We start from the raw sequence: 115,343 nt of genomic DNA, 5'->3' as shown, positions 1-115,343 counted from the left end.
ACAACCACACCGCCGAGGGCAACCACCTGGGGCCCACGCTGTCGTTCCGGGGGCTGGACAACGCCTCGTACTACCGGCTGACCGACGACCAGCGGTACTACATGGACACCACGGGCACCGGGAACTCGCTGCTCATGCGGTCACCGCACGTGCTCCAGATGATCATGGACTCGCTGCGGTACTGGGTGACCGAGATGCATGTGGACGGCTTCCGCTTCGACCTGGCGGCCACGCTGGCCCGGCAGTTCCACGAGGTGGACCGGCTGTCGTCGTTCTTCGACCTGGTGCAGCAGGACCCGGTGGTCAGCCAGGTGAAACTGATCGCCGAGCCGTGGGACGTGGGCGAGGGCGGCTACCAGGTGGGGAACTTCCCGCCGCTGTGGACCGAGTGGAACGGCAAGTACCGGGACACGGTCCGCGACCTGTGGCGGGGCGAGCCCCGGACCCTGGCCGAGTTCGCCGGGCGGCTGACCGGGTCCTCGGACCTGTACCAGGACGACGGACGGCGCCCGCTCGCCTCGATCAACTTCACCACCTGCCACGACGGCTTCACGCTGCACGACCTGGTCTCGTACAACGACAAGCACAACGAGGCCAACGGCGAGGGCAACCGGGACGGCGAGAGCCACAACCGGTCGTGGAACTGCGGCGCCGAGGGAGAGACGGACCTGACCGAGGTGCTGGAGCTGCGCGAGCGCCAGATGCGCAACTTCATCGCCACGCTGATGCTGTCGCAGGGCGTACCGATGCTCAGTCACGGCGACGAGTTCGGGCGTACCCAGCAGGGCAACAACAACGCCTACTGCCAGGACAACGAGCTGTCGTGGGTGCACTGGCCCGAGCCGGCCGCCGCGGTGGGCGAGGACGGCGAGGACGAGGACGCCGAGCGGGACGACGCGTCACAGGACATGAGCCTGCTCGAATTCACCCGGGCGATGGTGTGGCTCCGCCGCGACCACCCGGTCTTCCGCCGCCGCAGGTTCTTCCACGGCCGCCCGGTGGAGGGCACGCACGACGAGCTGTCCGACATCGCCTGGTTCACCCCCGAGGGCAAGGAGATGACCCAGCGGGACTGGCAGGCCGCCCACGCGAAGGCCCTGACGGTCTTCCTGAACGGACACGCCATCTCGGAGCCGGGGCCGCGCGGGGAGCGGATCTCCGACGACTCGTTCCTGCTGATGTTCAACGCGAGCGCCGAAACCCTGGAATTCGCCGTGCCCGTCGACCACGGCCGGCAGTGGCACGCCGTCGTGGACACCGCACGCCCGGCCGGGGTGCTGCCCGGGGCCGGGCCGAAGGTGACGGCGGGCGACCGGGTGACGCTGGTGGGCCGGAGCATGGTGGTGCTGCAACGGCCGGCCTGACCGCTCCGGCGAGGCCGCCCCTGTCACCCCGTCGTGCCCTTGTGCCGGGCGGGGTGACACAGGCGGCCCCGATGTGGGTACGAAGGATTCCATGACGCCTACCGCCACGTACCGGCTCCAGCTCCAGCCGGAGTTCCCGTTCCGCGCCGCCGAGGACGCCGTGACGTACCTCGCCTCGCTCGGCGTCTCCCATCTGCATCTCTCCCCGGTGCTGGAAGCAGTGCCGGGCTCCCGGCACGGCTATGACGTCACCGACCACGGCCGGGTACGGGCCGAGCTGGGCGGCGAGGAGGGGCTGCGGCGGCTGGCACGCACCGCGGGGGAGCACGGGCTCGGCCTGGTCCTGGACATCGTGCCCAACCACATGGCGGCCGACCCCGTCCACAACCACGCCCTGCGCGAGGTGCTGCGCGAGGGCCCGGACTCCCCGTACGCCCGCTGGTTCGACGTCGACTGGGCGGCCGGCGACGGGCGGATGCTGCTGCCGGTGCTGGGCGGGCGGATCGGCGACGAGATGGAGCGGATGCGGGTCGACGGCGAGGTGCTGCGCTACGGCGAGCAGGAGTTCCCGCTCCGGGCCGGCACCGCGCACCTCCCGCTCCCGGAGCTGCTGGACGCCCAGCACTACCGGCTCGGCTGGTGGCGGCTGGCCCGTACCGAGCTGAACTACCGGCGCTTCTTCACCATCTCGGACCTGATCGGGGTGCGGGTGGAGGACCCGGAGGTCTTCGCCGCCACCCACGGCAAGATCCTCGAACTGGTCCGGGACGGGGTGGTGGACGGTCTGCGCATCGACCACCCGGACGGTCTCGCCGACCCGGCCGGCTATCTGGAACGGCTCTCCGGGGCGAGCGGCGGGGTGTGGACGGTGGTGGAGAAGATCCTCACCGGCTCCGAGAGGCTGCCGGCCGGCTGGGCCGTCGCCGGGACCACGGGCTACGACGCGCTGTACCGGATCGACGGCCTCTTCACCGACCCGCAGGGCGCCGCCGAGCTGCTGGGCCACTACCGCGAGGCCGCGTCCCCGGCCGGCGACCGGGGCGGCTACTGGACGGCGACCGTGCGCCGGGCGGCGTACCGCGTCGTCACCCATGAACTGGCGGCGGAGACCGAGCTGCTGACCCGCCTCGCCTCCCGGATCTGCGCCGGCGACCCCGTCCTGCGCGACCACGCCCCCTGGGCGCTGCGCACCGCCGTGCGCGAGCTGCTGGTCCGCGTCCCGGTCTACCGCCCGTACGTGACGGCGGGCGGCCCCTGCTCCGACGCCGCCGAGGCGACGCTCGACGCGACGACGGTGAGCGACGCCAAGGCGGTCTTCGCGGTACGGGACGAGGCGTCGGCCGTCGACGTGGTGCGGGACCTGGCGCTCGGGCGGCTCGGTGGCGGCGAGGACCGGGCGGCGTTCTGCGCCCGGTTCGCGCAGACCGCGTCCGCGCTGCGGGCGAAGGCGGTCGAGGACACCGCGTACTACCGGTACCTGCCGTTGGTCTCGGCGAACGAGGTGGGCGGCGATCCGGGACACCCGGCGGTCGAGCCGGAGGACTTCCACGCCTTCTGCACCCGCCTCGCCCGGGACTGGCCCGCCACCGGGACGGCGCTGACGACGCATGACACGAAGCGCAGCGCCGATGTGCGGGCGGGCATCGCCGTGCTCTCGCAGTGCCCCGGGCGGTGGGCGGGACTGGTGGCCGGGCTCGGGCGGTCCGCCCAGGCCGCGCCCGATCCGCAGCTGGCCTGGCAGGCGTGGCAGACGGCGGTCGGCTGCGCGGGCATCCCGGCCGCCGAGCGGGCGGCGCGGCTGGAGCCGGCGTTGCTGAAGGCGGTGCGCGAGTCGGGGCTGTTCACGAGCTGGACGGAGCCGGATCCGGTGTACGAGCGGATGGCATCGGACTTCGTGGCCGCCGGGCCGGCCGCGGACACCGGCCCGGTGCGGTCCCTCGTGGAGGAGTTCGCCGCCCCGCTCGCCGCGCATGTACGGGCGCAGTCGCTGGGCGCGGCGCTGGTGCACCTGACGATGCCGGGGGTGCCGGATCTCTATCAGGGCACCGAGCGCGCGTATCTGGCCCTGGTCGACCCGGACAACCGGCGGCCGTTCGAGGAGCCGTCGCCGGACGCGCCCGCCGACGAGAAGGCGGAGCTGACGAAGGTGGCGCTCCGGCTGCGGCGGGAGCGGCCGGCGGTGTTCGGCGAGTCGGGCACGTACGCCCCGCTGCGCGCCTCGGGCCCGGCGGCCTCGCACTGCGTGGCCTTCTGCCGCGCGGGCGAGGTCGTGACGGCGGTGACCCGGCTGTCGCTGCGGCTCGCGGAATCGGGTGGCTGGCGCGGCACCCGGCTGGCCCTGCCCGACGAGGGCGTGTGGCGGGATCTCCTCGCGCCGGGCCGCGAGTTCATGGGCGGATCGGCGGAGGTGGCGGAGCTGTTCGCGGACCGGCCGGTGGCGTTGCTGGTGCGGGGCTGAGGGCTCAGCCGGGTCGGACGAGGAGGGTGCGCGGGCCCCTGGTGAGCAGGCCTGTGGCGGCCGGGCGAAAGCCTTCCGCCCAGCGGAGCCGGGGCATGGCGTCGAGCAGGGCGCGCAGGCCGTGTTCGGCCTCCAGGCGGCTGAGCGCCACGGCCGGGCAGCCCGCCGGACCGGTCAGCGTGCGGTCCTGGTCCGGGCGGAACGGGTCGAAGACGTCCGGGGCCGCGAAGCGTTGCGGGTCGCGCGCGGCGGCCCCGACGAGGCAGGCGACGGGCGCCCGCGCCGGGAGGGTGCCGCCGCTGAGGGTGACCTCGGCGACCGTGCGGCGCAGGACGACCTGGACCGGCGGGTCGCGGCGCAGCGACTCCGTCCAGGCCCGGCCGGTGAGCGCGGGTTCGATGCGCAGGGCGGCCAGCAGGTCGGGGTCGTCCAGCAGATTGGCGAGGAGCGAGGCGAGCACGGTCCGGCGCAGGGCGGTGTCCCGGGCGCAGGGCCCGTCACCGGCCGGCGCGGCGGGCAGCCAGCGGCAGAACTCCTCGACCAGGTCGGCCCGGGGGCTGCGGGCGATCCGCCGGGCGAGCACATGGACGGTGCGCTCCACGCGCTCGGCGAGGGGCTCCGGGACGGTGCCGGTCACCACGGTGTACCGGTCGGCGGGCAGACAGCGCGGGCTGCCGTGGCACAGGCCGAGCGGCGCGGGTCCGCCCCGGGGCGCCCCGTCCTGCGGGAAGCCGGTGAACCGGGGGTCGGCGAGGGCGGCGGTCACATCGTCGTACCGGCTGACCAGCCAGGCCCCGAGGGGCGCGTCGTAGCTGAGCGGGTACTGCTCGCGCAGCATCCGGTAGAAGCGGTACGGGTCCCGGGCCGCGCCGCGCGCGAGGAGGCTGGGCCCGGTGCAGGGCCGGCCGGTCCTGCGGGACCTGGCCCGGGTGGCGTGGGCCCGTGGCTCGGGCGAGGTGGTCGGGGCCGGTATGTCTCGGGGCGCGTCTGCCTGCATGGCGGTTCCCCCGGGCGAGTCGGTACGCCGGTGGCCGGCGCGGTCCCCCTCAGGGCATCACCTGAACGGTCGCGTCGCAGTCGGCGCGCGGCCGTTCAGGTGACATCGGGGGCGCCTCGCCGCTGCTCCGGGCGTCGGCCAGCAGGTCCGTGAAGGCGGCGGCCGCGCCGGTCAGCGGGACCCGGGAGAAGACGGCCAGCTCGCGGCGCCAGGCCGGGTCCACGGTGAGCAGGGCGCAGTCCTCGCCGACCGCGCCGCGTACGACGTGGGCGGGCGCGGTGGCGACGCCGACCCCGGCCGCCGCCATGCGTACCGCCGTCGAGGTGTGCTCGGTGCGCACCGCCGTACGGGGGGTGAAACCGGCGCGGGCGCACGCCCAGTCGAGGAAGGGGCGCCCCTCGACGACGGCCTCCATGGCGCAGCGGACCCAGAAGCGGTCGGCGAGTTCCTGGAGGCGGACCGAGGCGCGGCCCGCGAGGGGATCGTCGAAGGGGACGACGAGGACGATGTCCTCCGCGCCAACGGGGACGACCGGGCCGCTCCAGCGGGCGGGCGGCGGGCCGACGGCGAGGTCGGCGGTGCCCCGTTCGATCTGGTCCTCCAGGGCCTCGGTGGTGGCGTACTCGTGCAGGACGAGGGCGACGCCGGGGTGGACGGCGCGCCAGCGGGCGAAGACGTCGGGGAGGATGCCGACGGCGATGGCGTGGACGGTGGCGATGTGCAGCTCGCCGCCCTGCGCACCGGCGGCGGCGCGCGCGGCGCGGCGGGCCTGGGCGGCGCTGCGCACGGAGCGTTCGGCGTGCGGCAGGAAGGCACGGCCCATCGCGGTGAGCCGCACCCCGCGCGGGAGCCGTTCGAGCAGGGGCCCGCCGACGGCCCGCTCCAGGGCCTTGATCTGGTGGGAGAGCGCCGGCTGGGTGACGTGGAGCAGTTCGGCGGCCCGGGTGAAGGACGCCTCCTCGACCACGGTGACGAAGTACTGCATCTGCCGCAGGCTCATCGCGTCCTCCTGACATGAGCTCCGTGCATGGAAGCCACACAAACATTGCCTTGGACTCATGACAAGGACCGGGCGGAGGGTGGGAGCCATGACACAGGATCAGCGGGTGGGGGAAGCGGACGTCGTCGTCATCGGCGGCGGGACCGGCGGGTATGCGACGGCGCTGCGGGCGGCCGGGCTCGGCCTCGACGTGGTGCTCGCGGAGCGCGACAAGGTCGGCGGGACCTGTCTGCACCGGGGCTGCATCCCGAGCAAGGCGATGCTGCACGCGGCCGAACTTGTGGACGGCATCGCGGAAGCGCGTGAGCGGTGGGGCGTGAAGGCGGCGCTGGAGTCGGTGGACTGGCCGGCGCTGGTGGCCACCCGTGACGACATCGTGGCCCGGAACCACCGGGGCGTGCTGGCCCACTTGGCGCACGCGAAGGTGGAAGTGGTATCGGGCAGCGCCGAGTTGACCGGGCCGCGCACGGTGCGGATAGAGGGGTACGGGGAGGTGGCCGCCCGGCGCGGCATCGTGCTGGCGACGGGCTCGCGGCCTCGGACGCTGCCGGGCCCGGCGGCGGACGGGCGGCGGGTGGTGACCAGCGACGACGCGCTGTTCGCGCCCGGGCTGCCGGAATCGGTGCTGGTGCTGGGGGGTGGCGCGATCGGCGTGGAGTACGCCTCGCTGCACCGGTCGATGGGGGCGCGGGTGACCCTGGTGGAGGCGGCGGACCGGCTGGTTCCGCTGGAGGACGCGGACGTGTCGCGCCATCTGGCCCGGGGGCTGAAGAAGCGGGGCATCGACGTGCGGACCGGGACGCGGCTGCTGGAGGCCGTGCTCCTCGACGACGGCGTGCGGGCCACGCTCCGCACCCCGCGCGGGGAAACTTTGACCGTCGGGGCCGAACGGCTGCTGGTGGCGGTGGGCCGGGTCCCGGTGACGGACGGCCTCGGGCTCGCCGCCGCCGGACTGGCCACCGACGAGCGGGGGTACGTGGCGCCGGCGGACTGGTCGCGGCTGGAGACCTCGGTGCCGGGCGTCCATGTGGTGGGCGATCTGCTGCCGCCGCCGTCCCTCGGGCTGGCCCACGCCTCGTTCGCGGAGGGACTGTTGGTCGCGGAGACCCTGGCGGGGCGGCGTACGGCGGCGGTGGACTACGACGCGGTGCCCCGCGTCACGTACTCGGCACCGCAGACGGCGGCCGTGGGGCTGTCCGAGGCGGCCGCGCGCGACGCGGGCCACGACGTGGTGGTCAACACGATGCCGCTGACCGCCGTCGCCAAGGGCATGGTGCACGGGCAGGGAGGCATGGTGAAGGTGGTCGCGGAGCGGGACGGACGGGTGCTCGGCGTGCACCTGGTCGGGCCGCACGTCTCGGAGATGATCGCGGAGTCCCAGCTGATCGTCGGCTGGGACGCGGAACCCTTCGACGTGGCCCAGCACATCCACCCGCACCCGACGCTCTCCGAGGCGATCGGCGAGTCGTTCCTCACCCTGGCGGACCGGGGGCTGCACCAGCAGGCGTGACCGGGTGCGTCAGGCGGGCGGCCGGAGCGTCGGCGCGGAGAGGCGGAACATCATGCGGCCGAAGCTCACCTGGTCCCCCTCGCGCACCGGGACCGTGCCGGTGACGCGCTGCCCGTTGACACAGGTGCCGTTGGTCGAGCCGAGGTCCCGCAGCAGCCAGCGGTCGCCGTGCGCGGTCAGCTCCGCGTGCGTCCGGGAGACGGTCTCGTGGCTGAGCCGCAGTCCGTTGCCCGGATCGCGGCCGATGAGGAGGGGCTGCGGGCTGGGGGCGGGCAGCAGCAGCTTGGGCAGCCGCTCCGCCCGCCAGGCCCGGCGGACCCGCTCGGGGAAGCCGGAGACCCCGCCGACGACGCGCAACAGCCCCCGCGACCAACGGCCTTCGCGCTCCAGGTCCTTGGTGAGGGCTTCCAGCTCCTCGGGGCGGCTGGTCGTCAGCGCCACCTCCATGCGCTGCATGAAGGTGTCCTGGGAGAGCCTGCCCTGGGCCGCGCCCTCCCTGAGCACACCGAGAACACGGTCGCGCTGCGCGTCGGACAGGCGCGCGGTGGGCGTGTGGAACTCGAACGGGGACGTCACGGCTCGATTGTCGGTCCGACCGCCCCGGGGTGTCCAGAAGAACCCCGGTTTCCGCCCCCTCTGACCTGCACCGGATAACCGCGGGCGGCCCGTACGGAACGTTGCTAGGGTCGGCCGCTGTCGTCCGGAGACCCCGTGGCGCACCTCTTATCTCTGGAGCTCAGTGCCCGACGCACCGTTTGACCTGACCATCCGTCCGCTGACCGGTCCCGAGGAGCTGAAGCTCTTCCTCGGACTCCCCTACGTCCTCGACCACGAACTCGCGGACGACCTCGCCACCGGCCGCCGCCGCCCGGAATGGATGTGGGTGGCGCTGCGCGGCGACCAGGTGGTGGCGCGGATCGCCTGGTGGAGCAGGGACGGCGCGGCACCGCTGCTGCTCGACTTCTTCGACCTGGACGACACCCTGCCGCTCGCCGAGCGCGAGAAGGCCGGGCTGCGCCTGGTCGAGACGGCGACGGCCGCCGTCGTCCCGGCCGGGGCGCCGCGCCCCGAGTACGGGCGGTTCGTGCCGCCCGACTGGCGCGAGGACCCGGCCGTCCGCGAGGCCGTCGAGGCCCGGATCCGGATCATGGAGCGCACCGGGGCCCGGATGCTCGTGGAGCGCCTGCGCCTGGAGTGGCGCGCGGGGACTCCGGTGCCGGCCGCGAGCGGGCGGCTGCGGTTCCGGGCGGTGGAGGGGCGCGAGGACCTGCTCGCGCTGATGGCGCCCGTGATGGAGGGGACCCTCGACGCGCACGGGCAGACGGACCTGGCGTCCGGTCTGACGCCGCGTCTGGCCGCCGAGAAGCATTACGACGAGGAGCTGGCCGGGTACGCCACGCCCCGTGAGTGGTGGCGTATCGCCGAACTCCCGGACGGCGAGCCGGTCGGCTTCGTGATTCCGGCCCGCAACAGCTACAACCCGATCATCGCGTACATCGGTGTGCTGCCCGCCCACCGCGGTCACGGCTACATCGACGACATCCTCGCCGAGGGGACGCGGATACTGGCCGCGCAGGACGGGGTGGAGCGCATCCGGGCGGCGACGGACCTGGGCAACGTGCCGATGGCGAAGGCGTTCGCCCGGCTGGGCTACGTCAATTTCGAGCGCGCCTTCGACATGGTGTGGGACGACTGACGGCCGCCTCGTCCTCGTAGCACGATGGTCCCGGGGCGCACGGCCCCGGGACCGAGGGAGTGCTGCATGTTGTTCGAGGTATGGGCACCCGATGCGGGGTCGGCCGCGCTGCGGCTGGCGGGCGAACTGCGGCCCATGGAGCCCGATCCGGACCGGCCCGGCTGGTGGACCGCCGAGGCGGAGGCCGCGGACGGCGACCGGTACGGCTTCGCCCTGGACGGCGGTCCGGTGCGCCCCGACCCCCGCTCGCGCCGCCAGCCGGACGGCCCCGACGGCGAGTCGGCGGTGGTCGACCACGACGCGTACACCTGGCGCTCCGAGTGGGCGGGGCGCGAGCTGCCCGGCGCGGTCCTGTACGAGCTGCACATCGGCACGTTCACCGCCGAGGGCACGTTCGACGCGGCGGCGGCCCGGCTGGGGCACCTGACGGAGCTGGGCGTCACCCATGTGTCGCTGATGCCGGTCTGCCCGTTCCCCGGGGTGCACGGCTGGGGGTACGAGGGGGTGTCGCTGTGGGCCGTCCACGAGCCGTACGGCGGCCCCGAAGGGCTCAAGCGCTTTGTCGACACGGCGCACGGCCTGGGGCTCGCCGTCGTCCTGGACGTCGTCCACAATCACCTGGGCCCGTCCGGCAACTACCTCCCCGCGTTCGGCCCGTACTTCACCGAGACGCACCACACCCCGTGGGGCGCGGCGGTCAACCTGGACGCGCCGGGCTCCGACGAGGTGCGGGCGTACCTGCTGGGCAGCGCGCTCGCCTGGCTGCGCGACTACCGGCTCGACGGGCTGCGGCTCGACGCGGTGCACGCCCTGGCCGACACCCGGGCGCTGACCTTCCTGGAGGAGCTGTCCGCCGCGGCCGACGCGCTCTCCGCCGAGCTGGGGCGCCCGCTGCCGCTGATCGCCGAGTCCGATCTGTGCGACCCGCGCACCACGACCCCGCGCGCGGAGGGCGGGCTCGGGCTGCACGCGCAGTGGAACGACGACTTCCACCACTGCCTGCACACCGCGCTCACCGGCGAGTCCCAGGGCTACTACGCGGACTTCGCGCCCGCGCCGCTGGCCGGGCTCGCCAAGACGATGACGAGCGCCTTCTTCCACAACGGCACGTACTCCGGCTTCCGGGGCCGTACGCACGGCCGCCCCGTCGACGTCACGCGCAGCGCCGCCCACCGCTTCGTCGGCTATGCCCAGACCCACGACCAGATCGGCAACCGGGCCCTCGGCGACCGGCTCGCCGCCTCCCTCTCCCCCGGGCTGCTGGCCTGCGCGGCGGCGCTCGTGCTGACCGGGCCCTTCACACCGATGCTGTTCATGGGCGAGGAGTGGGGCGCCCGCACCCCGTGGCAGTTCTTCACGGACCACACGGACCCGGAGCTGGCGGAGGCCGTACGGACCGGCAGGCGCCGGGAGTTCGGGGCGCACGGCTGGGCGGAGGAGGACATCCCGGACCCGCAGGACCCTGCCACCCGGGCCCGCTCCTGCCTGGACTGGGACGAGCCCGGCCGCGAGCCGCACGCCCGGCTGTACGCCTGGTACCGCGAGCTGATCGCCCTGCGCCGCACTCTGCCGGACCTGCGCGACCCGGACCTGGCGAGCGTGAAGGCGGCGTACGACGACGGGGCGCGGTGGCTCGCGGTGCGCCGGGGCGACCTGCGGATCGCGGTCAACCTCGACGCGGGGCCGGCCGCGATCCCGCTGGGCAACGGGCGGCACCGGGGCGGTCCGGGACGGGTGCTCGCCGCGTGGCTGCCGGTGGAGCCGCCGGGCCCGGACGGGATGCTGCACCTGCCGGCGGAGTCCTGCGTGGTCCTGGCCGACGACTGACCGGCGCTACTCCACGATCGCGAGTTCGCGGGCGGTGGCGTTGAGGCGGCGCCCGCCGTCCTCGGTGACGGTCACGATGTCCTCGATGCGGACGCCGAACCGGCCCGGCAGGTAGATGCCGGGCTCCACCGAGAAGCACATGCCGGGCACGAGCGGCTGTTCCTCGCCCTCGATCATGTAGGGCGGTTCATGGGTGGTGACGCCGATGCCGTGGCCGGTGCGGTGGATGAAGCGTTCCCCGTAGCCGAACTCGGTGATGACGGCGCGGGCGGCCCGGTCGATCTCCTGGCAGGCGACACCGGGGCGCACCGCCGCGCAGCCCGCCTGCTGCGCCTCGCGCACGATGTCGTGGACCCGCTGCTCCTCGGCGGTGGGTTCGCCGACGTGGACGGTGCGGGAGGTGTCGGAGCCGTAACCGTGCTTGAGGCCGCCGAAGTCGAGGACGACCATGTCGCCGTGCTCGATGGTGCGTTCCCCCGCCTCGTGGTGCGGGTTGGCGCCGTTGGGGCCGGAGCCGACGACGGTGAAGTCGACCTGGGAGTGCCCGTGCTCGGTGAGCAGCCGGGCCAGGTCGGCCGCGACCTCGGTCTCCTTCCGGCCGGAGAAGCGGACCTTCAGGATCTCCTCGTACGCGGCGTCGGCGGCGGCCCCGGCGGCGGCGAGCCGTTCCAGCTCGTGGGCGTCCTTCACCGCGCGCAGCATCGGGAGCGCCTGGGTGAGCGAGGCGTACGAGGTGCCGGGCAGCCGCTGCTGGAGGCCGAGGAGGTGCATCGCCCAGGCGTTGTCGCTGATGCCGAACCGGCCCCGCTCGTCCAGCAGCGGGGCGGTGACGGCGTACGGGTCCTTGCCGTCCGTCCAGTCGCGCAGGGTCAGGGCGGGGGCGCCGACGGCCTTCTCCGCGTCCGGTGCCTCCAGCGTCGGCACGACCAGGACGGGGTCCTGGCCCGCCGCGAGGACGAGGAGGGTGAGGCGCTCGGTGTCCGCGGGCGGCGCGTAGCCCGTCAGGAACACCATGTCGGGCCCCGGTGCGACGAGGACCCCGGCGAGCCCGGCCGCGGCGGCGCTCTCGGCGGCCCGCGCCATCCTGGCCCGGTAGTCGTCGGCGGTGAACGGCACGGGCTGGTTCATGGGCATGCGGGTCCTCCTGACGGCACGGAACGGCCCCCCTATCCTGCCCGTCCGCCGGTGCGCACGCGAGCAGGTCAGGGGCGCGGTCCCGGCCCGTCCCGCACGACCAGGTCCGCCCGGTCGCGGCCGGCCGCGACGAGCCGGGCGTTGGCCTCGTCGGACCGCGCCACCCAGCGCTCGGCGCCGGCCCGGGTCTTCCCGTACCGCACATGCCGGTCGACGAGCCGGGGCACGCGTACCGCGTCGTCCGGGTCCAGGTACCACGCCTCGTCCAGCAGCCCGCGCACCGGGGCCCAGGGCCCTTCCCCGTACAGCAGGTAGTTGCCCTCGGTGACGACGAGCGGTACTTCGGGCGGTACGGGGATCGCCCCGGCGACCGGTTCCTCCAGGGACCTGTCGAAGGCGGGGGCGTAGACGACGGTCCCGGGCTCGGGGGCGCGCAGCCGGCGCAGGAGGGCGGCGTACCCGGCGGCGTCGAAGGTGTCGGGCGCGCCCTTGCGGCCGGCCCGCCCGAGACGTTCGAGCTCCGCCTGAGCGAGGTGGAAGCCGTCCATGGGCACGAGGACGGCGAGCGGGCCGAGCGCGTCGGTGATCCGCCCGGCCAGCGTCGACTTGCCGGCTCCGGGCGGCCCGGCGATGCCGAGGACGCGCCGTCGTCCGGTGCGGGCGAGGCGGTGCGCGCGGGCGGTGAGGTCGGGGAGGTCCATGCGGATAGTGTCGCGTTCCGGGGACAAGGCCCTGTCCCCCTCCCGCCGCGAGGAGTTCCATGCCGCACATCGCCCTGGTCACGCTGGTCGTCCGCGACTACGACGAGGCCCTTTCCTTCTACACCGGCGCCCTGGGCTTCGAGCTGGTGGAGGACTCCGACCGGGGCGACGGCTCGCGCTGGGTGGTCGTCCGCCCGCGGGGCACCGCGGGCACGGGGCTGCTGCTGGCGCGCGCCAAGGACGAGGCGCAGGCGGCGAGCGTCGGGGCGCAGAGCGGCGGCCGGGTCGGCTTCTTCCTGCACACCGAGGACTTCACGGGCGACCACGCCAGGATGACGGCGGCCGGGGTGCGCTTCCTGGAGGAGCCGCGCCATGAGCCCTACGGCACGGTCGCGGTCTTCGAGGACCTGTACGGCAACCGCTGGGACCTGCTCCAGCCGGCGTGACGGGGCGGAGGCCGGGCAGCGTCCGTCAGCCCGCCGCGCCCGCCAGCGCCTCCAGGACCGGTGCGATCAGCGGGTGGGCCTCCGCGCCCCGGCGCACCGCCGCGAAGACCCGGCGGGTCGGGGCGGTCCCGCGCACCGGGCGGACCACCACGCCGGTCAGCGGCATGCCCCGGAGGGCGGTGCGCGGCACCAGGGCCACTCCGGCGGCGGCGCCGGCGAGGGCGACGACCGCGTGGAAGTCGTCCGAGGAGTGTTCGAGGTCCGGGGCGAAACCGGCGTACTCGCAGGCCAGGACCACCACGTCGTGGCAGGGGTTGCCGGGGTATGGCCCGATCCAGGCGTCCTTGGCCAGCTCGGCGACGGCCACCTGCTCCTGGCCGGCCAGCCGGTGCCCGACCGGGAGCACCGCGTCGAACGGTTCCGAGTAGAGGGGGACGCGGGTGAGGCGGCGGTCGTCCTCGCCCGGGGCGCCCCGGTACTCGACGGCGACGGCGACATCGACCTGGCGGTCCAGGACCATCGGGACGCTCGCGTCGCCCTCGGCGTCCTGGACGCGGACCTTGATGCCGGGGGCGGTCCGGCTCAGCGCGGCGATGGCGGGGGCGAGCACCAGCCCGATGCCGGTGGCGAACGCGGCGACCGTGACCGTGCCGGCCTCGCCCGAACCGTACGCGGCGAGCTCGGCCTCCGCCCGTTCCAGCTGGGCCAGGACCGCGTTGGTGTGGGTGAGCAGGATCTCGCCGGCCGGGGTGAGCCTGGCGCCGCGCGAGCCGCGCTCGACCAGCCGGTGGCCGGTCTCCTGCTCCAGGGCGGCGAGCTGCTGGGAGACGGCGGACGGGGTCAGGTACAGGGCGGCGGCCGCGGCGGTCACCGTGCCGTGGTCCGCCACGGCTCGCAGGACGCGCAGCCGCCGGGCATCGATCATGCGACCCATTGTCCCAGGTCGCGGGGGCGCCCTGACCGCCCCCGCGACCGTCCTGGGACCGTCCCTCAGCCCTCCAGCTCGGCGCGCGCCGCGACGAACGCGTCTACCGCGCGGTTCACGTCGTCCGTGGAGTGCGCCGCGGAGAGCTGGACGCGGATGCGGGCCGCGCCCTGGGGGACGACCGGGTACGAGAACCCGATCACGTACACACCGCGCTCCAGGAGCAGCTCCGCCATCCGGCCTGCCTTCGCCGCGTCCCCGATCATGACGGGGGCGATGGCGTGGTCGCCGGGCAGGATGTCGAAGCCCTCCTCGGTCATCCGGGTACGGAAGAGCGCGGTGTTGGCGTTGAGCCGCTCGCGCAGCTCGCCGGCGGACTCCAGCAGGTCGATGACCTTGAGGGAGGCGGCGGCGATGACCGGGGCGAGCGAGTTGGAGAAGAGGTACGGGCGCGAGCGCTGGCGCAGCAGGGCGACGATCTCGGCGCGGGCCGCGACGTAACCGCCGGACGCGCCGCCGAGCGCCTTGCCGAGGGTGCCGGTGATGATGTCGACGCGGTCCATGACGCCGTGCAGCTCGGGCGTACCGCGTCCGCCGGCACCGACGAATCCGACGGCGTGCGAGTCGTCCACCATGACCATGGCGTCGTAGCGCTCGGCCAGGTCGCAGATCTCGCGCAGCGGCGCCACGTAGCCGTCCATGGAGAAGACGCCGTCGGTGACGATCAGCCGGCGCCGGGCACCGGACGCCTCCTTGAGCTGCGTCTCCAGGTCGGCCATGTCGCGGTTGGCGTAGCGGAAGCGCTTGGCCTTGGACAGGCGGATGCCGTCGATGATCGAGGCGTGGTTGAGAGCGTCGGAGATGACCGCGTCCTCGGCGCCGAGGATCGTCTCGAACACGCCGCCGTTGGCGTCGAAGCAGGAGGAGTAGAGGATCGTGTCCTCCTGGCCCAGGAAGGAGGAGAGCCGCTGCTCCAGCTCCTTGTGGACCTCCTGGGTGCCGCAGATGAAGCGGACCGAGGCCATGCCGTAGCCCCAGCGGTCCAGCGCCTCGTGGGCGGCGGCGATCACGTCGGGGTGGTCGGCGAGGCCCAGGTAGTTGTTGGCGCAGAAGTTCAGCACCTCGCCGGGGCGGCCCCCGGCGGTGACGGCCACGGTCGCGGACTGCGGGGTGCCGATGACGCGCTCGGGCTTGTGCAGCCCGGCCGCCTCGATCTCTTCGAGGGTGGTGCGCAGATCGTCGCGTACGGAGTCGAACATGCGGGATTCCTTAAGAGGTGTGAGGGTCAGGCGGTCCAGTCGAGGATGACCTTGCCGCCGCGCCCGCTCGCCGCGTCGTCGAAGGCCGCCTCGAAGTCGCGGTAGCCGTACCGGCCGGTGATCACGGGGGCGAGGTCGAGGCCGCCCTCCAGCAGGACGGACATGGCGTACCAGGTCTCGTACATCTCGCGGCCGTAGATGCCCTTGACGGTGATCATCGAGGTGACGATCCGGGCCCAGTCGACGGCGAACTCCTCGGACGGGAGGCCGAGCATCGCGATCCGGCCGCCGTGCGTCATGTTCGCGATCATGTCGCGCATCGCCTCGGGTCGGCCGGACATCTCCAGGCCGATGTCGAAGCCCTCGCGCAGGCCCAGCTCCTTCTGGCCGTCGGCGATGGTCTGCTCGCCGACGTTGAGCGCCAGGCTGACGCCGACCTTGCGGGCAAGCTCCAGACGGGCCTCGCTGACGTCGGTGATCACGACGTTGCGGGCGCCGGCGTGCTTGGCGACGGCGGCGGCCATGATGCCGATGGGGCCGGCACCGGTGATCAGGACGTCCTCGCCGACCAGGGGGAAGGACAGCGCGGTGTGCACGGCGTTGCCGAACGGGTCGAAGATCGCGGCGACGTCGAGGTCGACGGGGACCCGGTGCACCCACACGTTGGACGCGGGCAGCGCGACGTACTCGGCGAAGGCACCGTCGCGGCCGACGCCGAGGCCCAGCGTCGAGCGGCAGAGGTGGCGGCGGCCGGCCAGGCAGTTGCGGCACTTGCCGCACACGAGGTGGCCCTCGCCGCTGACCAGGTCGCCGACGGCGATGTCCACGACGTCCGCGCCGATCGCGGCGACCTCGCCGACGAACTCGTGGCCGAGGACGAGCGGGGTGCTGATGGCCTGCTGCGCCCAGCCGTCGTAGTTGCGGATGTGCAGGTCGGTCCCGCAGATGCCGGTGCGCAGGACCTTGATCAGTACGTCGCCGGAGCCGGTCTCGGGCTCGGGGACGTCCATCAGCCAGAGCCCGGGCTCGGCCTTCTGCTTCACGAGTGCCTTCACGGCTGCGGCTCCCTGTACGGCGTTGAGCTCCCCGGACCGGGGCATGCCTGAGGAAGCCTGCGGCCCGGGGAAGGATGAGAGGGACGGCATGGCAGCGCGCTCGCACCGGCTGCCGCGCACCATCCTCCGCCGTCACGGAGAAATCTGCCGTACCCCGCGCCCCAGGTCCATCGAGGTTTTCTTAAGCGGGTCCGCAGTTCCGCTTCACACCGGGCCGGGGGGTTCCGCCGTACGGCTCAGTCGCGCGGCCAGGGCCTGCCGTCGAGGCGTTCGATGTCGCGGTTGAGCCGGGCCAGGTCGTCCGCGAAGCGGGCGGCCTCCTCCGGGGTCCACTCGGCGAGGACCCGTTGCAGGCCCTCGCGGTTCTCGGCCCGGTCCTTGTCGAGGCGGCGCTCGCCCTCGTCGGTGATGACGAACTTGCGCGCGATCCCGCCGTCCGGGTCGGCGATGCGGTCGACCACGCCGGCCCGGAGCATCGCGGCGGTCTGCCGGTTCAGCGTCGAGGTGTCGAGGCCGAAGGCGTCGTGCAGCTGGCCGATCGACATCGGGCCCTGGACCCGGATGCGGCTGAGGAGGATGTACGCGCTCCGGTCGAGCCGCCCGCCGCCGCGCGAGGTAAGCAGGCTCATGTGCCGGCCGAGCAGCATCGTCTCGAACTCGATCCGGTCCACTGGCATGTCCACGCACGGCTCCCCACGGCTGCGGTCCGCCTCCCCCACCGGGACGGCGACCTCTCTGTACACATATACCACAAAATGTGTGCACGATGCACGCATCATGCATGATGCACAACGTCTCACGCGGGGCCGGTCGGGTTTGAACGGCTACCGCCACTCGAAACGGTTGTCCTGCCCGCCCCTGGGCCGGACAATCCCTCGTGACGCGAAGCGCTCGCCCGCCCCGCCGTAGACTCGCCGGATGGCGAAGTATTTCGACGTACACCCCGAAAATCCTCAGCAGCGCACCATCACCAACGTGGCCGAAAGCATCCGTTCCGGGTCGCTCGTCGCGTATCCGACGGACTCCTGCTACGCACTCGGGTGTCAGCTCGGCAGCCGGGACGGCCTGTCCCGCATCCGGGCGATCCGCAACCTCGACGACCGTCACCACTTCACGCTGATGTGCCAGAACTTCGCCCAGCTCGGGCAGTTCGTGCACATCGACAACGACGTGTTCCGTACGGTCAAGGCGTCGACGCCCGGCCAGTACACCTTCATCCTGCCTGCCACGAAGGAGGTGCCGCGCCAGCTGCTGCACCCCAAGAAGAAGACCGTCGGCGTGCGCATCCCCGACCACCCGGTGGTCCAGGCGCTTCTGGGCGAGCTGGGCGAACCGCTGCTCTCCAGCACGCTGTTGCTGCCCGACGAGGCGGAACCCCTCACCCAGGGCTGGGAGATCAAGGAGCGCCTGGACCACGAGGTGGACATCGTCATCGACTCCGGCGACTGCGGTACGGAGCCGACGACGGTCATCGACTTCTCGGGCGGCGAGCTGGAGATCGTACGCCGGGGCGCCGGTGACATCTCTCGGTTCGAATAGCACGGCCCGGCCCCCGCGACCTCGCCGAAGGATCGCGGGGGCGGCCACCGCCTCAGACGAGGACGGAGGCCGTTCCGGTCGGGAACCAGCCCCTGGGGAACCAGCCCGCGGGCGCGGCGGCCGGGAACCAGCCGTCGGGCGAGGCGTCCTGCCCGGCCGGGAACCACCCGTCGGGCTCGGCGCTGTGGGACGCGGCAGGCGGGGGCGGAGTCGCGGCCACGGCGGCCGGCGCCATGGCCCCGCCCACCACCACCAGGGTCGCTGCGGCCAGTCCCGAGAACGCGTACTTCATCTTCATCGGACTCCCCTTGGTCGGTTGCTCGTCGGCCGGACCCCGGCGTCCCCCCGGAGCACCGGGGTCCGGTGACCACAGCTTCCCTCCCCGCCGCGCCCCCCGTCTTTGACCTACGGTCACCACTGACTTGACGATGCGTGCCGGTAGTCGCGGGGAGACATGCCGTAGGCCGTACGGAAGCTGCGGGTGAAGGTGGAGTGAACCCGGAAGCCCCAGCGCGCGGCGATCTGATGCACGGTCACCCTGCTCAGAGCGGGGTCCCGCAGATCCCGCCCCGCGCGCTTCAGCCGCATCCCCCGGATCCACGCCGTCAGCGTCGTGCCGCGCACGCTGAACAATCGGTGGAGATACCCCACCGAGACGTGGTGGGCGCCGGCGATCGTACGGGGTGACAGGTCCGGGTCGTTCAGATGCCGCTGCACGAACGCCTCGATGCTCAGCAGCAGTGCGCCCTGGCGGGAGTCGTCCCCGGCCCCCGGCGCCGCGTCCGCGTGGTGGTCGACGAGCGCGGTGAGCAGGTCGCCGGCGATCTCCGCCAGACGGCTGCGGTCGTTCGGGCGGTACCCGCGCGACTCGTCGGCCAGACTGCTCATCAGGTGGACGAACATGCCGGCGAAGCCACCGTGCCCCGGCAGCGGCCGGGCGAGCAGCGGCTCCACGAGGTCCGCGGACGGGCCGAGCAGGGCGCGCGGGATGTGGGCCCGGACCAGCGCCGCGGGTTCGCCGCCCGGGACGCCGACACCGATCCCGAAGGGGCGCGAACTGTCGTAGAAAGCGAGCTCGTTCGGCCCCAGGACCGCTTCCCGTCCGGCCTGGCTGAGCACCGTCCGCCCGGCGGCGGCCAGCGCGACGCAGACCAGCTCCGGATCGGCCTGCCGCACCATCCTCGCGGAACGCACCACCCGCCCCGGTGACATCGTCAGCCGGACGACGCTCACCGCCGCGAGGTCGACGCCGCGGACCGACGCGGTGAAGCCGTCCGCCTCATGGCTGAGGACGCCCATGGGGTGCTCGCTGGTGAGGAACGCGTCGTTCAGCGCCGCCAGCCGCTCACGCGGCGCCAAGTCATCGCGATCGAAGAGTGTATGCAGCATGGCTCCCCCCAGGAGCCCACGGTAACGAACGCCTCTTCCCCCTGCCGAGCCGAATCGGCCACGCGTTCGGCGACCCGGCCGTCGTCTCCTTGATAGCGTCGCCCCAGCGACTGCGGAGCACTCCCCGCCGGGGTCGCCGCTCTCTGCCGGGACGGCGCTGCCACCGCGAGGGCGGGTGCGGGTGGCAGGGGATCTTCAGGCAGGGACGAAGAGAGCCGACGCATGAGCCTCGCGCAGTTGCACTACACCTCCGCGGCGGACGGGGACGGAACCGGCGAGGACGGGCCGACGGCCGCCCGCTTCACGGCGGTTGACGCCTCGATACCCGCGTCCGTGCTGACCGAGGCGGGACCGCTGCTGGCGTACGAGGCGCCGCGCGGCACACCGGACCGGCTCACGGACACCGCCCTGCGCGCCCTCCCCGAGGCGTACAGCTTCAGCCTGCTCTCCGACGGCAGCGGGCTGCTGGCCCGGGCCGTCCCGGTGCGCTCCCCCCGGACCTCCGCGGTCCGCTTCCACGCCCACGCGGTCCACCTCCCCTCCGGCACCCGGCTGCCGGAGGGGACCCTGCCGCTCACCGCCTGCCGGTCCGCCCGCTGGGCCGCCGCCACCCCGGAGCGGCCGCTGCCCGATCCGCTCGCCGCGCTGCCCGCCCCGGCCGGCCACGAGGCCCGCGAGCGCGAGGCGCTCAACGACTTCGCCGTCTCCCGCGGCCCCTGGCTCGCCGGGGTGCTGTCCGACCTGCGCCGCCTGCACGGACCGGATGGACCGGAACGGGTCGTCCTGGTCGAGCGGCAGAGCGCGGACGTCGCCCGGTGGATCGCGCTCGCCGGGCTCGCCCTGCCGGACGGACTCGCCGAGGACCTGACCTTCACCACGTACACGCGCCGCCCCCGCGAGGCGGCGCAACGGGTCGTCGGGGTGCTGCCCGAGGACGCCGAGGAGCTGGCGGACCCCGGACTGCGCGTCCATGTGTGCACCGGCCCGCGCCCGGAGGGGCCCGTGGGCGACACCTGGGCCGAGACGGCGGCCCGTGTCTGGCGCGGCCGTGCGCCGGAGCTGTTCCGGGAGGCGGCCGCACTGCCCGGGGAGCCGTTCGCGGCGGGGCCGCTGGCGGTGACGGCCCTGTGCGCCGGCATACCGCTCGGCACCGAGGAGCGCGCGGCGGCCGCCGGCTGGGCCGCCGAGCGGCCGTACGCCCTGGACGGGACCCGGACCCGCCTGCTGGTCGAGGCGCTGACCTCACCCGGGGCGGACGACCGCTCCGGCCCCGAATTCGACGCCGCCGGACGGCTGTTCGCCGCGCTCGACGGCCGCTCCCCCGCGACGACCACCGCCCCGCTCGCCGCGATGCTGGTGACGGAGGCGGTGCGCGGCGGCAACGGCTCGCTGGAACTGCCCGGCCGCACCGCCTTCAGCGGCCCGGAGGGCGCGGCCGTCGCCGGGGAGCTCGGGCCGGAGATCGTGACCGAGCTGGGCGGCGCGGGCGTCGGCCTGGATGTGGCCCGTACGGTGCAGCTGCTGCGGGTGGCCCGGCTGCTCGGGGTGGACTGCGCCGAGCTGCTGCCCTCCGTGGTGGACCGGCTGGCGCCCGCGCTGCTGCCGGGCGGCGAGGAGGGCGCCCCGGGCTGGGCGCCGGCACTGCTTGAGCTGATGGACGAGCAGTTCGACGTGCGGACGGCGCTGCTCGGCGCTCTCGACCGGATCGCGCCGGACCGTCCGGCCGGGGTGGCGCGGCTGCTGAGCCGGGTGCCGCTGCCGTTCACCGGCACGCAGGCGCTGCCGCACTTGCGGATGTGCGCCGGGGCGCCGGAGGCCAGGGCCGACTGCGGCGACGACCGGGTCGCGACGCTCCAGCGGATCCTGCGGGCCGGCGGGGTGTCGCCGTTCGCGGAGCCGCTGGTGCTGCGCACCGGGGTGGGCCTGGTGTGGGACGCGGAGGCGCCTACGGCCGCCGAGGCCCGGCAGCTGCTGGAGGCGGCGACCTCGGACGCGCACCGGGCGGCCGGCACCTGGTCGCTCCTGGTGGCCGCCGCACTCGCGGCCGGCGCCGACGACGCCGCGGCCCCGGAGCTTGCCCACGACCTGCTGCGCGGCTTCCCGCAGGAGACCGGGGGCCGGGTGCGCGCGGCGCTCCAGCTCCTGGATTTCGCCCGCGAGGTGCGCTCGGGGGCGGCGGAGCCGGACTGGGCCGGCCGGGTGCGGGCGCTGCGCGCGGAGGCGGAGCCCGTGGAGCCGGGCGTGCTCGGGCAGGCGTGCGACGCGGTGGCCGGGCGGCTGCTGGCGCCGGAGCGGCCCGACGACGAGCTGTACGCCCTCGTGCAGAGCGGGGACGCGGACCTGATCGCCGCCTACGCCAGGACCGCGCGCGGTGACGGCGTCCGGGCCCGGCTGGCCGCCGACCCGGCCTACGCGGCCGACTGCTTCACCGTGTGGACGGCCCACCCGCACGCCGGCCGGGTGTGGACCGAGGCCGCCGCCGGGCTCCTCGACGAGGTGCTGCGCCCCGTGGTGCGGGGGCTGCCCACCGACCGGGTCGCGGCGGTCGAGGACGCGGTCGGCCGCTCGGGCAGCAGCGGCCGGGCGGACGCCTTCCGCGACTGGAACCGCCGCGAGCGCGGCACCCTGGGCCGCCTGGGCCGCCGCATCGCGGGCCGGGTGCGACGGGCCTGAGCGTTACGGAGCCGGGCGCGCCGGCCCCGTAACGCGTAAGGATCAGGCGTCCGGCGTCAGCCGCAGCGAGATCGAGTTGATGCAGTAGCGCTGGTCCGTCGGGGTCGGGTAGCCCTCGCCCTCGAAGACGTGGCCCAGGTGCGAGCCGCAGCGGGAGCAGCGGACCTCGGTGCGGACCATGCCGTGGCTGCGGTCCTGGATCAGCTCGACCGCGTCGGTGTCCTTCGGGTCGTAGAAGGACGGCCAGCCGCAGTGCGACTCGAACTTGGTGTCGGAGCGGAACAGCTCCGCCCCGCAGGCCCGGCAGGAGTAGACGCCCTCGGTCTTGGTGTCCGTGTACTCACCGACGAACGCGGGCTCGGTGCCGGCCTTGCGCAGCACCGCGTACTCGGCGGGGGTGAGCTCCTCCCGCCACTGTTCGTCCGGCTTCTCGACGTCGTACGGCACGGTGGCTCCTTCAGCTCGACAGGTGGTCCAGGATCCGCGGGCCGAGGTCGGTGACGTCGCCCGCTCCCATGGTGAGAACGAGGTCGCCGGGCTTCGCCATTCCCGCGACGACCTCGGGGACCCGGTCCTTGTCGTGGACGGCAGTGACGTCGGCGCCGGCGGCGGTGGCGGCGTCGATGATCAGGGCGCTGGTGACGCCGGGGACCGGGTCCTCGCGGGCCGGGTAGATGTCCAGGACCACGGAGGCGTCGGCGAGGGCGAGGGCCTGGCCCATCTCGGTGCCGAGCTCCTGGGTGCGGGAGAACAGGTGGGGCTGGAAGACGACGAGGAGGCGGGCGTCGGACGCGGCACCGCGCATGGCCTCCAGGTCGGCGGTCATCTCGGTGGGGTGGTGGGCGTAGCTGTCGATGACCTGGACGCCGGCCGCCTCGCCCTTGAGCTGGAGGCGGCGCTTGACCCCGGTGTACGTGCCGAGGGCCGAGGCGAGGTTGTGGGCGGGGATGCCGAGGGCGATGCCGGCGGCGAGGGCGGCGACCGCGTTGAGCGCGTAGTGGCGGCCGGGCACGGAGACGGCGAAGGTGAGGAACTTGCCGCCCAGGACCACCGTGACCTCGCTGGTCAGCCCGCGCGGGGTGATCTTGTGGACGCGCACGTCGGCGGTCTCGGCCTCGCCGTAGGTCACGACGGTGAGCGCGGGCAGCGCCTCGCGGACCCGGCGGGTCAGCTCGACGGCGCCGGACTGGTCGGCGGAGACGACGAGCGTGCCCTCGGGGACGATCTTCCCGGCGAAGGTCTCGAAGGACTCGTAGATCTCGTCCATCGAGGCGTAGTTCGCGTGGTGGTCCAGCTCGACGTTGAGGACGATCGCGACGTCGGGGTCGTACTTCTGGAAGCTGCGGTCGCTCTCGTCGGCCTCGGCGACGAAGATGTCGCCCTCGCCGTGCGTGGCGTTGGTGCCCGGGCCCGCCAGGTCGCCGCCGATGGCGTACGAGGGGTCGAGGTCCAGCTCGCTCAGGGCGACGGCCAGCATCGAGGTGGTGGTGGTCTTGCCGTGGGTGCCGGCCACGGCGATCGAGCGCAGCCCGCCCATCAGCGAGGCCAGGGCGTCGGAGCGGTGCACGACGGGGACCGACAGCTCCCCGGCGCGCACCAGCTCCGGATTGTCGGCGCGGATGGCGCTGGAGACGACCACGCAGCTGGCGTCGTCGGCCAGGTGCCCGGCGGCGTGCCCGATGTGGACGGTCGCCCCCAGCGCGCGCAGCGCCTCGGCCGTCGGGGACTCCTTGGCGTCGCTGCCCGCGACCTTCGCGCCGCGCTGGGCGAGGATCTTGGCGATGCCCGACATTCCGGCGCCGCCGATGCCGATGAAGTGCGGTCGTTCCATGGCGGCGGGGATGCCGGGTGCCATACGTGTCTCTCCCAGGTGCGTACGGGTAGGGGCTCCCAGCCTATTCGCTGTGGGCGAAGAGCTTGAGCACCGGGACGCCGACCTTGTGCCGGGCCCGGGACGCCCAGTCGCGATGGAAGAACTCCTCTACGTAGTGAGGTGCGGTCAGCACGATGACCTCGTCGGCCTCGGACTGCTCGACCACCGAGGTGAGCTTGTCCAGGGGGTGGCTCTCGATCACCTGTCCGACGGCTTCGGAGCCCGCCTGGCGCAGCGCCTCCAGGGAGACCTGGAGGGCGAGCTCGGCGGACTCCCTGGCGCTCCTGCCCTCGGGCTCCTCGCTCTCGCGGGCGGCTTCCTTCAGTTCGCCCATCGCCAGGTCGTCGATGGCCCGCAGCAGCACGTCCGCCTGGTCGCCGCGCGGCTGCATGAGGACGACGAAGGAGATGCGTTCCTCCCCGTGCAGGGTGGTGACGAATTCGATGTCCCCGGAGGTGAGGGCCTTCTCGATCATCAAAACGCTGGTGAACACCACAGAGCCCTTCTCTTCAGCGACCGTGGCCGGTCGCTGCCGAAACCATCCTTCCCCGCGCTCGCACGGGGTCTGCGAGATCCATTCTGCCCACGGAACGCTAACCGGAACATGATATTCCGCTCATTGCCGCCGCACGGCGCGGTACGGGGAGGGCTCTGGGGCGTACGGGGCCACCGCGGCTCAGCTCCGGCGGTAGCGGGTGAAGAGGAAGCCGTCCTCCTCCAGCAGTGAGGCCAGGACGAATCGTTTCGGCACGGCGACGGCGGGCCCGCCCGCGATCCGCTGGGCGTCACCGGCCGTGAGCATCGGCGCGACGGTCAGGCACAGCTCGTCCAGCACCCCCTCCGCCACGAACTGGCCGAGCAGCCGGGGACCGCCCTCCGTCAGCAGCCGCCGGTGACCCCGGTCGGCCAGCTCCCGCACGGCGCGCGCGGGGTCGACGCGCGAGCCCTCCCCCGCGATCACCACCTCGGCGCCCGCCTTCCGGGCCGTCGCGATCCGGTCCGGGGGCGCACCCGCGCCGGTCAGCACGAGCGTGGGGACCAGCGGCGAGACGAAGAGCGGGAGCGAGAAGTCCAGGTCCAGGCTGCCGCTGACCACAGCGACGGCCGGGGCCGGGGTCTGCCCGGCCTCCGCCCGCCGGGCAGCGAAGGCGTCCCGGGCCCTGGCCGGCCGGTAACCCTCCTGGCGTACGGTCTCGGCGCCCGCGATCACCACGTCGGCCAGGCCGCGCAGGGTGCCGAAGATCCGCATGTCGCTCTCGCAGGAGATCGGCTGCGAGCGGCCGTCGTGCTGGGCAGCCCCGTCCAGGGTCGACACCATGTTGGCGCGCAGCCAGGGGCCGTCCACGGCGGGGTAGGCGTAGGCGTCGGCGAGGCGGTCCAGGCTCCAGTCGCCGGAGGTGTCGGCCGCTGTCGGGTCGGTCACAGGGAACAGACGTCGCATGTCCGGCAGTCTGACACGGGTCGTAAGCTTGACGGTTGTGTCGTCCTCCCACGCCGTGCCGGGGTCCAGCCCCATAGCCGAAACGGCCCCGCTGTCCCTGTGCGCCCGCGAGCCGCATGTCCCCGCCGACCGACTGGTCGCCGAGATGGTGCCGCCGCCGCGCTTCGACTCGGTGCGTTTCGATACGTACGTACCCGACCCGGCCCAGCCGAGCCAGACCGAAGCGGTCCGGGTGCTGAGCGACTTCGCCGCCGGGCTCGGAGGGGCGCATGCCTCGGGCTCCGGGAAGCGCAAGTGGTTCGGCCGCAAGGCGGCTGCCGCGCCCTCGGGACCGCGCGGGGTGTACCTCGACGGCGGGTACGGAGTCGGCAAGACCCACCTGCTCGCCTCGCTCTGGCACGCCACCCCGGCCGCGCCCTCGCTGAAAGCTTTCGGCACCTTCGTGGAGCTGACGAACCTGGTGGGCGCGCTGGGCTTCCAGCAGACCGTACGGACGCTGAGCGGGCACCGGCTGCTGTGCATCGACGAGTTCGAGCTGGACGACCCGGGCGACACCGTGCTGGTGTCCTCGCTGCTCAGCCGGCTGGTCGAGGAGGGCGTGGCGCTGGCCGCGACCTCCAACACCCTGCCTGGCAAGCTCGGTGAGGGCCGGTTCGCCGCCGCCGACTTCCTGCGCGAGATCCAGGGCCTGTCCGCGCACTTCCGCCCGCTGCGCATCGACGGCGAGGACTACCGCCACCGCGGTCTGCCCGAGGCCCCGCCGCCGTTCTCGGACGAGCAGGTCACCAAGGCCGCGTACGCCACGCCGGGCGCCAGCCTGGACGACTTCCCGGCGCTGCTCGACCACCTGGCCCGCGTCCACCCCAGCCGGTACGGGGCGCTGACGGACGGGGTGAAGGCGGTGTGCCTGACCGAGGTGCGGGCGGTGCCCGACCAGTCGACCGCGCTGCGGCTCGTGGTCCTCGCCGACCGGCTGTACGACCGGGAGGTGCCGGTCCTCGCGGCCGGGCTGCCCTTCGACCAGCTGTTCAGCGACGAGATGCTGAACGGCGGGTACCGGAAGAAGTACTTCCGGGCGATCTCCCGTCTCACGGCGCTGGCACGCGACGCGAAGGGGCTGGTGGCGCAGTAGGTTCGGGGGCGTAAAAACGTACCGTCGGCGGCGCACGACGCAGTGCCCCGCCGTCCCCGTACCACCGCGCACCGTTCGAAGGGACCAGCATGGCTACCACGCGTACCGCCCACACGGAATGGGAAGGCAACCTCCTGGAGGGCAAGGGGGTCGTCACCCTCGACTCCTCGGGCGTCGGCGAGTTCCCGGTCTCCTGGCCGTCCCGTGCCGAGCAGGCGAACGGGAAGACCAGCCCTGAGGAGCTGATCGCCGCGGCCCACTCCAGCTGCTTCTCGATGGCGCTCTCGCACGGCCTGAGCGGCGCCGGCACCCCGCCGGCCCGGCTGGAGACCAAGGCCGACGTCACCTTCCAGCCGGGTACCGGCATCACCGGCATCCACCTCACCGTGGTCGGCGAGGTGCCGGGTCTGGACGAGGCCGGCTTCGTCAAGGCGGCCGAGGACGCCAAGGCCAACTGCCCGGTCAGCCAGGCGCTTTCGGGTACCACCATCACCCTGAGCGCGTCGCTCGGCTGATCGCTCCCCCGCTGTGTCCCCGGGCCGTCGGTCCGGGGACACAGCTGTTTCCGCACCGGGCGTGTTCACCTTCCGGCCCACTCGAAGCAGCTTCCCGGAGCGTCGGCCCCGGTCCGCAAAGGCGGCATGACAACGTTCACCGGTGGCCTCGAATGGGCAGGGCTGCTCTTGACGAAGCCATGTCACCTGTCCCCCCAGCAGGGAGTTGCCCATGTCAGTCGCACCCCGTCCCACCGCCACCCGGCGGAACGTTCTTGCGGCGGGCGGCGCCGCCGCCGTCTCGATCGCCTTCACCGGGGCGTTCACCGAACTTTTCGCGGGCACCTCCGCCGCACGCGGTCACGAGGGTTACGGCCCGCTCGTGCCGGATCCGCACGGCCTGCTCGACCTGCCCGAAGGCTTCCACTACCGGGTGCTGTCCCGAGAGGGCGACCGGCTCCGCTCCGGCGAGGGACAGGTCCCCAGCCACTGCGACGGCATGGCCGCGTTCGCCGGCCGGGGCGGCCACGTACGGCTGGTCCGCAACCACGAGAACCGGGTGGACGCCGCGATTCCGGTGCCGGTGGTCGAGGGGCTGACGTACGACCCGATGGGCAAGGGCGGTTGTACGGCCCTGGAGCTGGACGGCCACAACCGCGTACTGTCCGAGCGCGTCGCCATCGCCGGTACGGCGGTGAACTGCGCGGGCGGGCGCACCCCCTGGAACACCTGGCTGACCTGCGAGGAGACCGAGGACAAGGCCGGCACCAACGGCTACACCAAGGACCACGGCTACATCTTCGAGGTGGACGGCGCCGATCCGCGCCGCACCGGGGCCGTGCCGCTGACCGCGATGGGCCGCTTCCAGCACGAGGCGATCGCGGTCGACCCGCGCGACGGGACGGTGTACGAGACGGAGGACGCGTTCGAGAAGCCCTTCGGGCTGTTCTACCGCTTCCTGCCGAAGAAGCCGCTGGGCGGTACGGGTTCGCTGCGGGCGGGCGGCCGGCTGGAGGCCATGCGGGTGCCGGGGGTGCCGGACCTCTCGGCCGTCCAGGAGACCGGGACGGTGTTCGAGGGCGTCGAGTGGGTACCCGTCCCGGACCCGCAGGCCGTGGAAACCCCCATCCGCTTCCAGGACTTCGGCCGGAAGGGCATCACGCACGGCCAGAAGCTGGAGGGCTGCTACTGGGGCGGTTCGTGCGTCTACTTCGTCTCCAGCTTCGCGCACAGCGCGGAGGGTTCGGCGGCGGACCACTACGGGCAGGTCTGGCGCTACGACCCGCACCGGCGCCGGCTGACCCTGGTCATCGCCTTCGGCCCGGACACCGACCTCCAGCTCCCCGGCGAGTCCCCCGACAACATCACCCTGGCCCCCGACGGCGGCCTGATGGTCTGTGAGGACGGCGGCGGCGCCCAGCACGTGTTCGGCCTGACCCGGCGCGGCGAGGTGTACGCGATGGCGCGCGGCCGGCAGAACATCGGGACGCCCGAAGAGCCGGAGTGGGGCGAGTTCGCGGGCGTCACGTTCGCACCGGATTGCGGGACGATGTACGTGAACGTCTACACACCGGGCACCACGTTCGCGGTCACGGGTCCGTGGCGCTGACGGGCTGAGCGGAACCGCGGCGCACCCCGCCGCGTCTTTGCATACGGCAACATGGGGTTTGATCCATCCGGGTGTGCCGGTGCAGGATGGCGGGGTGTGCTTCGGTGCGCCCGCGCTTCGGCGCGTCGGGCGCCCGGACGCTCAGTGGAAGCGATTCTTGACGGGGGGCACCGTGACCAAGTGGGACATCGACCCGAACGGCGTTCGTCGGGTGCTGAAGAAGACCGCTGAGGTGGGCGGGGAGTTCGAGAAGGAGTTCACGTCCTACAACGACCACCTGGTGGGGTCGGCGACGTCGGCGGGCACGATGGTGCTGGGCGGGACCGAGATCCCGAAAGGGGGCGCGTTCGGGCCGGTGGCCCAGGCGTTGCAGGAGTTCCAGGAGCACACGCTCAACGACCTCAAGTTCCTTCCGGTCCGGGCGGCGAAGTCCATGACGGGGGCGCGGCTCGCCACTGAGGCGTACCTCGCGGGCGACCTGGACATGGCGAAGAACAAGCAGGAGCAGTACTCCAAGGCGCCGACCCCGGAGGAGCTGAAGGGGAAGGGTCCCAAGAAGTGATCGACCTGGCCAAGATCCCCTTCTACACCGGCAACCTGGAGGCCCTGGAGAAGCACGCGGCCACGCTGAAGACGACCGCCTCCGACATCCGGACCACGGGCAAGGACGTCCACACGGCCTTTCAGGCGCTGGACCCGGTCTACGATGCCCCGGAGCAGGAGGAGTTGCTCGACTCCACGATCCCGGTACGGGACAAGGCGGACGCGTTCGCGGACAAGCTGGAGTCGGTGAGCGGGGCGCTCTCCGGATTCGCGACGACGGCCCGGCCGCTGGTGGCCAGGATGAACCGGCTCCGGGAGGACGCGGCGAGGTTCGTCGCGGAGAACCGGGACGACGACGACTGGCAGCAGGACCAGGACAAGATCGACGAGAACGCCCGCCTGGTCCACGAGGTCGGCACGACGTGGGTGGCCTTCCAGGGCGCCGAGCGCGACGCGGCCAACAAGATCACTGCGCTGGTGGGCGGGACGCACTTCGTCGTGGACGACGGTTCGCACAAGGCCGGGATGTACGGCTTCAAGGCGGACGACGTCAAGGACGCCGGTGAGACGCCGTGGGGCACGGTGGACGAGCGCGAGTACACGGGGCTGCGGGCCGCGTGGGAGTGGACGAAGGACAACGTCGGCGGTGCGCTGAAGGGCTTCTTCGTCGACGGTGTCTGGGGCACGATCAAGGGCCTCGGCAGCATGGTCAACGTCTTCGACTGGGACAACTTCAAGAAGACCTGGTCGGGCATCGGTGACGTCTTCGGCGGCATCAGCGCGTACATCATGACGCCGTACGACTGGGCGATGGACAAGATGTTCGGCCCGGTGGACCACAGCGACACCGACCGCCAGAAGGCGGCCCTGCGCAACTTCGGCAAGTCACTGGTCGCCTGGGACGAGTGGGGCCACGACCCGTCACGCGCCTTCGGCACGGTGCTGTTCAACGTGGTGACCATCGGTTCCGGCTCCCTGCTGAAGCTGGGCAAGGCCGGCAAGCTGGGCGTGGTCGCGGACGCGGCGTCGGTGGCGGGCAAGGCGGGCGCGCTGGTCGACCCGATGAGCTACCTCGGCAAGGCGGCGGGCGTCACCAAGATCAAGGTCGGCGACCTGATGGAGAGCCTGAAAGCGGGCTCCGCGGGCGTGGACGACATGGCCCGTACGGCCCCGTCCGGCACGGCCCCGCACCCGACGACCGAGACGCCGGGCCTCCACTACACCGACCACCAGGGCAACCAGCGCGTCGTCGGCGAGGACGGCGTCATCCGCGACGAGCACGGCAACCCCGTACCGGACACCGAGCCGGTCCCGGAGCCCCACAAGAACGAACTCCCGGGCACCCACGAGCGCGTCCCGGACCACGAGAAGGTCCTGGAGGGCGCGGGGGGCCCGAGCCGCGTCGAGAACTCCGTGAAGCCGCCGCACTCCTCGCCGGAGGGCACGACGCACCACACGTCTCCGTCGACGGGCGGGCATGTGACGGAGCACCCGACGGGGTCGGGCGGGGGCGGCGGCTCGCATACGCCTGCCGGTCACGGGGGCGGCGGCTCGCACGCGCCTGCCGGTCACGGGGGCGGCGGCTCGCACGCGCCTGCCGGTCACGGGGGCGGCGGCTCGCATTCAGGCGGTGGCTCCGGCTCCGACGCGGGTCACGGTGGCCCCGGTTCCGGGGACGGCGGGGGTACGCCGCCGCCCGGCGATGGTCCGTACCGTCCCGCCCCGGGTGAGGACGTCCCCGATCTCCGGCGCCAGGACAACGACTTCTCGGACGAGTACAACAGCAAGGGTCAGCGCAAGAGTTACCTCAACGAGGACGGTGACCTCGTTCCGGCCAATCCCGACGGCAAGGCGACGATCGTCGACCACATCGTGGGGCGCGAGCCCAGGAAGTCGGACAGCCCCTACACCTCGACCAGTAAGGACGGCGCGGACGCCAAGGACTACGGCGGCAAGACCATCCGCGTGGACCTGCCCCGCCTGGTGGACGACATCGCCCAGGGCAAGGTCAAGGGCGTCGAGGTGTATTCGCCGAAGGAGGTCGAGGCCGCCATCCAGGCAGCCGCCGACAAGACTGCGGGGCACCCGATCGACATCACGGTTCCGCCGAAAACGAGCTATGAGAGGATTAGCGAAATCGCAAAGGGCTTCGGTCTGAGCAAGAAGAAGACGGCCAGCATCGAACAGCGGATGAAGGACATGATGCACACTCGCCGCGACTCCGAATGGCTCATCAAGGGCGTTGTGCCGAGTGAATACATCACCGGTCCGTTCTAGTTCCCGCATCCGCACATGAAGAAGGGCCGGTCGTGACGAGAATCGATGAACTGCTCGGCAGGGATTTCGACGGCGAGCCGACGACAGATCTCGACGATGTGATCGACACCGCGTACGACGACCCCCGCCACAGCGAGCGGGTGCCCGGGCTCATCGAGCTGATGAACGATCCGGGCGAGCCCGAGAAGGACCGCTTCCTCGCGTGCTTGGCGCTGACCTCGTGGGCCGAGCCGGCCGGCTTCGAGACGGTGATCGCGGCGGCGGCGGACCCGGAGAACACCCCCTGGTACGACTTCTCGATCGACCGGAAGTTCTCCGTGGACAGCACGTTCTCGCAGCTCGCGGTGGCCGTGGACAGCAGCCGTTTCCTGGTGGAGGAAAAGGGCACCGCCGCCCTGCGTACACAGGCGTTCCGCGCGCTGGCGCGGATCACCGACACCCAGTACTTCGAGGACCGCCTCGGTGAACTGATCGACAGCGCCACGGTCAGGGCGGCGCTCGGTGAGATCAAGGAGGCCATCGGCCGTGGCGTGCGCGCCCTGGCCTCCGGTGAGAAGCCCCGGTTCGACCTGGCCACCCAACTGGTCGACCTGGCCTGCGCGGTGGCTCCCGTCGACGGCCCGCTCTCGGTGGAACTGGCCACGAGCGTGCTGCACGTCGCCGCCTCGCCCCGCGCGCTGGAGCACGCCGTGACCATCGTCTACCGGGCCGAGGGGCCGGAGATCCGGGAGTTCGGCGAGTACCTCACGGCGGTCGGCAACGAGCGCGTACGGACGGAAGTCCGCGAGGCGTTCGAAGGCTCGCGGTGACGGAGACGCCGTCCATCGAGTTGGCTCCATGGCTTCCTGCCGTGCTCCCCGTCGACCCTGCGGCCGCAGAGCAGCTCCGCGAGTGGCTCGCCTCCGAGGAATACAACCTCAACGGGATGGGGCGGGACTTCCGGGGCTCGGACCTCTCGGGTGGGGATTTCTCGAATTGCTGGTTCACCGACGCCGTACTGGTCGAGGTACGGCTCGTCGGAGCTTCCTTCTACCGTGCCGATCTCCAATCGGCGGACCTGACGGGCGCGGACCTGACGGCAGCAGACCTGGTGAAGGCGAACCTGGATGAGGCCGTTCTCCGGTCGGCAGTGCTCGACGGGGCGGACATGGTCGGGGCCTCGTTGTCCGACGTGGACGCGAGGGGAGCCAGTTTCCGCGGAACACGCTTCGTCGGCGCGGAGTTGCTCAACACCGACATGAGGGGCAGCGACCTGTCCGATGCCGTGGTCGAGGAGAACTACTTCGAGATCGAGGTCGACGACACCACGGTCCTTCGCGGCTTGCGGGGCACGGTCTTCGGCCCGATCACCGTTGTCGGCGACGGTTCGTCGCGCGAGGTGGGCGGTGCGGAACTTGAGGCGTGGATCAGCGCGCGGGGCGGACAGGTTCAGGTGATCCCGCCGCACCGACCGGCAGTAGGTGCTGCACCTTGAGCGAGCCGATTCAAGCGGACCCGGACTTCAGAGGTTTCTTCAGGACGCAACTCGACCTTGAGCGCGGATATGAAATCCTGGGCGACTTGAGGCCCACGTTGTGGAGCTTCAGCGATTCCTATGTTGACTTGATCCGCTCTGGATTCGAGCAGATCATGGCAGATGAGAATTTCGGGCCTGCCGAGTACGAGCGGCTGACCGACATCGAGTTCCCCGACCGGGAGACACTGCACACCTACCTCCAGGACATGTACGACTACCTGTTCGGCGACGCGCCGGAACAGCCGATGCCCCCTGGCTGGTCGGAATTCCCCGACCCCCTCCCGCTGACCTCGAATTTTCATGACGGTCCAGCGGGCCGCCGACCGCACCAACGCCTCGTTCGAGCTCAAGTCCGAGGACGGCTCTGTCACTATTCACCCGCCAACGCTGTCAAACCATAAGGAAGTTCGATCGTCGTGCTGACGCGCGCGCCAAGAGAAAGCGGCTCGTGGTTCTGGGGCCTGGACGACGTGGTGGAGCCGGGTCTGGAATCCGCACTGCGGACAGCGGGACGCATGAGTGCCGTTCTCCGGCAGCACGGCCTTCTGGAGCCGGACGCCCTCGAATGGAACTGGTTCCACATCGGTAAGGGCGGTCTCGGTATTCACAGCCGACTGGATCTGGTCGAGCGTTCGCTCGACGACCCGAAGTTGCCGGAGGCACTCCGTTCCTGCCGGCCCGCCGGATATCCGCAGGCCGAGATGGGCGGAATCCTCGTACTGGGATCCGGAACGTGGTTCGACGCGGAAGGGACACCGCAGAGGGAGCACCGGCTCGTCGAGTTGATGGTTTCTCCGGACGAGATCGGCCCTTCGGCCGAGATCTCCGTATACCACGACATCTGGGGCCCGTGCGATTTCCGGGGTGAGCCCCACCCGGCCATCCACGCGGCCAACGCACCGCGGCTCAAGTCGGCACTGGAAAAGATCGTGATGCTGCTCGGCGTCGAGCCCGAACCCGGGGACCCGACGTATTACGGACACGCCAAGGGATACGAACTGGCGGCGCCCGACCTTGTCGACGGTCGAGGACCGGACCTCACCGACACGACGGTGGACTGATCGCCGGCAATCGAAGCAGGTGCACTTGACAGGCGAAATCCAAACCGACCCGCACTTCAAAAACTTTTTCAGTGCCCACCTTGATCTCGAGCGGGGATACGAGAACACCGGCGCACTGAGGCCCACCTTGTGGAGCTTCAGAGATTCCTACGTGGATTTCATCCGCTCAGGTTTCGAGCAGATCATGTCGGACGAAAATTTCGGACCCGCGGAATACGAACGACTCACCAATATCGAGTTTCCCGACAAGGAGACGCTGCACACCTACCTGCGGGAAATGTACGACTACCTGTTCGGCGACGCGCCGGAACAGCCGATGCCCCCGGGTTAGTTCGAGGAAGAGGACCGATTGGACCAGGAACACGACCGCGTCGAGCGCGTACGGACGGAAGTCCGCGAGGCATTCGAAGGCCCGCGGTGACGGAGCCGCCGGTCACCGAGCCGGTCCCGTGGCAGCCGTCCGCGTTCCCCGCCGACCCGGCGGCGGCGCGGCAGCTGAGGGAATGGCTCGATGACACGCATTACGCCCTGTACGGGGTGGGGCACGACTTCCGGGGTGCCGATCTCACGAACGGCGACTTTTCCGGTGCGTGGCTCATCGACGCGGTGCTTGCGGGCGTGGAGCTCGGGGGCGTGTGCCTCTACCGAGCGGACGTGAGTGGGGCGGACCTGACCGGGGCGAACATGGCCGGCGCCGACCTCGTCCGGGCGAAGCTCGACCGGGCCGTGCTCCGGTCCGCCCGGCTCGACCGGGCCGACATGGTCAAGGCGTCACTCCACGACGTCGACGCCTCGGGGGCGAGCCTGCGCGGGACGCGCATCATGGGCGCCTCGCTGTACGACGTGGACCTGCGGGGCGCGGACCTGACGGGCGCCGTCCTGTTCCACAACACGTTCAAGGTCACCGTGGACGACACCACCCTGGTACGCGGCCTTACCGGCACGGCCTTCGGGCCGGTCACGGTGGTCGGCGGCGCGGGCACCCGGCAAATAGGCGGCACGGACCTGGAAGCATGGCTCGGCGCCCGCGGCGCCGAGGTTCAGGTGATCCCGCCACAGGGGCGGGCGCGATAGGTATGCACGTCGAGGGGGGACATGCTGGACCCGCACGTCAGGAACTTCTTCCGGGTGTACCTGGACCTTGAGCGGGGGTACGAGAACACCGGCCACCTGCGGCGCACCCTGCTGAGCTTCAAGGATTCCTATGTGGACCTGATCCGGACGGGATTCGAGCAGATCATGTCGGACAAGGATTTCGGGCCCGCCCAATACGAGGGGCTGACCGACATCGAGTTCCCCGACAAGGAGACACTGGACACCTATCTCCGGGACATGTACGCCTACCTGTTCGGCAACGCATCGGAACAGCCGACGCCCCCGCGTTAGCCGGAATCCCCCGATCCCCTCCTCCACCGAAGGACCCCCGCATGACCCAGGACGTCGTCGCACTCACCCGGCGGATGCCCGACTCGCTCAGTGTGCTGGCCGGGTTGCTTGCCGGCGGGCCCGATCTGCGGGTGGGGACCACCGGGGACGGGGCCGTCGTGCAGTTGTGCGACGACGAGGGGCGGCCGCTCGTGTCCGTGGAGGTGCCGCTGCTGATCCAGGTGCCCGGGGAAGCCGTCCGGCTGCTCGGGGCGGAGGCCGCGCCCGAGGGGGACGGGCCCTGGTGGTGGGTCGAGGCGCGGGCCGCCGCCGGGGTGGCCCGGGCAGAGGAGCTGGCCGGGGCCTTCGCCGCGCGGCTCACGCTGCTGCTCGGCGGCAGGGTCTGGCCGGCCGACGCCCCCGGCACCACCGGCGCGGCCAGCCCGCTCGACGTCTCGGGCATCACAGCCGTGCCCTCCCCCGCAGCCGCGCAGCCCGCCGTCGACATGCTCACCGACCAGGCGGCCGTCGTGCTCCAGGACCGCCCGGTCGTCCCCATGACCAGCTGGATGACGGAGGCGCTACGGGCCACCGTCGAGAGCGAGCGGTCGCTCCAGATCGTCACCCCGCCCCACTGCACGCTCTCCCTGCCGACGCGGCTGCTGCTCCAGTCCACCGCCTCGCGCTGGGTCGTCCAGGACGAGCGCTGCGGCTACTACGACGGGCTGACCGGCGCCGTAGTCCGCTGGCAGGACGACGCGTTCGCACCGGACCGGCGCGACGACGGGCAGACCCCGGTGGCCGAGGCGTTCACCGAGGCCGGGCCCACCGGTGAGCGGCAGCTCGTCGTATCGCTCCGGACCGTGCACCGCCCCACCGCCGACCTCGTGCTCGGCGGCGCCCTGGAAGCCGCCTGGGAGGCGCTGACCGGCGCGCCCCCGGCCGGCTGGGGGACGTCGGAGCCGGCAGGGCTCACCTGGTCGCGGCGGCGGCTGACCGACCTGGCGTACGAGCGCGCGCCCCGGCCCACCTGGCTGGTCGCCGTGGGCAACCCGGACCGCCCCGCCGTCGCCACCCTCCAGGTGAACCGCACCCCGGACGGGGTGGAGGAGGACATCACCCTCGTTCTCGGCTACGGCCCCGACGAGTCACCGGCCCTGGACGCGCTGCCGGGGCTCGCCGACGAGCTGGTGACCCGGCACGGGCTGCGGACCATGCTCTGCCAGCTGGCCGAGGGCCGCCGCGACCTGAACGCCCCGCCCCGCTTCGAACGCCCCCCGCTCCCGTACTCTTTCGCGCTCGGCTCCGCCGAGGTGACCGAGGTGGGCCTCGACACCGCCTCCCGGACCCCGCTCAAGGAGGCGCCGGTACGGCTGGGCCCCGGCGGCCGACCGGGCTACTACTACCCGCTCGGCGACGGCGAGACCGCCGAGGGCTGGGCGGCCCTGGAACAGCTGATGCGCCATCTGCGTGGGGCGCCGCCGGTCTAGCGCGCCAGCCCCGTGCGCCTTCCGGCTGATCGGTTAGCTTCCGGAAGTGATCAGATTTGCACACAAAGCGGCCGTTCTGGGTGTGCTGGGTGCGGTACTTGTCGGTTGCGGTCGTACCGAGCCCCGTGCAGCCGTCGAACGGCCGCCCGCCTCCCACGTCGCCGGGAAGCGCGCCGAGAAGCCCGCCGGGAAGCCTCCCGTCATGGCCCCGGGCCCCGGCGGGCTCACCCCCGTCTTCACGCGCGGGCCGCAGCACGCCGCGAAGGTCGTCGCGCTCAGCTTCGACGCCGACATGACGGCCGACGAGGGGCCGCGCGCGGCGGCCGGCGAGCACTTCGACAACCCGGAACTGATCGCCCTGCTGCGCCGTCTGAAGGTACCCGCGACGGTGTTCATGACCGGGCGCTGGGCGGAGGAGTACCCGGACCAGGCGCGCTCCATCGGCACCGATCCCCTCTTCGAGATCGGCAACCACTCCTACAGCCACTACGCGTTCACGACGCCCTGCTACGGACTCCCGACGGTCGAGAAGGACGCCGTGCGCACGGAGGTCCAGCGGGCGTTCGGGGCGATCCGGGCGACCGGCGCCCGCAATGTCGTGCCGTACTTCCGCTTCCCCGGCGGCTGTTACGACGACGACACGCTGCGCGCCCTCGGGCCGGAGAAGGTGACCGCCGTGCAGTGGGACGTCGTCAGCGGCGACGCCTTCGCGACGGATGCGGACGCGGTCGCCGAGCAGGTGCTCGACGGGGTGCGGTCCGGTTCACTGGTCGTCATGCACTGCACCCGCAGCGCGGCGCCGGTCACCGCCGAGGCGGTCCGCCAGGTCGTGCCGGAGCTGCGGAAGCGCGGCTACCGCTTCGTCAAGGTGTCCCAGCTGATGGGCGGCTGAGGTGCCTCAGCCCGAGCAGGCCGTGCGCTGGGCCTCCTGCCACTCGCACACCGGGCACAGCGTGATCCCCTTGACCGACTCGGCGTATTCGGTCGGCTTCCGGCACAGCACGCACTCGGCGTACGGCGGCCCCTCGGCCCGCTCCGGTGATTCGGCCGGCGGCGTCTCACAGTAGGCCTCGGATTCCTCAGTCATACGTACGAGCCTACTCAGCCCCGTACCGAAGTGAGCCGGCAGGCGAGCGCGAACACGGCGGCCGCCACGGCGGCGGCCCCGAGCAGCGGCAGCACCGGTATGTGGACCGTGCCGGTCAGCGAGCCGGTGACCAGGTCCGTCACCGCGTACTTGGCGGGAGATCCGGCCGTGACCAGCGCCAGCAGCGCGACGATCACGGTCGCCGCGATCGACCAGCCGCGCCCGTGCAGCAGCGGCCGGCCGCACAGCGCCCCGGCCGCCGCGCCCAGCAGCACGCAGCACGCGGTGGCGAGGACTCCGGCGGCCCCGGCGGGCGGCAGGGGCACCCGCACCGAGTGGTCCGTGCTCGCCGGGTCGCTGATCGCCAGGACCACGGCGGTGGCGGCGGTGCCGAGCAGCGCGGCGCCGCCCAGGCCGGTGAGCAGGGCCGCCAGATGGGCCCGGGGCTGCCCGCCCGCCGCCGCCGCGACGACCGCCCGGGCGGCGGGCGGCTCCTGCGTGACGCAGACGCGCACCAGCCAGGCGGTGACGGGGAGCATCCCGGCGGCGGTGTAGCCGAGCGAGTCGAGCACGGGCTGCCCCGAGCGGATGCCGACGGCGAGGAAGGCCAGGTACAGCAGCACCGGAGCCAGCCAGCGCTGGGACCGTACGAGCAGGGCGGCCTGGTAGCGGACGAGCGCGGTCATGGTGCGGGGTCCTCGTCCAGGGCGGGCGAGCGGTGCGGTTGCGGGGCTTCACCGGGCCCCCGAATCGGCTCCACCCGCCCGATGCGCCACGGCGGGCGCGCCGACAGCAGCGCCCCGAGCAGGGCGTCGGAGTGCGCCGCCGGGACCGTGAGGCGGGCCGTTCCGTCGTCGGTCAGGGCGTACGCGGGAGCCCCGGGCAGTCCGGACGGGAGCGGGGTCCCCGGCGGGGCCGTGGCGTCGATGCGGACACGGGATTCCGTAGGCGCGAACGGGGCGGCGGCCAGGCCCAGCCCCTCCACCCGGTACGCCGCGTCGACCGAACCCGCCAGCCGGCGTGGGTCGTGGTCGACGTACACCACCGTCGCCCCGGCGGCGACGCGCTCCGCCACGGCCCGGTCCAGCTCGCCGCGCGCCTCGGTGTCGAGGCCGGTCCACGCCTCGTCCAGGACCAGGAGTTCGGGTTCGGCGAGGAGCGCCTGGGCGACGGCGACCTTCTGGCTGGTGCCCTTGGAGAGTTCGGCGAGGGGCGTCCGGGCGTGCGCGGCGGCGCCGAACCTGGTCAGCCAGCGGTCCGCCCGGCCGGCCGCCTCGGAGGCGCGCAGCCCGTGGACGCGGCCGAGATGGACGAGGTACCCGGCGGCCGTGAACGGCAGGGCCGCCGGAAACCGTTCGGGGACGTACGCCGTGCGCGGCCGGCCCGTGATCCGGCCCTCGGAAGGGGCGTCGATCCGGGCCAGCAGCCGCAGCAGGGTCGACTTGCCGGTGCCGTTGGCGCCCTCGACGCGGACGAGGGCGCGCGCGGGCAGGACGAGGTCGACCCCGCGCAGCACCCAGGGGCCGGTGAGCCCGTACCTGCGGCCTGCTCCCCGCAGCCGCAGGACCTCCGTACCGGTGCTCAGTGGGACGACGCCTTCTCGGGCTTCAGCTCGCTCGGCCGTACGATCACGAAACCCTGCCCGTCCAGACGCAGTTGGACGGCCTCCCCCGAGCCGCCCCGGATCATCGAGCCGACGCTCTGCGAGCGGTGCAGCGAGGTGTTCAGCTGGGCGCTCCAGCCGACGACGGCGTCCGTGTCCACGAACACCGGCTGCTGCGGGGTGACGGGGATGACGATGGGATATCCGTCGCACATCAGGCCCAGCTTGCCGTAGCCGGTGAAGACGCTGTTGAAGAGGCCGCCGCCGGTCATCCCGGCACCCTTCACGGTCTTTATCTCGTACGAGAGCGACGCGTCGAAGCACAGCACGTTGCGGCCGTTGATGGTGAGGGCGTCGCCCTGCTCCATCTCCACGATGAAGCAGTTCGCCGCCTCGTGCGCGAACCACGCCTCGCCCTGGCCGCGCACGGCCATCAGCGGCAGCCCCTCGCCGGTGACCGCGCGCTTGAGGAGGCCGCCGATGCCCTGGCCCTTGTGCTCGAACTGGAGGTCTCCGCGGAAGGCGACCATCGATCCCTGGCGGGCGTGCATCTCCCCGTTGACCGCGTACTTGATGGACTTGGCGTTCTGCAGCGTCATCCCGGGGACGGTCGCCTGCTCCGCCATGTGCTCACTGGAAAAGAGATCGCTCTTCATAGCGGCATCCTCACCCGGAGCCTTCCATTCCGCCAAGAACGGTGTCCGGGGCGGCTGGCAGACTGGGCGGGTGAGCAGCAACGACATCCCCGCGCCCCCGTCCGCCGAGCCGGCCGCCGCGCCCCTGGACAGCCCCTTCCGGTCCGAGCGGACGGACCGGGACGAAGCACCGCAATACGTACTGCCGTTGGTGGTGCACATCGAGAAGACCGCGCCGCCGGCCCGGACCGACGCCCTGCGCACGGCCGCCCGCGCGGTGCTCGTGGTGCTGTCCGACGAGCGGTCGGCGGGCGAGGGCGAGTGGGCGCGGGTGATGCGGGACTGGCAGGACGCCCGCATCCGCAAGGTGGTCCGGCGGGCCCGGGGCGCGGAGTGGCGCAAGGCGTCCGCGCTGCCCGGGATCACGGTGACGGGCGAGGAGGCGGAGGTGCGGGTCTTCCCGCCGGTGCCCCTGGACGGCTGGCCGAAGGAGCTGGCCAAGCTCCAGGTCTCGGGGACGGACCTGGACGACCCGGAGCCGCCGGCCGCGCCCGACCCGGCGCACCCGGTGCTGTGGCTCAACCCGGACCTCGGCATGTCGGCAGGCAAGGAGATGGCGCAGGTCGGGCACGGGGCGCAGCTCGCCTGGTGGGAGCTGACGGAGACCGAGCGCAAGGCGTGGCGCGAGGCGGGCTTCCCGCTCTCGGTGGCCACGGCGGAGCCGGGCCGCTGGGCGGAGCTGGCGGTGAGCGGGCTGCCGGTCGTGAGGGACGCGGGCTTCACGGAGATCGCCCCGGGCTCGTGCACGGTGGTCGCCGACCACCCGGCGCTGCGCCGCCGTCGCTGAGCCCTCGGCCGGGTCGCCGGAACCTCAAATGAAGCTCTGAACGTCTCCTCTTCCGGATTCAGGGGCGCGCTCCGGGGCCATCACCCCTGCACGAGCCGAGGGGGACGCGACATGGGGGACGGTATGAGGCTGGGGATCGGGATCGGCTGGCGGCCGGAGATCGCCGACGAGGTGGAGGCGCTGGAGGGGATCGACTGGGTGGAGGCGGTCGCGGAGAACCTCTGCGCCGACCACCTGCCGGACTCCCTGGTACGGCTGCGGGAGCGCGGGGTCACCGTGGTGCCGCACGGCGTCTCGCTGGGCCTCGGCGGCGCCGACCGCCCCGACCCCGGCAAGCTCGCGGACCTCGCCGCCCGCGCCACGCTGCTCGGCGCGCCGCTGGTGACCGAGCACATCGCGTTCGTACGGGCGGGCGGGCGGCGCACCGGATCGCCGGTCCTGGAGGCGGGTCACCTGCTGCCGGTGCCGCGCACCCGGGCGGCGCTGGACGTGCTGTGCGAGAACGTGCGCATCGCGCAGGACGCGCTGCCGGTTCCTTTGGCGCTGGAGAACATCGCGGCGCTGGTCTCCTGGCCGGGCGAGGAGCTGACCGAGGGGCGGTTCCTGGCGGAGCTGGTCGAGCGGACCGGGGTGCGGCTGCTGATCGACGTGGCCAACCTGCACACCAACCACGTGAACCGGGGCGAGGACCCGGCGGCCGCGCTGGACGAACTGCCGGTGGAGGCCATCGCGTACGTGCATGTGGCGGGCGGGGTCGAGAAGGACGGCGTGTGGCACGACACGCACGCCCACCCGGTGACCGCCCCGGTGCTCGATGTGCTGGCGGAGCTGCGGTCCCGGGTGGACCCGCCGGGGGTGCTGCTGGAGCGCGACGAGGCGTTCCCGCCGGACGGTGAGCTGGCGGGCGAGCTGGACGCGATCCGGGGGGTGCTGGAGAAGAGCGGGGGCGCCCCGGCTGCCTGGGTGACCCCGGAAACCCCACCCGTCCCGCCCGTCGCGGAGTCCGTACGGGACGGCGTCGCGGTCGCGCAGACCGCCCTGCTGTCCGCCCTGGTCGCCGGCACGCCCGCGCCGGAGGGGTTCGACCCGCGCCGGCTCCGGGTGCAGAGCCGCGCCCTGGCCGCGAAGCGCGCCGATGTCGTGGCCAAGGTGGCGCCCGAGCTGCCGGAGATCCTGGGGGCCGGCTACCGGGCGGCGTTCCTCGCGTACGCCGGGGCGCGGCCCCTGACGTCGGGGTACCGGCGCGACGCCCTGGACTTCGCCGAGCACCTGCTCATCGCGGGACGCCCGGAGGACGACGCGGCCCGACGCCGGCTGACGCACTGGTGGCGGGACCGGGCCGCGCCCCGGCCGCCCGGGCGTGCGACCCGGCTGGCCCGCGCCGCCCGCTCCGTGCTGGCGGGGCGGTGACGGGCATGGACGGGATGCTCGTGTTCCTCACGCTCGCGTTGATCGCGTCGTCCACCGTGCTGGTCAGCGGCCTGGCCCGCTCCCGCCGGGGGGTGGGCGGCCCGGCGCACGACCTGTCCGAGGCGGCGTTCCTGAACGGCGGGCCCGGCCGGGTCGTCGACACCGCGCTGGCCGCCATGCACGCGGACGGCCGGCTGGCCATCGGCGGCCCCGGCATCGTCGCCGTGCTCCGGCCGGTCGCCCACGACCCGGTGGAGCGGGCGGTGCTCCACGAGCTGGCCGCCGCGCCGAGCGGGGCGCTGCCGGCGCTGCGGGCGGCCGTGATGCGGCACCCCGCGGTGCAGGAGACCGGCGACGGTCTCGCCGCGCGCGGACTGCTGGCCCGGCCCGGCGCGAACGCCAAGTGGCGCATCTGGGGCCTGTTGCAGACGCTGTTGTGCCTCGCGTCCGGCCCGATCACCATCGGCCTGGCCATCGTCCACTTCATGGAGGACGACGACGCCACCGACTGGGCCCACCCGTTCGCCGTGGCGATGATCCCGGCCGTCGTCGTCGGCTTCGTGTCCGGGCTGGTCTGCGCGGCGGTGGCGCGGACCCGCATCACCCGGGCGGGACGCAGGGCGGCGGCGGAGTTCGCGGCCGCGCACGCCCACCGGGCCGGCCCGGCGTTCCTGGTGGCGACCCGGGGGCTGCGCGGTGTCCCGGACCCGGAGCTGCGGACGCACCTGATCGCGGCGTCCCGGACCCGGCCCACCGCCTCCTCGTACACCCCCTTCGGCCCCTCGGCGCTGCTGGTCGCGCCGGCCGTGTGGTGCGCGGGGGCGAGCCCGGGCGGCGGCTGCGGCAGCTCCTCGGGCAGCAGCTGCGGCGGAGGCGCGGGGTCGAGCTGCGGGGGCGGGTCGAGTTGTGGCGGCGGGAGCGGCTGCGGCGGTGGCGGATCGAGTTGCGGGGGCGGCAGCAGCTGCGGCGGCGGGTCGAGCTGCGGCAGCAGTTCCTGAGACGGCCGTCCACCTACTGGACGAGCTATGGCGCCACGGGCGGTGCCGGCATAGAACACGGGCATGGTGCCGTTTCTGTTGCTGCTGGTCGCCTGGGGTGCGGCGGGTCTTTCCTGCGCCCGGCTCTGTCTCGCGGGGGCCCGCGCGGCCCGGCGGCCGGGGGGCGCGACCGGCGGTCGCGGACGGCAACTCACCCTGTACGAGGCGGCGTTCCTGGCGGGCGGGTCGGGCCGGGTCGCCGACGTGGCACTGGTCTCGATGCATCTGCGGCGCCGGCTGCTGCTGGCCCACACCGGGTGGGCGACGGTCGTGGACCCCGAGGGCCGCGACGAGGTGGAACGTACGGTGATCCGCGCCATAGGGCCGGGGGGCCAGTCGCCGATAGCGCCGGTGCGCGCGTCGGCCGCCGCCGCCGGCGCCGTACGGGCGGTGGGCGACCGGCTCGTCGCGGCCGGTCTGGCGGTCCCGCGCGGGGCGGACGTCGCGGCGGCGGTGCGGGCGGTGCGCGGGGCGGCGCTGCTGGTGGCCGCGCTGGGCGCCGCCGCCCTGCTCGTCCCCGACGACGGGGGCACGGCCCCGATGCCGGCGTGGTTCGCGCTGCCGCTCGTGCTGACCCTGGGCTGCCTGGCCATAGCCCGGATCGAGGCGCACCCCTACGGTGCGTGGGCCTCCCCGGACGGGCGGCGGCTGCTGGCGGCCTGCGCGGTGCCGGGGGACGGCGCGACGGGCGACACGCTCGTGACGGTCGCGGTGCGCGGGGTGGACGCGGTGGACGACCCGGTGCTGCGGGCTGCCTTGACGGGCCGCTCGGGCGTACGGAAGCTGCGGGGCGGCCGCGAATGACAAACGGTGCGGCGCGCACAGAGCGCGCCGCACCGCTGAGCCGAACCCGGTGTCGCTGGACCAGCGGGCGGCACGAGGTGCCGGGTGCCCGCCGTCTGATCTTCCGGGTTGGGGTGGTCGGAAGCCCGTTCGCTACGCGAGCCCGGCCACCAGGTCCGCGACCGACTTGCGCCGGCCGGTGAAGAAGGGGACCTCCTCGCGGACGTGCATCCGCGCCTCGGAGGCCCTGAGGTGACGCATCAGGTCGACGATGCGGTACAACTCGTCCGCCTCGAAGGCCAGCATCCACTCGTAGTCGCCGAGCGAGAACGAGGCGACGGTGTTGGCGCGCACGTCGGGGTAGCCGCGGGCCATCTTGCCGTGGTCGGCGAGCATGCGACGGCGGTCCTCGTCGGGCAGCAGGTACCAGTCGTACGAGCGCACGAAGGGGTAGACGCTGATGTAGTTGCGCGGCGTCTCGTCGGCGAGGAACGCCGGGATGTGCGACTTGTTGAACTCGGCGGGACGGTGCAGCGCCATGTTCGACCAGACCGGCTCCAGGTGGCGGCCGAGCCGGGTGCGGCGGAAGAGGTTGTACGCCTCTTGGAGCTCGTCCGCGGTCTCCGCGTGCCACCAGATCATGAGGTCGGCGTCGGCGCGCAGGCCCGAGACGTCGTACGTGCCGCGGATGGTGATGTCCTTCGCGGCGAGCTGGTCGAACAGCTCCTGGACCTCACCGGACACGGCCGCGCGGTCCGTGTCGGCGGGCAGGACGTCGCGCAGCTTGAAGACGGACCACAGCGTGTAGCGGATGACCTCGTTGAGGTCCTTGGCCTTCTTACCGGCGTTCGGAGCCTTGCTTGATGTCGCAGTCTCGGGTGCACTCATACGGCTATTGTCCCGCCTCGCTCCGAGTGCCCTGAACCAGGGTCGGCGTGGCGATGATCTCCCCGGTGGGACCCCCGCCGAGATCCCCGGCGATCTCGTCCGCCGCCCGGTGGGCGCTCGCCACGCAGGCCGGGATGCCGACCCCGTCGTACACCGCGCCGCACACCCGCAGCGCGGGCAGCTTCGCGACCTCGTCGCGGATGCGGGCGACCCGGGTGAGATGGCCCACCGGGTACTGGGGCAGTCCGCCGATCCACCGGGTGACCTCGGTCGCCACGGGGCGGGCGGTGAGCCCGGTCGCCGCGGTGAGGTCGCGCAGCGAGATGCCGACGAGCTCGCCGTCCTCGCGGTGCAGGTGCTCCTCCTCGCCGTACCGGCCGACGGAGGTCCGCAGCACGAACAGGTCCGGGGCCGCGTCGGCCACCCACTGCCACTTGTGCGTGGAGAAGGTGGCGGCCTTGATGGTGTGCCCGTCGACCGGCGGTACGAGGAAGCCGGAGCGCCCGTCGAAGGCCGTGCCGGTCACGTCGGAGCGCCGGAACGCCATGGTGACCAGCGCCATCGACGCGTACTCGACGCCCGCCAGCTCGGCCGAGGCGCCCGGCGACTCGGCGGCGAGCAGGGTGGCGGCGGACCAGGCGGGCACGGCGAGGACGATGCCGTCGGCGGAGACGGCCCCGGTGTCCGTACGGATGTCCCAGCCGTCGGCGGTACGGGCCAGGCCCAGCACGGGCGTCTCGGTGCGGATCTCACCGCCCCCGGCGCGCACGGCGTCGGCGACGGCACCGGGCAGGGTGCCGATGCCGCCCTCGATGCCCTGGAAGACGGGCCCGGTCTGCTGCCGGGCGGCGGCCCGCTCCTGGAGGCGGGTGACCCCGTCGAGCAGGGAGCCGCCTTCCCGGGCGGCCTCGAAGAGCTGGGGTACGGCGGCGCGCATCGAGATCCGGTAGGCGTCGCCCGCGTACACCCCGCCGAGCAGCGGCTCCACCAGCCGGTCCACGACCTCGCGCCCCAGCCGGTCCGCGACGTACGCGCCGACGGCGACGTCCTCGCCGACGGCCACCGGGGGCAGCACGCGGTCCTCGGCGATCCGGGCGAGCCCCTCGGCCGACAGCACCTCGCCCAGAACGGACGGGTCGCCCGGGACGCCCATCACATGGCCCTTGGGCATCGGCCGCAGCGCGTCGCGCGTCCACAGCGCGGCGGTGGCCGTGGCGGGCGGCTGGAGGCGGTCGCCGAGGCCCACGGCGCGGGCCAGGCCGACGGCCTCAGGGCGGCGGGCGAGCATGGACTCGGCGCCGAGGTCGACCCGGACGCCGGCGATCTCGCCGGTCATGAGCTTGCCGCCGAGCCGGTCGGTCGCCTCCAGGACGGTGACCCTCAGCCCGGCGCCGACGAGCCGGTGGGCGGCCGCGAGTCCGGCGATGCCGCCGCCGATGACGACGACATGACGGGGGGCCCGGTCCGCGCGGTGTGTGGATGGCTGCATGGCTCCACTCTCTCAAACCGGTTCCGAGTCCCGACCGTGACCGGTTCGCAACCGGATTCCCGGGTCCGCCGGCGCACCCCGGTACGTCCCATCGCCGTCATCAATCACCCGTCCTGGGGGGACAGTTATGCAAGGAACACCCGTCATCCGTACCGGCAGAGGCACCCGCTGCGGCCGGGCCGCGCTTGGGCGTACCGCGTCGGCCGCCGTCCTGCTGGCCGCCGTGCTCGCGCTGAGTGGCTGCGGCGCGTCCGGTGACGATTCGAGCGCGAGCGCCGACCGGGGCGTTGCCGGGCCCCAGCAGCAGGCCGACTCCAAGGCCGCCGGCAAGGCCGAGGCTCCGGCGGCTGCTTCGGCGCGGCCGGAACAGCGGGACAAGACCCCGAAACCGGTCGCGTCCCACGTCATCCGCACCGCCTCCCTCTCCGTGGAGGTGAAGGACGCGTCGAAGGCGGCGGCGCGCGCCCGCACCGCCGCGCAGGACGCGGGCGGACTGGTCGAGAAGGAGACGACCGAACGGATCGACGGCACGAGGGACTCCTCGCACCTCGTGCTGCGCGTACCGCAGGAGGCGTACGACGAGGTGCTGCGGGAGCTGTCGGGGACGGGGAAACAGGTCTCGCTCACCTCCGCGGCCAAGGACGTCACCGACCAGGTCGTGGACACCGACAGCCGGATCGCCACCCAGCGGGCGAGCGTGGCGCGGGTCCGCGAGCTGATGGACCGGGCCGACAAGCTGGCCGACGTGGTCACGCTGGAAGGCGAACTGAGCAGCCGTCAGGCGGAGCTGGAGTCGCTGCTCGCCCAGCAGGCGTCGCTGAAGGACCGTACGACGCTGGCGACCATCACGCTCGACCTGGTCGAACCGGAGACGGCGGCCGGGGCGGCCGAGGACGACCCGGGCTTCCCGGACGCCGTCGCCGGGGGCTGGCACGCCTTCGTGACGATGCTGCGGTGGCTGGCGATGGCGGTCGGCGCGGCGGCCCCGTTCCTCGCAGCGGCGGCCGTCCTGGCGGTGCTGTGGCGGCTGCTGCACCGCCGCCGGGCCGGGAGGCGGGGACCCGCCGAGGAGGGCTGACCACGTCACCGGCGCGGCCCGCGCCGTAGCCTGGGGTCCTTTCGGACAGGTGGAGGGACCCGGCATGGCGGCGGAACGACTGGTGGTCATCGGAGGGGACGCGGCGGGAATGTCCGCCGCGTCCCAGGCTCGGCGGCTCAAGGGCCCGGACGAGCTGAGCATCACCGCCTTCGAGCGGGGCCACTTCACCTCCTACTCCGCGTGCGGCATCCCGTACTGGGTCAGCGGCGACGTCACCGACCGGGACGACCTCATCGCCCGTACGCCCGAGGAGCACCGGGCCCGCGACATCGATCTGCGCACCCGCACCGAGGTGACGGAGATCGATGTGGCGGGGCGGCGGGTGCGCGCCCTGGACCGGGAGTCCGGCGAGACGTACTGGACCGGGTTCGACAAGCTGGTCATCGCCACCGGGGCCCGCCCGGTGCGCCCGGACCTGCCCGGCATGGACGCGGCCGGGGTGCACGGGGTGCAGACCCTGGACGACGGGCAGGCACTGCTGGACACCCTGGAGCGGACGGAGGGCCGGCGCGCGGTCGTCGTCGGGGCGGGGTACATCGGCGTCGAGATGGCCGAGGCACTGCTGAAGCGCGGCTACGAGGTGACCGTCCTCAACCGCGGCGAGCAGCCGATGGCCACGCTCGATCCGGACATGGGGCGCATGGTCCACGACGCGATGGACGGGCTCGGCATCACCACGGTGAACGGGGCGGAGGTCACCGGGATCAGGACCGGTCCGGACGGCCGGGTCACCGAGGTCGTGACGGACGACGCGTCCTACCCGGCGGACGTGGTGGTGCTCGGCATCGGCGTCCAGCCGGAGACGGCCCTGGCCCGGGAGGCCGGGCTGCCGCTCGGACCGCACGGCGGGCTGGTCACCGACCTGTCGATGCGGGTCCAGGGCCACGGCAACATCTGGGCGGGCGGCGACTGCGTGGAGGTCCTGGACCTGGTGGCGGGCCACACCCGGCACATCGCGCTCGGCACGCACGCGAACAAGCACGGCCAGGTCATCGGCTCCAACGTCGGCGGCGGCTACGGCACGTTCCCCGGTGTGGTCGGTACGGCGGTGAGCAAGGTGTGCGACCTGGAGATCGCCCGGACCGGGCTGCGCGAGAAGGACGCCCGGGCGGTGGGCCTGCGGTACGTCACGGCGACGATCGAGTCGACCAGCCGGGCGGGCTACTACCCGGACGCGCGGCCGATGACCGTGAAGATGCTCGCGGAGTACCGCACGGGCCGGCTCCTCGGCGTGCAGATCGTGGGCCGCGAGGGCGCCGGCAAGCGGGTCGACGTGGCGGCGGTGGCGCTCACCGCCCGGATGACCGCGGAGCAGATGACCGCCCTGGACCTGGGCTACGCCCCGCCGTTCTCACCGGTCTGGGACCCGGTCCTGGTCGCGGCCCGCAAGACCGTCGCGGTGCTGCGGAAGGCGGGCACCGACTGAGCGGCGCCCGCCCTCGCGGGGTTCAGCGCGCGGTGCTGGTGTGGACGTACTCGACGAGCCGGGACAGCGCGTCCGGGTCCATGTTCGGCATGACGCCGTGGCCCAGGTTGAAGATGTGGCCCTCCAGGCCGGCGGCCGCGTCCAGCACCTCCCGGGTCTTGGCCTCCACCGCGGAGGTCGGCGCGAACAGCACCGCCGGGTCGAGGTTGCCCTGGAGCGCCTTGCCGGGGCCGACGCGGCGCGCGGCCTCGTCCAGCGGCACCCGCCAGTCGACGCCGACGACGTCCGCCCCGGCCTCGCCCATCAGGCCGAGCAGTTCACCGGTGCCGACGCCGAAGTGGATGCGGGGGACGTCGTACGCGGCGACGGCATCGAAGACCTTCGCGGAGGCGGGCAGCACGGAGCGCCGGTAGTCGGCGGGGGCCAGGGCGCCGACCCAGGAGTCGAAGAGCTGGACGGCCGAGGCGCCGGCCTCGATCTGGACCTTGAGGAAGGCGCCGGTGATCTCGGCGAGCCGGTCGAGCAGGTCGGCCCAGAGCTCCGGGTCGCCGTACATCATGGCCTTGGTGTGCTCGTGGTTACGGGAGGGCCCGCCCTCCACGAGGTAGCTCGCGAGGGTGAACGGCGCGCCCGCGAAGCCGATCAGCGGGGTCTCCCCCAGCTCGGCGGTGAGCAGCCGGACGGCCTCGGTGACGTACGGGACGTCCTCGGGGGTCAGGTCGCGCAGCCGGGCGAGGTCGGCGCGGGTGCGGATCGGCTCGGCGATCACCGGGCCGACGCCGGGCTTGATGTCCAGGTCGATGCCGATCGCCTTGAGCGGGACGACGATGTCGCTGTAGTAGACGGCGGCGTCGACCTTGTGGCGGCGGACGGGCTGCATCGTGATCTCGGCGACGAGCTCCGGCATCGTGCAGGACTCGAGCATCGGGATGCCTTCGCGCACCTTCAGGTACTCGGGCAGCGAGCGCCCCGCCTGACGCATGAACCAGACCGGCGTGTGCGGGACCGGCTCGCGCCGGCACGCCTTGAGGAACGCCGAGTCGTAGGTGGCGGAAGTCTTCGTCTGCTGCCCGGAGGGGCGGTCGTTGGCACTCACGCACAGAATCTTCGCACGCGTGGGCAACGAGCCCGTCCCGCACGGGTGTCCTTCCGCGCGCGGAGCTCCCGTTCCGCCTACTCTTCCCCGCATGGCTGCGGCTCAGGGACACATCTCCGGTCAATCCGATGGCGCTGACGGCACGGACGGCGCGGAGGGTGGTGACGTCCCGCCCGCGTTCCGTTCGGCTGTCGAGGCGCTGCGTGCGGCGCGGCTGCGTCCCGAGCTGGAGGTGGAGCCGACCCGGCCGCCGAAGCGGCTCGCGCCGCACGCGTACGCGCTGGAGGCGGCGGTCCTCGACGGCGAGGACGACCTCGCCGACGGCCGGCTCGTCCTGCTCCACGACCCGGCCGGCCACGACGCGTGGCAGGGGGCTTTCCGGCTGGTGACCCTGGTCCGCGCCGAGCTGGAGCCGGAGATGGCCGCCGACCCGCTGCTCCCCGAGGTCTGCTGGTCCTGGCTGACCGGTGCGCTGGAGGCCCGCGGTCTGTTCTACGGGGAGGCGGGCGGGACGGTCACGATGGCGGGCTCGCACTACTTCGGCGCGCTGGAGACCCGGCGTCCCGCGACGCAGATCGAGATCCGGGCCTCCTGGACCCCGCGCGAGGGCCTGGGCGGCGCACCGGACGCGGCGGCGCATCTGGTCGCCTGGGGCGACCTGCTCTGCCAGATCGCGGGCCTGCCGCCGTCGGGCCCGCTCGACGCGGCGGTGGTCACGCTCCCACAGCGCCGGGGCCCGCAGGCGCCGTAACCAGAGAGCACGACCGGCACGGACGGGGCGGCCTTCGGGCCGCCCCGTCCTCCGTGACGCCGCGTCATGCGATCACTTTCAGCCAGCGGAAAACGCTCTCAGGAATCGATCGAGAACACCATTTGCCCGAATTGTTACTCATCAATTCGTGATCTTCCCCTAAAGGAGCAGGGGTCTGCTGCCGAAGGAGTCAATGACCCTTCAAGCACGGTTCGCCCCGGCTTCATCCCCGAGCCGGCCCGTCCCGCCACTCCCCAGGAGGCCTGGTGTCCGTTCTCCTCGAGCAGCCCGCAAGCCTGGTCGCCTACCGCCCGAACAAGCCGACGGCCATGGTCGTCGTGGCCGACCCGCGCGTCCGTTCCACCGTCACCCGCCATCTGTGGGCCCTCGGAGTTCGTGACGTCATCGAGGCGTCGTCCATCGCGGAGGCCCGTCCCCGCGTCGGCAACCCGCGCGACATCTGCGTAGCCGACGTCCACCTGCCCGACGGTTCCGGGCTGACCCTGCTGTCCGAAACCCGAGCCGCCGGCTGGCCCAACGGTCTCGCCCTGTCCGCCGCCGACGACATCGGAGCCGTGCGCAACGCCCTCGCGGGCGGCGTCAAGGGCTACGTGGTCACCGGCACCCGTACCAACATCGGCCACCCGGCCCGTCCCGGCGTCGCCCCCATCGGCGCCACCGCCGCCCGGATGCACCGCCGGCCCCCCGGCACCCCGAGCCACCCGGGCGGCTACCGCGAACTGTCCGGCCGCGAGGTGGAGGTCCTGCGGCTCGTCGCCGAGGGCCAGTCCAACAAGGCCATCGGTGTCTCCATGGGGCTGTCCGCCCTGACCGTGAAGAGCCACCTCGCCCGCATCGCCCGCAAGCTGGGCACCGGCGACCGCGCCGGCATGGTCGCGGTGGCCCTGCGGACGGGCATCATCCACTGACCCCCCGCCCCGGCCGGTGCACGACGTACGGAACCGGCTGGATAACGTGCATCGGCGCCTGCCGACGGAACGTTCCGTCGGCAGGCGCCGCGCACACACAGATACCCTTGACACGTGACCGACGCCCAAGAGACCGCAGCAGACACATCACTGCGAACCACCGGGGGCGCTCCCCCGGACGACGTCGCCCCGGCGCCGATCCCCTTGCTCGAACCGCGCGAGGGCATTCCGCCGGTGGTGGCGTCCGACGAAGCCCTGGCCGGAGTGATCGCGGCATTCGCCGCGGGCTCGGGCCCGGTGGCCGTGGACGCCGAGCGGGCGTCCGGCTACCGCTACGGACAGCGCGCCTACCTCGTCCAGCTGCGCCGTGACGGGGCGGGCAGCGCGCTCGTCGACCCCGTCGGCTGCCCCGACCTGTCCGGGCTCGGCGAGGCCCTGCGCGGCACCGAGTGGATCCTGCACGCGGCGACGCAGGACCTGCCCTGCCTCCGCGAGATAGGGATGATGCCGACCGGGCTCTTCGACACCGAGCTCGCCGGACGGCTGGCCGGCTTCCCGCGCGTCGGCCTCGGTGCCATGGTCGAGGGCGTCCTCGGCTACTCGCTGGAGAAGGGCCACTCCGCCGTCGACTGGTCCACCCGCCCGCTGCCCGAGCCCTGGCTGCGCTACGCCGCGCTCGACGTCGAGCTCCTCATCGACCTGCGCAACGCCCTGGAGGACGAGCTCGACCGGCAGGGCAAGCTGGAATGGGCCCAGGAGGAGTTCTTCGCCATCGCCTCGGCGCCGCCCGCTCCCCCGCGCCAGGACCCGTGGCGCCGCACCTCCGGGATGCACAAGGTCCGCCGCCGCCGGCAGATGGCGGTCGTCCGGGAGCTGTGGAACGCCCGGGACCAGATCGCCAGGCGGCGCGACATCTCGCCCGGCAAGGTCCTCGGGGACGCGGCGATCATCGAGGCCGCGCTCGCGCTTCCGGCCAACACGCACGCGCTGACCGCCCTCCCCGGCTTCGGTCCGCGCATGGGCCGACGCCAGCTGGAGCAGTGGCAGGCCGCCGTGGACCGGGCCAAGGCGCTCCCCGACACGGAGCTGCCGCAGCCGGGGCAGGCCCTCGCCGGCCCGCCGCCGCCGCGCGCCTGGGCCGACAAGGACCCGGCCGCCGCCGCCCGGCTCTCGGCGGCACGCGCCGCGGTGTCCGCGCTGGCGGAGCGGCTGCATCTGCCGCAGGAGAACCTGATCACACCGGACACGGTGCGCCGGGTCTGCTGGGAGCCTCCGAAGAACCCGACGCCGGAGACGGTGGAGTCCGCGCTCGCCGGGTACGGCGCGCGGCACTGGCAGATCGAGCAGGTGGCCCCGCTGCTGTACCGCGCGCTGACGCACCCCTCGTAACGGCAGGCGGCTCTCGTCACGGCACAGGACAGGGGCGCGATCACGCCAGGTTCCGCCGGGCCCTGCCACCGCCCATGGCCCGGACGGACTCGTTTTCGAGTCCGTCCGGGCCATTCGCCGTGTACGGAGGGACGCTCCCCGGGCAGTTTCCGCGTGTGACCTTCGCCGCTCCGGCCACAGGGGGTGGGCAGTCTGGTTACCCGCAAGTAGCATGACCGGAGCGGCGTGCCCCCGGGCGCGCCCCGCAGCAGTGCCATCCCGCACCCTGGAGGAGAGCCATCGTGCCTCGTACCATCCGGGACGTCGTCTTCGTAGACGGCGTCCGCACCCCGTTCGGCAAGGCGGGCCCGAAGGGCATCTACCACGAGACCCGCGCCGACGATCTCGTCGTGAAGGCCATCCGGGAGCTGCTGCGCCGCAACCCGGACCTGGACCCCAAGAAGATCGACGAGGTCGCCATCGCCGCGACCACGCAGATCGGCGACCAGGGCCTGACCCTCGGCCGTACCGCCGGCATCCTGGCGGGCCTGCCGCAGTCCGTCCCGGGCTACTCCATCGACCGCATGTGCGCGGGCGCCCTGACCGCCGTCACGTCGACGGCCGGCTCCATCGCCTTCGGCGCGTACGACGTCGTCGTCGCCGGCGGTGTCGAGCACATGGGCCGCCACCCGATGGGCGAGGGTGTGGACCCGAACCCGCGGTTCGTGTCGGAGAAGCTGGTCGACGAGTCCGCCCTGTTCATGGGCATGACCGCGGAGAACCTGCACGACCGGTACCCCACGATCACCAAGGAGCGCGCCGACGCCTACGCGGTGCGGTCGCAGGAGAAGGCCGCCAAGGCGTACGCCAACGGCAAGATCCAGCAGGACCTGGTGCCGGTCTCGGTGCGCCGCACGAACGCCGAGGCCGGTGAGACCGGCTGGGGCCTGGTCACCGCCGACGAGCCGATGCGCCCGGGCACCACCATGGAGTCCCTGGCCGGCCTGAAGACCCCGTTCCGCGCCCACGGCCGCGTCACGGCCGGCAACGCCGCGGGGCTCAACGACGGCGCCACCGCCTCCCTGCTCGCCGCCGAGGACGTCGCCCGCGAGCTGGGCCTCCCGGTCAAGATGCGCCTCGTCTCGTACGCCTTCGCGGGCGTCGAGCCGGAGGTCATGGGCTACGGGCCGATCCCGGCCACCGAGAAGGCCCTCGCGAAGGCCGGCCTGTCCATCTCGGACATCGGTCTCTTCGAGATCAACGAGGCGTTCGCCGTACAGGTGCTGGCGTTCCTGGAGCACTACGGCATCGCCGACGACGACGCCCGCGTCAACCAGTACGGCGGCGCGATCGCCTACGGGCACCCGCTGGCCTCCTCCGGCGTCCGGCTGATGACGCAGCTGGCCCGGCAGTTCGAGGAGCAGCCGGAGGTCCGCTACGGCCTGACGACGATGTGCGTCGGCTTCGGCATGGGCGCGACGGTCGTCTGGGAGAACCCGCACTTCGACGGAGGCAACAAGTGAGCACGACCACCACTGAGCTTCTGAAGGGTGCGGCCGAGCTGTTCCCTGGCGAGGTCGTCACCCAGGCGCACGTACGCCACCTGGACCTGCCGGCCGGTGCGGGGCGCTTCGCCCTCATCACGCTGGACAACGGCCTGGACCACACCAAGCCGACCACCTTCGGACCGCAGTCGCTGGCGAACCTGAACGCCGCCATCGACCAGGTCGAGAAGGAGGCCGCCGAGGGCGCGATCACCGGCGTCGGCATCACCGGCAAGCCGTTCATCTTCGCGGTCGGCGCCGACCTCAAGGGCGTCGAGCTGCTCAAGGAGCACAAGGACGCGCTGGCCATCGGCAAGGGCGGCCACGACGTCTTCCGCCGGCTGTCCACCCTCGCGGTGCCCACGTTCGCGTACTACAACGGCGCGACGATGGGCGGCGGTGTCGAGGTCGGGCTGCACTGCTCGTACCGCACCGTCTCCAAGGCGCTGCCGGCGTTCTCGCTGCCCGAGGTCTTCCTCGGTCTGGTCCCCGGCTGGGGCGGCTGCGTGCTGCTGCCGAACCTGATCGGCGCCGACCGCGCGGTATCGGTCATCATCGAGAACTCGCTGAACCAGAACCGCCAGCTCAAGGGCAAGCAGGTCTTCGAGCTCGGCATCGCGGACGCGCTCTTCGAGGGCGCGGACTTCCTGGAGCGGTCCCTCGTCTGGACCGCGGACGTGCTGAACGGCACGGTCACGGTCGAGCGCCCCGAGGTCGACCGCGGGGACGCCTGGGACCAGGCCGTCGCGCGCGGCCGGGCCATCGCCGACTCCAAGGTGCACGGTGCGGCCCCGGCCGCGTACCGCGCGCTGGAGATCGTCGCCGCGGCCAAGGACGGCGACCTGTCCGCCGGCTTCGACCGCGAGGACCAGGCCCTGGCGGACCTGATCATGGGCGGCGAGCTGCGGTCCGGGATCTACTCCTTCAACCTCGTCCAGAAGCGCGCCAAGCGCCCGGCCGGGGCCCCGGACAAGAACCTGGCGCGCCCGGTCACCAAGGTCGGCGTGGTGGGCGCGGGCCTGATGGCCAGCCAGCTCGCCCTGCTGTTCCTGCGCCGCCTGGAGGTGCCGGTCGTGCTGACCGACATCGACCAGGAGCGCGTCGACAAGGGTGTGGGCTACGTCCACGCCGAGATCGAGAAGCTGCTCGGCAAGGGCCGTATCAACCAGGACAAGGCCAACCGTCTGAAGGCCCTGGTCTCCGGCGTGCTGGACAAGGCGGAGGGCTTCTCCGACGCCGACTTCATCATCGAGGCGGTCTTCGAGGAGATCGGCGTCAAGCAGCAGGTGTTCGCGGAGGTCGAGGCGGTCGCCCCGGCGCACGCGATCCTCGCCACCAACACCTCGTCCCTCTCGGTCACCGAGATGGCCTCGAAGCTGAAGAACCCCGAGCGGGTCGTCGGCTTCCACTTCTTCAACCCGGTCGCGATCCTCCCGCTCCTGGAGATCGTGCGCGGCGAGAAGACGGACGACGCCTCGCTGGCCACCGCCTTCGGGGTCGCCCGCAAGCTGAAGAAGACCGCGGTGCTGGTGAAGGACGCCCCGGCGTTCGTCGTCAACCGCATCCTCACCCGCTTCATGGGCGAGATCCAGAACGTCATCGACGAGGGCACCCCGGTCGAGACCGCGGAGAAGGCCATCGAGCCGCTCGGCCTGCCGATGTCCCCGCTGGTGCTCCTGGAGCTGGTCGGCCCGGCGATCGGCCTGCACGTCTCCGAGACCCTGAACCGCGCCTTCCCGGCGCGCTTCACCGTCTCCGAGAACCTGGCGGCGGTCGTGAAGGCCGGCAAGCGCGGCTTCTACGTGTACGACACGGGCGCCCCGGTCCTCGACCCCGAGGTCGCCGCCCTCCTCAAGCAGGGCGACACCGTCCTGACCGAGCAGCAGGTCCGCGACCGCGTCCTGGACGCGGTGGCCCAGGAGATCGGCCTGATGCTGGACGAGGGCGTCGTGGCCGAGGCCCAGGACATCGACCTCTGCCTGATCACGGGCGCCGGCTGGCCCTTCCACCTGGGCGGCATCACGCCGTACCTGGACCGCGAGGGCGTCTCGGAGCGCGTGAACGGGAAGAAGTTCCTGGCGGCGGGCGTGGCGAGCGTTCCGGCGTAACCGGGATTCGCCTCGGCGCGGCGGGCCGTACGGGATCGTTCCGTACGGCCCGTTCCCGTATCCGGTGTCAGGGGGCGGGGCTTCGCGGGACGACGACGATCGCGTTGGAGACCTTGCGCTGGCGCTCCTCGTCGGTGTCCCCGGGGTCCGAGGGGCTGTTGCGGACCTTGTCCCGGACCACCATGGTGCTCGACCCGCCGCCGTCGAGGTTGATGGCGTCCTCGGCGCCCAGGTCCACCAGGATTCCGGCGGCCTCGGTGAGGGTGACGCCCTCGCTGACGCGCGGCCGGCGGCCGTCGAACACGACGAGCAGGAGGGTGCCGTCCGGTCGGATGCCGGCGACCGTGCGGGGCGACCGGCTGCTGACGGCCGTCTTGGAGACCCCGTTGGCCGCCGCGTTGATCCAGGTCCGGCCGTGGCGCACCAGCGCGGGTCCGGCTCCGACGACCGAGGCGCCGGAGGTGTCCACGGTCCGGCCTTCCGGGTCCGTCACCTGGGACTCCACGGTGAGGGTGCGGCCCTTGGCCGCGTGCTCGCGGAGCCAGCCGGCCGCGGACCCGGTACCCACCAGGGTGCGCCCGCCCGCCGGGACCTTGCCGCCGGAGGGGGTGCGCACGGCCGTGACCGTGCCCCGCGCGTCCAGCACCGCCTCGACGCTGTGCCGGCCGGCGGCGGGGGTCGGGACGCCCCACTGGGCGGGGAAGTCGACGAGTTCGTCCGGGTCCGAGCAGACGCGTCCGGGCAGCGGGTCCCCGGTCGGTGCGCCGGTGTCCGTGCGCCGGTCCCCGCCGACGCCCCCGCAGCCGACGATGCGCCCCGGCACCCGGTCGGTGCCGTCCACGACCGCGCGGGCACCGTCGGACGAGGTGACGTACGTGGCGGACCGCAGCTCGGTGATCCGGGGGCGCTTCCCGCGCCCGGGCAGGATGAGGGCGGTGCGCCCGTTGGCGGCCTCGCTGAGGAAGGTGCCGTCGGAGACGTAGAGGCCGAGGGGGTCGCCCTTGTAGCGGTGGGCATCTATGTCGAAGAACGTGCCGTTGACCGCCGCGACAGCACCGGCGGAGCTTGCGAGGTCGTGGACGGTCTCGGTGCTCGTCAGGGAACGGCCGTGTACCGCCCCGACGTCGACCGGGGCGTCCGGTGCCACCGTCACCACGGTGGTGCGTACCGGACTGCCGTCCTCCAGCCTCCTGACCGACTGGCTGAACAGGACGCCCCGGGGCAACGGCCGAACGGTGGGGGCTACGGCTGAGGACGATGGGGAGGCGGCATCGCTCCGGCCGTTCCCGGGCTGGAAACCGCAGCCGGCAAGCAGCACCACGAGAACCGGCACCACGGCTCGGCCCAGGGGGCCGGGGCCCCTCACGGCGTTCGCCCCATCACTGAGCGGCGATGGCGCCCGGCGACGCACCGAAATCGCCGATGTACACCGTTACCTCCGCCCAGACGCGGTGGCCCTGTTCGTCCTCGTAGCACAATTCGAAGCGGTCGTAGCCCCGGTGCCCAGCGTCCGCTTCATAGGTCACGGACCCGTCGGCGTGGCAGATGAGCAGGCCGTGAGTCGCGATCGCCACGCCGACGAACCGCAGACCGGGCGCAGGGCTGTGCGCAGCGGGGAGCACCGCGCGACCGCCCTGTCGCAGCACCATGTGCTGTCCGGGCAGCCACTGTCGACGCACCCGGAACCCGATGTCCGAGAGCGCGCTCGACGGGATCAGCTTGTCGCCCTGGGCCGTCATCAGGCCGATGATCACGCGGGGCAGGAGCACCGCGCCCTCGGGGGCGTCGTCATTGATTCGCACCCGGCACGTCACGGATCGCGGGTTCGTCCCGCTGGCATACGTGGCGTAGCGCCCATTCGGCAGATGGCTCATGCCCTGGTGCTGGATCATGGTGGCGTGGGAGCCGAGGAGGTCGTCGAGTAGGTAGCCGTAGGTCCGGTAAGCACCGCCGACCGGAGAGATGGCCAGGGTGAGGCCGAACTCCTGGCCCGGCGTGAGCGGCTGGCCGGGATCGACATCGGAGAACAGCTCCAGCGTGCCGCCGACGTGGGGCATTTCGGGATGCGTCACCCAGGCCCGGACGAGCGGGAACCAGTCGTTCACAGCAGTGCCCCGCTCATCGCATCGGGCACTGGGCGGCCCGCCACCCGGGACTTGGTCAGTCTCTCGAAGACGTCGTCGTCGAGGAACTCGATGGCGGTCTCCGGGACCGCCGCGTCCAAGTTCCTGAAGTAATGCGGGGCCAGCACGCCGCGGAGGGACAATTCACCGGCCACGAATCGGGCGCATTCCACGGCACCATGTCCACGAAGATGCGTATTGTCCGCGATGCCTTCGGGGTAGTTCGGGTTCTCGCCGGGCTCCATGTAGAGGAACAGCTGTTTCGTCCCCTCCGCGCCCGCCTGGCGCCACCAGTTGACGCTCCATTCGTTGAGGTCGACGAGAGGCACGGACATGGCTGCGGCGAGTTCCCGCATGGCAGCCGGGTAGAGGCCCAGCGGCCGCCGGATGTTTCCGTGGTCGTCGAAGACGCGGCGTTCGTGGCTGGTCACCAGGACGGGGTGGGCCCCTCGTTCCCTGGCGCCCAGCACGTACTTGCGCAAGTACCACTGGTAGTCACCGAAGGGCACGGTGAACCGGCCGTCGCCGGGCTTCATGTCGATCAGTCCGAAGGAGACGAGCAGCAGGTCACCCGGGGCGATGTTCTCCAGGATCCAGTCCAGTCTGCCGCGCTCCGCGAAACTCCGGGAACTGGCGCCCGCACGGGCGGCGTTCACCACCTCGGCGTCCTGCACGAAAACTTGAAGGACCTGCCCCCAGCCGGTCATCGGCGCCATGCTCAGCGGCCGGCTCGTCACGCTGGAGTCACCAGCCAGAAAGATCCTCAGATGCTCCATGTCCTCACGCTCTCTCACGCTCCTGGTCCCCCGGCCGTCCCATCACCAGTGGTACCGACATCCGGCCCGGGTCGCCGCCCGCCGTGGCGTTCATCGTGTCGATCACGTCGAAGGCCCGCCGGCAGTTGTTGGTGTCCCGCAGCACGAAGAACTCCTCGGCACGACGGCGGTACTCGGGCTCGACCTCGAAGCCGCGGGCGATGGAGGCGATGATCTCGTCCACCGCGTGGTCCACGGTTCCGCAGGCGGGGCCGAAGCCGTCGCGGGCCAGGTCGAAGTAGCCGCGCTTGTAGTGCTTGCTGTAGAACGCCTCGTCGTCGAAGTTCGTGTAGACGATCGGCTTGCCCATGTACGCGACGTCGAAGAACACCGAGGAGTAGTCGGTGACGAGCATGGAGCACTCGCGCATGGCCAGCTGCACGTCCCGGCCCGTCGAGGAGACGGTGATCGACGGGTGGTCGATCCGGAAGTGCTTCAGGTACGGGCGGATCTCGTAGTGCGGCATGAACTCCAGCTCCACGCCGTAGTACTGGAGCGCCTTGAGCAGCCTCTCTTCCCGCAGCAGCGCGGAGAAGAAGCGGTAGTACTCGGACGCGGCGAACGGGATCTCGGGCTTGGCCGCCTTGTTGTACGACGGGGCCACGATGTCACGGCGCCAGGTGGGCATGACGAGGACCTTGCGCGGGCCGTCGACCGGCTTGAGCGCGTCGTAACGCGGCAGTCCGGTGGCGGCCACGCGGTCGTATCCGTACCCGCAGTGCTCGGCGTAATAGGCGCGTTCGCTGCGGCCCGTGGTGAGGACCATGTCCACGTTGGTGACCTGGGCGTGGATGGACTGCACGACGTCGTTGTAGACGACGCCGTGCTGGAGGAACACGCGCTTGTAGCGCAGCAGGTCGCCGTACCCCCGGAGGAAGGCCCGCTTCGACAGGCCGGGGAAGCCGAGGTACGCCTCCAGGTCGTAGGCGTTGATCAGCCTGGTGGCGTGCAGCAGATAGGCGCGGTACTTCCATGAGAGGCGGTCGACCACCTGGCCCAGGTGGTCGATCTTCGCTCGGTCCTGGGCGTCGCCGTTGATCGCGTAGAAGACCTTGCGCTTCGGCTCGTTCTCCCTGATCCACTTGAACAGGTGGTACGAGTTGTCCTGGGCCGTGTCCTCGCGCTCGCCGATGATCCAGATGTTCTTGCGGTGCAGCCTCGGATACGTCAGCCAGTACAGCAGCCGGGTACGCCATCCGGACCGGCCGGGCAGCGAGTTGCGCACCTCCTCGCGCAGGCGGCGCAGCCGGTGGCCGGCCTTGCGGAGCGTGCCGGTGATCCGGCGCAGGGTCACGGACTCGTCGGCGGCGATGCTCAGCCGGATCCGGGCCCGGCCGGACCGGTGCACGCCCTTGAAGCGGTGCAGCATCTGGCGGGCCTCGACGGAGATGTCGTGGCTGCGGTCCGCGTCGTGAACGCGGACCCGGAGGGTCAGGTTTCGGTTGGAGAGCGAGGCGAGGTCGCCGGGGCGGGCGGTGGCCCGCCAGCCCGCGTACCAGTCCTGTTCCTTGCGGGCGCGCCACCGGTCGCGGCGGTAGACCTGCTCGATGGGCAGGGCGGTCTCCCGGCGGCCGTCACCGAGGACCAGTTCGAGGCGGTTGCCGAAGAGCTGGGCGATGTCGACTCCGGAGAGGACCAGCAGCCCTTCGAAGTGCAGGTAGTCGCCGTCGGGGACGAAGGTTTCCAGGACGGCCTTCTGCCGGTCCACCCGCAGCAGCACGGTCGGGGTGCGGTCCGCGTCGAGGCGGCGGTGCAGCCCGTCGTCGTCGACGAACAGCCGGGGCAGGTAGGCGGGCTTGGTGTAGGGGTCGCAGAACAGCTCGAAGTTGCCGGTGCGCACGGCGTGGTGCTGGAGGCGTGCCATCGGCGCACCGGCGTACTGGAGGATCAGGTCGTCGGGTATCGGCCGGTAGACGTCGACCAGGGCGGGGAAGACGCCGGCGATCTCCGCCCGGCTCATGATCCGGTGGATGTTGCGCAGGTGCGGCTGCATGGAGCGGACCACGAAGCGCATGGCCAGCCGGGCGGCCCGATCGTTCAGCCGCTCCGTCAGCCGGGTGACGTGGCGGCAGAGGCGGATGAGTTCCTGTGTCTTGACCGGGTCGTTCCAGGCCAGGTCGAAGAGCGAGTCCCGTTGCTCCGGGTCGCGGGCGAACGAGGTGGCGGTGGGCGCCGTGGTGACCGTACCGGCGTGCAGGAGGGCGGGCACGGTGAGCCAGGCGCCCTCGAAGCCGGGGCCGTGTCCCGCGCGCAGGGTGTGCCGGCGCAGCAGGGCCGTCCGGAACAGCTTGGTGCCCAGCTCCGTGGAGAAGATCAGGTAGGGCGCCTTGTGCAGCCGGTCGACGCGGGGCGCGTCCGGTCCGAAGTAGCGCTTCCAGGGCGCGTCCGCGTCGCTGCGCGGGCCGGGGAAGTTGTCCTGGTCGCCGACCACCACGTCGGCATCGCACCGGCGGGCGGCGGCCACCAGCCGGCCCAGGCAGTTCTCGCCGAGGATGTCCTGGGCGCTGGTGAACATGACGTACGGCGCGTGGACGTAGCGCAGGCCGTTGTCGTAGCTGGAGCGTGCGCCGAGCCTGATCTGCGGGACGACCTCGACATTGGCGTGGTACGCGGCGAACTCGGCCAGCTGCGCGGAGGTGGCGTCGGTGGAGCCGTCGTCGACGAGGATCACCTGGACCGAGGCGAACTCGCGCTGGGCGAGCAGGGAGCTGAGGAATTCGTAGAGGTGGTACTCGTCGTTGTGGCAGTGCGCCACGACCGCGGCCGCGTACGTCTCCGGCGAGGGCATCGCCGGCTCGACGGCCGGGGCGTTCTGCCACCACAGCCAGGGAGTGCCGCGCGGGTGGTCGACGGTCTGCTGCTCGGTCGTCTCCGGGCGCAGGGCGAGGTTGCCGCTGACCGTCTCGTAGATCTCGTACGTGCCATGGGGGCCGTGGTAGCGCTCGCGCGCGATGTCGAGGCCCGTGACCGCGACGGTGGTGGTGGCCCGCTCCCCGCCGTGCCGCATCTGCACGAAGAGGTTCCAGTTGCCGGCCCGGCCGGCCGCGCCCAGGGTGGCGGCCAGGTCCACCGTGGTGTGGTACCGGATGAACTCCTCGTCGACGTCCACACCGGTCACTTCGAAGGAGTGGTCGGCCTTGGTGCTGCGGCGGCGGAGCACCGCGGTGAGTTCGAGCTTGTCCTTCGGCCCCACCCTGCCGAACTGGTTGCGGATGTAGCCGGTGACGTGGAGCGTGCTGTCCCGGATCTCCACGAGGGTGGCCTGGTTGAACAGCCGGGAGTCGGTGAGGCTGTTGCCGGTCAGGTCGAGGTCGGTGACGTCCAGGAAGCGTTCGGCGTCCGGCCGGCCGAGCAGCGAGGCGGACCAGTAGACCTTGTCGTTACGGCACACCAGGTCGGAGCTGAGCACGCTGCGGCGCTGGGTGTAGTCCGAGACGCTGAGCGCCAGGTCCACCCGGCCGTGCATCAGGCAGAACGCCCGTACGCGCTCCAGCGGTCCGCACAGGTCGTAGACCTCGGGCGGCAGTGTGCGGAGGTACGGGGCGACGAAGCCGGCGAAGCCGGCCCGGAATTCCGCGTCGCCCGTGCGCAGTTCCGGGGTGTACAGCCGCAGGTCGTGGGAGAGGAATTTGGCGGCCTTGTGGGCGAGCAGCTCCTGCTCCCCCCGCTGGACGAGGAAGGTGTCCGCGTACTGGTGCACCAGGACCCGGTCGCGGATGCTGCGCAGCTCCCCGCGCCGGTTGGTGATGGAGGGGGTGTCGGTCTCGCGCTCCCAGATCCATCGGTAGACGGGGGCGGCGAGCAGGGTGACGGAACGCGCGGAATACCAGGCGACGGTCGAGAAGTAGGTGTCCTCGAAGAAGACTTCCTCGGGAAAGCGGATGCCGTGGTTGAGCAGGAAGTCCAGCCGGTACAGCTTGGCCGCCGCGATCGGGTCCTGGAGCAGGTCGGGCATGGCGCGCAGGCCGCCGTCGACGGTGCGGTCGGTCCCGTAGAGCTGGGGCTGCCAGACGGTGATCTCGTCCTTGGCGAGGTTCACCCGGAGCGCGCGCCCGGCGGTGATGTCCGCGCCGGTGGCGACCGCGGAGGCCACGAGGGTCTCGCACGCCTTGAGCGGCAGTTCGTCGTCGGCGTCGAGGAACATCAGGTACTGGCCGGTCGCGGCCATGATGCCGTTGTTGCGGGGCGCGCCCACGCCGCCGCTGTTCTGCGGGCGTTCGACGATCCGGACGCGGTGGTCGCCGGCCGCGAACTCGCGCGCCACCTGAAGGGTCCCGTCGGCCGACGCGTCGTCCACGACGATCACCTCGACGGCGCGGTGCGTCTGGGCCAGGGCGGACTGGAGGGCCCGTCCGAGGGTGGCGCTCGCGTTGTAGGCGGGCACCACGATCGTCACGGTGTACAGCGACGGGTCGGCGGGCGGAGTCATCGGACGGACCCTTCGCTCTCGGCCCAGTAGGGCAGCGTCCGGAGCTGCTGCGTCTCGATGTCGGAAGGGTGCGGGGTGTAGGGCCGCGGGTACGGCTGGAAGCCGAGGTCGTCGTCCTGCTCGGGGAGCGGGTACTTCTCGGTCAGCGCCTGCGCCTCTTCGTCGACGGCGTCGCCGGCCCGGCGGTGGCGCCCCCGGTGGAGGTTCTCGGCGATGACGCCGGCCTTCGAGGGCTCGGTGGCGAGCTTGTCCATGAGCCGGGTGAAGTCGCGGGTCGACAGCCAGAACTTGTACATGATCACGAGTTCGAACACGCCGAGCGCGGCCGCGGATATCGCGGTCGTCCACAGGATCTGGCCGATCAGGGGCGCCACGATGAAGATGAACATCTGGAACTCGATGCCGCTGATCAGGTGCGGCCGGATGCGGCTGCGCAGCAGGGCCTGGCGGAACCGCGTGTACCAGGGGAAGCGGTTGCGGAACTGGGCGTGCAGATCGACCACGTCGCCGGCCTGCTGCTTGAGGACCTCCGCCTCGACGCCGGGGTTCTCCCGGAGCAGGTCCTCGATGAAGACCACCTTGGGCTGGTCGGCCGTCGCCTCGGCCGCGTCGCGCCGGGCCTGCTCGTCCTCCAGGGCCTGGCGCTCCAGGGTGACCTTCTCGATCTTCATGCGCATGGACATGCGCATCTTGTAGATCTGGAGCGCGTCGACGTACCGCAGCATGTCGAGGAAGACGACGGCCAGGGCGGCGAGCAGGTAGAGCTCGTTGTGGGTGCGCAGGAACTGGCCGCCCATCAGGGCGAGCGCGCAGAAGAGGACCCGGATGCGGTCGAAGACGTAGTCGAGCCAGCCGCCGAAGACGGTGCCATTGCCCTTGAGGCGGGCGAGTTTGCCGTCGATGCAGTCGAGGATGAAGCTCAGGTGGTAGAGGGCCGCCCCGATGACGAGGGAGGGGGTGTCACCCTTGAGGAAGAAGTACGCGGAGCCGAGTCCGACGAAGAGAGCGGACCAGGTGACACGGTTCGGGGTGATGAATCTGAACTTCGCCATCCCGATCAGCATGCGCGTGGCGACGGGATCGACCAGCAGGACGGTCCACCAGGCATCGCGCTTCTTGCATGTCAGCTTCTGAACGGCACGCAGCGACAGCTTCCCCATAACCCCTCAGACAAACACGACTCACGCGGTCAACGCGGCCCCATCGGCCTGCAAAAAGTCGCAATCAAGGGGCGTTCACATAGTGGACACAAGACCTTCACTTGTGATCCACATAAAGACAGGATTAGAGACTACCAAGGTCATGGTCAAAATTGAAACCACCAAAGGCGGTCACAGATGTTCATGTGACCGCCTCCGGGCCACCGGCTCAGACCCCGGCGACCACGGTCCACGGGGCGAAGACGAGGCCGGTATCGCCCGGCCCCTGACGCGTGATCCTCAGCCGCCCGTCGTCCCCCAGCACCGCGACGACCGCACGGCCGAGGCCGTCCACCGCCACGGCCGGCGGCACCACCGAAGTCTCCCCCGCGTCGAACCACCACACGCCGCTCTCCGGCCGCCCGTCCGCATGCGCGCCCACCAGGCACGCGCCGGACACCCCCGACCGCACCAGCACCGTGCAGCCCCAGCCCTGGATGCCCACGCCGGCGACCCCGGCCACCGGCCCCGTACCGTCCGGCCCTCCCAGGCTCACCGCACCGGCGCCCGGCACCTGCACACAGACCTCGTTGCTCCCCGCGTACCGGTAGCGCACTGTCCCCGCGTCGGGGGCCGCCGACAGGCTGCCGGGCGACGGGCTCACCGAGCCCGTGGTGTCCGCCGCCCACTCGCCCCCCGGCGCCCCGCGGTGCCAGCGGACGGCCGAGGCCGCGCCCCTGACCGGGGCCCAGACCTCGGGGACCCCCGCGCCACCGGTGAGCGCGACCAGCTCGTCGGCGACCACGACGCCGCGCAGGTGCTGCCAGCCGCCCCATCGGCCGTCCGCCCTCTGGCGGCGGGTACTGATGCTGTGGCCGACGTTGCGCACGAAGACGTGGAGGCCCCCCTCCGCGTCGAAGGCCGCGGCGGGGAAACCGGCCTCGCGGCTCTTGGCCGGGTCGTTGCCGTGCGGATTGCCCGCGGAATGCCAGAGGCCCAGGGGGCGCCCGCTCTGGTACTGGGTCGCGTGCACCACCTCGACGTACTTCTCGCCGTCCGGCCGCTTCCGGCGGCGCAGCCCGAAGAGGTGCACATAGCCCTGGGCGTCCTGGACGACCTCCAGGCCGGGCAGCAGGTCGGGTCCGTCGAGGAGTTCAGGACCGGTCCACTCGTCGGCGCCCGCGCGGACCTCGGTCCAGCGCAGCACCCCGGCCGCCGACGGCAGGTAGGCGGAGAGCCGCCCGTCCACCCCTCTGACGAGCCAGCGCAGCGGCAGCGGATGACGGGCACTCGCACGGGCGCCCATCGAGGCGGGCGCCCCGGCACGATGACACCGGACGAACACCGGGGTCCCGCTCTCCCGCTGGTAGGTGCGCGCGGCGGAGATCGTGGCGCGCGCCACGCTGCCGCGCAGCGGCGGCTCGGTGACGACCGGGCGGTTGGCCTCCAGATCGATCGATGAGTGCTCGGGGTCCGGGTCCAGGGTGGTCACCAGCAGCGGCCGCAGCTCGCGCAGGGCGTCGAGCACCGAAGCGGTGATCTTCCCCGGTTCGGCGTCGATGACCCAGGGCTCCTCCGCCACCCGGACACCGCGTGCCGCGGCCTCGGCCACCGCACGGCCGAGCGCCGCCCGTTCGTCCGGCGTGCCGGGCTGGGCGCAGACGATGTCGACCACCGGACCGGACCGCTGCAGCGCCAGCGGCTCCACGGCGTCCCCCGGCGTGGCGACCACGATCGCCACGCCGCCCGCGTCACCGGACCGGGCCGTGCGCACGCGGTCGCGTGCCGGCCTGCCGCGCTCCGACCGGCGCTCCCCTCTGCGTGCCATGCGCTCCGCCCCCCTCGTGTGTGGAGCCGGGCTGATGGAGATCCCGGCTCCCAAGAAGATATGCACTCTCGCTTCGGTCAGGAAATCCACCCATAGTGCTGCGATGTCCGCCGGATTCAGGCAGACATGATCGTTTTCTTCCTTGACCGGTCACCGCCACCTCGCCCGGACCACCCGGTCTGTCACAGTTACGCCACAGCCTTCGTACGTACACCTGATCGACTGTTTATAGTTCTCATCCCGGGAGAACGAGGACCGGCTCCACCCCCCACCCGAGTCCCACCCCATCACCTGCGCCCTGACCAGGCCACAAGCTGTGAGGACTCACTCAGGATGAGCCAAGACGACACCACCCCCGGCCAGGGGAGCTCCCCGGAGACCCCCCGCCGCCGCGGCCGCAAGCGTGTCCGGACACGGGGCCAGCGAATACGGCGGGCGATCCTGGTGTCGGCGCTGGTGCTCGTCGTCGCCGCAGGCGGCACCGCATGGTGGCTCTACAGCCGCCTCGACGGCAACATCAAGGGCGTCGACATCAACAAGGCGCTCGGTGAGGACCGGCCCGAGAAGCTGCCCACCAGCGGGCAGAACCTGCTGGTCCTGGGGTCCGACTCGCGGGCCGGCGCGGAGAACAAGAAGCTGGGCGGCGCGGTCGGGGTCAGCGGGGCCCGGTCCGACACGGCGCTCGTCGTGCACATTCCGGAGGGCCGTCAGAAGGCCGTCGCCGTGTCCATACCGCGCGACACCCTGGTCACCAGGCCCGACTGCACCAAGGCCGACGGTTCGACGGTGCCCACCAGGGACCGTGTGATGTTCAACTCCGTGTACGCACAGCTCGGTCCGGCGTGTGTGGTCAAGACCGTCGAGAAGATGTCCGGGGTGCGCATCGACCACTACCTGGAGATCAACTTCGCCGGGTTCAAGGGGCTCGTCGACGCCATCGGCGGGGTGAACATCGACGTCAAGGAACCGATCCACGACAAGAAGACCGGACTGGACGTCGAGGCCGGGCCGCACAAGTTCGACGGCACCGAGTCCCTGAAGTTCGTCCGCACCCGGTACAGCCTCAGCGACGGCACCGACCTGAGCCGCATCGGCCTCCAGCAGCAGTTCCTCATGGGACTGCTCAAGGAGGTCAAGAGCCAGGACCTGCTGGGCAGCCCGACGAGCGCCTACAAGATCGCCAACTCGGCCACGGCGGCCCTGACCACCGACGAGGAGCTGGCCTCGCTCACCTCCCTCGCGAAGTTCGCCCGGTCCATGAACGGGGTCGACCCGGACACGATGGAGACGATCATGCTCCCCGTCGAGTACGACAAGATCGACCCCGCCCGCGTCGTGGCCGTGAAGTCCCGGGCGGATGCCCTGTGGAAGGCGATCCGCGAGGACGCCCCCATCCCCGAGTCGGCCAAGAAGTCCCCGGCGCTCGGTCAGGGCTGACCGGGACGGACAGCACGGCAACGGCCCCGGGAACGCTCCCGGGGCCGTACTGCTCCCGGGGCCGTACGGTTCACACCCGCCGCGCCGGCCCCAGCGCGAGCCCCGGCTCGTCGTTCTGCCGGGCGACGTACAGCCCGCCGCGCTCGCCGATCATCGCGAGCACCACGCGTCCCTCGCCGTCGAGCGCCAACGCGGGGGGTGCCGAGGTGCGTTCGCCCGTCGCCGCCCACCACAGGCCGCCCGCCTCGTTCTCCGTACCGCAGGCCGCGAGCAGCACACGGCCGTCGCGGGTGCGGTGGGCGAGCACCGTGCAGTCGTAGTCGTCCAGCTCGGCGCGGAGCACGGCGACCGGGCCCTCGGCCGCGGTGTCCCCGATCGTGATGGGCGGGGTGTCCAGCCGCTTGGCGACCAGGGTGCCGGTGGTGGCGTCGGTCCAGTAGAAGGTGTTGCGGTCGGGCGCGGTCTCCAGCACGCTCACCGCGCCGCCGGCGATCTTGACGGTCAGGTTGTCGCCCTTCTGGAAGGCGCCGCCGGGCTCGGCCTGGGCCCACCGCATGGCCTTGTGGGCGCCGGGGACCAGGAGCTCCATCCGGCCCGACTCGGCGACCGCGACGGCCATCGTCTCCTTGCCCAGGGTGCCCCTGAGGTCCTTCCATCCCTCCCACTTGCCGTTCTTCGCCTCGCGGCGCAGCATCATGCCGCCGTTGGCGTTGCGGACGAAGACGTGGACCATGCCGGTCGGGGCGACGGCGGCGGCCGGCGGACCGATGCGGGCGGCGCGCTCGTCCCCCTCCTTGTACGGATTGCCCACGGTCCGCCACGCGGTGACCGGGCGGCCCGTCTGGTACTGGATGGCGTGCACGAGGTCGACCTGCGGCTGCTCCTCGTCGCCGTGCACCGTGCGGCGGCCGATGAAGTGGACGTAGCCGTCCGGGCCCTGGGCGAGGCCGAGATGGGTCAGGTCCGGGGCCGGGAAGAACTCCGGCCCCTGCCAGCCGGGGCCGCCGGGGCGCTCCTCGGTCCAGCGCAGGATGCCGTCCTCGTTGCGGGCGTAGGCGGTGAGCCTGCCGTCCTTGCCACGCACGAGCCAGCGTCCGTCGACCGGGGTCTCGCCGGTGCCACGGGCGTTTTCGACGTCTCGCAGGGCGTCGTCGCCCTTGCCCGAGGCGCTCCCCTGGGCACGTCTCGACCTGACTCGCATGTCGTGGCGTCTTCCTTCCGTGATGGTCCGCCCCCGATCTGCGGCTTTGTGTCTCGACCGGCATCCGGAAGGCGGGGAGCACCCATCATAGAATCACCGTTCGAACCCTTGGAATCACCGCGTCCGGACCGCTTGTCCAGGCCCTGAGGGCACCCTGGCATGACAGGCTGGCCCCATGCCGAATCCGCTGCCGCTGCCCCTGGTGATCGTCGACGCCGCCAACGTCGTCGGGTCGGTCCCGGACGGCTGGTGGCGCGACCGGCGGGGCGCGGCCGAGCGGCTGCGCGACTCTCTGGTGTCCTACGCCTCCGACGGACTGCCCGGTACGCCCGGCCCCGTCGACCTGGTGCTGGTGGTCGAGGGGCGGGCCCGGGACGTCGCGCCCGTTCCCGGGGTGCGGGTGGCGGCGGCCCCGGGCAGCGGTGACGACCTGATCGCCGAGCTGGCGGCGGAGGCCGCGTCCCGCCCCTGTGTGGTCGTCACCGCCGACCGGGAGCTGCGCCGCCGGGTCGAGGCGCACGGGGCACGGTGCACGGGGCCGCGTACGGTGCGGCCGGGGGCCTGACGTTCACACCCGGTCCCGGTTCACCCGGCTGTGCGAGCGGCCGTACGCGAAGTAGATGATCACGCCGATCACCATCCAGACCGCGAACCGCAGCCATGTCTCGGCCGGCAGGTTGAGCATCAGCCAGACCGAGGCGGCCACCGACACGATCGGGACCAGCGGCACCCACGGCGTGCGGAACGCGCGGTGCAGGTCCGGGCGGGTGCGGCGCAGCACGATGACGCCGAGGGCGACGACCACGAAGGCGAAGAGCGTGCCGATGTTCACCAGCGTGGCGAGCTCGTTGATGCTGGTCACCCCGGCGACGACGGCGATGATCACGCCGAGCAGGATGGTCGGGCGGTACGGGGTGTGGAAGCGCGGGTGCGTCTTGGAGAAGAACCGCGGGAGCAGGCCGTCGCGGCTCATGGCGAAGAACACCCGGGTCTGGCCGAGCAGCAGGATCATGCAGACCGTGGTGAGGCCGACGGCGGCGCCGAAGCTGATGACGCCCGCGTAGAACGGATGGCCGACGGCCTTGAAGGCGTCGGCGAGCGGGGCGCTGACGGACAGCTCGGTGTAGTGCTGCATGCCGGTGACGACGATCGACACGGCGACGTAGAGCACGGTGCAGATGAACAGGGAGGCCAGGATGCCGCGCGGCATGTCGCGCTGCGGCAGCTTCGTCTCCTCCGCGGCCGTGGCGACGACGTCGAAGCCGATGAAGGCGAAGAAGACGACGGAGGCGGCGGTGAAGATGCCCATCACGCCGAAGTTCGTCGGGGCGTAGCCGAAGATCAGCTGCACCAGCGGGGCGTCGAAGCCGGACCCCGAGGGCTGCGGCTCGGCGGACGGGATGAACGGCGAGTAGTTGCCGGCGTCGATGAAGAACAGGCCCGCGATGATGACGATCAGGACGACGGCGATCTTGACGGCGACCACCACCGTGGTGACCCGGGCGGAGAGCTTCATGCCCAGCACCAGGATCACGGTCAGGACCAGCACCAGGGCGAAGGCGAGGATGTCGAAGCCGAAGCCGTCCGCCACGTCCGGTCCGGCCAGCACGTCGGGCAGGTGCCAGCCCGCGTTGTCGAGCAGCGAGCGGACGTAGCCGGACCAGCCGACCGCGACCACCGCCGTGCCCAGCGCGAACTCCAGCACCAGGTCCCAGCCGATGATCCAGGCGACCAGTTCGCCGAGCGAGGCGTACGAGAAGGTGTACGCGGACCCCGCGACCGGCACGGTGGACGCGAACTCCGCGTAGCACAGGGCGGCCAGCGCGCAGACGACGCCCGCGACGACGAAGGCCAGGGCGGTGGCCGGCCCCGCCGTCTCCTTGGCGACCTTGCCGGTGAGCACGAAGATGCCGGTGCCGATGACGACCCCGACCCCGAAGACCGTCAGGTCGAGGGCCGAGAGCGACTTCTTGAGGGCGTGTTCCGGCTCCTCGGTGTCGCGGATGGACTGCTCGACCGTCTTGGTCCTGAACAGCCCGTTCCCGCTCGGGGGCAGGTCCTGCTGCGTGCTCACCGGCGTACCTCCACGCACTCGTCGTGCAGGCCATGTTCCGGACCCGGCCCCACCACCCGTTCGCGGCACGCCTGCCACGGCCGGATTTCACGCGAACGGGCCGGTGGGACCACTCGTTGCGGGTGGTCCCACCGGCCCGTTCGGCCGAAGCGGGGTACGCCTCAGTCCCGGACGCGCTCCGCGACGGTGCGGTCCTCCGCCGGCTCGTAGCGCCCGTCCAGCTTGGCGACCAGGCCGGTGACCTGGCGGGCGATGTCCGGGGCGGTCAGCCCGATCTCGGCCATGACCTCCTTGCGGGAGGCGTGGTCGAGGAAGACCGGCGGGATGCCGAAGTCGCGCAGCGGTACGTCGACGTCCGCGTCGCGCAGCGCCTGGGAGACCGCGGAGCCGACGCCGCCGGCCCTGCTGTTGTCCTCGACGGTGACGACGACACGGTGCCGCGCGGCGAGCGGGGCCAGGGCCTCGTCCACGGGCTTCACCCAGCGGGGGTCCACGACGGTCGTGGAGATGCCCTGGGCGTCGAGCAGGTCGGCGATCTCCAGGCACATCGGGGCGAGCGCGCCGATGGAGACGAGAAGCACGTCGGGCCGGGCGGCGCCGGGCTCGCGGAGCACGTCCATGCCGCCCACCGTGCCGACGGCCTTGACCGAGGGGCCGACCGCGCCCTTGGAGAAGCGGACGACCGTGGGCGCGTCGTCCACCTCGACGGCCTCGCGCAGCTGGGCGCGGACCTGGTCGGCGTCACGCGGGGCGGCGATCCGGAGGCCGGGCACGACCTGGAGGATCGACATGTCCCACATGCCGTTGTGCGAGGCGCCGTCCGTACCGGTGATGCCGGCCCGGTCCAGGACGAAGGTGACCCCGCACTTGTGCAGGGCGACGTCCATCAGGACCTGGTCGAAGGCGCGGTTGAGGAAGGTGGCGTACACCGCGAAGACCGGGTGGAGACCGCCGGTGGCGAGGCCGGCCGCGGAGACCGCGCCGTGCTGCTCGGCGATGCCGACGTCGTAGATCCGGTCCGGGAACTCCTTCTCGAAGCCGGTCAGGCCGACCGGCTGGAGCATGGCCGCGGTGATCGCGACGATGTCCTCGCGCTCGTGGCCGAGTTTGACCATCTCCTCACCGAACACCGAGGTCCAGTCGAGGCCGGAGGTGGCGACGGGGAGGCCCGTGTCGGGGTGGATCTTGCCGACGGCGTGGAAGCGGTCGGCCTCGTCCTGGAGGGCGGGGGTGTAGCCGCGGCCCTTCTCGGTGAGGCAGTGCACGATGACCGGGCCGCCGAAGCGCTTGGCGCGCTGAAGGGCGGACTCCAGGGCCTCGATGTCGTGGCCGTCGATGGGGCCGACGTACTTGAGGCCGAGGTCCTCGAACATGCCCTGCGGGGCGATGAAGTCCTTCAGGCCCTTCTTCGCGCCGTGCAGCGTCTCGTAGAGCGGCTTGCCGACGACGGGGGTGCGCTCCAGGAGGTCCTTGCCGCGGGCCAGGAAGCGCTCGTAGCCGTCGGTGGTGCGCAGGGTGGCCAGGTGGTTGGCGAGGCCGCCGATGGTGGGCGCGTAGGAGCGCTCGTTGTCGTTGACGACGATGACGAGGGGGCGGTCCTTGGCGGCGGCGATGTTGTTCAGCGCCTCCCAGGCCATGCCGCCGGTGAGCGCGCCGTCGCCGATGACCGCGACGACGTGGTCGTCCTTGCCGCGGAGCTCGTTGGCCTTGGCGAGGCCGTCGGCCCAGCCGAGGACGGTGGAGGCGTGCGAGTTCTCGATCACGTCGTGCTCGGACTCGGCGCGCGAGGGGTAGCCGGAGAGGCCGCCCTTGCTCTTGAGCCTGCTGAAGTCCTGGCGGCCGGTGAGGAGCTTGTGCACGTAGCTCTGGTGGCCGGTGTCGAAGAGGACCTTGTCCTTCGGCGAGTCGAAGACCCGGTGCAGGGCGATGGTGAGCTCGACCACGCCGAGGTTGGGTCCGAGGTGGCCGCCGGTCTTCGAGACCGCGTCGACCAGGAACGTCCGGATCTCTTCGGCGAGCTGCTCCAGCTGCTCGGAAGTGAGCCGGTCGAGGTCACGCGGTCCGCCGATGCGGGTCAGCAGATCCCATCCGTCGCCCACCACCGCCCGTGCGTGACGCGCTTCGCGCGGCTGTGTCACCGTGCCTCCTTGCGATTGTGCTGGTCGAGCATGCCGATCCGATGAGTCTAACGGCCTCCCCCCGAAGCGGGAGTCGGGGCGTGCTGCCCCTTCTCCGCCGGTACGTGCCGGAGCCCGGCGCCCCCGCGGGGGCGCCGGGCTCCGGCGGGTGGTGCGTGCGGCGCGTGGCCTGCGGTGTCGCGTGTCGCGGCTAGCCGCGGCCCGCGGTCTTCTGCGTCTTGCGGGAGACCGAGTCGATGATCACGGCGATGAGGAGGACCGCACCGGTGATCATGTACTGGATCGCGTTGGACGACAGGTTCATCTGGTTGAGGCCCTGGACGATCGACTGGATGACCAGGATGCCCAGGAGTGCGGACCAGACCTTGCCGCGTCCGCCGAACAGGGACGTACCGCCGATGACGGCGGCGGCGATGCACATCATGAGCTGGTTGCCGCCACCGAGCGAACGGTCGGCGCCGCCGGTCGCGGAGGCCAGGAAGAGACCGCCGACCGCACCGAGCGTGCCGGAGATCATGAACACCGAGATGCGGATCCACGACACGTTGATACCGGCGCGGCGCGCGGCCTCGACGCCACCGCCGACCGCGAAGACCTGACGGCCGTACGTGGTGCGGCGCAGCACGAAGTCGGTGATGACCAGGATCGCGAGGAAGATCACCAGGGAGAGCGGGAGGCCCTGCTCCTGGTTGAACGCGTACGCGGCGAGGAGGGCCAGGACGGCGAGCAGCGCGGTGCGCAGGATGATCTCGCTCTGCGGGCGGTGCGGCAGCTCCGCGGCCTTGCGGCGCCTCGCGTCACGCAGCTGCGTGAGGTAGAAGGCGGCGATCACGACCACGGCGAGGCCGTAGGCGGCCGCGATGTCCTCGAAGTAGTAGCTGGTCAGGTCGCGGACGAAGCTGCCGAGCGGGGTGGTGATGGTGGACTTCTCGCCCATCACCCAGGTCTGCATGCCGGCCCAGCCCAGGAAGCCCGCCAGGGTCACGACGAACGCGGGCACGCCGATCTTGGCGAAGACGATGCCGTGGAAGGCGCCGATGACCGTGCCGGAGAGGATGCCGAGCAGGATGGCGAGGCCGTCGGGCATGTCCGTGCCGAGGACGGCCCACACCGCGCCCGCGAGACCGGCGACGGAGCCGACCGCGAGGTCGATCTCGCCGAGCAGCAGGACGAAGACGATGCCCACGGCCATGATGCCCGGGCCCGCCGCGTACAGCGTGATCTGGTCGAGGTTGTACGAGGTGAGGAAGTTGCCGGTCTCGGCCTGGAAGACGATGCCGATGATGATCAGGCCCACCACGACGGGCAGCGAGCCGATCTCGCCCGAGCGCACCTTGCGCTTGAACTCGGTCCAGTAGCCCTTGAAGCCCTGCTCGCGGACGAGCAGTCGGGGGTCGACGACACGGACCGCGCCTTCCGCCGGCGCGGGGGCCTCGGTGGTCTCGGCCTGGGCCGGGATCTTGGCCGAGGTCTCGTTGGTGTTGCTCACTTGGATGCCTCCGCGCTGCGGGACTTGCGGCGGGTCACGGCGTTGTCCGTGGCGCCCGTGATCGCGGCGATGATTTCTTCGTGGCTGGTCGTCGCCACGGGGAAGACGCCGTTGTTGTGGCCGAGTCGCAGCACGGCGACCTTGTCGGCCACGGCCTTCACATCGGCCATGTTGTGGCTGATGAGGATGACGCCGAGGTTCTGCTCGCGCAGCCGCTCCACCAGGTCGAGGACCTGTGCGGTCTGCTCGACGCCGAGGGCCGCGGTGGGCTCGTCCAGGATCACGATCTTGGGGTTGCCGACCAGGGCGCGGGCGATGGCCACGACCTGGCGCTGGCCACCGGAGAGCGCGGCGACCGGGATGCGGACGCTGGGGATGCGGATGGAGAGGGTGGACAGCAGGTCCTGGGCCCGCTTCTCCATGGCGACCTCGTCGAGGACGCCGCCCTTCTTGATCTCGCGCCCGAGGAACAGGTTGGCGACGACGTCCAGGTTGTCGCAGAGCGCGAGGTCCTGGTAGACGGTGGCGACGCCGAGGTTCTGGGCGTCGTGCGGACGGGTGATGTCCACCTTCGCGCCCTCCCACTCGATGACGCCCTCATCGATGGGGTGCACGCCGGCGATCGTCTTGACCAGCGTGGACTTTCCGGCACCGTTGTCGCCGACGAGGGCGACCACTTCTCCGGCGTGGACTTCGAGATCGACACCGGAGAGGACCTGGACCGCTCCGAATCGCTTGAAGACTCCACGCAACGCCAGCACGGGCGTCTCTGACACGTGAACCATCTCCTTCGCCGCCTGACCGGCGGGGATGTGCCGCCTGACCGGCGGAGACGCCGCGCCGCGAGGGCAGCGTCGACATACGGGAAGCACTGGGGGGGTGGGTGAGTGTCCGGCACCCGGCCGGAAGCGGGGTGTGAGCCGGCCGGGGCCGGACAGTCAGGGGGGCGGGCGGAATCCGCCGTACGGGGCGGACCGGACCCGCGCGCGCCGGGGCCGGACGGCCCCGGCGCGAGGAGGGACTACTTGATGCCCAGCGCGGTGCACTTGGCGGCGATGTCCTTGACGCAGACGTCGGCGGCCTTGTAGATGCCGTCCTTGATCACGGTGGACTGGATGTTGTCCTTGTTCACCACGGTCGGCTCGAGCAGCGTGGACGGAACGCCGTCCGTCTCGCCCTGGGCGCCGATGTCCTTGCCCTGGAGCAGGTTGACGGCGAACTTGGCGGCCTCGGGGGCCAGCTGCTTCGGCGACTTGTAGATCGTGAAGGTCTGCGTACCGGCGATGATCCGCTGGATGCCGGGGAGCTCGGCGTCCTGGCCGCCCACCGGGATGCCCTTGATGCCGGCGTTGGTCAGGGAGGTGATGATGCCGCCCGCCATGCCGTCGTTGGCGGAGTAGACGGCGTCGATCTTGCCCTTGCCGACCGAGGAGATGGCGGCGGTCATCTTCTCGCCGGCGATCTTCGGGTCCCACTCGCCGGACGCCTCGTAGGCGATCTTGATCTTGCCGTCGAGGGACGCGTGGGCGCCCTTCTTGAACAGACCGGCGTTCGGGTCCTTCTCGTCACCGTTGATCATGACGAGGTTGGCCTTGGCCGCCTTGGAGCCGAGGGCGTCGAGGACGGCCTGGCCCTGGAGCCGGCCGATCTTCTCGTTGTCGTGGCTGACGTAGGCGTCGGCACCGGCGATGGCGCGGTCGTACGCGACGACCTTGACGCCCTTCTTGTGGGCGGCGGCGACCCACGCGGCGGACTTCTCGGCGTCGACCGAGGAGATCGCGATGACCTTGATGCCGTCGGCGATCTGCTGCTCGAACTGCTGCTTCTGCTGGCCGACGTCACCACCGGCGTTGTTGTAGACGACCTCGCAGTCGGCGCAGTCCTTCTTGACCGCGTCGATGAACAGCGGCTTGTCCAGCGTCTCGTAGCGGGCGGTCTTGTTCTCCGGGAGCAGCAGACCGATCTTGGTCTTGCTGCCCGAGTCCGCCGAGTCCTTCTTGTCGTCGCCGGCCTTGCCGCAAGCGGCGAGGGAGACGGCCATCGAAACGGCGGCCGTGCCTATGACGATGCGTCGCGTCATTGCGTTCATTGGGGGTGTGCCTCCCTGACGAGGCCGCAACGTCGCGGCCGAGGTGGCTGGAAGTCAACTCGGCCGCAAGGGCGACGTCAAGGAGTAAATCCTTAACGAGATGACAACGGTGCCATTCGTTATCTAAGTGAAGGCAGGAGTGGCCGCAGGGAGGGTGCTCTCCAAAAGGGTTGAATCCCCCATCTCGCTCAGGACGAGCGCCAGCGCGCCCAGCACCTCCGCCCGGCCCCCCAGGGCCCCCGGAAGCACGGACAGCTGCCGGGCCGCACTGGGGATGGCGTAACGCGAGACGGAGTCCCTGATGGGCCCCAGGACCAGCTCCCCGGCCTCCGCCAGCGAGCCGCCCAGCACCACGCGGCTCGGGTTCAGCAGGTTGCAGAGGTTGGCCACCCCGCTGCCGATGTGGCGCCCGACGTCACCGATCACCCGCCGGCACCCCGGATCGCCCTCGCGGGCCAGCTGGACCACCCGCTCCATGGTGAGATCCGGGCCGTGGCTGGGCTGGAGCAGGGGCAGGACGTAGCGCGCGGCCGTGAAGGTCTCCAGGCAGCCGCGGTTGCCGCAACGGCAGACCGGGCCCGATTCGTCCAGGGTGATGTGGCCGATCTCGCCGGCCGTCCCGCCGGGGCCCCGGTAGATGTGCCCGTCGATCACCAGACCGGCGCCGACACCGCTCGCGACCTTGATGTACGCGAGGTCCCTGACCCCCCGGCCGCTCCCCCACACCAGCTCGCCGAGGGCCCCGAGGTTGGCGTCGTTGTCCACGTACACCGGCACGCCGAGGCGCGAGGACAGCTCCTCGCTGGGGTTGATGCCCGTCCACCCCGGCAGGATCGACGTGGAGCCCAGGGTGCCGGACTCCACGTCGATCGGGCCGGGTACACCGAGTCCCACCCCGATGACCTTGCCGGGGCTGATCCCGGTGGTCTCGATCAGCCGGTTGACCAGCTGTTCCGCCCGCCCGAAGCCCTCGGCGGAGGAGGCGTCGACGTCCAGCGGCTCGGACTCCTCGGCGAGCACCTGGTGGGCCAGGTTGCCGACGGCCACGCGCAGGTGGGTGTGGCCGAAGTCGACGCCGATCACGATGCCCGCGTCCCCGCTGAGCGAGACGCTGCGGGCCCGGCGGCCGCCCGCCGAGGTGGGGGTCACCTCGACCGTGCCGCTGTCCTTCAGTTCGCGAACGATATTGGAGACGGTGGCCGCGGAGAGGCCCGTGCTCCTGGCGATCTCCGCCTGGGTGAGCGAACCAGCCATGCGTACGGCGCGCACGACCCGCTCAAGGTTGGCGCGATGCAGAGACGTCTGCGACCCCGGAGTCTCCATCGACTCACTCACTCCTGCCTATTCTCCAACATGTGAACTCTAAGCTGACCGTTTTCGGGCGGGCCCCGTCAAGACCTTGAGCAGTCGGAGCCACGGATGAGCACGGCTCCTGCACCCGGCGGCCCGGGCGAACTCCCCCGTACACAGACGAACCGCCCGCCGGCTGGGATGCCGGCGGGCGGTTCGCTTCGTTCGTAAGGTGCGTTCAGGCTGTACGGGGCGTCACTTCACCGCTCCCGCGGTCAGCCCCGCCACGACCTGGCGCTGGAAGATGATGTAGGCCGCGAGGACCGGCAGCATCGCCATCACCAGACCGGCGAAGAGTCCGGACCAGTCGCCCTTGTAGCCCTGGCTGCTGGCCAGTTCGACCAGACCCTGCGAGAGCACCCGGTACTTCGGGTCGGTGTTCAGCACCGTCGGCAGCATGTACTGGTTCCACTGGCCGAGGAAGTTGAAGATGCCGACGCTGATCAGGCCGGGCTTCGCCATCGGCAGCATGACCTGGAAGAACGTCCGGGTGTGCGAGGCCCCGTCGATCATCGCCGCTTCCGCCACCGACCCCGGCAGCGTCCGGAAGAAGGAGGTGAGGAAGAAGACGGTGAAGGGCAGCGAGTACGCGATGTAGACCAGGATCAGTCCGTGCCGCGTGTTCAGCATCCCCATGTTGTTCATCACGAAGAACAGCGGGACCAGCGCCAGGATGATCGGGAAGCTCATCCCGCCGATGAACATGTAGTAGATGAAGCGGTTGCCCGGGAAGTCGAACCGGGCGAGCACGTAGGCCGCCATCGAGCCGAGCAGCAGCGTGCCGATCAGCGAACAGCCCACGACGACGATCGTGTTGAAGAAGTAGTCGCTCATGTGCGCCTGGCTCCAGGCGCGCGACCAGTTCTCGAAGTGGAGCTTGTCCGGCAGCGCCCACGGCGTCGACAGGATCGAGTCGTCGTCCTTGAACGACGACATGATCGCCCAGAGCAGCGGCAGCACCACCAGGATCGCCCAGATGATCAGCACGCCGTGCGAGAAGACGTTGAGGGTCTTCCCCTCGCTGCTCTTCTTCTCCTTGCCCGCCGGGGCGGACGACTTGGACACGGGGGCCGGATCCGTCGCCGCGACCGCGGGAGGGGTTTCAGTGGCCTTCACGCGTGCTCACCTCGTACTACTGTCGAGCCGGCCGCCGCGGCCGGGCTGTCTTGCCTGCTGGGGGTCCGGGGAACGCGTCCCGGAGAGCGCGGCATCAGAACTCCAGCCGCTCGCGCCGGCCCAGCCGCATCACGACGGCGGCGAACGCCATGGTGACGACGAGCAGTCCGACACCGATCGTCGTCGCGTATCCGGCCTGACCGTCGCGGAAGGCGGTCTGGTAGACGTACAGCGGCAGGATCGAGGTCGAGTAGTCGGGACCGCCGGGGCCGACGGTCATGACCTGGACGGCCGTGAACGCCTCGACACCGAGGGCCAGGATGCCCATGTAGACCCAGCCCGACTGGATGGTGTCCCAGAGCAGCGGGACGGTGATCCTGAAGAACGTCGTGATGCGGCTGGCCCCGTCCAGGAGGGCCGCCTCGTAGAAGTCCTTGGGAATGGACGCCATTCCGGCCGAGAAGAGGACGACGAAGAAGCCGACCGTCGACCAGACCAGCACCACCATGACGCAGATCAGCGCCAGATTCGGATCGCCCAGCCAGTCCGGCTGGACGGAGTCCAGGCCGATCCCCTTCAGCGCCGAATTCACCATGCCGGAACGCGGGTTGTACGCGAACTGGAACAGCAGGGCGACGATGACGATCGACAGGACCTGCGGGAAGAAATAGGCGATCTTGTAGAAGCCCGACCCGCGCACGCCGGCGACCGCGGCGTTCTTCCGCCGGCGGCCTCCGACGTTGAGCATGAAGGCGAAGAAGAGCGCGAGGCCCAGCGTCACCAGCGGCAGCACCAGCACCAGAATCACGCTGTGCTGAAGGGACTTCCAGAAGATGTCGTCCTTCAGCATCCGCGAATAGTTGCCGAAGCCGACCATCTTGAAGTCCGGGCTCAGTCCGGTCCAGTCGGTGAAGGAATAGTAGATGGCCTGGATGAACGGCCAGATGACGAAGACCGCGTACAAGGCCAAGGGGACTACCAGGAACCCCACAATGAACCGGTACTTGCCGTGCTGCATCGTTTACCGACCCCGATCTTTCCGCGGGTGCCGCCGCTGGTGACGGTTGCTCACTGGTGCTTGTAGTGCTTGATGGACTGGTCCTTGGCCGCCGCGTCGGCGTAGGCCTGGATCTTCTTGATGGCCTCGGCCGGGGTCAGGCGGCCGGCCATCATCTCACCGAGACCGGCCGTGCCGATCTGCTCCTTCTGGAGCTTGACGTACCAGTCCTGCATGCGCGGGTTCACCACGTTGTCGCCGGCCTTCTTCAGCGCGTCGACGCCGGACTGCATGGCCGTGGAGAGGGTCAGGCCGTCGGTGCCCCCGTTGAAGGCGCTCAGCGACTTCACCTGCTTGGTGAAGTTCTTCGAGGACTCCTCGGAGAGCATGATGCGCAGCTGCTCCATGCCGCCCTGCGGGTTGGCCGCCTTGGCCGGGACGACGAAGGGCTCGCCGCCGGACGCCCAGATGGTGCCGAAGGGCATCGCGTCCGACTTGTCCAGGCTCGACGGGGCCGCGACCATCATCTTGAAGTCCTTGGGCGTGGTCGGCGCCGCCTCGTTCTCCACCCACGAACCGTTGGGGATGAAGAGCGCCTTGCCCTTGGTCCACTCGGTCTGGGACTGGATGTGGGTCAGGCCGGGGGTGCCCTTGAGGATGTACCCCTTCTGGTAGAGCTCGTAGTACGCCTCGAAGGCCGCCTTGACGGCGGGGTCCTTCCACGCGTTCGGCTCCAGGTTGTCGATCTTGTCGAGGACCTCGCGGCCGCCGATCTTGCCGATGAACGGGTAGAGCGAGAACGGCAGGTAGTACGGGTACTTGCCGGCGTACGTCCAGCCCGCGATGCCCTGCTTCTTCGCCTTGGCGCAGAGGGCGAGCATGTCGTCCCAGGTCTCGGGGTACTCCGCGTCCAGCTTCTCCAGGTTGGTCTGCGAGTACCAGACGCCGTACACGGTGTACGCGTAGTACATGATCCAGACCGGGTCGCCGTCGAACTGGCCCATCTCCAGAACGCCCGGACGCAGGGTGTCGCGGACCTTCTTGTTCGGGTCGTCGTAGGACGGGGCGTCCATCAGCGGGGTCAGGTCGAGCAGCTGCTTCTTGCCGACGAGGACACCCATGTCCATCTGCTCGGCGCCCGAGTTGTCGATCAGGTCCGGCGGGGTGCCGCCGTTGAAGCGCGGCTGCAGCTGCGACTGGATCTTCTGCGTCGAGGTGTGCTTGACCTTGGCCTTCGGGAACGCCTCGCCGTACTTCTTCTCGGCGTCCTTGGCGTACTGGTCGCCGAAGCCGCCGTTGAAGATGACCACGTCGAGCGCGGCGCTCTCGTTGACACCCAGCGGGTTCTTGGCGCTGGTCTTGCCCTTCTTGACCGGCTCGTCGCCACCGCTGTCGCCGCTCGCGCAGGCGGACAGGAAGCTCATGGTCGGAACGGTGATCAGACCGAGTGCGGCAGAACGCTTGATCACATCGCGACGGCCAAGGCCCTCATTGTTGTGGGCGGAGGTGGATCCCATGCTCAAGTCCTCGCCTTCTCCAGGACTCAGGCGGTGTGTACCGGTCGCCCCGTCGTAATTCGCCTCAGCGAAGGGCCCCGCCACCGCGGTCAGTTGCGCTTGGGTGGTACAGATTTCAGGCTAACGATTGCCGTGGGGGGCGCCGGGGGACCGAACAGCCGACACACCTGCGGCGTCGCGTTGTCCTGCCCCCGTGTCCCCCAGCCGCACAACCGGTGAACCAGCTGTACGGACGCCGACAGGTATAGTCCACTTGCCGCCAACTGAGCAAGATCGAAAGCAAGGTTGCACGGCAGTCTTTCCCGAGTTGAGACCTCGCGGATACCTCGACACTCCGGACCCTCCTTCGGATGTAACGATTTCCGCATTCCGGTCGATTCTGCGACGGGTTGCGATCCAACTCCCTTGACACCATGAGCCACTTCACTCCCTACTTGTTCCTGCGCATCCTCTGACAACGTTGTCCAAGCGCACACTTCCCCGGGAGGAATGGCTCGGCATGCACCCCCGACACCGTTCTCGTACGAGACGAAGCAGCACGGCAGCGCTGATCGCGGCCTCTTTGGTCCTGGTCGTGACAGCCCCCACGGCGGCCGCCGCTCAATCGGCCGGGTCAGGACAGAGAGGTCAAAAGCCCTCGGGCGACCGGACGTTCAGCACGTCCTTCGAAGAAGACGAAAAGCAGCCGGACTGGCGCAATTCCGTAGAAGAGGGCCCTGACGGAAAGAAGCGGTCATCGGGTGTCGATGGCGGATTCTCCTCCGGAATACCGGGCAATGTGACCGACAAGGTCACCGACGTCCGCGCCAGCGACGAGAACACCGGCGGCGGGGAGGTGAAGGAGAACCTCGTCGACGGCGAATCCCGTACGAAGTGGCTGTCGTTCGAGCCCACCGCCTGGCTGGAGTTCGACCTCAGCGAGCCGGTGAAGGTCGTGACGTACGCGCTCACCTCCGCCGACGACCACGACGAGCGCGACCCCGAGGACTGGACGCTCCAGGGCTCCGAGGACGGCAAGACCTGGACGGACCTGGACACCCGGACCGGCCAGACCTTCAGCGAGCGCTTCCAGACCAAGTCGTACGACTTCGAGGCGGACAAGGCGTACCAGCACTTCCGCCTGAACATCACCAGGAACAACGGCGCCACCGACGCCACCCAGCTCGCCGACGTCCAGTTCTCCGACGGCGACACCTCCGCCCCCGCGCCCTCCGACATGCGCACGCAGATCAGCAACGGCCCCTCCGGCTCCCCCACCGCCAAGGCCGGCGCGGGCTTCACGGGCAGGAAGGCGCTGCGGTACGCGGGCACCCACAAGGCGGACGGCCGGGCGTACTCGTACAACAAGGTGTTCGACGTGAACACCCGGGTCACCCGGGACACCGAGCTGTCCTACCTGGTCTACCCGCAGATGGGCGAGACGGACCTGTCCTACCCGGCCACGCACGTCGCGGTGGACCTGGCCTTCACGGACGGCACCTACCTGAGCGACCTGCACGCCACCGACACCAACGGCGGGCTGCTGACGCCGCAGGGCCAGGCGGACGCCAAGCGGCTCTACGTCAACCAGTGGAACAAGGTCGAGGCCGGTATCGGCACGGTCGCCGCGGGGAAGACCGTCGACCGCATCCTGGTCGCGTACGACTCCCCCAAGGGCACGGCCAAGTTCCAGGGCTGGATCGACGACCTGAAGATCGCGCCCGCGAAGCCGGAGAAGCGCAAGGCGCACCTCTCGGACTACGCGTCGACCATCCGGGGCACCAACTCCAGCGGCTCCTTCTCGCGCGGCAACAACTTCCCCGCGACGGCCGTCCCCAATGGGTTCAACTTCTGGACGCCGGTCACCAACGCCGGCTCGACCAGCTGGCTCTACGACTACGCGCGCGGCAACAACGACGACAACCTGCCCACCCTGCAGGCGTTCGCCGCGAGCCACGAGCCGAGCCCCTGGATGGGCGACCGGCAGACCTTCCAGCTGATGCCGTCGGCGGCCTCCGGCACCCCGGACGCCTCCCGCACGGCCCGCGCGCTGCCGTTCAAGCACGAGAACGAGACCGCGCGGCCGCACTACTACGGGGTGACGTTCGAGAACGGCCTCAAGGCCGAGATGACGCCCACCGACCACGCGGCGCGGATGCGGTTCACGTACCCGGGCGAGGACGCGAGCATCGTCTTCGACAACGTCTCCAACGACGGCGGGCTCACCCTGGACCCGGCGACCAGCTCGTTCACCGGCTTCTCGGACGTGAAGAGCGGCGGCTCGACCGGGGCGACGCGGCTGTTCGTGTACGGCGTCTTCGACGCGCCGGTCACCGCGAGCGGCAAGCTCTCGGGCGGCGGCGGTGGCAGTGATGACGATGTCTCCGGCTATCTGCGGTTCGACGCGGGCAAGGACCGCACGGTGAACCTGCGCCTGGCGACCTCGCTGATCAGCATCGACCAGGCGAAGAAGAACCTGGCCGCCGAGATCCCCGCCTCGCGCTCCTTCGGCCGGGTCGAGGACAAGGCGCAGGACGCCTGGGACGACCTGCTGGGCAAGGTGGAGGTCGAGGGCGCCACCGCCGACCAGCTGACCACGCTGTACTCCAGCCTGTACCGGCTCTACCTCTACCCGAACTCGGGCTCCGAGAGGGTCGACGGCAAGGACAAGTACGCCTCCCCGTTCTCCCCGCAGGTCGGCTCGGACACCCCGACGCACACCGGCGCGAAGATCGTGGACGGCAAGGTGTACGTCAACAACGGCTTCTGGGACACCTACCGGACGACCTGGCCGGCGTACTCGCTGCTGACGCCGAAGAAGGCCGGCGAGATGGTGGACGGCTTCGTCCAGCAGTACAAGGACGGCGGCTGGATCTCCCGCTGGTCCTCGCCGGGCTACGCGGACCTGATGACCGGCACCTCCTCGGACGTGGCGTTCGCCGACGCGTACGTCAAGGGCGTGGAGTTCGACGCGAAGGCGGCGTACGACGCGGCCGTGAAGAACGCGACGGTCGTCCCGCCGTCCTCGGGCGTGGGCCGCAAGGGCATGGTGACGTCCCCGTTCACCGGGTACGCCGACACCACGACCCATGAGGGCATGTCCTGGTCGATGGAGGGTTACGTCAACGACTACGGCATCGCGAAGATGGGCGAGGCGCTTTACAAGAAGACGCACGAGCAGCGCTACAAGGACGAGTCCGAGTACTTCATGAACCGGGCCCGCGACTACGTCGAGCTGTTCGACGACAAGGCCGGCTTCTTCCAGGGCAAGGACGCCAAGGGCGACTGGCGGCTGCCGTCCGGCCTCTACGACCCGCGCGTCTGGGGCTACGACTACACGGAGACCAACGGCTGGGGCTACGCCTTCACCGCTCCGCAGGACAGCAAGGGCCTGGCCAACCTGTACGGCGGCCGGGACGGCCTCGCCGAGAAGCTGGACACGTACTTCGCCACCCCGGAGACCGGCACCCCAGAGTTCGCGGGCAGCTACGGCGGGGTCATCCACGAGATGACGGAGGCCCGTGACGTACGGATGGGCCAGTACGGGCACAGCAACCAGGTCGCCCACCACGTCACGTACATGTACGACGCGGCCTCGCAGCCGTACAAGACGCAGGAGAAGGTCCGCGAGGTCCTGGGCCGCCTGTACACGGGCAGCGAGATCGGCCAGGGCTACCACGGCGACGAGGACAACGGAGAGCAGTCCGCCTGGTTCCTCTTCTCCTCGCTCGGCTTCTACCCGCTGGTGATGGGCAGTGGCGAGTACGCGATCGGTTCGCCGCTCTTCACCAAGGCGACGGTGCACCTGGAGAACGGCCGCACGCTGGTCGTGAAGGCGCCGAGGAACAGCGCGAAGAACATCTACGTCCAGGGCCTGAAGGTGAACGGCAAGAAGTGGACCTCCACCTCGCTGCCGCACGACCTGCTGGCCAGGGGCGGGACGCTGGACTTCGACATGGGCCCGAAGCCGTCCGCCTGGGGCACCGGCAAGGACGCCGCGCCGGTCTCCATCACCAAGGACGACCAGGTGCCGTCCCCGAGGAAGGACGTGCTGAAGGGCGAGGGCCCGCTGTTCGACAACACCTCGGCCACCACCGGCACCGCCGCCACGGTCGAGCTGCCCGTCCCGTCCGCCACGAAGGCCGCCCAGTACACGCTGACCTCGGCCGGCAGGGCGACGGCGCCGGCCGGCTGGGTGCTCCAGGGCTCGTCGGACGGCAAGAGCTGGAAGGACGTCGACAAGCGGTCCGGCCAGTCCTTCGCCTGGGACAAGCAGACGCGGGCCTTCTCCGTGAAGTCCCCCGGCTCCTACGCGCACTACCGGCTGGTGTTCGACGGTGAGGCGTCGCTCGCGGAGGTGGAACTGATCGCCTGACCCCACCCCGCGTACGCGGACGGCCGGCAGCTCCCCGTGGGCTGCCGGCCGTCCGCGTTCTCAGCCCCGTTCCGGTGTCTCCGGGACCGCCGCCGGATACAGGCTCTCCGGCAGCGTGACGTTCCACGCGGTGATGACCGGGTTGCCGTGTTCCCGGCCCAGCCGGGACACCGCGCCGGTGGCCAGCTGGAAGAGGGTCCCCTCGGCCGGGGTCAGGCCCAGGTAGCGGGCGGTCAGGACGCGCAGGAAGTGGGAGTGGGCGACGAGCACGATGTCCTCGTCACCGGCCCGCCCGGCCGCCTCCGCGACCTCGGCCAGCACCCGGTCGGCCCGGTCCCCGACCTCCGCCGGTGTCTCGCCGGGGTGGGCCGCGGGGCCGGCGCCGACACCGTCGGTCCAGAGGTTCCAGTCGGGCCGGGTGCGGCGGATCTCGTCCGTGGTGACGCCCTCGTAGGCGCCGTAGTCCCACTCGCGCAGCTCCGGGGTGATGCGGGGCGCGGCGAGCCCGGCGAGTTCGGCGGTGCGCCGGGCCCGGACCAGGGGGCTGACCAGGGTGAGCGCGACGGACCGGTCGGCGAGCAGGGGGGCCAGGGCGCGGGCCTGGCGTTCGCCGAGGGGGGTCAGGGGCAGATCGGTGTGGCTCGTGTGGCGCCCGTTACGGGACCACTCGGTCTCGCCGTGCCGGATCAGGATCAGCTCGCCCATGTGAAGGCCATCCGCTCTCAGTGCTGTTACCGCTCGTGTTCACGTTCCGTACAGGCGCTAACCCGCCGGTCCACGATCGCATTCCGGCCGGGGGCGGGAGAGCGGGCGCGCCCGTGAGGAGACGAAACGCCCTAGGAGGCGTCCTGGGACGCATCGGCGAACGCCCGGATGAGCGGTGACTCCGCCGCGGTCCGCCAGACCAGGGCCCACCGGCAGGGCGGCGCGTCGCGGATGGGGACGAAGGCCAGGCTCGGCCACGCGTAGAAGTCCGACGTCTCGGCCGGTACGGCGGCGGTGGCCTGGCCCGAGGCGACGACGCTGAGCGCCTCCTGCCAGGTGGTGACCCGGGGGCCCCGGCGGACGGGACGGCCGGAGGGGGTCTGCCGGGGATTGAGGACCTCCTCCATGGCGGAGGAGATCGATCCGCCCTGGACCACGGCGCAGTCGCCGAAGTCCTCCAGGCAGACGGACTCCCGTTCCGCAAAGGGATGGCCGGCGGAGACCATCAGGAGCAGCGCGGAGGTGTGCGCGGTCGGCAGGACGCTCAGCCCGGGCCTGTCGGCCGGCAGCCATACGTATGCCATGTCCACGTCGCCCGCGAGGAGCAGGTCGAGCGGTGAGGCGGGCTGGATCTCGCGGTACCGGACGCGGGCGTCGGGGTGGCGGGCCTGGAAGCGGTCGAGCGTGTCCTTGATCTGGAGGGCGTACGGGCCCATGGTGCCGAGGGTCAGGGTGCCCCTGGTGCCCCGGGCGGTGGCCTTGGCGGCCTCGATGCCCTGGGTGATCTGCTCGTGGCCGCGCTTCAGCGCCTCGTACAGCTGCTCCCCCAGGGGTGAGAGGCGCACGGTGCGGGTGGTGCGGTCGAAGAGGGGGCCGCCGATGAGGCGTTCCTGCTTCTTGACCAGCTGGCTCACCCGGCCCGGGCTGACGCCCAGCCGCTCGGCGGTGCGGCTGAAGTGCAGCTCCTCCGCGAGCGTCAGGAATATCTCGATCTCCCGCATCTCCACGCCCGGCCCCCCCCGGATTCTTTAGTCCAGAGTCAAATGACGTTACCAGCCTCGTCGTTGATGCCTCGCGGGCGTCGGGGAAGACTGGTGGGCGCCGCCCTCGACCGGGGGCGCGCGCGAGTAGGCACCGCCCGGCTGCCGTTCCAGGAGGTGCCATGCCCGTCGGATATCTGGTCCCCGTGCTCATCGTCGCGATCGGCACGTGGTGTGCGCTGAGACCGGTGCCGTTCGAGCACCCGCTGGGCCGCCCCAGCTACATCTTCGGACTGGCCGCCAACGAGCTGCCATTCGCCGCCTTCTTCTGGATGCTGCTCGTCCCTACAACGATGGCCTTCGCCCAGGACGACGTCATGGACTCGCCGGGCGCCTGGGGGATCGTCGCGCTCGCCGCCGTGACCTCGCTCGGGCTCGCCGTGGTCGTCCACCGCGCGTGGGGCGACCGGGACCGGATCGAGCGCGCGCTGACCGAGGGGCTGGGCAAGGGCTGGCGGGCCTCCATCGACGCGGACCTCGCCGAGGGGCTGCGGCTCCGGCCCCCGTGGCTGCGCGTCCTGTTCGTGCCTGTCCTCAAGCGGCGCCGGGACGTGCGACGCGTGGCCAACCTGTCGTACGGGGACGCGGGGCGCCGCAATCTGCTCGACGTGTACCACCACCGTGCCCGCCCGCAGGGTGCGCCCGTGCTGATCCACATGCACGGCGGCGGCTACACCGGCGGCCACAAGAACAGCCAGTCGCTGCCGCTCCTGTACCGGCTGGCGAGCCGGGGCTGGGTCACCATCAGCGCCAACTACCGGCTGAAGCCGCAGGTCCGGCACCCCGAGCACATGATCGACCTGAAGCGGGTGATCGCCTGGGCGCGGGAGCACGCCCAGGAGTACGGGGCCGACCCGTCGAGCCTGTTCGTGGCGGGCAGTTCGGCGGGCGGCCACATGGGCTCCATCGCCGCGCTGACCTCGGACGACCCCGCGTTCCAGCCGGGCTTCGAGGGCGCCGACACCTCGGTCAGCGGGGTCGTCGTGCTGAACGGCTTCCTGGGCGCGTACTGGAACCAGGGCCCCGAGTCGTCCCCGCTGGGCCATGCCCGGCCGGACGCGCCGCCCATGCTGATCGTCCACGGCGATCTGGACCCGCTGGTGCCGGTCGCCGGCATCCGCGAGGTGGCCGAGGGGCTGCGCGACGCGTCCGAGAGCCCGGTCGTCTACGCCGAGCTGCGCGGCGGGCACCACGCCTTCGACCTGTACCACTCGCTCCGCTTCGACGCGGTGGTGGACGCGGTCGAGGCGTTCACCTCCTGGGTCAGATCGCGGGAGCGCTCGCCCCGGGCGTGACGACCACGGCCTCGTGCGGCCGGTTCGTGTCCGCCGTGACCCTGAGCGCGCCGCCCTCGCGGACCACCTCGTACGTGGCGGCGGGCTCGCCCGTGAGACCGGGGACGGTCACCGTGCGGTGGAGGTCGCCGGTGCCCTCGGGGGCGTACACGCGCAGCTGGAGCCCGTCCGTCCAGTCGCCGTCCGGCCGGGAGGTGTCCGCGCCGAGCGGGAGGACCGCGCCGGGGCGGACCAGCAGCGGGAGGCTGTCGAAGCCGTAGGTGTCCCGGTGCCAGGCCGGGCCGGTGACGGTCTCGCCGGTGAGCAGATGGGTCCAGGTGCCCTCGGGGACGTAGTACTCCACCTCGCCGTCCTCGCTGAAGACCGGGGCCACCAGGAGGTCCGGGCCGAGCATGTACTGCCGGTCCGCCGTGCGGGCGGCCGGGTCGTCCGGGAACTCCAGGAGCATCGGGCGCATGACGGGGACGCCGGTGCGGTGGGCCTCGACGGCGGCGCCGTACAGGTAGGGCATCAGCCGGTGCTTCAGCTCCGTGAAGCGCCGGGCGACCTCGACCGCCTCGTCGCCGAACTCCCACGGCACGCGGTACGACGAGGAGCCGTGCAGCCGGCTGTGCGAGGAGAGCAGGCCGAAGGCGAGCCAGCGCTTGAAGACCGCCGGGTCCGGGGTGCCCTCGAAGCCGCCGATGTCATGGCTCCAGAAGCCGAAGCCGGACAGGCTCAGTGAGAGGCCGCCGCGCAGGGACTCCGCCATCGCCTCGAAGGAGGACCAGCAGTCGCCGCCCCAGTGCACGGGGAACTGCTGGCCGCCGGCCGTGGCGGAGCGGGCGAAGAGGACGGCATCGCCCTGGCCGCGCTCCTTCTCCAGGAGCTCGAAGACGGCCTTGTTGTACAGGTGCGTGTAGTAGTTGTGCATGCGCTCCGGGTCGGAGCCGTCGTGCCAGACCACGTCGGTGGGGATGCGCTCGCCGAAGTCCGTCTTGAAGCCGTCGACGCCCTGGCCGAGGAGGGTGCGCAGCTTGCCCTGGAACCAGGCGGTGGCCTCCGGGTTGGTGAAGTCCACCAGCGCCATGCCGGCCTGCCACTTGTCCCACTGCCAGACGTCGCCCTCGCGGGTCCGCACGAAGTAGCCCTTGGCCGCGCCCTCCGCGTACAGGGGGCTCTTCTGCGCGATGTACGGGTTGATCCAGAGGCAGATCCGCAGGCCCTTGTCCTTGAGCCGGGCGAGCATGCCCTCCGGGTCGGGGAAGACGGCCGGGTCCCACTCGAAGTCGCACCACTGGTACTCGCGCATCCAGAAGCAGTCGAAGTGGAACACGGAGAGCGGGATGCCCCGCTCGGCCATGCCGTCCACGAACGAGGTGACGGTCGCCTCGTCGTACGCGGTGGTGAACGAGGTGGTCAGCCAGAGGCCGAAGGACCAGGCCGGGGGCAGGGCCGGGCGGCCGGTCAGCGCGGTGTAGCGGGCCAGCACCTCCTTGGGGGTGGGTCCGGCGACGACGAAGTACTCCAGCGTCTGGTCCTCGACGCTGAACTGCACCTGGCCGACCGCCTCGGAACCGACCTCGAAGGAGACCTTCCCGGGGTGGTTGACGAAGACGCCGTAGCCGCGCGAGGAGAGGTAGAACGGGACGTTCTTGTACGCCTGCTCGCTGCTGGTCCCCCCGTCCGCCTGCCACATGTCGACCACCTGGCCGTTCTTGACGTACGGGGTGAACCGCTCGCCGAGCCCGTGGACCGTCTCGCCGACGCCCAGCGCGAGCTGGGCGAACATGTGGTGGGCGCCGTCGCCGGTCGTGGCGAAGGCGGTCCCCTTGCGCCCGGCGGCGGTCAGGAGGCGCCCGTCCGCGTCCCGGAACTCCAGGCCGAAGCCGCCGCCGGCGGGGAGCCGGAGGGTGAGCGGCCCGCTGGTCAGCTCGGCGGCCCCGGCGTCCTCGCGGGTGGTGGCGGAGGGGTCACCGGTGGCGCCGGGGAGGGCGAAGTCGGGGCCCGGGTGACGCTTGCCCGCCAGATGGGTGACGCGGACCCCGATGACGCCTTCGGCGGGGGCGTACGCCTCCACGGTGATCAGCGGGGCGTTCAGGGTGTCCCCGCGCCGGGTCACGCGCTGGACCGCCGCGTAGGCGGTGAGGCGGTCGGGATCGAGGCGGAGGTCGCGGAGTTCGGTGGCGTACGAGGCGTGGACACCGTCTCGCATCTGCCAGAAGCCGTCGGTGAACTTCATGGGGGGTCCGTTCCTGTGGGTCCTGATTTTGATCGTACACAAAACAAATCTTTTTCGAAGCGCTTCGATTCACCCGCCGAAGCCGCTGAATCCACCGGACCAAGGGCTCGGACACCCCCTGCGAGCGGCCACGTTTCCCCTGTGTGACCTGCGCGTCACCAGGACGGTCTAGAAACGGACGGCCACATGCCGTATTAGTACTGGCAGCAAACAAATCGGTCGGACGGCAGCGCAGCCGTCCGGGCCCTTGCCGACAAGAGGCACCTGAATGTCGAACCGCTTCACCCCACGGGTCGCCGTCCCGCTCACCGTCGTCTCCGCGCTGATCGGCGGTGCGGTCCTGTCGGGCTGCGGCCAGCAGCGGGACCCGGACGTCTACACCGTCCTGAACTCCTCGACCGACGAGTCGTACCACCGCTGGGACGCCCAGACGCTGGCCCGGTGCAGCAAGCAGCTGGGGGTGACCATCGAGCAGCAGAGCGTCCCCGCCGCACAGGTGATGACCAAGGCACTGCGGATGGCGTCCTCGAAGTCGCTGCCCGACGTGCTCCAGCTGGACGCCTCCGAGATGCCGACGTTCGCCGAGGCGGGCGGGCTGATCCCGCTGAAGGACCTGGGCCTCACCACGCGGGACATCCCCGAGGGGATCGTGAACTTCGGCTCGTACGAGGGGACGTACTACGGGGCCGCCCGCACGGTGAACACGCTGGCGCTCTTCTACAACAAGGACACCCTCGACAAGGCCGGCCTGAAGGTCCCCACCACCTGGGCCGAGATGCGCGAGACCGCGAAGGAGCTCACCCAGGGCAAGCGGTACGGGCTGGCGCTCAGCGCGGGAGGCGCGGAGGACGGCGTCTTCCAGTTCACCCCCTTCATGTGGTCCAACGGCGGCGACGAGACCAAGCTCGACAGCCCCGAGGTGGCCGGGGCCCTGGACTACTGGAAGAGCCTCCTCAAGGACGGCTCCCTGTCCAAGTCGACGGTCAACTGGACCCAGGCCGACGTGAACGACCAGTTCATGGCGGGCAACGCGGCCATGATGATCAACGGCCCCTGGCAGGTGGAGACCCTGAACTCCAAGAACGGGCTGCACTGGGGCATCGCCGAGATCCCGGTCCCGAAGGCCGGCGACGACTCGGTGGGCCCGCTGGGCGGTGGTGTGCTGACCGTGCCCAACACCGGTGACGAGAAGCGGGAGAAGATGTCCGCGAAGATCATCGGCTGCATGTCCGGCGAGCAGGAGCAGATCACCTACGCGCTGAACAGCTGGATGGTCCCGGCCAACGAGAAGGCCGCCGCCGAGTGGCGCAAGAAGGTGCCCGAGCTGGACGCCCTGGCCGACCAGGTCGCCACGGCCCGTTCGCGTACCGCCAAGCTCGGCGCCCGGTGGTCGTCCGTCTCCCTCGCGCTGCAGAGCGCGTTCCAGTCCGCCCTGACCGGCGAGTCGAGCGAGGCCGCCCTCACCCGCGCCCAGAAGCGCGCGACGAGCGGGAACTGAGGTATCCGAACCATGTCGACCACCACCGCTGCCCCGGCGCTCGCGACCGAGAAGACCGCGAAGCCGCCGAACCCCGCCCGCATCCGGCGCCGCAGGCGGCTCGCCCAGTGGGGCTTCATCGCCCCCGCCGTGATCTTCATGGCGCTGTTCTTCGGCTACCCGCTCGTCCGCAACATCGTGATGAGCTTCCAGGACTACTCGCCGTCCACGTTCTTCACGGGCAAGTCCCCGTTCAACGGGACGGACAACTGGAGCAAGGTCTTCAACGACGAGCTCTTCGGCAAGGCGCTGTGGCACACGATCCTGTTCACGATCGGCTCGCTGATCGGACAGTTCTGCATCGGCCTCGGCCTCGCCGTCTTCTTCAACCGGCGCTTCCCCCTGAACGGCGTGCTGCGGTCGCTCATCCTGCTGCCGTGGCTGGTGCCGATGGTCGTCTCGGGCGTCGTCTGGCGGCGCATCCTCGACCAGGACACCGGTGTCCTCAACTCGTTCCTCGGCACCCTCGGCCTCGGCGGCGACACCCCGTGGCTGACCAGCACGAGCATGGCGCTGATCTCGGTGATCCTGGTGAACATCTGGATCGGCATTCCGTTCAACATGGTGATCCTCTACGGCGGCATCCAGGAGGTCCCCAAGGAGCTGTACGAGGCCGCCTCGCTGGACGGCGCCTCCGCCTGGCGGACGTTCCGCTCGATCACGCTGCCGATGCTGCGGCCGGTGATCACCGTCGTCCTGGTGCTCGGCTTCATGTCGACGGTCAAGATCCTCGATCTGATCCTGGCGCTCACCGACGGCGGTCCCGCGGACTCCACGCAGACCCTCGGCACCCTCACGTACCAGAACTCCTTCGTCCAGCTGGACTTCGGAGCCGGTGCCGTGGTCGGCAACATCCTGATCCTGATCTCCGCCGTCTTCGCGGTGTTCTACCTGCGGGCCAACCGCAACGAGGGGAAGTGACCGGCATGGCGAACACCGTGCGTACCCCCGCCGCGCCCACGCGGACCAACGGCCGGCCGAAGCGGCGCTGGGGCGCCATGGTCTTCGGTGTCCTGGTGCTGTGCGTGATGCTGTTCCCGCTGTACTGGATGGTGAACACCGCGCTCCAGCCCGAGTCCGGGCTGCTGGAGGTCGACCCCGTCCCGCACGGCCTGGACCTGTCGGGCTTCCGCTCGGCGCTCACCGACCAGGGCGGCAATCTGCTGACCTCGCTCGCGGTGGCGCTCGGCGCGGTCGTCATCTGCCTGGCGATCTCGGCGCCCGCCGCCTACGGGCTGGCGCAGTTCAAGCTGCGCGGCACCCGTACGATCGTCTTCGGCACGCTGATCACCCAGATGGTGCCGGGCATCGTCATCGCCAACGCCCTGTACAGCGCGTACGTGGACCTCGGCCTGGTCAACTCGTACGCCGGTCTGATGCTGGCCGACGCCTCGCTCGGCATCCCCTTCGCGATCGTGCTGATGCGGTCGTTCATGGTGGCGATCCCGCGCGAGGTCATCGAGGCCGCCGAGGTCGACGGGGCCGGACGGTTCCGGACGTTCGTGCAGGTCGTGCTGCCGATGAGCCGCAACTCGCTGATCACGGCCGGGCTGTTCTCGTTCCTCTACGCGTGGAGCGACTTCATGTTCGCGCTGACACTGAACACCACGGACGACGTGAAGCCGATCACGCTGGGGATCTACCAGTACATCGGCGCCCACGTCGGTGACTGGGGCTCGGTGATGGCCGCTTCCGTGCTGTCCGCGGTGCCCGCGGCTGTGCTACTCGTCCTGTCGCAGAAGTACATCGCCGCCGGAATCACCGGTGGCTCGGTCAAGTAGGGGTATCCATGAGTGAGTTCCCGGTCTTCCCGCCCGGTTTCGTCTTCGGCGCGGCCACGGCCTCGTACCAGATCGAGGGCGCCGCGCACGAGGACGGCCGCGGTCCGTCCATCTGGGACACGTACAGCCACACGCCCGGGAAGACGGACGGCGGCGACACGGGTGACGTCGCCTGCGACCACTACCACCGGTACCGCGAGGACGTGGCGCTGCTGCGGGAGCTGGGGGTCGGTTCGTACCGCTTCTCGATCGCCTGGTCGCGCATCCTGCCGGAGGGCTCCGGCGCGGTGAACCCGAAGGGGCTGGACTTCTACTCCCGGCTGGTGGACGAGCTCCTGGAGGCGGGCATCGAGCCGGCCGCCACCCTCTACCACTGGGACCTGCCGCAGGCCCTGGAGGACCGGGGCGGCTGGCGGGTACGGGAGACGGCCGAGCGGTTCGGCGAGTACACCGCGGTCGTCGCGGAGCACCTGGCCGACCGGGTGCCGCGCTGGATCACCCTCAACGAGCCGTGGTGCAGCGCCTTCCTCGGCTACTCCGTGGGCCGGCACGCGCCCGGCGCGAAGGAGGGGCGCGGTGCCCTGGCCGCCGCGCACCACCTGCTCGTCGGCCACGGCCTGGCGATGAAGGCGCTGCGGGCGGCGGGGGTCCGCGAGGCGGGCATCACGCTGAACCTGGACCGCAATGTCCCGGCCGCCCCGACGGACGCCGACCGGGCCGCGGTGGTCCGCGCGGACACCCAGCACAACCTGGTGTGGACGGAGCCGATACTCGCGGGCCGCTACCCGGCCGGCGAGGAGGACACCTGGGGCGAGCTGATCACCGGGCAGGACTTCCGGCGCGACGGCGACCTGGACCTGATCTCCCAGCCCCTGGACTTCCTGGGCATCAACTACTACCGCCCGATCGTGGTGGCCGACGCCCCGCACCGCGAGCCGGACCCGGCGCTGCGGGTCGCCACGGACAACCGGTACGCGGAGGGGCAGTACCCGGACGTGCGGCGGACGGCGATGGGCTGGCCGGTCGTGCCGGAGTCCTTCACCGATCTGCTGACCGCGCTGAAGGACACCTACGGGGACGCGCTGCCGCCGGTGCACATCACGGAGAACGGCTCGGCGGAGTTCGACACCGTGGAGCCGGACGGCGCGGTGCGGGACGCGGACCGGGTGGAGTACCTGCGTACGCACTTGGCGGCGCTGCGCTCCGCGATGGACGCGGGCGTCGATGTGCGGGGCTACTACGTGTGGTCGCTGCTCGACAACTTCGAGTGGGCGCTCGGGTACGCGAAGCGGTTCGGCATCGTCCGGGTCGACTACGACACCCTGGAGCGCACCCCGAAGGACAGCTACCGCTGGTATCAGGCGCTGATCGCGGCGCACCGGGCCTGAGCGACACGACGAAACGCCCTGTCCACCGCAGCATGCGGTGGACAGGGCGTTTCGTCGTACGGGTGGCCGGTCAGGCGCGTCGTCGGGCCCACATCGGGCTGATGAAGGCGATGAGCACGGCGGCGACACCGATCTGGAAGATGTGGCGGATCCAGTCGATGCCCCCGGTGTCACGCACACCGAAGGCGGTGGCGAGGGCGTTGCCGGCGATGGCGCCGACGATGCCGAGCAGGACGGTCAGCCACAGGGGAATGGGCTGACGGCCGGGGACGACCAGCTTGGCCAGCAGGCCGATGATGAGTCCCGCGATGATGGCCCACAGAAATGACACGACAACTCCTCTTCTACCGCTGTCCGACTGGTTTCGGGAAGCTGACTTCCGCCTGCCCGGCATGCACGGGTGTACGCATGCCGCTGCGGACAAAGGCCGGCCGGAGGTCTCGCGGTGTCCGCATACCGGGGCGAAGACGATGCATTGGCCTCATTTCGACAAACCCTTGGAGACGTGAGGGAGTCGTGAAAGGATCACCCTCAAATTCCGTGGCGTGTCCCCGTATCCCGCGGCGCGTCACGCCTCGTCCCACCATCCATGGAGAACACACGTGGCCAAGAACTCTGGCCGTCGGCCCGGACGGGCTGTCACCCGTCTCGCCACCGCCGCGATAACCGCGGCCCTGGTCGCCACCGGCGCTGCCGCCACTTCCGCCTCCGCCGCCGACATCGGTGACGCGCCCATGTACGGCCTGACGGGCATCACCAGCTCGGGCACCGCGTACCACTACGCACCCATCGGCGACGGCACCCTTTCGCCGCGCGTCGAGTTCGACACCGGCATGACGGGCCTCGCGTTCGTCGGCCAGGTGGACCACAACGCGGACAACGTCGCGGACGGCCGCTGGCAGCTCGGCACCTCGGGCAACATCTGGTATTACGCCGACAACTCCGCTGCGGTGAAGGTCGGTTATGGCTGGGACACCTACAACACCGTTGTCTCGGTAGGCCAGTTCGGCGGCGCCGAGGCCGGCGACCTGCTCGCCCGCGACGGCAAGGGCGACCTCTACCTGTACCTGGGCTACGGCGACGGCAAGGTCACCAAGCGCATCAAGGTCGGCTACGGCTGGGACACCTACACCCAGATCGCCGGCAACGGCGACCTGAACGGCGACGGCAAGAACGACGTCGTCGCCCGCGACAAGGCCGGCGTCCTGTGGCTGTACAAGGGCACCGGCAACCAGAACGCCCCGTACGCCAAGCGCACCAAGATCGGCAGCGGCTGGAACCAGTACAACACCCTCTTCGCCGCCGGTGACCTGACCATGGACGGCCGGACCGACCTGGTCGCCCGCAACGCCAAGGGTGAGCTGTACCTGTACGAGGGCACCGGCGACGGAGCCGCCCCGTACAAGGCGAAGGCCCTCATCGGCGCGTCGGGCTGGAACTCGTACCGCCTCTTCTTCTGAGCCGGTCACAGAAGTTACAGCGGTTACACAGTCATGACGAAACGTGAAGGTTTCACGTACGAAACCGTGACACGATTCCCGTGAATCGGTGGCCCGCCGCCAACGTGCGGCGGGCCACTCCCACTTCACGATCCATGGAGTACTTGTGGCCAAAACCACTGGCCGGCACCACATGCGCATAGCCGCTCGCGCGGCAGCCGCGGCGCTCACCGCCGCCCTCGTCGCCACCGGCACGTCCGCCGTGGCCGCCGACGCCCCGCAGCCTTCGCTCGGTGCCTCGGCAGACCAGCCGGCGGCGGCTCCCGCAGCGGCCGCCGCGGCCGGCAACCCGCACTTCTCGCTCTACGCCGTCAACTCCGCGGGCATCGCGTACGCGTACGGCCCGAACGGCAAGGGCGGCCTCACCGCCCGCAAGCAGTACGGCAAGGGCTGGACCGGCGTCTCCGCGATGATGCAGGTCGACCACCAGAACGATGGTGACAGCGACGGCCTCTGGTTCCGTGAGGACAACGGAAACATGGGCTACCTGAAGTTCGACTCGTCGGCCGTCAAGATCGGCTACGGGTGGAACATCTACAGCAAGATCGTCTCCCCCGGCCAGATCGGTGGAGCCGCCGCCGGTGACATCCTCACCGTCGACACCAAGGGCGACCTGTACGTCTACCTCGGCTACGGCAACGGCAAGGTCACCAAGCGCATCAAGGCCGGTTACGGCTGGAACATCTACAACACGATCGCCGGCAACGGCGACCTGAACGGCGACGGCAAGAACGACGTCGTCGCCCGCGACAAGGCCGGCGTCCTGTGGCTGTACAAGGGCACCGGCAACCAGAACGCGCCGTTCGGCAAGCGCTCCAAGATCGGCAGCGGCTGGAGCCAGTACAACCGCCTGGTCTCCACGGGTGACATCGACCTGGACGGCAAGACCGACCTCATCGCCCGCAAGGGCGGCGCGCTGTACCTGTACAGCGGCACCGGCAACGCCGCGACCCCGTACAAGGCCAAGAAGCTGATCGGCACGAGCGGCTGGGACAGCTACAAGTTCCTGTTCTGATCCCACCCGTAGGGCTCGCGTAGTTCCTTCGGAACATGAGAGAGGGCCGCACCCCCGTCACCGGGGATGCGGCCCTCTCGCCGTACTGCCGCCGATCCCTACTTGCGGATCAGGCTGCGGAGCACGTACTGCAGGATGCCGCCGTTGCGGTAGTAGTCCGCCTCACCGGGGGTGTCGATGCGGACGACACCGTCGAACTCGACGCCGGTGTCGGTGGTGACCTTGACCGTACGCGGGGTCGTGCCGTCGTTCAGTTCGGTGACGCCGGTGACGGAGAAGGTCTCCTCGCCGGTGAGGCCGAGGGTCTCGGCGGTCTGGCCCTCCGGGAACTGGAGCGGCAGGACGCCCATGCCGATGAGGTTCGAGCGGTGGATGCGCTCGTAGGACTCGGCGATGACGGCCTTGACGCCGAGGAGCGCGGTGCCCTTGGCGGCCCAGTCGCGGGACGAGCCGGAGCCGTACTCCTTGCCGGCCAGGATGACCAGCGGGGTGCCGGCGGCCTGGTAGTTCTGCGAGGCGTCGTAGATGAACGACACCGGACCGCCGTCCTGGGTGAAGTCGCGGGTGAAGCCGCCCTCGGTGCCCGGCGCGATCTGGTTGCGCAGGCGGATGTTGGCGAACGTGCCGCGGATCATGACCTCGTGGTTGCCACGGCGCGAGCCGTAGGAGTTGAAGTCACGGCGCTCGATGCCGTGCTCCGTGAGGTACTGGCCGGCCGGGGTGTCGGCCTTGATCGCACCGGCCGGGGAGATGTGGTCGGTGGTGACCGAGTCGCCGAGCTTGGCCAGGACCCGGGCGCCGGTGATGTCCTCGACCGGCGAGGTCTCCATGGTCATGCCCTCGAAGTACGGGGGCTTGCGCACGTAGGTGGACTCGGAGTCCCACTCGAAGGTGTTGCCGGTCGGGATGGACAGCGCCTGCCACTGGGCGTCGCCCGCGAAGACGTCCTGGTAGGACTTGTTGAACATGTCCTCGCCGATGGCGTTCGCCACGACGTCGTTGACCTCGGCCTCGGAGGGCCAGATGTCCGCGAGGTGGACGGGCTTGCCGTCCTGGTCGACGCCGAGCGCGTCCTTGGTGATGTCGACCTTCATCGAACCGGCGATGGCGTACGCGACGACCAGCGGCGGGGACGCCAGGTAGTTCATCTTGACGTCGGGGTTGATCCGGCCCTCGAAGTTGCGGTTGCCGGAGAGCACCGAGGTCACGGCCAGGTCGTGCTCGTTGACCGCCTTGGAGACCTCCTCCGGCAGCGGGCCGGAGTTGCCGATGCAGGTGGTGCAGCCGTAGCCGACGAGGTTGAAGCCGACCTTGTCGAGGTACGGGGTCAGGCCCGCCTTGTCGAAGTAGTCGGTGACGACCTTGGAGCCCGGGGCGAGGGTGGTCTTGACCCACGGCTTGCGGGTCAGGCCCTTCTCGACCGCCTTCTTGGCCACGAGCGCCGCGGCGACCATGACGTACGGGTTCGAGGTGTTGGTGCAGGAGGTGATCGCGGCGACGGTGACGGCGCCGTGGTCCAGCTCGTACGTGGAGCCGTCGGGAGCGGTGACAGTGACCGGGTTCGTCGGGCCTGCGGCGCCGATGGCCGGGGAGTCGGAGGCCGGGAAGGACTCCTTGCCCGCCTCGTCGACGCAGTCCACGTAGTTGCGGACGTCCTGGGCGAACTGGGCCTTGGCGTTGGCGAGGACGATGCGGTCCTGCGGGCGCTTCGGGCCGGCGATGGAGGGGACGACCGTGGAGAGGTCGAGCTCCAGCTTCTCGGAGAAGTCCGGCTCGGCGGCCGGGTCCAGCCAGAGGCCCTGCTCCTTGGCGTACGCCTCGACCAGGGCGACCTGCTGGGCGTCGCGGCCGGTCAGGCGCAGGTAGTTGAGGGTCTCGTCGTCGATCGGGAAGATCGCGGCGGTGGAGCCGAACTCCGGCGACATGTTGCCGATGGTGGCGCGGTTGGCGAGCGAGGTGGCGGCGACACCCTCACCGTAGAACTCCACGAACTTGCCGACGACGCCGTGCTTGCGGAGCATCTCGGTGATGGTCAGCACGAGGTCGGTGGCGGTGGTGCCGGCCGGGAGCTCGCCGGTCAGCTTGAAGCCGACGACGCGCGGGATGAGCATGGAGACCGGCTGGCCGAGCATCGCGGCCTCGGCCTCGATGCCGCCGACGCCCCAGCCCAGCACACCGAGGCCGTTGACCATGGTGGTGTGCGAGTCGGTGCCGACGAGGGTGTCGGGGTACGCCTGGCCGTTGCGGACCATGACCGTACGGGCCAGGTGCTCGATGTTGACCTGGTGGACGATGCCGGTGCCCGGCGGGACGACCTTGAACTCGCTGAACGCGGTCTGGCCCCAGCGCAGGAACTGGTAGCGCTCCTTGTTGCGGCCGTACTCCAGCTCGACGTTCTGGCCGAAGGCTTCCTTCGTACCGAACTTGTCGGCGATGACGGAGTGGTCGATGACCAGCTCGGCCGGGGCGAGCGGGTTGATCCGCTCCGGGTCGCCGCCGAGCTCCTTGACGGCCTCACGCATGGTCGCGAGGTCCACGACGCAGGGCACACCGGTGAAGTCCTGCATGATCACGCGGGCCGGCGTGAACTGGATCTCCTGGCTGGGCTGGGCCTGGGAGTCCCAGCCGCCGAGCGCGCGGATGTGGTCGGCGGTGATGTTCGCGCCGTCCTCCGTGCGGAGCAGATTCTCCAGCAGCACCTTCAGGCTGTAAGGGAGGCGCGCGGAGCCCTCGACCTTGTCCAGCTTGAAGATCTCGTACGACTCGTCGCCCACGCGCAGCGTGCTGCGGGCGTCGAAGCTGTTCGCCGACACGACAGTCTCCTTCATCAATGTGCGCGTAACTCCGCGCCGCGCCTCACCACGGCGGGCGCCGCGTGGTGCCGCCTCGGACCACCGGGCCATCCGCTAAGGTAAGGATTGGTTAGGTAACCCTTACCTGCGGGCGGCCCGCTGTGCACCTTCGGCATATATCTCGATGTCGAGATAACTCTAGTACATGACCGCGGAAGGGTCATGTCCGGGCGCCCCCCGGCGGCGGCGTGGCGCGCGTGCGGCGGCGGATCAGCTCCTTGCTCTCCTCGGGCAGCGCGTCCGCCGCCGCGAGGAGCGGCAGCAGCTCCGGCTCCAGGGTCATGGCCCGGAACTCCAGCGCGACGGTCACCTCGTGGGCGGGCCGGCGCACGATCTCCAGCCGGTCGCCGGAGCGGATCTCGCCGGGCTCGACCACCCGGAGGTACGCGCCGGGCAGGGCCGCCCGGGTGAACCGCTTGATCCAGCCGTCCCGCTCCAGCCAGCCCTGGAACGTCGCGCAGGGTATCCGCGCGCAGGACACCTCCAGGACGACGTCGGGCCCGATCCGCCACCGCTCCCCGATCAGGGCACCGTTGACGTCCACGCCGTGGGTGGTCAGGTTCTCGCCGAACACCCCGTTGGCGAGCGGCCGGCCCAGCTCGGCCTCCCAGCCGTCGAGGTCCTCGCGCGCGTAGGCGTAGACGGCCTGGTCGGCGCCGCCGTGGTTCTTCACGTCGTAGACGCGGTCACCGGACAGACCGACGGCGCCGGTGCCCTTGGGCCCCGGGGCGGTCACCGCGACCGGCCCGTCGACGGGCCGCTTGTCGATGCCGGTCGCGCTGATCCCCTTCCAGGGATTGGGGCGGGGGCGGCCGATGTTGACGGAGAGTGCGTACATGAGGCGGGACCCTAGGGACGAAGGGGTGCGGGCGCGAGGGAATTTGCGCACTCTCCTCCACCCGTCCGCCGCCTCCGGCACACCACTCTCACCCGAACGGCACACCCCCACGCAATTGCGATCTCATATCTGAGATAGCCTTTCGCCATGTCAGATGACTACCTCGTACGTATCGGCAAGCTCATCCGTGACGCCCGTCAGCACCGGGGCTGGACACAGAGCCAGCTGGCCGAGGCGCTCGGCACCAGCCAGAGCGCGGTGAACCGCATCGAGCGCGGCAATCAAAACATCAGCCTTGAGATGATCGCCCGCATCGGTGAAGCACTCGACAGCGAAATCGTCTCGCTCGGCTACGCCGGTCCCATGCATCTGCGCGTGGTGGGCGGCCGCCGCCTCTCCGGCGCCATCGACGTCAAGACCAGCAAGAACGCCTGTGTGGCGCTGCTGTGCGCGTCGCTGCTCAACAAGGGCCGTACGGTGCTGCGCCGCGTGGCCCGCATCGAGGAGGTCTACCGCCTCCTCGAAGTGCTCAACTCCATCGGCGTGCGCGCCCGCTGGATCAACGACGGCACCGACCTGGAGATCGTGCCGCCGGCCCGGCTCGACATGGACGCGATCGACGCGGACGCCGCCCGCCGCACGCGCTCCATCATCATGTTCCTCGGCCCGCTGCTGCACCGCATGGACGCGTTCAAGCTGCCCTACGCGGGCGGCTGCGACCTCGGTACGCGCACGATCGAGCCGCACATGATCGCCCTCCGCCGCTTCGGCCTGGACATCGCCGCCACCGAGGGGATCTACCACGCCCGGGTGGACCACTCCGTCACGCCCGGCCGCCCCATCGTGCTGACCGAGCGCGGCGACACGGTGACCGAGAACGCCCTGCTGGCCGCCGCCCGCCACGACGGCGCCACGGTCATCCGGAACGCCTCCTCCAACTACATGGTCCAGGACCTCTGCTTCTTCCTGGAGGCGCTGGGCGTACGCGTGGACGGCGTCGGCACGACGACCCTCACGGTGCACGGTGTGCCCGACATCGACGTGGACGTGGACTACTCCCCGTCCGAGGACCCGGTCGAGGCGATGAGCCTGCTGGCCGCCGCCGTCGTCACGGAGTCCGAGCTGACGATCCGCCGGGTGCCCATCGAGTTCCTGGAGATCGAGCTCGCGGTCCTGGAGGAGATGGGCGTCGACTGCGACCGCACCGCGGAGTACGCCGCCGACAACGGCCGCACCCGCCTGGTCGACCTGACGGTCCGCCCCTCCAAACTGGAGGCGCCGATCGACAAGATCCACCCGATGCCGTTCCCCGGCCTCAACATCGACAACGTCCCCTTCTTCGCGGCCATCGCGGCCTCGGCCCACGGCCAGACCCTGATCCACGACTGGGTCTACGACAACCGCGCCATCTACCTCACCGACCTCAACCGCCTCGGCGGCAGGCTCCAGCTCCTGGACCCCCACCGCGTCCTGGTCGAGGGCCCCACCCGCTGGCGCGCCGCCGAAATGATGTGCCCCCCGGCCCTGCGCCCGGCGGTGGTCGTCCTCCTCGCGATGATGGCGGCCGAGGGCACGTCGGTGCTGCGCAACGTGTACGTGATCAACCGCGGCTACGAGGAGCTGGCGGAGCGGCTGAACTCGGTGGGGGCGCAGATCGAGATCTTCCGGGACATCTGATATGAGGATGCCGCCGCACCCCGTCTGACCTGCCATTTGGCGGGTCAGACGGGGTGCGGCGGCACGTCTGGGATTTCTCTGGGACTTTGGGCCTGCGGCGGGCTACGAGCCACGAGCCCAGCGGACGGTCGCGGCTACGCGAAGATCGCGTCGATGGCGGCGCTTCCCCGTGCGCCGGCGCGGGGCAGGAAGTGGGAGTACTTCCGCAGCGTGAACCCAGGGTCGGAGTGCCCCAACCAACGTGCCAGGGAGACGACCGATTCGCCAGCCTCCAGTTCCTCGGAGGCGAAGAAGTGGCGCAGGGCGTGGAAGCCGTGTTCCCGGGACGGCTCCCACACGCGGACACCGTCGGTGCTGCCCTCGTCCAGCGAGGCGATCACGCCCGCCGTGGCCAGAGCGGGCTTCCACACGTAGGAGTTGAAGTAGTTCCGTTGATGGCCTTCAGCTCGCGTCCCGTGACCAGGAGGCTGTAGGTCCTCGGCCGTCGATGCTTGGCCTCCACCAGCGTCTCGGCCGGAGTCGGGTCGTCCCAGGGCAGCGTCACCGGCACCGGTGCGAACTGCTCCATGTGCTGACGGATGGCCCGGGCCACGCTGGCCGGCAGGGGCACGTCCCGGACCTTGCGCCCCTTGGGGAGCGCGAAGCACAGTTTCGCCCGCACCATCTTGACCTGCCGCCGGACGTGGACGACTTCCTTCTCGAAGTCGATGTCGTCCGCTGAGAGTCCGAGCGCCTCCCCTTGGCGGAGCCCGAGACCTGCTCCGATCACAAGGAGGATCCGGTAGCGGTCCGGCAGGGCCTCCTGTACTGCCAGCACCCGTTCAGGCGGCCACGCCTCAACCCTGCCAGCGGCTGCGGGCGGAGGCCCGACCGTGCTGGACCGGCATGGGTTGCGTCCGAGACGACGGTCCTCGACCGCAGCCTGAAGGACGCTGGAGAGCGTCGCCCAGACCAGTCGGCTCGAGGTAGGACCGAGGTCCTTCTCCAGCCGCTTCTTCCAGTGCCGCAGGACTTCCGTGCCGATGGCGTTGAGCGGCTGAGAACCCAGATGGGGAACGATGTGGCGGCGTACCCTCTGCTCGATCCGCTCGATCGTGGACGGGTCACCGCTTTGGGTGGGCCACCAGTGGGTCGCGATGTAGTCCTTGAGGGAGATGGCCCCGTCGCGGGGGTCGACGAACTCGCCTCGGCGTGCGTCGGTCTGGGCCTGGGCGAGCCAGGTCTTGGCGTCCTGAAGTACGTCGAAGGAACGGTCCTTGACGCCGGGGATGCCCTTGACGCGATAGCGGATGCACTTGCCGTACATGGCGGTACGGTCACGTTTGCCGGTCTTCGGGTTGGGGCGCTTCTTCAGCCATCGGTCTTCTATGTAGCCGGCCAGGTGGAACTCCTTGGTGATGGGGATGGAGGCAGCGCTCTACGGCGCTTGGGGTTTCAGGCGCTGAGGAAGCGGCTCGACCGCTCCTGCAGAGGGGTGTTGAGCGGGTTGAGGGCCGGGTTGGAGCGGGAGTCGGCCTGTTCCTGTTCGCGAACCCAGGCGTCGAGCACTTCGAGCCGGTACATGACGCGACCGCGGGGTCCCATACGGAAGCTCGGGGGTCCCTGGCGACGGTGGCGCCAGACGTAGAGCGTGTGGGGTGAGAGGCCGAGATAGTCGGCGGCGTCCTTCACGGTCAGGAAGGCGGCGGATGTGGCGCCTGAGGTAGCGGTCGCGGCAAGCGAAGATCGTCCAGGCATCGGTGGTTCTCTGTGAGGTAGGGGCGGAGGCAGCCCGGGTGGGTGGAAATCCAATTCCGCCCACCCGTCGCCTTGTCATGCGGCAGGAAGGGAATCGCAGACGATCCGCAACGCGGAACAGCGCTACGGACGGCACACGGCGCTCGGGGCTGGCTCACTCGCCAGGTCAGGAAGGGCGAGGGCAGCTTCGAGCCGGTCCCAAGGGATTTCATCCCGTGTCGGCTTACGAAGGCAGTGCGCGAAGCGTTCGGCGAGGCGAGGAGCGCTCATTCCGGCGCACTCGGCCACCACGAAGATGTGCGCCGCGCTTTGGTCACCGTTCTTCAGCCACGCCGCGATGCATGCGTCACGCAGAGCGGAGATATTCCTGCCGAGCGACGAGTCGGCCTCGTGCCCTTCCAGAACCGCCGCCCGCGCTTGCTTCCAGATCTTCCGGTAGACCGGGGCGGTCAGCGGTCGCCCGTCGTCGAGAACGAATATCGCGTCATCGGGGCGGAGTTCGCGCCGGACGATCTCCGCCTTCAGGAGCGCCACCAACTTCCGGCAGGCAGGAACACGCCGTTCGGCGCCCGCGCGCTCCGAATCCGTCTCGCGGCGCTCTTGTCCCTGAGGGAAAATCAGCAGCCAACCGCTGCCGTCGTCCGCGAGTTCCACGTCTCGGACACGCAGCACTAGGGCCTCCTTTGGCTGCAGCGCCGCGAGGGCAATGGACGCCAGGAAGGCCCGCAGTACGAGACCGTTCTGCGGCTGCTCGGCGGCCCAGTCCAGGATCGAAAAGCACTGCCGATCGGTCAGATGAGACGTTTTGGCGCCAACCACTGCGGCCATGTGTGAGCTCCTTGAGGTGGGGCGTGGGGGTAGGCACGGCAGTCCGGGCACCGCCTGTGAATCGCACGGCGACCGAACCTCTCCAATAGTCCGGAGGATCGCCGGTTTGGGTAACCGGCGATCCCGTGCTATGTTCCGCCGACCACGCAGACGATCTTCCGTGAGCTGCTCTAGGTTCACTTGCTTCGCCGCGCAATTCCAGTCCCTTCCGGGCTCAATGCGTCTGCCGTGAGCGAATCACCATGCCGACCCAAAATCGCTGACGCCCAGCCAGCGCGCGGTCGATTTGAACGATCCAAACGCCGGAATAGAGCAGGCGTCTTCTAAGCACCTGCTCCTTCCCGTTCAGCGATCGGGTCGGCACAGCCCGCCGTCCAGACAGCGCTTCGACACCCTGTACCGGGGTCGCCGATGGGCGACGCACGGAAGTCGTGTTCTGCTGCGGCGTCACCACCGACTACGGGTCAGGGCCGAACGTCTTACAGTCCCCCATCGCGCGCCACACACTCCTGACCGTACGGCCCGCGCCCTGGCCGGTCCCGGCAGTGTCGCCGGACGGCGTCGTCACGGCCCCACGAATAAATGGCGGACCGGGGCGGCGATGTCGCCGCGATCATCCTGGTCAACGGGGTTCGACTGTCAGACCGAGGTTTTAGTGTGGAACGGTGACTTCAGACGTCAGCAAGGTCTCAAGCGAAGAGGCAGCGCTATCTATAGAGGAGACCATCCTCGCGCAGACTGCCTGGTTCCTTCATGAGCGAGGAGACGTTCAGGCGGCAGCCCTTCTACTGGATGTTGAAGGAATCGAGTGGTCTCCCGGCAACAGGTTGGGCGACTGGATGGATGCCCGTCTTCTGGTTCCCGGATGGCTGATGGACCGGTTCTCTGAGGACTTGCTTGCGCGGATCCGGGACGCCCTCCTGCCGATCGCTGAACGGAACGGCGTCGAGGGACACTCTGTCTACGTCGGGCCAGCGCTCCCAGACGTGGCCGCGGACTGGAGGTCAGCTCTTCAGGGGCGGCTCACCGCCAACACCACAACGAACCACGCCGCGCGTGTCACCGATCCGAAACCGGAACTGCGACGCGACGGATTCGTTTTTGACTCCCGCGAGGAGGTACGGGTCTATGAGGCGCTCAAGCGCGCCCAGGCTGCCCTCCCCGCCAATGCCACCATCTCCATCTTTCCCCGCCGCTGGGACGCGTAGGAGTCGGCAACACATGGACGCCCGACTTCCTAGTCGTTCGCGAAGGCAGAGCGGGCCTGATCGAGGTCGACGGACCCCATCACCGCGGCCGACTGGCGGCTGACGGGACCAGGGATCGGCACTGGCGGAACAGCGGGTTCGTTCACATCGAACGAATCCTGGTGGAAGAAACGGCCAAGGACTCTGAGTTGGACGCCCTAGTCAGGACGTTCCTCAAGCGGCTGCGCACACATTAGCCGTCCGTACTCGACTCCGTCCCGCATGTCTCTCGGGCACTCGGAGACTGCTGGGTCCGGCCCTCCGACGGAAGGACCGGGCCCAGCGTTTGCGGCACGGTCAGCGGGCACTGCGAGACCAGGCGGGCGATGCCGAACCCGATGAGACCGGCGAAGGTAGAACCCCAAGGTGCGCGAGATGGTGGTCGCCGCCAAGGAGTCCGCGCCCATCACCGGGATCGGCTCCGCCGGGCGGGTCGTCTCAGTCGACCTGGACGCGGGGTCCCCGTGCGTCCTGATCAACGCCTCCACGGGCGGCGGCAAGTCGGTGACTCTGCGATGCATCGCCCCCCTCTTGAGCCGCAGTCCCGCGATTGGTTCCCTACGACAGGACCAGGCGCTACCGGGCGCGCCGGGTGGTGATGAGCTGGCCGTTGTGGAGGCGGTGGTTGAGGTCAAGGCCGCTGTCGAGCATCGCGAGGACATCGAGGTGGCGGTCGGCCGGCACGGTCGCCACCCGGTGGCGGTCGCGGGCCAGGCGGATGGTCGGGTGGCGCTCGCTGGGCCGTGCGACGTTGACCGGGCCGTCGGGTGTCCCTGCTACCAGCCGGGTGAGTGGTGTGGTGGCTGCGCGGTTGTCGAGGAGCTGGTTGATCGGGTCGGAGGGAGTGCGGACGTAGTCGAGGAGGTCCTGGACCTCGTAGTCGCTCGCCCCATACTGCCGTGTCCAGCCGTCGATGTGGTGCTGGGCGGTCCACTGCCGCAGGCCGGCCGACCGGTGTCCCAGGCGGGCGGCGTCGCGGCCGAGGAGGTGGGCGATGCGTCGGGAGGTGATGCCGGAGGTGAGCAGGGTCAGGGCCTGCTCGGTGTCGACGCCGTGGCGGATGTGCCAGGCAGTGTGTGTGTTGAGCCTGGGTGCGCCGGGAGGGAGCGCGGGGCTGGTGTTGACCAGGTTAATCAGGGCGCCGACGGTCCAGCTCAGGGCGTGCCCGAAGGCGGTGCTGACGTTACGTAACGCCTGTTCGAGCGCCCACCCGGCAGCGACGCCGGGCTGCCAGGAACGGGCGAGGTCGGGGATCGTGGTGCCGGAGATCCACTCGCGGAGCGCGGGGGCGATCGGGACGTCCATCGGTGTGCCGCGCGTCTCCTTGTCCTTGAAGCTCCAGGTCTTGGTGACCTCTGGGACGTGGTCGATCAGGCGGTCGAAGACCTGGTGCTCGGTGAGGAAGTCGAGGGTGCGTTGCAGCGGCCATTCTTCCGGCTCGGCGAGCTGGTCAGCCCCAGTGGCGTCGTCCACCGTGTGCCGGTCGAGCAGCACGGCCAGCTGGTTCGCGAGCCAGTCGAGGTAGCGGGACGACCCCAGGCTGGTGCCGGTGGCGGCCCACCGGCCGGCCTGGGTGGGGTCGGTGTTCTCGAACACGGTGGCGACCTTGTCCGCGAGGGTGAGCCACCGGCTGGTGTGCCGCCCGTTGCCGGTATGGGACAGGGCGAACAGTGCGTCCAGGGCGTCGAGGGGATTGCCCTGCGGCGTCGGCGAGGTGGCATGGAGCTGCAGGACGAGCCAGACGAACGAGGCGAAGTCCGCGGCGATGCCGTCCGCCAGCGCGAAGACTCCGTCAGCATTCTGTCGCAGGGTGTCCTCGGCGCCGGCGAGTTCGGCCAGCGCCTCGCCGGTCAGCAGCGCGGAGACGACGCGCAACTGCTCTGGGTCGGGGTTGAGGGAGTCGAACTCGGCGGGGCGGGGCGGGTAGGGGCGGGTCAGGAAGATCCATCCCTCACTCTCCCGGCCGGCCCGCCCGGCGCGGCCGATGGCGTTGAGAAGTTCAGCGGGCGACAGGGCGCGCTGGCCGTCGTAGGTGAGCGGGTCGCCGTCGACTTTGTGGTGCACGATGACGGTGCGCACGGGCAGGTTGACGCCGTCGGTGAGGGTGCTGGTGCTGGCGATCGCCAGGAGCTCGTCGCGGCGCAGCGCGCCCTCGACAGTGTGGAGGACGTCTTCGGGTAGGGCGCCGTGGTGGTAGGCGACGCCGTGCAGGGTGCAGCGCACCAGCGGGTGCTCCGCGCCGAGGGTGTCGGCGAGGTAGTCGGTCAGGGCTGTGGCCTCGGGTCGCTCGGGCAGGTGTTCGGCGATGGCGAGTGCCGCGTCACGGGCTGCCCGCCGGGTGCCGACGACCATTAGGACGCTGCCGTTCGCGGTGAGTTCCGCGGCGCCGGCGGCGAAGACCTGGTAGTCGGGGATCCCGCCTGGCAGACGGGTCCGCGCGTTCCACCGGCCCGCGGAGCTGGCGAAGCGCCGCGTGCCCACCTCTCCGGTAGTCAGCCGAGCGATGGCGGAGGAGGCGGTCGGCCGGACATCGAGGAGGGTCTCGACGGGCACGGTGGCGAGCACCGGCGAGGTGTGCTTCGCGGTCGGCCGTCGCTCCGTCAGCTCGGCGTGCTCCGCCATGAGGTTCGGGTACATGAGCCCGTGCATTCGGCGCGGGCCCCGCCAGGTGTCGGTGAAGTAGACCTCTCGTTCGGGGCGATGCGGGTCGAGCCACGAGGCGATGTCGCCCTTGTTGCCGACTGCCGCGGACAGCAGCACGAGTCGGATGTCGCTGCGGGCCTGCAGCAGCGTGAGGAGGCTCTCCAGCACGAAGCCGCGCCTCCCCTGGCCCAGGTGGTGGGCCTCGTCGACGACGACCAGCCCGACCTCCGCCAGTGCTTCGCCGGGGTTGTTGCGGATCATGTGCATGAGCCGCTCGGGGGTGACGATCTCCACGTCCCCGCCGTTCGGCTCGGCCGGCGAGGTCCAGGGGCCCAGCGGGAACTCCGGTTGCTCTGCGGCCAGGCGCCGCCCGAGCACGCGCAGCCGGCCCCGCAGCGTCCCGCGCATCTCCCGCCCCAGGCTGCGCATCGGGGACACGTACACCACGCGCCCGGGGCGCTGTGCCAGGTGCGAGCAGATCACCAGCTGGGCCATCAGCGTCTTGCCCGCGCTGGTCGGCACGCTGATCAGGCTTCGTGACGTCGCCGGGTCGAGCGGGTTACCACGCTCGAGCTTCAGGAGCTGGCGCTGCGGCGGCCAGAGCGTCATCACCGGCGGCTTCGACAGCGCGAAGCTCCGCGCCACTTCTGGGGGAGTTCCCGGGGGGAGCAGCTGGTACAAGCTGCTGGCCGCCATCTCCCCGCTCATCTGGAACAGGTGCGCAGCAACCCACCGCGCCAGCCGGTCACCCCGGCCCGCCCTCTCCGTCATCACATCCCGCAGCAACCGCTGCGCCGCCACCAGATCCCGCTCCTCGCCGAACCCCAGGAACTGGTACAGGCGGAAGACGGCCTTCACCACCGCCTCTGCGGGCCCGTACATGGTCCCCACCAGGGATTCGCGGCGCATCATCGCCCGCACCCCGCGCAGCTGCCGCCGCCACGCGCGCACCGCCCGGCCCAACTCCGGGCGGTCGAAACCGAGGAAGACGATGCCAGCCTCTACTGCCAGGGTGCCGATGTGCCCGCGCAGCTCACTGGTGATGTCAACGAGAGCGCGAACCTGCCGGTAGACGGCGGTAGCGTTCGGGTCCTGCTCGCTGCGCCGGTACCCGGCCTGGGCGGCGAAAGCGATCTGGAGCCGCTCAGCCTCAGGCCGGCGTTCGTCGCCCAGGGCGAGGTCCATCAGGTGGGCGCTGGCGGCAAAGGCCCGCCGTACTCGCACCGCGTCGTAGCCGGGCGTCTCCGGGTCGAGCGCGGCGAGCCCATGCAGGTACCACGCCGTGGCGAGGGTCTCGTCCTCGATCTCCCGCTCACCGCGGAACGCCGCGATCTCCAGGTCGGTGATGGCCGCCAGCAGGTCCTGTGCGCTGGGCAGCACCCCGCCCGCCCGGTGCTCGCCGAGCGCGGACGCGAGTACCTCCGGGTCTAGAGTGCGCTCCACACGTACCTCCTCACGTCCTTCGCGAAGTTTTCAAGGTCCTCGATCGCCATCACCACGCCCTGCAGCGCGCCCGGGTGGGTGTGGGTGGTGAAGTGCTGGTGCGAGCGCTCGAAGGCCGTGTCCGGGGTGTATGCCTCGTCGAGCGCGATGCTGACCCCGCCGTTCCCCGACGCCTTCGCGTCCACCCATTGCCGAGCCATTGAGGCGACGAACTCCCGGGTGTCGGGGGCCAGCTCCCGGCCTCCCCACGAGATCTGACCCAGGTACCGCGCCCCCCAGGTGTTCAACTGCTGCCATGCCTTACGGATCGTGTCGCTCGGCTTCGTCTTTTCCGCGGTGAATTTCTTCATCTCCCACAACCGGAAGACGAACCCCAGCTCGCTGCCGGGCACTCGGTGGATCACCAGCCCGTCCGGCCCGCTGTCTGTCACTGTCGATGAGGGCGGGTCCAGGATCTCCACGCTGCGCCCCGGCTCGGGGGGAAGGTCGCGGGTGGAGAGGTACCAGAGCCACTCGCCCACGTAGCCGGTGACGCCGGTGGGGTCGTTGGCCTCGAATACCGGGTCGGCGTAGAGCAGGACGTGCGCGCGATCGGGGCCGGTCAGCGGGGTGCCGGCCAGGGCACTGTCGCGCCAGAGCCGGTATGCGAGGTCGTCCAGGTCGGTGCGGGCTCGCATGATCTCGTCGGCGATGATCCAGGCTGCCGCATCACGGTCCTCGGGCTCCGGCCCGATGGTTACCACCAAGTCCCACGGGCACACCTGTCCGATGCCGCGGCTCTCCCGCTGAGTGAAGTCCACGAGGCGGCCTCCGGCGGCCCGGGCGCGCTCCATAGCCTGCAGTGCGGGTATCGACACCCGTCCCCACCCCCGCTCCTGACTCGGTGCCCTGCCCTGCGGCAACACGGATCACCCTACCCAGCATGATCTGGTCTGTGAGGGGGCTTCTGCATGAGCGTGGCCGTGGGCCTGCTGCGGGCGCGGCTGTCCGGGAGCCGGGCTCGCGTGGCAGCGGACCTGGGCGCGGGCGGCCACTGGCCGTACGGCACAGCGACTGAACGGCCATGATCGGTGATGGCTACCCCCCCCCGAGGCTGCTATATCAAGTCAAGCTGCCTGGGGAAGATCTTCGGCGGTGGCTGGAGGCGTGGGCTGGTCTCCTCGTTCGAGGAGCTTGAAGAGCTGTCGGCAGATTGCGCGCTTGAGGCAGCGTTGGGCGTCCCTCGCTGTCTTTCCCTCGCTGATTCGCCGGGCCACGTAGGCATGGGTGATGGGGTCGAGGCGGATACGGATCAAGGTGATCGTATGGAGTGCCCGGTTGAGCTGCCGGTCGCCGCTGCGGTTGATCCTGTGCCGGTTGGTCAGTCCTGACGACGCAGGGATTGGAGCGACCCCGGCGAAGGCCGCGAACGCTGCCTCGGACCGGAAGCGGCCGGAGTGCGACCAGCTGATCAGGATTTGAGTAGCGCTGATGGGACCGATCCCCTGCAGGGCCAGGAGCTCGGGGGCGACGGTGCGAACGAGAGTGAGGATTTCCAGTTCGAGCTCCTTCGCCTCAGCACGCAGGGCTTCGATCCGCTGAGCGGCGCTTCGCAAGGCACGAACGGTCATGCGGTGTTCGATGTCCTGGGCAGGCCGGTCTCGCCACCTTGCGCAGTGAGCGATCTGGTCCTTGCTCTTCATACCTCGCAGTTCGACGCGGACCTCGTCGGGCGCCGAGACGATCAGCGCTTTGAGCAGGTTGATTGCGGCCGTGGAAGCCAAGACCGCGCTCTGCCTGGTGGTCAGAAGGACGCGAAGCGCTTCACGTTCACCGCGGCGTCGTGGGTGGATGAGGTGTTCGGTCGCGAGAGCCTCTCTGGCTGCGCGGACGGCGTCGAGCATGTCGGTCTTGCGTCCGCCTCGGATAGCCGGACGCTTGGGCCGACACACCTCGACGACACTTTCGCCGCTCTCGTCGAGGAAGGCAGTAAGCCCGGCGCCGTAGGAGCCTGTCCCCTCCAGCACCCAACAGCGCCGGCCGGGAACGTGCTGGCGGGCGAAGTCCAGCAGCTGCTGATAGCCCCGGGCGTTGGCGGGTGAATCCGTGCTGGCCAGGAGGGCGCCGATAGGGCTGACGGCCGCTGCGGCAAGAGTGTCTCGGTGCGTGTCGACGCCGATGACGCCGTCGACCTGTTCTGCGAGCATGGTCACGCGGTTGTTCTCCTTCAAGGGCTGGACGACCGTGGTCGGCGTCGGCCTGGGTGGAGTCACCGCGTGGCAGAACTGTGATGAGTCACGTCGAGATGGCGGACAAGCTGCTGATCAAGCCAACGGGGTGTGCCAGGCCGACGTCGACGTCCGGCAGACATCTCGGGGGCACGGCAAGCTCTGACGAGCCGCCAGTTACCGTTTCGGGTCATGCCGGAACGCCAACGCCAGCCTGGCAGCAACCCAACCCGGGCCGCAGGTCGACTATCACAGTTACCTTTTTCGTGGCTCCGCAATGGGGCCTCCGGCCTTCGGGTCCGGCATGACTTCCCCCCTTGTTGTTCATGACAATGCCGTTGCTTTTGGGGCTACTGCCATCTGTGGTTCAGGGCGATGGTGACGGCTGGGCGGTGCTGGCTGGCGGGTTCGTCGGATGCC

96 protein-coding genes (1 of these 96 running past the window's edge) are annotated in these 115,343 nt (G+C 71.1%); 45 read left to right on the top strand and 51 right to left on the bottom strand.

From position 1 onward, the window contains the following. Together glgX and treY are read left to right on the top strand one after the other, a co-directional pair. On the top strand, positions 1–1,364 hold the 3' portion of the coding sequence (gene glgX, locus ABZ565_RS18095) for a glycogen debranching protein GlgX (RefSeq protein WP_361027277.1). The gene continues 805 nt to the left of window position 1, outside the view; only the last 1,364 of its 2,169 coding nucleotides appear in the window; its start codon lies off the left edge, out of view; the stop codon is at positions 1,362–1,364. Between the two features lie 91 nt (positions 1,365–1,455). Next, a complete protein-coding gene (treY, locus tag ABZ565_RS18090) occupies positions 1,456–3,822 on the top strand; it encodes a malto-oligosyltrehalose synthase (protein WP_361027274.1) in 2,367 nt (788 codons plus the stop codon). A 4-nt stretch (positions 3,823–3,826) separates the two neighbouring features. Here the strand turns inward: treY and ABZ565_RS18085 are convergent, their stop codons facing one another. Both ABZ565_RS18085 and ABZ565_RS18080 read right to left on the bottom strand, forming a co-directional pair. After that, entirely contained in the window at positions 3,827–4,819 is a 993-nt protein-coding gene (locus ABZ565_RS18085) for a cytochrome P450 (RefSeq protein ID WP_361027271.1), read from the bottom strand. 49 nt (positions 4,820–4,868) lie between these two features. Next, positions 4,869–5,819 carry a LysR family transcriptional regulator gene (locus tag ABZ565_RS18080; RefSeq protein WP_361027268.1) on the bottom strand — a complete coding sequence of 317 codons (951 nt, stop codon included), beginning with the start codon at positions 5,817–5,819 and terminating at the stop codon, positions 4,869–4,871. An 88-nt stretch (positions 5,820–5,907) separates the two neighbouring features. Between ABZ565_RS18080 and lpdA the strand changes: the two genes are divergently transcribed. Further along, positions 5,908–7,329 (top strand): dihydrolipoyl dehydrogenase, encoded by a 1,422-nt coding sequence (gene lpdA, locus ABZ565_RS18075; protein WP_361027265.1) that lies wholly within the window; start codon positions 5,908–5,910, stop codon positions 7,327–7,329. A 9-nt stretch (positions 7,330–7,338) separates the two neighbouring features. On the opposite strand, the gene ABZ565_RS18070 is transcribed toward lpdA, so the two are convergent. After that, the gene (locus tag ABZ565_RS18070) at positions 7,339–7,905 is read right to left on the bottom strand and encodes a DUF1707 and FHA domain-containing protein (protein ID WP_361027262.1); all 567 of its coding nucleotides are present in this window, start codon (positions 7,903–7,905) and stop codon (positions 7,339–7,341) included. Positions 7,906–8,068: 163 nt separating this feature from the next. Here ABZ565_RS18070 and ABZ565_RS18065 point away from each other — a divergent pair, with 163 nt between their 5' ends. Both ABZ565_RS18065 and treZ read left to right on the top strand, forming a co-directional pair. Continuing rightward, positions 8,069–9,025: a GNAT family N-acetyltransferase gene (locus tag ABZ565_RS18065; RefSeq protein ID WP_361027259.1), complete on the top strand. Its 957-nt coding sequence runs from the start codon at positions 8,069–8,071 to the stop codon at positions 9,023–9,025. Positions 9,026–9,091: 66 nt separating this feature from the next. After that, positions 9,092–10,852, top strand: coding sequence for a malto-oligosyltrehalose trehalohydrolase (treZ, locus tag ABZ565_RS18060; protein ID WP_361027256.1), 1,761 nt, complete (start codon positions 9,092–9,094; stop codon positions 10,850–10,852). Positions 10,853–10,858: 6 nt separating this feature from the next. Here treZ and ABZ565_RS18055 read toward each other — a convergent pair whose 3' ends face one another. Together ABZ565_RS18055 and ABZ565_RS18050 are read right to left on the bottom strand one after the other, a co-directional pair. After that, positions 10,859–11,986, bottom strand: a complete 1,128-nt coding sequence (locus ABZ565_RS18055; protein ID WP_361027254.1) for an aminopeptidase P family protein — start codon at positions 11,984–11,986, stop codon at positions 10,859–10,861. Positions 11,987–12,054: 68 nt separating this feature from the next. After that, complete coding sequence (locus ABZ565_RS18050; protein ID WP_361027250.1) at positions 12,055–12,687, bottom strand: nucleoside/nucleotide kinase family protein; 633 nt, start codon at positions 12,685–12,687, stop codon at positions 12,055–12,057. Between the two features lie 59 nt (positions 12,688–12,746). Here ABZ565_RS18050 and ABZ565_RS18045 point away from each other — a divergent pair, with 59 nt between their 5' ends. Beyond that, positions 12,747–13,133 carry a VOC family protein gene (locus ABZ565_RS18045; RefSeq protein ID WP_361027247.1) on the top strand — a complete coding sequence of 129 codons (387 nt, stop codon included), beginning with the start codon at positions 12,747–12,749 and terminating at the stop codon, positions 13,131–13,133. Positions 13,134–13,158: 25 nt separating this feature from the next. On the opposite strand, the gene ABZ565_RS18040 is transcribed toward ABZ565_RS18045, so the two are convergent. The 4 genes from ABZ565_RS18040 to ABZ565_RS18025 form a co-directional block, all read right to left on the bottom strand. Continuing rightward, positions 13,159–14,058: a LysR substrate-binding domain-containing protein gene (locus tag ABZ565_RS18040; protein ID WP_361027244.1), complete on the bottom strand. Its 900-nt coding sequence runs from the start codon at positions 14,056–14,058 to the stop codon at positions 13,159–13,161. Positions 14,059–14,123: 65 nt separating this feature from the next. Further along, positions 14,124–15,317 carry a glycine C-acetyltransferase gene (locus ABZ565_RS18035; RefSeq protein ID WP_361027241.1) on the bottom strand — a complete coding sequence of 398 codons (1,194 nt, stop codon included), beginning with the start codon at positions 15,315–15,317 and terminating at the stop codon, positions 14,124–14,126. A 26-nt stretch (positions 15,318–15,343) separates the two neighbouring features. Continuing rightward, complete coding sequence (gene tdh / locus ABZ565_RS18030) at positions 15,344–16,372, bottom strand: L-threonine 3-dehydrogenase (protein WP_361027239.1); 1,029 nt, start codon at positions 16,370–16,372, stop codon at positions 15,344–15,346. 236 nt (positions 16,373–16,608) lie between these two features. Further along, positions 16,609–17,055 carry a MarR family transcriptional regulator gene (locus ABZ565_RS18025; RefSeq protein ID WP_265539748.1) on the bottom strand — a complete coding sequence of 149 codons (447 nt, stop codon included), beginning with the start codon at positions 17,053–17,055 and terminating at the stop codon, positions 16,609–16,611. 235 nt (positions 17,056–17,290) lie between these two features. Between ABZ565_RS18025 and ABZ565_RS18020 the strand changes: the two genes are divergently transcribed. Continuing rightward, positions 17,291–17,911 carry an L-threonylcarbamoyladenylate synthase gene (locus ABZ565_RS18020; protein WP_073966108.1) on the top strand — a complete coding sequence of 207 codons (621 nt, stop codon included), beginning with the start codon at positions 17,291–17,293 and terminating at the stop codon, positions 17,909–17,911. A 52-nt stretch (positions 17,912–17,963) separates the two neighbouring features. Here ABZ565_RS18020 and ABZ565_RS18015 read toward each other — a convergent pair whose 3' ends face one another. Both ABZ565_RS18015 and ABZ565_RS18010 read right to left on the bottom strand, forming a co-directional pair. After that, positions 17,964–18,209 (bottom strand): hypothetical protein, encoded by a 246-nt coding sequence (locus ABZ565_RS18015; RefSeq protein WP_361027234.1) that lies wholly within the window; start codon positions 18,207–18,209, stop codon positions 17,964–17,966. Positions 18,210–18,322: 113 nt separating this feature from the next. Then, on the bottom strand, positions 18,323–19,300 hold the full coding sequence (locus ABZ565_RS18010; protein WP_361027231.1) for a helix-turn-helix domain-containing protein: 978 nt from the start codon (positions 19,298–19,300) through the stop codon (positions 18,323–18,325). 222 nt (positions 19,301–19,522) lie between these two features. On the opposite strand from ABZ565_RS18010, the gene ABZ565_RS18005 reads away from it, so the two are divergent. Continuing rightward, the gene (locus ABZ565_RS18005) at positions 19,523–21,973 is read left to right on the top strand and encodes a GTPase-associated protein 1-related protein (protein ID WP_361027228.1); all 2,451 of its coding nucleotides are present in this window, start codon (positions 19,523–19,525) and stop codon (positions 21,971–21,973) included. A 42-nt stretch (positions 21,974–22,015) separates the two neighbouring features. Here ABZ565_RS18005 and msrB read toward each other — a convergent pair whose 3' ends face one another. The 4 genes from msrB to ABZ565_RS17985 all read right to left on the bottom strand — a co-directional run bounded on the left by msrB (position 22,016) and on the right by ABZ565_RS17985 (position 25,287). Beyond that, positions 22,016–22,420: a peptide-methionine (R)-S-oxide reductase MsrB gene (msrB, locus tag ABZ565_RS18000; protein WP_361027225.1), complete on the bottom strand. Its 405-nt coding sequence runs from the start codon at positions 22,418–22,420 to the stop codon at positions 22,016–22,018. A gap of 10 nt (positions 22,421–22,430) precedes the next feature. Continuing rightward, a complete protein-coding gene (gene murC, locus ABZ565_RS17995; RefSeq protein ID WP_361027222.1) occupies positions 22,431–23,828 on the bottom strand; it encodes a UDP-N-acetylmuramate--L-alanine ligase in 1,398 nt (465 codons plus the stop codon). 40 nt (positions 23,829–23,868) lie between these two features. Beyond that, positions 23,869–24,321, bottom strand: coding sequence for an indole-3-glycerol phosphate synthase (locus ABZ565_RS17990; protein ID WP_361027219.1), 453 nt, complete (start codon positions 24,319–24,321; stop codon positions 23,869–23,871). Positions 24,322–24,522: 201 nt separating this feature from the next. Then, complete coding sequence (locus ABZ565_RS17985) at positions 24,523–25,287, bottom strand: pyrimidine reductase family protein (RefSeq protein ID WP_361027216.1); 765 nt, start codon at positions 25,285–25,287, stop codon at positions 24,523–24,525. Positions 25,288–25,324: 37 nt separating this feature from the next. Here ABZ565_RS17985 and zapE point away from each other — a divergent pair, with 37 nt between their 5' ends. The 14 genes from zapE (at position 25,325) to ABZ565_RS17915 (ending at position 37,666) form a co-directional block, all read left to right on the top strand. Further along, positions 25,325–26,419, top strand: coding sequence for a cell division protein ZapE (zapE, locus tag ABZ565_RS17980; protein ID WP_361027213.1), 1,095 nt, complete (start codon positions 25,325–25,327; stop codon positions 26,417–26,419). Between the two features lie 89 nt (positions 26,420–26,508). Then, the gene (locus tag ABZ565_RS17975; protein ID WP_361027210.1) at positions 26,509–26,934 is read left to right on the top strand and encodes an OsmC family protein; all 426 of its coding nucleotides are present in this window, start codon (positions 26,509–26,511) and stop codon (positions 26,932–26,934) included. A gap of 211 nt (positions 26,935–27,145) precedes the next feature. After that, positions 27,146–28,522, top strand: coding sequence for an alkaline phosphatase PhoX (locus ABZ565_RS17970; protein ID WP_361027207.1), 1,377 nt, complete (start codon positions 27,146–27,148; stop codon positions 28,520–28,522). Between the two features lie 172 nt (positions 28,523–28,694). Continuing rightward, positions 28,695–29,084, top strand: a complete 390-nt coding sequence (locus tag ABZ565_RS17965; RefSeq protein ID WP_328903068.1) for a DUF6507 family protein — start codon at positions 28,695–28,697, stop codon at positions 29,082–29,084. After that, positions 29,081–31,342 carry a hypothetical protein gene (locus ABZ565_RS17960; protein WP_361027203.1) on the top strand — a complete coding sequence of 754 codons (2,262 nt, stop codon included), beginning with the start codon at positions 29,081–29,083 and terminating at the stop codon, positions 31,340–31,342. Before ABZ565_RS17965 ends, ABZ565_RS17960 begins: the two co-directional genes overlap by 4 nt. Before the next feature lie 32 nt (positions 31,343–31,374). Beyond that, positions 31,375–32,151 (top strand): hypothetical protein, encoded by a 777-nt coding sequence (locus ABZ565_RS17955; protein ID WP_361027200.1) that lies wholly within the window; start codon positions 31,375–31,377, stop codon positions 32,149–32,151. Continuing rightward, positions 32,148–32,816, top strand: coding sequence for a pentapeptide repeat-containing protein (locus tag ABZ565_RS17950; RefSeq protein WP_361027197.1), 669 nt, complete (start codon positions 32,148–32,150; stop codon positions 32,814–32,816). The genes ABZ565_RS17955 and ABZ565_RS17950 overlap by 4 nt, the downstream gene beginning before the upstream one ends. Further along, positions 32,813–33,259: a hypothetical protein gene (locus ABZ565_RS17945; RefSeq protein ID WP_361027194.1), complete on the top strand. Its 447-nt coding sequence runs from the start codon at positions 32,813–32,815 to the stop codon at positions 33,257–33,259. Before ABZ565_RS17950 ends, ABZ565_RS17945 begins: the two co-directional genes overlap by 4 nt. Positions 33,260–33,274: 15 nt before the next feature. Further along, positions 33,275–33,919 carry a hypothetical protein gene (locus ABZ565_RS17940; protein WP_361027191.1) on the top strand — a complete coding sequence of 215 codons (645 nt, stop codon included), beginning with the start codon at positions 33,275–33,277 and terminating at the stop codon, positions 33,917–33,919. Positions 33,920–33,944: 25 nt separating this feature from the next. Next, on the top strand, positions 33,945–34,250 hold the full coding sequence (locus tag ABZ565_RS17935) for a hypothetical protein (RefSeq protein WP_361027188.1): 306 nt from the start codon (positions 33,945–33,947) through the stop codon (positions 34,248–34,250). An 86-nt stretch (positions 34,251–34,336) separates the two neighbouring features. Further along, on the top strand, positions 34,337–34,993 hold the full coding sequence (locus ABZ565_RS17930; protein WP_361027186.1) for a pentapeptide repeat-containing protein: 657 nt from the start codon (positions 34,337–34,339) through the stop codon (positions 34,991–34,993). Positions 34,994–35,014: 21 nt separating this feature from the next. Next, a complete protein-coding gene (locus ABZ565_RS17925; RefSeq protein ID WP_361027183.1) occupies positions 35,015–35,305 on the top strand; it encodes a hypothetical protein in 291 nt (96 codons plus the stop codon). 41 nt (positions 35,306–35,346) lie between these two features. Next, a complete protein-coding gene (locus tag ABZ565_RS17920) occupies positions 35,347–36,774 on the top strand; it encodes a DUF6177 family protein (protein ID WP_361027179.1) in 1,428 nt (475 codons plus the stop codon). Between the two features lie 202 nt (positions 36,775–36,976). Then, complete coding sequence (locus ABZ565_RS17915) at positions 36,977–37,666, top strand: polysaccharide deacetylase family protein (protein ID WP_361027176.1); 690 nt, start codon at positions 36,977–36,979, stop codon at positions 37,664–37,666. Between the two features lie 6 nt (positions 37,667–37,672). Here the strand turns inward: ABZ565_RS17915 and ABZ565_RS17910 are convergent, their stop codons facing one another. The 4 genes from ABZ565_RS17910 to ABZ565_RS17895 form a co-directional block, all read right to left on the bottom strand. Next, positions 37,673–37,861, bottom strand: coding sequence for a hypothetical protein (locus ABZ565_RS17910; RefSeq protein ID WP_361027173.1), 189 nt, complete (start codon positions 37,859–37,861; stop codon positions 37,673–37,675). A gap of 14 nt (positions 37,862–37,875) precedes the next feature. Further along, positions 37,876–38,547, bottom strand: a complete 672-nt coding sequence (locus tag ABZ565_RS17905; protein ID WP_361027170.1) for an ABC transporter — start codon at positions 38,545–38,547, stop codon at positions 37,876–37,878. Next, positions 38,544–39,377, bottom strand: a complete 834-nt coding sequence (locus ABZ565_RS17900; protein WP_361027167.1) for an ATP-binding cassette domain-containing protein — start codon at positions 39,375–39,377, stop codon at positions 38,544–38,546. Before ABZ565_RS17900 ends, ABZ565_RS17905 begins: the two co-directional genes overlap by 4 nt. Positions 39,378–39,442: 65 nt before the next feature. Next, entirely contained in the window at positions 39,443–40,120 is a 678-nt protein-coding gene (locus ABZ565_RS17895) for an AIM24 family protein (RefSeq protein ID WP_361027164.1), read from the bottom strand. A gap of 70 nt (positions 40,121–40,190) precedes the next feature. Here ABZ565_RS17895 and ABZ565_RS17890 point away from each other — a divergent pair, with 70 nt between their 5' ends. The 4 genes from ABZ565_RS17890 (at position 40,191) to ABZ565_RS17875 (ending at position 44,197) form a co-directional block, all read left to right on the top strand. Further along, positions 40,191–40,946, top strand: a complete 756-nt coding sequence (locus ABZ565_RS17890) for a peptidyl-tRNA hydrolase (protein WP_361027161.1) — start codon at positions 40,191–40,193, stop codon at positions 40,944–40,946. A gap of 123 nt (positions 40,947–41,069) precedes the next feature. After that, entirely contained in the window at positions 41,070–42,356 is a 1,287-nt protein-coding gene (locus ABZ565_RS17885; RefSeq protein ID WP_361027158.1) for a DUF692 domain-containing protein, read from the top strand. Next, positions 42,272–43,354, top strand: a complete 1,083-nt coding sequence (locus ABZ565_RS17880) for a TIGR04222 domain-containing membrane protein (protein WP_361027155.1) — start codon at positions 42,272–42,274, stop codon at positions 43,352–43,354. The genes ABZ565_RS17885 and ABZ565_RS17880 overlap by 85 nt, the downstream gene beginning before the upstream one ends. A gap of 63 nt (positions 43,355–43,417) precedes the next feature. Continuing rightward, entirely contained in the window at positions 43,418–44,197 is a 780-nt protein-coding gene (locus ABZ565_RS17875; RefSeq protein ID WP_361027152.1) for a TIGR04222 domain-containing membrane protein, read from the top strand. Positions 44,198–44,329: 132 nt separating this feature from the next. On the opposite strand, the gene hemQ is transcribed toward ABZ565_RS17875, so the two are convergent. Both hemQ and hemG read right to left on the bottom strand, forming a co-directional pair. Further along, positions 44,330–45,064 carry a hydrogen peroxide-dependent heme synthase gene (gene hemQ, locus ABZ565_RS17870; protein ID WP_361027149.1) on the bottom strand — a complete coding sequence of 245 codons (735 nt, stop codon included), beginning with the start codon at positions 45,062–45,064 and terminating at the stop codon, positions 44,330–44,332. A gap of 4 nt (positions 45,065–45,068) precedes the next feature. Then, a complete protein-coding gene (gene hemG / locus ABZ565_RS17865) occupies positions 45,069–46,553 on the bottom strand; it encodes a protoporphyrinogen oxidase (protein WP_361027146.1) in 1,485 nt (494 codons plus the stop codon). Positions 46,554–46,680: 127 nt separating this feature from the next. On the opposite strand from hemG, the gene ABZ565_RS17860 reads away from it, so the two are divergent. Beyond that, positions 46,681–47,631 carry a DUF4349 domain-containing protein gene (locus ABZ565_RS17860; RefSeq protein ID WP_361027143.1) on the top strand — a complete coding sequence of 317 codons (951 nt, stop codon included), beginning with the start codon at positions 46,681–46,683 and terminating at the stop codon, positions 47,629–47,631. Between the two features lie 64 nt (positions 47,632–47,695). After that, positions 47,696–49,078, top strand: coding sequence for an FAD-dependent oxidoreductase (locus ABZ565_RS17855; protein ID WP_361027140.1), 1,383 nt, complete (start codon positions 47,696–47,698; stop codon positions 49,076–49,078). A 22-nt stretch (positions 49,079–49,100) separates the two neighbouring features. Here the strand turns inward: ABZ565_RS17855 and hemE are convergent, their stop codons facing one another. Beyond that, on the bottom strand, positions 49,101–50,174 hold the full coding sequence (gene hemE / locus ABZ565_RS17850) for a uroporphyrinogen decarboxylase (protein WP_361027137.1): 1,074 nt from the start codon (positions 50,172–50,174) through the stop codon (positions 49,101–49,103). A 91-nt stretch (positions 50,175–50,265) separates the two neighbouring features. Here hemE and ABZ565_RS17845 point away from each other — a divergent pair, with 91 nt between their 5' ends. The 5 genes from ABZ565_RS17845 (at position 50,266) to ABZ565_RS17825 (ending at position 56,874) form a co-directional block, all read left to right on the top strand. After that, the gene (locus tag ABZ565_RS17845) at positions 50,266–50,925 is read left to right on the top strand and encodes a DUF3000 domain-containing protein (RefSeq protein WP_361027134.1); all 660 of its coding nucleotides are present in this window, start codon (positions 50,266–50,268) and stop codon (positions 50,923–50,925) included. Positions 50,926–51,191: 266 nt separating this feature from the next. After that, positions 51,192–51,854: a response regulator transcription factor gene (locus ABZ565_RS17840; RefSeq protein ID WP_018100712.1), complete on the top strand. Its 663-nt coding sequence runs from the start codon at positions 51,192–51,194 to the stop codon at positions 51,852–51,854. 114 nt (positions 51,855–51,968) lie between these two features. Continuing rightward, complete coding sequence (locus ABZ565_RS17835) at positions 51,969–53,243, top strand: HRDC domain-containing protein (RefSeq protein ID WP_361027131.1); 1,275 nt, start codon at positions 51,969–51,971, stop codon at positions 53,241–53,243. 281 nt (positions 53,244–53,524) lie between these two features. Further along, entirely contained in the window at positions 53,525–54,745 is a 1,221-nt protein-coding gene (locus tag ABZ565_RS17830; protein ID WP_361027128.1) for an acetyl-CoA C-acyltransferase, read from the top strand. After that, entirely contained in the window at positions 54,742–56,874 is a 2,133-nt protein-coding gene (locus ABZ565_RS17825; RefSeq protein ID WP_361027125.1) for a 3-hydroxyacyl-CoA dehydrogenase NAD-binding domain-containing protein, read from the top strand. The genes ABZ565_RS17830 and ABZ565_RS17825 overlap by 4 nt, the downstream gene beginning before the upstream one ends. Before the next feature lie 67 nt (positions 56,875–56,941). Here ABZ565_RS17825 and ABZ565_RS17820 read toward each other — a convergent pair whose 3' ends face one another. The 6 genes from ABZ565_RS17820 to ABZ565_RS17795 all read right to left on the bottom strand — a co-directional run bounded on the left by ABZ565_RS17820 (position 56,942) and on the right by ABZ565_RS17795 (position 67,208). Beyond that, on the bottom strand, positions 56,942–58,099 hold the full coding sequence (locus ABZ565_RS17820; protein ID WP_361027122.1) for a phosphodiester glycosidase family protein: 1,158 nt from the start codon (positions 58,097–58,099) through the stop codon (positions 56,942–56,944). 154 nt (positions 58,100–58,253) lie between these two features. Next, on the bottom strand, positions 58,254–58,979 hold the full coding sequence (locus ABZ565_RS17815) for a hypothetical protein (protein WP_361027119.1): 726 nt from the start codon (positions 58,977–58,979) through the stop codon (positions 58,254–58,256). Then, the gene (locus ABZ565_RS17810) at positions 58,976–59,773 is read right to left on the bottom strand and encodes a rhamnogalacturonan acetylesterase (RefSeq protein WP_361027116.1); all 798 of its coding nucleotides are present in this window, start codon (positions 59,771–59,773) and stop codon (positions 58,976–58,978) included. The genes ABZ565_RS17815 and ABZ565_RS17810 overlap by 4 nt, the downstream gene beginning before the upstream one ends. Positions 59,774–59,777: 4 nt before the next feature. Continuing rightward, positions 59,778–64,241 carry a glycosyltransferase gene (locus tag ABZ565_RS17805; RefSeq protein WP_361027113.1) on the bottom strand — a complete coding sequence of 1,488 codons (4,464 nt, stop codon included), beginning with the start codon at positions 64,239–64,241 and terminating at the stop codon, positions 59,778–59,780. Then, a complete protein-coding gene (locus ABZ565_RS17800; protein ID WP_361027110.1) occupies positions 64,238–65,401 on the bottom strand; it encodes a CDP-alcohol phosphatidyltransferase family protein in 1,164 nt (387 codons plus the stop codon). The genes ABZ565_RS17805 and ABZ565_RS17800 overlap by 4 nt, the downstream gene beginning before the upstream one ends. A gap of 208 nt (positions 65,402–65,609) precedes the next feature. Further along, the gene (locus ABZ565_RS17795; protein ID WP_361027107.1) at positions 65,610–67,208 is read right to left on the bottom strand and encodes a hypothetical protein; all 1,599 of its coding nucleotides are present in this window, start codon (positions 67,206–67,208) and stop codon (positions 65,610–65,612) included. 333 nt (positions 67,209–67,541) lie between these two features. On the opposite strand from ABZ565_RS17795, the gene ABZ565_RS17790 reads away from it, so the two are divergent. Continuing rightward, complete coding sequence (locus ABZ565_RS17790) at positions 67,542–68,645, top strand: LCP family protein (protein ID WP_361027104.1); 1,104 nt, start codon at positions 67,542–67,544, stop codon at positions 68,643–68,645. A 70-nt stretch (positions 68,646–68,715) separates the two neighbouring features. Here ABZ565_RS17790 and ABZ565_RS17785 read toward each other — a convergent pair whose 3' ends face one another. Further along, positions 68,716–69,846 (bottom strand): hypothetical protein, encoded by a 1,131-nt coding sequence (locus ABZ565_RS17785; protein ID WP_361027101.1) that lies wholly within the window; start codon positions 69,844–69,846, stop codon positions 68,716–68,718. 175 nt (positions 69,847–70,021) lie between these two features. Between ABZ565_RS17785 and ABZ565_RS17780 the strand changes: the two genes are divergently transcribed. Beyond that, the gene (locus ABZ565_RS17780) at positions 70,022–70,411 is read left to right on the top strand and encodes an NTP pyrophosphohydrolase (protein ID WP_361027098.1); all 390 of its coding nucleotides are present in this window, start codon (positions 70,022–70,024) and stop codon (positions 70,409–70,411) included. Between the two features lie 3 nt (positions 70,412–70,414). Here the strand turns inward: ABZ565_RS17780 and ABZ565_RS17775 are convergent, their stop codons facing one another. The 9 genes from ABZ565_RS17775 to ngcE form a co-directional block, all read right to left on the bottom strand. Next, positions 70,415–71,920, bottom strand: a complete 1,506-nt coding sequence (locus tag ABZ565_RS17775; RefSeq protein ID WP_361027095.1) for an amino acid permease — start codon at positions 71,918–71,920, stop codon at positions 70,415–70,417. A gap of 161 nt (positions 71,921–72,081) precedes the next feature. Further along, a complete protein-coding gene (dxs, locus tag ABZ565_RS17770) occupies positions 72,082–74,001 on the bottom strand; it encodes a 1-deoxy-D-xylulose-5-phosphate synthase (RefSeq protein WP_361027505.1) in 1,920 nt (639 codons plus the stop codon). Positions 74,002–74,248: 247 nt separating this feature from the next. Continuing rightward, positions 74,249–75,547, bottom strand: coding sequence for a sugar ABC transporter permease (locus ABZ565_RS17765; RefSeq protein ID WP_361027092.1), 1,299 nt, complete (start codon positions 75,545–75,547; stop codon positions 74,249–74,251). Next, the gene (locus tag ABZ565_RS17760) at positions 75,544–76,332 is read right to left on the bottom strand and encodes an ATP-binding cassette domain-containing protein (protein WP_361027089.1); all 789 of its coding nucleotides are present in this window, start codon (positions 76,330–76,332) and stop codon (positions 75,544–75,546) included. The genes ABZ565_RS17765 and ABZ565_RS17760 overlap by 4 nt, the downstream gene beginning before the upstream one ends. Before the next feature lie 236 nt (positions 76,333–76,568). Then, positions 76,569–77,636 (bottom strand): substrate-binding domain-containing protein, encoded by a 1,068-nt coding sequence (locus tag ABZ565_RS17755; RefSeq protein WP_361027086.1) that lies wholly within the window; start codon positions 77,634–77,636, stop codon positions 76,569–76,571. Between the two features lie 123 nt (positions 77,637–77,759). Next, positions 77,760–78,959 (bottom strand): ROK family transcriptional regulator, encoded by a 1,200-nt coding sequence (locus ABZ565_RS17750; RefSeq protein ID WP_164399655.1) that lies wholly within the window; start codon positions 78,957–78,959, stop codon positions 77,760–77,762. 222 nt (positions 78,960–79,181) lie between these two features. Beyond that, complete coding sequence (locus ABZ565_RS17745) at positions 79,182–80,102, bottom strand: carbohydrate ABC transporter permease (protein ID WP_361027083.1); 921 nt, start codon at positions 80,100–80,102, stop codon at positions 79,182–79,184. A 94-nt stretch (positions 80,103–80,196) separates the two neighbouring features. Beyond that, complete coding sequence (locus ABZ565_RS17740; RefSeq protein WP_361027080.1) at positions 80,197–81,120, bottom strand: sugar ABC transporter permease; 924 nt, start codon at positions 81,118–81,120, stop codon at positions 80,197–80,199. 50 nt (positions 81,121–81,170) lie between these two features. Further along, positions 81,171–82,616, bottom strand: a complete 1,446-nt coding sequence (gene ngcE, locus ABZ565_RS17735; protein ID WP_361027077.1) for an N-acetylglucosamine/diacetylchitobiose ABC transporter substrate-binding protein — start codon at positions 82,614–82,616, stop codon at positions 81,171–81,173. A 778-nt stretch (positions 82,617–83,394) separates the two neighbouring features. Between ngcE and ABZ565_RS17730 the strand changes: the two genes are divergently transcribed. Continuing rightward, positions 83,395–86,970: a GH92 family glycosyl hydrolase gene (locus ABZ565_RS17730; protein WP_361027075.1), complete on the top strand. Its 3,576-nt coding sequence runs from the start codon at positions 83,395–83,397 to the stop codon at positions 86,968–86,970. A 60-nt stretch (positions 86,971–87,030) separates the two neighbouring features. Here the strand turns inward: ABZ565_RS17730 and ABZ565_RS17725 are convergent, their stop codons facing one another. Next, positions 87,031–87,675, bottom strand: coding sequence for a histidine phosphatase family protein (locus tag ABZ565_RS17725; RefSeq protein ID WP_361027072.1), 645 nt, complete (start codon positions 87,673–87,675; stop codon positions 87,031–87,033). Between the two features lie 131 nt (positions 87,676–87,806). Beyond that, complete coding sequence (locus tag ABZ565_RS17720; RefSeq protein ID WP_361027502.1) at positions 87,807–88,676, bottom strand: LysR family transcriptional regulator; 870 nt, start codon at positions 88,674–88,676, stop codon at positions 87,807–87,809. Between the two features lie 161 nt (positions 88,677–88,837). Between ABZ565_RS17720 and ABZ565_RS17715 the strand changes: the two genes are divergently transcribed. Further along, a complete protein-coding gene (locus tag ABZ565_RS17715; RefSeq protein WP_361027069.1) occupies positions 88,838–90,010 on the top strand; it encodes an alpha/beta hydrolase in 1,173 nt (390 codons plus the stop codon). On the opposite strand, the gene yicI is transcribed toward ABZ565_RS17715, so the two are convergent. Next, on the bottom strand, positions 89,979–92,231 hold the full coding sequence (gene yicI, locus ABZ565_RS17710; RefSeq protein ID WP_361027066.1) for an alpha-xylosidase: 2,253 nt from the start codon (positions 92,229–92,231) through the stop codon (positions 89,979–89,981). The genes ABZ565_RS17715 and yicI overlap by 32 nt on opposite strands. A gap of 268 nt (positions 92,232–92,499) precedes the next feature. On the opposite strand from yicI, the gene ABZ565_RS17705 reads away from it, so the two are divergent. From ABZ565_RS17705 to ABZ565_RS17690, 4 genes are read left to right on the top strand one after another with little or no spacing between them, the layout of a single operon-like run. Next, complete coding sequence (locus tag ABZ565_RS17705; protein ID WP_361027063.1) at positions 92,500–93,729, top strand: sugar ABC transporter substrate-binding protein; 1,230 nt, start codon at positions 92,500–92,502, stop codon at positions 93,727–93,729. A 12-nt stretch (positions 93,730–93,741) separates the two neighbouring features. Further along, complete coding sequence (locus tag ABZ565_RS17700; RefSeq protein WP_361027060.1) at positions 93,742–94,689, top strand: sugar ABC transporter permease; 948 nt, start codon at positions 93,742–93,744, stop codon at positions 94,687–94,689. A gap of 5 nt (positions 94,690–94,694) precedes the next feature. After that, positions 94,695–95,549, top strand: a complete 855-nt coding sequence (locus tag ABZ565_RS17695) for a carbohydrate ABC transporter permease (RefSeq protein ID WP_361027057.1) — start codon at positions 94,695–94,697, stop codon at positions 95,547–95,549. Positions 95,550–95,557: 8 nt separating this feature from the next. Then, a complete protein-coding gene (locus ABZ565_RS17690) occupies positions 95,558–96,937 on the top strand; it encodes a GH1 family beta-glucosidase (protein ID WP_361027054.1) in 1,380 nt (459 codons plus the stop codon). A gap of 70 nt (positions 96,938–97,007) precedes the next feature. Here the strand turns inward: ABZ565_RS17690 and ABZ565_RS17685 are convergent, their stop codons facing one another. Continuing rightward, a complete protein-coding gene (locus ABZ565_RS17685; protein WP_073966161.1) occupies positions 97,008–97,268 on the bottom strand; it encodes a GlsB/YeaQ/YmgE family stress response membrane protein in 261 nt (86 codons plus the stop codon). A gap of 271 nt (positions 97,269–97,539) precedes the next feature. On the opposite strand from ABZ565_RS17685, the gene ABZ565_RS17680 reads away from it, so the two are divergent. After that, entirely contained in the window at positions 97,540–98,397 is an 858-nt protein-coding gene (locus ABZ565_RS17680) for a VCBS repeat-containing protein (RefSeq protein WP_361027051.1), read from the top strand. Positions 98,398–98,569: 172 nt separating this feature from the next. Continuing rightward, positions 98,570–99,451 (top strand): VCBS repeat-containing protein, encoded by an 882-nt coding sequence (locus ABZ565_RS17675; protein WP_361027499.1) that lies wholly within the window; start codon positions 98,570–98,572, stop codon positions 99,449–99,451. A 98-nt stretch (positions 99,452–99,549) separates the two neighbouring features. On the opposite strand, the gene acnA is transcribed toward ABZ565_RS17675, so the two are convergent. Beyond that, on the bottom strand, positions 99,550–102,264 hold the full coding sequence (acnA, locus tag ABZ565_RS17670; RefSeq protein WP_361027048.1) for an aconitate hydratase AcnA: 2,715 nt from the start codon (positions 102,262–102,264) through the stop codon (positions 99,550–99,552). A 199-nt stretch (positions 102,265–102,463) separates the two neighbouring features. Beyond that, positions 102,464–103,141: an MOSC domain-containing protein gene (locus ABZ565_RS17665; protein WP_361027045.1), complete on the bottom strand. Its 678-nt coding sequence runs from the start codon at positions 103,139–103,141 to the stop codon at positions 102,464–102,466. A 147-nt stretch (positions 103,142–103,288) separates the two neighbouring features. On the opposite strand from ABZ565_RS17665, the gene ABZ565_RS17660 reads away from it, so the two are divergent. Next, entirely contained in the window at positions 103,289–104,818 is a 1,530-nt protein-coding gene (locus ABZ565_RS17660) for a UDP-N-acetylglucosamine 1-carboxyvinyltransferase (protein WP_361027042.1), read from the top strand. A 134-nt stretch (positions 104,819–104,952) separates the two neighbouring features. Here ABZ565_RS17660 and ABZ565_RS17655 read toward each other — a convergent pair whose 3' ends face one another. The 4 genes from ABZ565_RS17655 to ABZ565_RS17640 form a co-directional block, all read right to left on the bottom strand. After that, positions 104,953–105,228: a hypothetical protein gene (locus ABZ565_RS17655; RefSeq protein WP_361027039.1), complete on the bottom strand. Its 276-nt coding sequence runs from the start codon at positions 105,226–105,228 to the stop codon at positions 104,953–104,955. After that, positions 105,195–106,124 carry a tyrosine-type recombinase/integrase gene (locus ABZ565_RS17650; protein WP_361027036.1) on the bottom strand — a complete coding sequence of 310 codons (930 nt, stop codon included), beginning with the start codon at positions 106,122–106,124 and terminating at the stop codon, positions 105,195–105,197. The genes ABZ565_RS17655 and ABZ565_RS17650 overlap by 34 nt, the downstream gene beginning before the upstream one ends. A 128-nt stretch (positions 106,125–106,252) precedes the next feature. Next, positions 106,253–106,555, bottom strand: a complete 303-nt coding sequence (locus tag ABZ565_RS17645; RefSeq protein ID WP_361027033.1) for a helix-turn-helix domain-containing protein — start codon at positions 106,553–106,555, stop codon at positions 106,253–106,255. Between the two features lie 123 nt (positions 106,556–106,678). Further along, a complete protein-coding gene (locus ABZ565_RS17640; protein WP_361027030.1) occupies positions 106,679–107,383 on the bottom strand; it encodes a hypothetical protein in 705 nt (234 codons plus the stop codon). Positions 107,384–108,048: 665 nt separating this feature from the next. Here ABZ565_RS17640 and ABZ565_RS17635 point away from each other — a divergent pair. Then, entirely contained in the window at positions 108,049–108,591 is a 543-nt protein-coding gene (locus tag ABZ565_RS17635; RefSeq protein WP_361027027.1) for a hypothetical protein, read from the top strand. A gap of 615 nt (positions 108,592–109,206) precedes the next feature. Here ABZ565_RS17635 and ABZ565_RS17630 read toward each other — a convergent pair. The 3 genes from ABZ565_RS17630 to ABZ565_RS17620 form a co-directional block, all read right to left on the bottom strand. Continuing rightward, entirely contained in the window at positions 109,207–112,716 is a 3,510-nt protein-coding gene (locus ABZ565_RS17630) for a DEAD/DEAH box helicase (RefSeq protein WP_361027024.1), read from the bottom strand. Further along, positions 112,701–113,573 carry a hypothetical protein gene (locus ABZ565_RS17625; RefSeq protein ID WP_361027021.1) on the bottom strand — a complete coding sequence of 291 codons (873 nt, stop codon included), beginning with the start codon at positions 113,571–113,573 and terminating at the stop codon, positions 112,701–112,703. The genes ABZ565_RS17630 and ABZ565_RS17625 overlap by 16 nt, the downstream gene beginning before the upstream one ends. A 249-nt stretch (positions 113,574–113,822) precedes the next feature. Then, positions 113,823–114,902 (bottom strand): IS110 family transposase, encoded by a 1,080-nt coding sequence (locus tag ABZ565_RS17620; RefSeq protein ID WP_361027496.1) that lies wholly within the window; start codon positions 114,900–114,902, stop codon positions 113,823–113,825. Positions 114,903–115,343: the final 441 nt, after the last annotated feature.

Source organism: Streptomyces sp. NPDC016469, assembly GCF_040632905.1.
Taxonomy (GTDB): Bacteria; Actinomycetota; Actinomycetes; order Streptomycetales; family Streptomycetaceae; genus Streptomyces.
This window is presented reverse-complemented; position numbering and strand designations above follow the sequence as displayed.

What these genes read in the sequence shown, in the direction of transcription:
- murC (WP_361027222.1), bottom strand. Translation starts at nt 23,828, where the DNA reads ATGGCACCCGGCATCCCCGCCGCCATGGAACGACCGCACTTCATCGGC.
- ABZ565_RS17750 (WP_164399655.1), bottom strand. Translation starts at nt 78,959, where the DNA reads ATGGAGACTCCGGGGTCGCAGACGTCTCTGCATCGCGCCAACCTTGAG.
- ABZ565_RS18085 (WP_361027271.1), bottom strand. Translation starts at nt 4,819, where the DNA reads ATGCAGGCAGACGCGCCCCGAGACATACCGGCCCCGACCACCTCGCCC.
- ABZ565_RS17785 (WP_361027101.1), bottom strand. Translation starts at nt 69,846, where the DNA reads ATGCGAGTCAGGTCGAGACGTGCCCAGGGGAGCGCCTCGGGCAAGGGC.
- ABZ565_RS17810 (WP_361027116.1), bottom strand. Translation starts at nt 59,773, where the DNA reads ATGGAGCATCTGAGGATCTTTCTGGCTGGTGACTCCAGCGTGACGAGC.
- ABZ565_RS17640 (WP_361027030.1), bottom strand. Translation starts at nt 107,383, where the DNA reads ATGGCCGCAGTGGTTGGCGCCAAAACGTCTCATCTGACCGATCGGCAG.
- ABZ565_RS18055 (WP_361027254.1), bottom strand. Translation starts at nt 11,986, where the DNA reads ATGCCCATGAACCAGCCCGTGCCGTTCACCGCCGACGACTACCGGGCC.
- ABZ565_RS17800 (WP_361027110.1), bottom strand. Translation starts at nt 65,401, where the DNA reads ATGGGGAAGCTGTCGCTGCGTGCCGTTCAGAAGCTGACATGCAAGAAG.
- treZ (WP_361027256.1), top strand. Translation starts at nt 9,092, where the DNA reads ATGTTGTTCGAGGTATGGGCACCCGATGCGGGGTCGGCCGCGCTGCGG.
- ABZ565_RS17975 (WP_361027210.1), top strand. Translation starts at nt 26,509, where the DNA reads ATGGCTACCACGCGTACCGCCCACACGGAATGGGAAGGCAACCTCCTG.
- ABZ565_RS17665 (WP_361027045.1), bottom strand. Translation starts at nt 103,141, where the DNA reads ATGTACGCACTCTCCGTCAACATCGGCCGCCCCCGCCCCAATCCCTGG.
- ABZ565_RS17715 (WP_361027069.1), top strand. Translation starts at nt 88,838, where the DNA reads ATGCCCGTCGGATATCTGGTCCCCGTGCTCATCGTCGCGATCGGCACG.
- ABZ565_RS17725 (WP_361027072.1), bottom strand. Translation starts at nt 87,675, where the DNA reads ATGGGCGAGCTGATCCTGATCCGGCACGGCGAGACCGAGTGGTCCCGT.
- ABZ565_RS17985 (WP_361027216.1), bottom strand. Translation starts at nt 25,287, where the DNA reads ATGCGACGTCTGTTCCCTGTGACCGACCCGACAGCGGCCGACACCTCC.
- ABZ565_RS17695 (WP_361027057.1), top strand. Translation starts at nt 94,695, where the DNA reads ATGGCGAACACCGTGCGTACCCCCGCCGCGCCCACGCGGACCAACGGC.
- ABZ565_RS17905 (WP_361027170.1), bottom strand. Translation starts at nt 38,547, where the DNA reads ATGACCGCGCTCGTCCGCTACCAGGCCGCCCTGCTCGTACGGTCCCAG.
- ABZ565_RS18080 (WP_361027268.1), bottom strand. Translation starts at nt 5,819, where the DNA reads ATGAGCCTGCGGCAGATGCAGTACTTCGTCACCGTGGTCGAGGAGGCG.
- ABZ565_RS17895 (WP_361027164.1), bottom strand. Translation starts at nt 40,120, where the DNA reads ATGAAGAGCGATCTCTTTTCCAGTGAGCACATGGCGGAGCAGGCGACC.
- ABZ565_RS17885 (WP_361027158.1), top strand. Translation starts at nt 41,070, where the DNA reads ATGAGGCTGGGGATCGGGATCGGCTGGCGGCCGGAGATCGCCGACGAG.
- ABZ565_RS17760 (WP_361027089.1), bottom strand. Translation starts at nt 76,332, where the DNA reads ATGGTTCACGTGTCAGAGACGCCCGTGCTGGCGTTGCGTGGAGTCTTC.
- ABZ565_RS17720 (WP_361027502.1), bottom strand. Translation starts at nt 88,676, where the DNA reads ATGCGGGAGATCGAGATATTCCTGACGCTCGCGGAGGAGCTGCACTTC.
- ABZ565_RS17645 (WP_361027033.1), bottom strand. Translation starts at nt 106,555, where the DNA reads ATGCCTGGACGATCTTCGCTTGCCGCGACCGCTACCTCAGGCGCCACA.
- hemG (WP_361027146.1), bottom strand. Translation starts at nt 46,553, where the DNA reads ATGCAGCCATCCACACACCGCGCGGACCGGGCCCCCCGTCATGTCGTC.
- ABZ565_RS18020 (WP_073966108.1), top strand. Translation starts at nt 17,291, where the DNA reads ATGGCGAAGTATTTCGACGTACACCCCGAAAATCCTCAGCAGCGCACC.
- ABZ565_RS17970 (WP_361027207.1), top strand. Translation starts at nt 27,146, where the DNA reads ATGTCAGTCGCACCCCGTCCCACCGCCACCCGGCGGAACGTTCTTGCG.
- ABZ565_RS17845 (WP_361027134.1), top strand. Translation starts at nt 50,266, where the DNA reads ATGGCTGCGGCTCAGGGACACATCTCCGGTCAATCCGATGGCGCTGAC.
- ABZ565_RS17790 (WP_361027104.1), top strand. Translation starts at nt 67,542, where the DNA reads ATGAGCCAAGACGACACCACCCCCGGCCAGGGGAGCTCCCCGGAGACC.
- ABZ565_RS17875 (WP_361027152.1), top strand. Translation starts at nt 43,418, where the DNA reads ATGGTGCCGTTTCTGTTGCTGCTGGTCGCCTGGGGTGCGGCGGGTCTT.
- ABZ565_RS17705 (WP_361027063.1), top strand. Translation starts at nt 92,500, where the DNA reads ATGTCGAACCGCTTCACCCCACGGGTCGCCGTCCCGCTCACCGTCGTC.
- ABZ565_RS17990 (WP_361027219.1), bottom strand. Translation starts at nt 24,321, where the DNA reads ATGATCGAGAAGGCCCTCACCTCCGGGGACATCGAATTCGTCACCACC.
- ABZ565_RS18050 (WP_361027250.1), bottom strand. Translation starts at nt 12,687, where the DNA reads ATGGACCTCCCCGACCTCACCGCCCGCGCGCACCGCCTCGCCCGCACC.
- ABZ565_RS17740 (WP_361027080.1), bottom strand. Translation starts at nt 81,120, where the DNA reads ATGCAGCACGGCAAGTACCGGTTCATTGTGGGGTTCCTGGTAGTCCCC.
- ABZ565_RS17690 (WP_361027054.1), top strand. Translation starts at nt 95,558, where the DNA reads ATGAGTGAGTTCCCGGTCTTCCCGCCCGGTTTCGTCTTCGGCGCGGCC.
- ABZ565_RS17855 (WP_361027140.1), top strand. Translation starts at nt 47,696, where the DNA reads ATGGCGGCGGAACGACTGGTGGTCATCGGAGGGGACGCGGCGGGAATG.
- ABZ565_RS18035 (WP_361027241.1), bottom strand. Translation starts at nt 15,317, where the DNA reads ATGTTCGACTCCGTACGCGACGATCTGCGCACCACCCTCGAAGAGATC.
- ABZ565_RS17795 (WP_361027107.1), bottom strand. Translation starts at nt 67,208, where the DNA reads ATGGCACGCAGAGGGGAGCGCCGGTCGGAGCGCGGCAGGCCGGCACGC.
- ABZ565_RS17620 (WP_361027496.1), bottom strand. Translation starts at nt 114,902, where the DNA reads ATGCTCGCAGAACAGGTCGACGGCGTCATCGGCGTCGACACGCACCGA.
- ABZ565_RS18010 (WP_361027231.1), bottom strand. Translation starts at nt 19,300, where the DNA reads ATGCTGCATACACTCTTCGATCGCGATGACTTGGCGCCGCGTGAGCGG.
- ABZ565_RS18045 (WP_361027247.1), top strand. Translation starts at nt 12,747, where the DNA reads ATGCCGCACATCGCCCTGGTCACGCTGGTCGTCCGCGACTACGACGAG.
- ABZ565_RS17650 (WP_361027036.1), bottom strand. Translation starts at nt 106,124, where the DNA reads ATGTACGGCAAGTGCATCCGCTATCGCGTCAAGGGCATCCCCGGCGTC.
- ngcE (WP_361027077.1), bottom strand. Translation starts at nt 82,616, where the DNA reads ATGGGATCCACCTCCGCCCACAACAATGAGGGCCTTGGCCGTCGCGAT.
- ABZ565_RS17675 (WP_361027499.1), top strand. Translation starts at nt 98,570, where the DNA reads ATGCGCATAGCCGCTCGCGCGGCAGCCGCGGCGCTCACCGCCGCCCTC.
- ABZ565_RS17910 (WP_361027173.1), bottom strand. Translation starts at nt 37,861, where the DNA reads ATGACTGAGGAATCCGAGGCCTACTGTGAGACGCCGCCGGCCGAATCA.
- ABZ565_RS18040 (WP_361027244.1), bottom strand. Translation starts at nt 14,058, where the DNA reads ATGATCGATGCCCGGCGGCTGCGCGTCCTGCGAGCCGTGGCGGACCAC.
- lpdA (WP_361027265.1), top strand. Translation starts at nt 5,908, where the DNA reads ATGACACAGGATCAGCGGGTGGGGGAAGCGGACGTCGTCGTCATCGGC.
- ABZ565_RS17915 (WP_361027176.1), top strand. Translation starts at nt 36,977, where the DNA reads ATGGCCCCGGGCCCCGGCGGGCTCACCCCCGTCTTCACGCGCGGGCCG.
- ABZ565_RS18015 (WP_361027234.1), bottom strand. Translation starts at nt 18,209, where the DNA reads ATGAAGATGAAGTACGCGTTCTCGGGACTGGCCGCAGCGACCCTGGTG.
- ABZ565_RS18005 (WP_361027228.1), top strand. Translation starts at nt 19,523, where the DNA reads ATGAGCCTCGCGCAGTTGCACTACACCTCCGCGGCGGACGGGGACGGA.
- treY (WP_361027274.1), top strand. Translation starts at nt 1,456, where the DNA reads ATGACGCCTACCGCCACGTACCGGCTCCAGCTCCAGCCGGAGTTCCCG.
- ABZ565_RS17805 (WP_361027113.1), bottom strand. Translation starts at nt 64,241, where the DNA reads ATGACTCCGCCCGCCGACCCGTCGCTGTACACCGTGACGATCGTGGTG.
- ABZ565_RS17660 (WP_361027042.1), top strand. Translation starts at nt 103,289, where the DNA reads ATGTCAGATGACTACCTCGTACGTATCGGCAAGCTCATCCGTGACGCC.
- ABZ565_RS17780 (WP_361027098.1), top strand. Translation starts at nt 70,022, where the DNA reads ATGCCGAATCCGCTGCCGCTGCCCCTGGTGATCGTCGACGCCGCCAAC.
- ABZ565_RS17755 (WP_361027086.1), bottom strand. Translation starts at nt 77,636, where the DNA reads ATGAACGCAATGACGCGACGCATCGTCATAGGCACGGCCGCCGTTTCG.
- ABZ565_RS17920 (WP_361027179.1), top strand. Translation starts at nt 35,347, where the DNA reads ATGACCCAGGACGTCGTCGCACTCACCCGGCGGATGCCCGACTCGCTC.
- ABZ565_RS17860 (WP_361027143.1), top strand. Translation starts at nt 46,681, where the DNA reads ATGCAAGGAACACCCGTCATCCGTACCGGCAGAGGCACCCGCTGCGGC.
- ABZ565_RS17700 (WP_361027060.1), top strand. Translation starts at nt 93,742, where the DNA reads ATGTCGACCACCACCGCTGCCCCGGCGCTCGCGACCGAGAAGACCGCG.
- ABZ565_RS17925 (WP_361027183.1), top strand. Translation starts at nt 35,015, where the DNA reads ATGCTGGACCCGCACGTCAGGAACTTCTTCCGGGTGTACCTGGACCTT.
- hemQ (WP_361027149.1), bottom strand. Translation starts at nt 45,064, where the DNA reads ATGAGTGCACCCGAGACTGCGACATCAAGCAAGGCTCCGAACGCCGGT.
- yicI (WP_361027066.1), bottom strand. Translation starts at nt 92,231, where the DNA reads ATGAAGTTCACCGACGGCTTCTGGCAGATGCGAGACGGTGTCCACGCC.